This window comes from uncultured Modestobacter sp. (assembly GCF_947486615.1).
Taxonomy (GTDB): domain Bacteria; phylum Actinomycetota; class Actinomycetes; order Mycobacteriales; family Geodermatophilaceae; genus Modestobacter.
Genome location: NZ_CANKUD010000010.1, coordinates 56,942 through 168,630, shown reverse-complemented (window position 1 = coordinate 168,630; position 111,689 = coordinate 56,942). Strand labels below are relative to the sequence as shown.

General features: G+C 74.6%; 115 protein-coding genes and 1 tRNA gene (2 of these 116 running past the window's edge). 85 read left to right on the top strand and 31 right to left on the bottom strand.

Features of this window, described 5'->3' with window-relative positions; translation table 11 throughout:
* The 23 genes from Q1A09_RS17875 to Q1A09_RS17765 form a co-directional block, all read left to right on the top strand.
* Positions 1-350: the final stretch of an anti-sigma factor domain-containing protein gene (locus tag Q1A09_RS17875; protein WP_299957952.1), read on the top strand. It extends 532 nt beyond the left edge of the window; the window shows 350 of its 882 coding nt (coding positions 533-882); its start codon lies beyond the left edge, outside the window; its stop codon occupies positions 348-350.
* Positions 351-364: 14 nt separating this feature from the next.
* Positions 365-880, top strand: coding sequence for a TIGR02611 family protein (locus tag Q1A09_RS17870; protein ID WP_299957950.1), 516 nt, complete (start codon positions 365-367; stop codon positions 878-880).
* Between the two features lie 26 nt (positions 881-906).
* Positions 907-978: transfer RNA gene (locus Q1A09_RS17865), tRNA-Val, on the top strand.
* 112 nt (positions 979-1,090) lie between these two features.
* Complete coding sequence (locus tag Q1A09_RS17860; RefSeq protein WP_299957947.1) at positions 1,091-1,498, top strand: HNH endonuclease; 408 nt, start codon at positions 1,091-1,093, stop codon at positions 1,496-1,498.
* 10 nt (positions 1,499-1,508) lie between these two features.
* A complete protein-coding gene (locus Q1A09_RS17855; RefSeq protein WP_299957944.1) occupies positions 1,509-2,063 on the top strand; it encodes an MOSC N-terminal beta barrel domain-containing protein in 555 nt (184 codons plus the stop codon).
* Between the two features lie 36 nt (positions 2,064-2,099).
* Positions 2,100-3,218: a CapA family protein gene (locus Q1A09_RS17850; RefSeq protein ID WP_299957941.1), complete on the top strand. Its 1,119-nt coding sequence runs from the start codon at positions 2,100-2,102 to the stop codon at positions 3,216-3,218.
* A 79-nt stretch (positions 3,219-3,297) separates the two neighbouring features.
* Positions 3,298-5,331: a threonine--tRNA ligase gene (gene thrS / locus Q1A09_RS17845; protein ID WP_299957939.1), complete on the top strand. Its 2,034-nt coding sequence runs from the start codon at positions 3,298-3,300 to the stop codon at positions 5,329-5,331.
* Positions 5,328-5,969, top strand: a complete 642-nt coding sequence (locus Q1A09_RS17840; protein ID WP_299957936.1) for an HIT domain-containing protein — start codon at positions 5,328-5,330, stop codon at positions 5,967-5,969. Before thrS ends, Q1A09_RS17840 begins: the two co-directional genes overlap by 4 nt.
* Positions 5,970-6,626, top strand: a complete 657-nt coding sequence (gene pgsA, locus Q1A09_RS17835; RefSeq protein WP_299957933.1) for a phosphatidylinositol phosphate synthase — start codon at positions 5,970-5,972, stop codon at positions 6,624-6,626.
* A complete protein-coding gene (locus Q1A09_RS17830) occupies positions 6,623-7,585 on the top strand; it encodes a phosphatidylinositol mannoside acyltransferase (RefSeq protein WP_299957930.1) in 963 nt (320 codons plus the stop codon). The genes pgsA and Q1A09_RS17830 overlap by 4 nt, the downstream gene beginning before the upstream one ends.
* On the top strand, positions 7,585-8,802 hold the full coding sequence (locus Q1A09_RS17825) for a glycosyltransferase family 4 protein (RefSeq protein ID WP_299957927.1): 1,218 nt from the start codon (positions 7,585-7,587) through the stop codon (positions 8,800-8,802). The genes Q1A09_RS17830 and Q1A09_RS17825 overlap by 1 nt, the downstream gene beginning before the upstream one ends.
* A gap of 11 nt (positions 8,803-8,813) precedes the next feature.
* The gene (locus Q1A09_RS17820) at positions 8,814-9,362 is read left to right on the top strand and encodes a hypothetical protein (protein WP_299957925.1); all 549 of its coding nucleotides are present in this window, start codon (positions 8,814-8,816) and stop codon (positions 9,360-9,362) included.
* 52 nt (positions 9,363-9,414) lie between these two features.
* A complete protein-coding gene (pdxS, locus tag Q1A09_RS17815) occupies positions 9,415-10,332 on the top strand; it encodes a pyridoxal 5'-phosphate synthase lyase subunit PdxS (RefSeq protein ID WP_299957922.1) in 918 nt (305 codons plus the stop codon).
* The gene (pdxT, locus tag Q1A09_RS17810; protein WP_299957919.1) at positions 10,329-10,994 is read left to right on the top strand and encodes a pyridoxal 5'-phosphate synthase glutaminase subunit PdxT; all 666 of its coding nucleotides are present in this window, start codon (positions 10,329-10,331) and stop codon (positions 10,992-10,994) included. Before pdxS ends, pdxT begins: the two co-directional genes overlap by 4 nt.
* The gene (locus tag Q1A09_RS17805) at positions 10,991-11,743 is read left to right on the top strand and encodes a YebC/PmpR family DNA-binding transcriptional regulator (RefSeq protein WP_299957917.1); all 753 of its coding nucleotides are present in this window, start codon (positions 10,991-10,993) and stop codon (positions 11,741-11,743) included. The genes pdxT and Q1A09_RS17805 overlap by 4 nt, the downstream gene beginning before the upstream one ends.
* Before the next feature lie 154 nt (positions 11,744-11,897).
* Positions 11,898-12,464 carry a crossover junction endodeoxyribonuclease RuvC gene (ruvC, locus tag Q1A09_RS17800; RefSeq protein WP_299957915.1) on the top strand — a complete coding sequence of 189 codons (567 nt, stop codon included), beginning with the start codon at positions 11,898-11,900 and terminating at the stop codon, positions 12,462-12,464.
* A 40-nt stretch (positions 12,465-12,504) separates the two neighbouring features.
* Complete coding sequence (gene ruvA / locus Q1A09_RS17795; protein WP_299957912.1) at positions 12,505-13,140, top strand: Holliday junction branch migration protein RuvA; 636 nt, start codon at positions 12,505-12,507, stop codon at positions 13,138-13,140.
* A gap of 65 nt (positions 13,141-13,205) precedes the next feature.
* On the top strand, positions 13,206-14,264 hold the full coding sequence (gene ruvB, locus Q1A09_RS17790; RefSeq protein ID WP_366139804.1) for a Holliday junction branch migration DNA helicase RuvB: 1,059 nt from the start codon (positions 13,206-13,208) through the stop codon (positions 14,262-14,264).
* 157 nt (positions 14,265-14,421) lie between these two features.
* Positions 14,422-14,775 (top strand): preprotein translocase subunit YajC, encoded by a 354-nt coding sequence (gene yajC / locus Q1A09_RS17785; protein ID WP_299957910.1) that lies wholly within the window; start codon positions 14,422-14,424, stop codon positions 14,773-14,775.
* A gap of 14 nt (positions 14,776-14,789) precedes the next feature.
* Positions 14,790-16,490 (top strand): protein translocase subunit SecD, encoded by a 1,701-nt coding sequence (gene secD / locus Q1A09_RS17780; RefSeq protein ID WP_299957908.1) that lies wholly within the window; start codon positions 14,790-14,792, stop codon positions 16,488-16,490.
* Positions 16,487-17,986: a protein translocase subunit SecF gene (gene secF, locus Q1A09_RS17775; RefSeq protein ID WP_299957905.1), complete on the top strand. Its 1,500-nt coding sequence runs from the start codon at positions 16,487-16,489 to the stop codon at positions 17,984-17,986. The genes secD and secF overlap by 4 nt, the downstream gene beginning before the upstream one ends.
* Positions 17,987-18,012: 26 nt before the next feature.
* The gene (locus Q1A09_RS17770) at positions 18,013-18,576 is read left to right on the top strand and encodes an adenine phosphoribosyltransferase (RefSeq protein ID WP_366139803.1); all 564 of its coding nucleotides are present in this window, start codon (positions 18,013-18,015) and stop codon (positions 18,574-18,576) included.
* 97 nt (positions 18,577-18,673) lie between these two features.
* A complete protein-coding gene (locus Q1A09_RS17765; RefSeq protein ID WP_299957899.1) occupies positions 18,674-21,091 on the top strand; it encodes a bifunctional (p)ppGpp synthetase/guanosine-3',5'-bis(diphosphate) 3'-pyrophosphohydrolase in 2,418 nt (805 codons plus the stop codon).
* A gap of 23 nt (positions 21,092-21,114) precedes the next feature.
* Here Q1A09_RS17765 and Q1A09_RS17760 read toward each other — a convergent pair whose 3' ends face one another.
* The gene (locus Q1A09_RS17760) at positions 21,115-21,561 is read right to left on the bottom strand and encodes a class I SAM-dependent methyltransferase (protein WP_299957896.1); all 447 of its coding nucleotides are present in this window, start codon (positions 21,559-21,561) and stop codon (positions 21,115-21,117) included.
* A gap of 267 nt (positions 21,562-21,828) precedes the next feature.
* Positions 21,829-22,632: a peptidylprolyl isomerase gene (locus tag Q1A09_RS17755; RefSeq protein WP_299957893.1), complete on the bottom strand. Its 804-nt coding sequence runs from the start codon at positions 22,630-22,632 to the stop codon at positions 21,829-21,831.
* 150 nt (positions 22,633-22,782) lie between these two features.
* Here Q1A09_RS17755 and Q1A09_RS17750 point away from each other — a divergent pair, with 150 nt between their 5' ends.
* The 4 genes from Q1A09_RS17750 to aspS are packed head-to-tail and all read left to right on the top strand — an operon-like array spanning position 22,783 to position 27,582.
* Positions 22,783-23,466 (top strand): MBL fold metallo-hydrolase, encoded by a 684-nt coding sequence (locus Q1A09_RS17750; RefSeq protein ID WP_299957891.1) that lies wholly within the window; start codon positions 22,783-22,785, stop codon positions 23,464-23,466.
* A gap of 43 nt (positions 23,467-23,509) precedes the next feature.
* The gene (gene hisS, locus Q1A09_RS17745; RefSeq protein ID WP_299957889.1) at positions 23,510-24,775 is read left to right on the top strand and encodes a histidine--tRNA ligase; all 1,266 of its coding nucleotides are present in this window, start codon (positions 23,510-23,512) and stop codon (positions 24,773-24,775) included.
* Complete coding sequence (locus Q1A09_RS17740) at positions 24,772-25,773, top strand: aldo/keto reductase (protein WP_299957887.1); 1,002 nt, start codon at positions 24,772-24,774, stop codon at positions 25,771-25,773. The genes hisS and Q1A09_RS17740 overlap by 4 nt, the downstream gene beginning before the upstream one ends.
* Before the next feature lie 30 nt (positions 25,774-25,803).
* Positions 25,804-27,582, top strand: coding sequence for an aspartate--tRNA ligase (gene aspS, locus Q1A09_RS17735; RefSeq protein ID WP_299957885.1), 1,779 nt, complete (start codon positions 25,804-25,806; stop codon positions 27,580-27,582).
* Between the two features lie 222 nt (positions 27,583-27,804).
* Here aspS and Q1A09_RS17730 read toward each other — a convergent pair whose 3' ends face one another.
* The gene (locus tag Q1A09_RS17730) at positions 27,805-29,430 is read right to left on the bottom strand and encodes a hypothetical protein (RefSeq protein ID WP_299957883.1); all 1,626 of its coding nucleotides are present in this window, start codon (positions 29,428-29,430) and stop codon (positions 27,805-27,807) included.
* A gap of 93 nt (positions 29,431-29,523) precedes the next feature.
* Positions 29,524-30,396 carry an aldo/keto reductase gene (locus Q1A09_RS17725; RefSeq protein ID WP_299957882.1) on the bottom strand — a complete coding sequence of 291 codons (873 nt, stop codon included), beginning with the start codon at positions 30,394-30,396 and terminating at the stop codon, positions 29,524-29,526.
* A 62-nt stretch (positions 30,397-30,458) separates the two neighbouring features.
* Between Q1A09_RS17725 and Q1A09_RS17720 the strand changes: the two genes are divergently transcribed.
* The 15 genes from Q1A09_RS17720 to nusB all read left to right on the top strand — a co-directional run bounded on the left by Q1A09_RS17720 (position 30,459) and on the right by nusB (position 45,275).
* Positions 30,459-31,793 carry a replication-associated recombination protein A gene (locus Q1A09_RS17720; RefSeq protein ID WP_299957880.1) on the top strand — a complete coding sequence of 445 codons (1,335 nt, stop codon included), beginning with the start codon at positions 30,459-30,461 and terminating at the stop codon, positions 31,791-31,793.
* Positions 31,794-31,910: 117 nt separating this feature from the next.
* Positions 31,911-32,336 (top strand): DUF948 domain-containing protein, encoded by a 426-nt coding sequence (locus tag Q1A09_RS17715; protein ID WP_299957877.1) that lies wholly within the window; start codon positions 31,911-31,913, stop codon positions 32,334-32,336.
* A complete protein-coding gene (locus tag Q1A09_RS17710) occupies positions 32,336-32,623 on the top strand; it encodes a hypothetical protein (RefSeq protein ID WP_299957874.1) in 288 nt (95 codons plus the stop codon). The genes Q1A09_RS17715 and Q1A09_RS17710 overlap by 1 nt, the downstream gene beginning before the upstream one ends.
* A gap of 82 nt (positions 32,624-32,705) precedes the next feature.
* Positions 32,706-35,375: an alanine--tRNA ligase gene (alaS, locus tag Q1A09_RS17705; protein WP_299957871.1), complete on the top strand. Its 2,670-nt coding sequence runs from the start codon at positions 32,706-32,708 to the stop codon at positions 35,373-35,375.
* A 300-nt stretch (positions 35,376-35,675) separates the two neighbouring features.
* Positions 35,676-36,170, top strand: coding sequence for a Holliday junction resolvase RuvX (gene ruvX, locus Q1A09_RS17700; RefSeq protein ID WP_299957868.1), 495 nt, complete (start codon positions 35,676-35,678; stop codon positions 36,168-36,170).
* A complete protein-coding gene (mltG, locus tag Q1A09_RS17695; RefSeq protein ID WP_299957865.1) occupies positions 36,167-38,353 on the top strand; it encodes an endolytic transglycosylase MltG in 2,187 nt (728 codons plus the stop codon). The genes ruvX and mltG overlap by 4 nt, the downstream gene beginning before the upstream one ends.
* 1 nt (position 38,354) lies before the next feature.
* Positions 38,355-39,179: a shikimate dehydrogenase gene (locus tag Q1A09_RS17690; RefSeq protein WP_299957982.1), complete on the top strand. Its 825-nt coding sequence runs from the start codon at positions 38,355-38,357 to the stop codon at positions 39,177-39,179.
* 11 nt (positions 39,180-39,190) lie between these two features.
* A complete protein-coding gene (locus Q1A09_RS17685) occupies positions 39,191-39,838 on the top strand; it encodes an A24 family peptidase (RefSeq protein ID WP_299957863.1) in 648 nt (215 codons plus the stop codon).
* A 61-nt stretch (positions 39,839-39,899) separates the two neighbouring features.
* Positions 39,900-41,093, top strand: coding sequence for a chorismate synthase (gene aroC, locus Q1A09_RS17680; protein ID WP_299957860.1), 1,194 nt, complete (start codon positions 39,900-39,902; stop codon positions 41,091-41,093).
* A complete protein-coding gene (locus tag Q1A09_RS17675; protein ID WP_299957857.1) occupies positions 41,090-41,620 on the top strand; it encodes a shikimate kinase in 531 nt (176 codons plus the stop codon). Before aroC ends, Q1A09_RS17675 begins: the two co-directional genes overlap by 4 nt.
* On the top strand, positions 41,617-42,744 hold the full coding sequence (gene aroB / locus Q1A09_RS17670) for a 3-dehydroquinate synthase (RefSeq protein ID WP_299957854.1): 1,128 nt from the start codon (positions 41,617-41,619) through the stop codon (positions 42,742-42,744). The genes Q1A09_RS17675 and aroB overlap by 4 nt, the downstream gene beginning before the upstream one ends.
* The gene (gene aroQ / locus Q1A09_RS17665; RefSeq protein ID WP_299957851.1) at positions 42,741-43,175 is read left to right on the top strand and encodes a type II 3-dehydroquinate dehydratase; all 435 of its coding nucleotides are present in this window, start codon (positions 42,741-42,743) and stop codon (positions 43,173-43,175) included. Before aroB ends, aroQ begins: the two co-directional genes overlap by 4 nt.
* On the top strand, positions 43,172-44,278 hold the full coding sequence (locus tag Q1A09_RS17660; RefSeq protein WP_299957848.1) for a Xaa-Pro peptidase family protein: 1,107 nt from the start codon (positions 43,172-43,174) through the stop codon (positions 44,276-44,278). Before aroQ ends, Q1A09_RS17660 begins: the two co-directional genes overlap by 4 nt.
* Complete coding sequence (gene efp, locus Q1A09_RS17655) at positions 44,279-44,839, top strand: elongation factor P (RefSeq protein ID WP_222193658.1); 561 nt, start codon at positions 44,279-44,281, stop codon at positions 44,837-44,839. It abuts the gene before it with no gap.
* 31 nt (positions 44,840-44,870) lie between these two features.
* The gene (nusB, locus tag Q1A09_RS17650) at positions 44,871-45,275 is read left to right on the top strand and encodes a transcription antitermination factor NusB (protein WP_299957844.1); all 405 of its coding nucleotides are present in this window, start codon (positions 44,871-44,873) and stop codon (positions 45,273-45,275) included.
* 206 nt (positions 45,276-45,481) lie between these two features.
* Here the strand turns inward: nusB and Q1A09_RS17645 are convergent, their stop codons facing one another.
* Entirely contained in the window at positions 45,482-46,027 is a 546-nt protein-coding gene (locus Q1A09_RS17645) for a transcriptional regulator (protein WP_299957842.1), read from the bottom strand.
* A 255-nt stretch (positions 46,028-46,282) separates the two neighbouring features.
* Between Q1A09_RS17645 and pyrR the strand changes: the two genes are divergently transcribed.
* The 17 genes from pyrR (at position 46,283) to Q1A09_RS22655 (ending at position 64,705) form a co-directional block, all read left to right on the top strand.
* The gene (gene pyrR / locus Q1A09_RS17640) at positions 46,283-46,888 is read left to right on the top strand and encodes a bifunctional pyr operon transcriptional regulator/uracil phosphoribosyltransferase PyrR (protein ID WP_299957840.1); all 606 of its coding nucleotides are present in this window, start codon (positions 46,283-46,285) and stop codon (positions 46,886-46,888) included.
* Positions 46,885-47,805, top strand: a complete 921-nt coding sequence (locus Q1A09_RS17635) for an aspartate carbamoyltransferase catalytic subunit (protein ID WP_299957838.1) — start codon at positions 46,885-46,887, stop codon at positions 47,803-47,805. The genes pyrR and Q1A09_RS17635 overlap by 4 nt, the downstream gene beginning before the upstream one ends.
* On the top strand, positions 47,802-49,088 hold the full coding sequence (locus tag Q1A09_RS17630; protein ID WP_299957835.1) for a dihydroorotase: 1,287 nt from the start codon (positions 47,802-47,804) through the stop codon (positions 49,086-49,088). The genes Q1A09_RS17635 and Q1A09_RS17630 overlap by 4 nt, the downstream gene beginning before the upstream one ends.
* A complete protein-coding gene (carA, locus tag Q1A09_RS17625) occupies positions 49,085-50,245 on the top strand; it encodes a glutamine-hydrolyzing carbamoyl-phosphate synthase small subunit (RefSeq protein WP_299957833.1) in 1,161 nt (386 codons plus the stop codon). Before Q1A09_RS17630 ends, carA begins: the two co-directional genes overlap by 4 nt.
* Positions 50,245-53,565: a carbamoyl-phosphate synthase large subunit gene (gene carB / locus Q1A09_RS17620; protein WP_299957830.1), complete on the top strand. Its 3,321-nt coding sequence runs from the start codon at positions 50,245-50,247 to the stop codon at positions 53,563-53,565. The genes carA and carB overlap by 1 nt, the downstream gene beginning before the upstream one ends.
* The gene (locus tag Q1A09_RS17615) at positions 53,562-54,944 is read left to right on the top strand and encodes a dihydroorotate oxidase (protein WP_299957827.1); all 1,383 of its coding nucleotides are present in this window, start codon (positions 53,562-53,564) and stop codon (positions 54,942-54,944) included. Before carB ends, Q1A09_RS17615 begins: the two co-directional genes overlap by 4 nt.
* A complete protein-coding gene (pyrF, locus tag Q1A09_RS17610; protein WP_299957824.1) occupies positions 54,941-55,822 on the top strand; it encodes an orotidine-5'-phosphate decarboxylase in 882 nt (293 codons plus the stop codon). Before Q1A09_RS17615 ends, pyrF begins: the two co-directional genes overlap by 4 nt.
* Positions 55,819-56,121, top strand: coding sequence for a hypothetical protein (locus tag Q1A09_RS17605; protein WP_299957821.1), 303 nt, complete (start codon positions 55,819-55,821; stop codon positions 56,119-56,121). The genes pyrF and Q1A09_RS17605 overlap by 4 nt, the downstream gene beginning before the upstream one ends.
* The gene (locus Q1A09_RS17600) at positions 56,118-56,396 is read left to right on the top strand and encodes a hypothetical protein (protein WP_299957817.1); all 279 of its coding nucleotides are present in this window, start codon (positions 56,118-56,120) and stop codon (positions 56,394-56,396) included. The genes Q1A09_RS17605 and Q1A09_RS17600 overlap by 4 nt, the downstream gene beginning before the upstream one ends.
* A gap of 217 nt (positions 56,397-56,613) precedes the next feature.
* Positions 56,614-56,970: an integration host factor, actinobacterial type gene (gene mihF / locus Q1A09_RS17595; RefSeq protein ID WP_222193669.1), complete on the top strand. Its 357-nt coding sequence runs from the start codon at positions 56,614-56,616 to the stop codon at positions 56,968-56,970.
* A gap of 56 nt (positions 56,971-57,026) precedes the next feature.
* Positions 57,027-57,596, top strand: coding sequence for a guanylate kinase (gmk, locus tag Q1A09_RS17590; RefSeq protein ID WP_366139802.1), 570 nt, complete (start codon positions 57,027-57,029; stop codon positions 57,594-57,596).
* An 84-nt stretch (positions 57,597-57,680) separates the two neighbouring features.
* Positions 57,681-57,944 (top strand): DNA-directed RNA polymerase subunit omega, encoded by a 264-nt coding sequence (gene rpoZ / locus Q1A09_RS17585; protein ID WP_014741310.1) that lies wholly within the window; start codon positions 57,681-57,683, stop codon positions 57,942-57,944.
* 145 nt (positions 57,945-58,089) lie between these two features.
* Positions 58,090-59,313, top strand: a complete 1,224-nt coding sequence (gene coaBC, locus Q1A09_RS17580) for a bifunctional phosphopantothenoylcysteine decarboxylase/phosphopantothenate--cysteine ligase CoaBC (RefSeq protein WP_299957789.1) — start codon at positions 58,090-58,092, stop codon at positions 59,311-59,313.
* A 162-nt stretch (positions 59,314-59,475) separates the two neighbouring features.
* The gene (metK, locus tag Q1A09_RS17575; protein WP_299957786.1) at positions 59,476-60,711 is read left to right on the top strand and encodes a methionine adenosyltransferase; all 1,236 of its coding nucleotides are present in this window, start codon (positions 59,476-59,478) and stop codon (positions 60,709-60,711) included.
* Positions 60,712-60,831: 120 nt separating this feature from the next.
* Complete coding sequence (locus tag Q1A09_RS17570) at positions 60,832-62,781, top strand: primosomal protein N' (RefSeq protein ID WP_299957783.1); 1,950 nt, start codon at positions 60,832-60,834, stop codon at positions 62,779-62,781.
* A 155-nt stretch (positions 62,782-62,936) separates the two neighbouring features.
* Positions 62,937-64,130, top strand: a complete 1,194-nt coding sequence (locus Q1A09_RS17565; protein ID WP_299957780.1) for an AAA family ATPase — start codon at positions 62,937-62,939, stop codon at positions 64,128-64,130.
* Positions 64,127-64,705, top strand: coding sequence for a DUF4276 family protein (locus Q1A09_RS22655; RefSeq protein ID WP_366139800.1), 579 nt, complete (start codon positions 64,127-64,129; stop codon positions 64,703-64,705). The genes Q1A09_RS17565 and Q1A09_RS22655 overlap by 4 nt, the downstream gene beginning before the upstream one ends.
* 18 nt (positions 64,706-64,723) lie before the next feature.
* Here the strand turns inward: Q1A09_RS22655 and Q1A09_RS17560 are convergent, their stop codons facing one another.
* Positions 64,724-65,218 carry a hypothetical protein gene (locus Q1A09_RS17560; protein WP_299957777.1) on the bottom strand — a complete coding sequence of 165 codons (495 nt, stop codon included), beginning with the start codon at positions 65,216-65,218 and terminating at the stop codon, positions 64,724-64,726.
* Positions 65,219-65,279: 61 nt separating this feature from the next.
* Between Q1A09_RS17560 and def the strand changes: the two genes are divergently transcribed.
* The 3 genes from def to Q1A09_RS17545 all read left to right on the top strand — a co-directional run bounded on the left by def (position 65,280) and on the right by Q1A09_RS17545 (position 68,264).
* Positions 65,280-65,837: a peptide deformylase gene (gene def, locus Q1A09_RS17555; protein WP_299957774.1), complete on the top strand. Its 558-nt coding sequence runs from the start codon at positions 65,280-65,282 to the stop codon at positions 65,835-65,837.
* Positions 65,762-66,775 carry a methionyl-tRNA formyltransferase gene (gene fmt, locus Q1A09_RS17550; RefSeq protein ID WP_299957771.1) on the top strand — a complete coding sequence of 338 codons (1,014 nt, stop codon included), beginning with the start codon at positions 65,762-65,764 and terminating at the stop codon, positions 66,773-66,775. The genes def and fmt overlap by 76 nt, the downstream gene beginning before the upstream one ends.
* 73 nt (positions 66,776-66,848) lie before the next feature.
* Positions 66,849-68,264 (top strand): RsmB/NOP family class I SAM-dependent RNA methyltransferase, encoded by a 1,416-nt coding sequence (locus tag Q1A09_RS17545; protein ID WP_299957769.1) that lies wholly within the window; start codon positions 66,849-66,851, stop codon positions 68,262-68,264.
* A 170-nt stretch (positions 68,265-68,434) separates the two neighbouring features.
* On the opposite strand, the gene Q1A09_RS17540 is transcribed toward Q1A09_RS17545, so the two are convergent.
* The 7 genes from Q1A09_RS17540 to Q1A09_RS17510 all read right to left on the bottom strand — a co-directional run bounded on the left by Q1A09_RS17540 (position 68,435) and on the right by Q1A09_RS17510 (position 73,352).
* On the bottom strand, positions 68,435-69,913 hold the full coding sequence (locus tag Q1A09_RS17540) for an aldehyde dehydrogenase family protein (protein ID WP_299957767.1): 1,479 nt from the start codon (positions 69,911-69,913) through the stop codon (positions 68,435-68,437).
* A gap of 51 nt (positions 69,914-69,964) precedes the next feature.
* Positions 69,965-70,552 carry a GPP34 family phosphoprotein gene (locus Q1A09_RS17535; protein ID WP_299957765.1) on the bottom strand — a complete coding sequence of 196 codons (588 nt, stop codon included), beginning with the start codon at positions 70,550-70,552 and terminating at the stop codon, positions 69,965-69,967.
* A 17-nt stretch (positions 70,553-70,569) separates the two neighbouring features.
* Positions 70,570-71,214: a hypothetical protein gene (locus tag Q1A09_RS17530; protein ID WP_299957764.1), complete on the bottom strand. Its 645-nt coding sequence runs from the start codon at positions 71,212-71,214 to the stop codon at positions 70,570-70,572.
* Positions 71,211-71,753 carry a hypothetical protein gene (locus tag Q1A09_RS17525; RefSeq protein WP_299957762.1) on the bottom strand — a complete coding sequence of 181 codons (543 nt, stop codon included), beginning with the start codon at positions 71,751-71,753 and terminating at the stop codon, positions 71,211-71,213. Before Q1A09_RS17525 ends, Q1A09_RS17530 begins: the two co-directional genes overlap by 4 nt.
* Entirely contained in the window at positions 71,750-72,037 is a 288-nt protein-coding gene (locus Q1A09_RS17520; RefSeq protein ID WP_299957761.1) for a DUF4190 domain-containing protein, read from the bottom strand. Before Q1A09_RS17520 ends, Q1A09_RS17525 begins: the two co-directional genes overlap by 4 nt.
* Positions 72,038-72,210: 173 nt before the next feature.
* Positions 72,211-72,831 (bottom strand): hypothetical protein, encoded by a 621-nt coding sequence (locus tag Q1A09_RS17515; RefSeq protein ID WP_299957759.1) that lies wholly within the window; start codon positions 72,829-72,831, stop codon positions 72,211-72,213.
* Entirely contained in the window at positions 72,828-73,352 is a 525-nt protein-coding gene (locus Q1A09_RS17510) for a hypothetical protein (protein ID WP_299957756.1), read from the bottom strand. The genes Q1A09_RS17515 and Q1A09_RS17510 overlap by 4 nt, the downstream gene beginning before the upstream one ends.
* A gap of 136 nt (positions 73,353-73,488) precedes the next feature.
* Between Q1A09_RS17510 and rpe the strand changes: the two genes are divergently transcribed.
* From rpe to Q1A09_RS17470, 8 genes are all read left to right on the top strand, one after another.
* On the top strand, positions 73,489-74,148 hold the full coding sequence (rpe, locus tag Q1A09_RS17505) for a ribulose-phosphate 3-epimerase (protein ID WP_299957753.1): 660 nt from the start codon (positions 73,489-73,491) through the stop codon (positions 74,146-74,148).
* A gap of 20 nt (positions 74,149-74,168) precedes the next feature.
* On the top strand, positions 74,169-75,200 hold the full coding sequence (gene ribD, locus Q1A09_RS17500; RefSeq protein WP_299957750.1) for a bifunctional diaminohydroxyphosphoribosylaminopyrimidine deaminase/5-amino-6-(5-phosphoribosylamino)uracil reductase RibD: 1,032 nt from the start codon (positions 74,169-74,171) through the stop codon (positions 75,198-75,200).
* A 1-nt stretch (position 75,201) separates the two neighbouring features.
* Positions 75,202-75,819, top strand: coding sequence for a riboflavin synthase (locus Q1A09_RS17495; RefSeq protein WP_299957748.1), 618 nt, complete (start codon positions 75,202-75,204; stop codon positions 75,817-75,819).
* Positions 75,816-77,105 carry a bifunctional 3,4-dihydroxy-2-butanone-4-phosphate synthase/GTP cyclohydrolase II gene (locus Q1A09_RS17490; RefSeq protein ID WP_299957745.1) on the top strand — a complete coding sequence of 430 codons (1,290 nt, stop codon included), beginning with the start codon at positions 75,816-75,818 and terminating at the stop codon, positions 77,103-77,105. Before Q1A09_RS17495 ends, Q1A09_RS17490 begins: the two co-directional genes overlap by 4 nt.
* A 70-nt stretch (positions 77,106-77,175) precedes the next feature.
* Positions 77,176-77,694, top strand: a complete 519-nt coding sequence (ribH, locus tag Q1A09_RS17485) for a 6,7-dimethyl-8-ribityllumazine synthase (RefSeq protein ID WP_299957742.1) — start codon at positions 77,176-77,178, stop codon at positions 77,692-77,694.
* Complete coding sequence (locus tag Q1A09_RS17480) at positions 77,691-77,954, top strand: phosphoribosyl-ATP diphosphatase (RefSeq protein ID WP_299957740.1); 264 nt, start codon at positions 77,691-77,693, stop codon at positions 77,952-77,954. Before ribH ends, Q1A09_RS17480 begins: the two co-directional genes overlap by 4 nt.
* A 94-nt stretch (positions 77,955-78,048) precedes the next feature.
* Positions 78,049-78,915: an ATP phosphoribosyltransferase gene (hisG, locus tag Q1A09_RS17475; RefSeq protein WP_299957738.1), complete on the top strand. Its 867-nt coding sequence runs from the start codon at positions 78,049-78,051 to the stop codon at positions 78,913-78,915.
* Positions 78,916-79,075: 160 nt separating this feature from the next.
* Positions 79,076-79,510 (top strand): SSI family serine proteinase inhibitor, encoded by a 435-nt coding sequence (locus Q1A09_RS17470; RefSeq protein ID WP_299957735.1) that lies wholly within the window; start codon positions 79,076-79,078, stop codon positions 79,508-79,510.
* A gap of 38 nt (positions 79,511-79,548) precedes the next feature.
* Here the strand turns inward: Q1A09_RS17470 and Q1A09_RS17465 are convergent, their stop codons facing one another.
* A complete protein-coding gene (locus Q1A09_RS17465) occupies positions 79,549-80,601 on the bottom strand; it encodes a DUF2877 domain-containing protein (RefSeq protein WP_299957732.1) in 1,053 nt (350 codons plus the stop codon).
* A 321-nt stretch (positions 80,602-80,922) separates the two neighbouring features.
* Here Q1A09_RS17465 and Q1A09_RS17460 point away from each other — a divergent pair, with 321 nt between their 5' ends.
* From Q1A09_RS17460 to Q1A09_RS17450, 3 genes are all read left to right on the top strand, one after another.
* The gene (locus tag Q1A09_RS17460) at positions 80,923-82,836 is read left to right on the top strand and encodes a PucR family transcriptional regulator (protein WP_299957729.1); all 1,914 of its coding nucleotides are present in this window, start codon (positions 80,923-80,925) and stop codon (positions 82,834-82,836) included.
* A gap of 240 nt (positions 82,837-83,076) precedes the next feature.
* Positions 83,077-84,525, top strand: a complete 1,449-nt coding sequence (locus Q1A09_RS17455; RefSeq protein WP_299957727.1) for a uracil-xanthine permease family protein — start codon at positions 83,077-83,079, stop codon at positions 84,523-84,525.
* A 92-nt stretch (positions 84,526-84,617) separates the two neighbouring features.
* The gene (locus Q1A09_RS17450; RefSeq protein WP_299957724.1) at positions 84,618-85,271 is read left to right on the top strand and encodes an NUDIX domain-containing protein; all 654 of its coding nucleotides are present in this window, start codon (positions 84,618-84,620) and stop codon (positions 85,269-85,271) included.
* Between the two features lie 31 nt (positions 85,272-85,302).
* Here the strand turns inward: Q1A09_RS17450 and Q1A09_RS17445 are convergent, their stop codons facing one another.
* Positions 85,303-85,701 (bottom strand): SRPBCC family protein, encoded by a 399-nt coding sequence (locus Q1A09_RS17445; protein ID WP_299957721.1) that lies wholly within the window; start codon positions 85,699-85,701, stop codon positions 85,303-85,305.
* 61 nt (positions 85,702-85,762) lie between these two features.
* Between Q1A09_RS17445 and Q1A09_RS17440 the strand changes: the two genes are divergently transcribed.
* Both Q1A09_RS17440 and Q1A09_RS17435 read left to right on the top strand, forming a co-directional pair.
* Positions 85,763-86,428, top strand: a complete 666-nt coding sequence (locus Q1A09_RS17440) for a hypothetical protein (protein WP_299957718.1) — start codon at positions 85,763-85,765, stop codon at positions 86,426-86,428.
* A 100-nt stretch (positions 86,429-86,528) separates the two neighbouring features.
* Positions 86,529-87,449: a DMT family transporter gene (locus Q1A09_RS17435; RefSeq protein WP_299957715.1), complete on the top strand. Its 921-nt coding sequence runs from the start codon at positions 86,529-86,531 to the stop codon at positions 87,447-87,449.
* A 4-nt stretch (positions 87,450-87,453) separates the two neighbouring features.
* On the opposite strand, the gene Q1A09_RS17430 is transcribed toward Q1A09_RS17435, so the two are convergent.
* The gene (locus Q1A09_RS17430) at positions 87,454-87,837 is read right to left on the bottom strand and encodes a helix-turn-helix transcriptional regulator (protein ID WP_299957712.1); all 384 of its coding nucleotides are present in this window, start codon (positions 87,835-87,837) and stop codon (positions 87,454-87,456) included.
* Positions 87,838-87,954: 117 nt separating this feature from the next.
* Here Q1A09_RS17430 and arsB point away from each other — a divergent pair, with 117 nt between their 5' ends.
* A complete protein-coding gene (arsB, locus tag Q1A09_RS17425) occupies positions 87,955-89,085 on the top strand; it encodes an ACR3 family arsenite efflux transporter (protein WP_299957709.1) in 1,131 nt (376 codons plus the stop codon).
* Positions 89,082-89,492 carry an arsenate reductase ArsC gene (locus Q1A09_RS17420; RefSeq protein ID WP_299957707.1) on the top strand — a complete coding sequence of 137 codons (411 nt, stop codon included), beginning with the start codon at positions 89,082-89,084 and terminating at the stop codon, positions 89,490-89,492. The genes arsB and Q1A09_RS17420 overlap by 4 nt, the downstream gene beginning before the upstream one ends.
* 52 nt (positions 89,493-89,544) lie before the next feature.
* Here the strand turns inward: Q1A09_RS17420 and Q1A09_RS17415 are convergent, their stop codons facing one another.
* Complete coding sequence (locus tag Q1A09_RS17415; RefSeq protein WP_299957705.1) at positions 89,545-89,997, bottom strand: hypothetical protein; 453 nt, start codon at positions 89,995-89,997, stop codon at positions 89,545-89,547.
* 95 nt (positions 89,998-90,092) lie between these two features.
* Between Q1A09_RS17415 and Q1A09_RS17410 the strand changes: the two genes are divergently transcribed.
* Positions 90,093-91,346: an APC family permease gene (locus Q1A09_RS17410; protein ID WP_299957702.1), complete on the top strand. Its 1,254-nt coding sequence runs from the start codon at positions 90,093-90,095 to the stop codon at positions 91,344-91,346.
* 36 nt (positions 91,347-91,382) lie between these two features.
* Here the strand turns inward: Q1A09_RS17410 and Q1A09_RS17405 are convergent, their stop codons facing one another.
* The gene (locus tag Q1A09_RS17405; RefSeq protein WP_299957699.1) at positions 91,383-92,207 is read right to left on the bottom strand and encodes a DUF998 domain-containing protein; all 825 of its coding nucleotides are present in this window, start codon (positions 92,205-92,207) and stop codon (positions 91,383-91,385) included.
* A gap of 59 nt (positions 92,208-92,266) precedes the next feature.
* Between Q1A09_RS17405 and Q1A09_RS17400 the strand changes: the two genes are divergently transcribed.
* The 3 genes from Q1A09_RS17400 (at position 92,267) to Q1A09_RS17390 (ending at position 93,736) form a co-directional block, all read left to right on the top strand.
* Positions 92,267-92,599, top strand: a complete 333-nt coding sequence (locus Q1A09_RS17400) for a YnfA family protein (RefSeq protein WP_299957695.1) — start codon at positions 92,267-92,269, stop codon at positions 92,597-92,599.
* A 92-nt stretch (positions 92,600-92,691) separates the two neighbouring features.
* Positions 92,692-93,057, top strand: coding sequence for a helix-turn-helix transcriptional regulator (locus Q1A09_RS17395; protein WP_299957692.1), 366 nt, complete (start codon positions 92,692-92,694; stop codon positions 93,055-93,057).
* Position 93,058: 1 nt separating this feature from the next.
* Complete coding sequence (locus tag Q1A09_RS17390; RefSeq protein ID WP_299957689.1) at positions 93,059-93,736, top strand: cation transporter; 678 nt, start codon at positions 93,059-93,061, stop codon at positions 93,734-93,736.
* A 67-nt stretch (positions 93,737-93,803) separates the two neighbouring features.
* Here Q1A09_RS17390 and Q1A09_RS17385 read toward each other — a convergent pair whose 3' ends face one another.
* On the bottom strand, positions 93,804-94,232 hold the full coding sequence (locus Q1A09_RS17385; RefSeq protein WP_299957686.1) for a hypothetical protein: 429 nt from the start codon (positions 94,230-94,232) through the stop codon (positions 93,804-93,806).
* A gap of 107 nt (positions 94,233-94,339) precedes the next feature.
* Here Q1A09_RS17385 and Q1A09_RS17380 point away from each other — a divergent pair, with 107 nt between their 5' ends.
* Together Q1A09_RS17380 and Q1A09_RS17375 are read left to right on the top strand one after the other, a co-directional pair.
* On the top strand, positions 94,340-95,845 hold the full coding sequence (locus Q1A09_RS17380; protein ID WP_299957683.1) for a Mur ligase family protein: 1,506 nt from the start codon (positions 94,340-94,342) through the stop codon (positions 95,843-95,845).
* A 42-nt stretch (positions 95,846-95,887) separates the two neighbouring features.
* A complete protein-coding gene (locus Q1A09_RS17375; RefSeq protein WP_299957680.1) occupies positions 95,888-97,099 on the top strand; it encodes an MFS transporter in 1,212 nt (403 codons plus the stop codon).
* 49 nt (positions 97,100-97,148) lie between these two features.
* Here Q1A09_RS17375 and Q1A09_RS17370 read toward each other — a convergent pair whose 3' ends face one another.
* From Q1A09_RS17370 to Q1A09_RS17360, 3 genes are all read right to left on the bottom strand, one after another.
* Complete coding sequence (locus tag Q1A09_RS17370; RefSeq protein WP_299957677.1) at positions 97,149-97,352, bottom strand: hypothetical protein; 204 nt, start codon at positions 97,350-97,352, stop codon at positions 97,149-97,151.
* Between the two features lie 87 nt (positions 97,353-97,439).
* Positions 97,440-97,757: a hypothetical protein gene (locus tag Q1A09_RS17365; protein ID WP_299957674.1), complete on the bottom strand. Its 318-nt coding sequence runs from the start codon at positions 97,755-97,757 to the stop codon at positions 97,440-97,442.
* A 275-nt stretch (positions 97,758-98,032) separates the two neighbouring features.
* Positions 98,033-99,019, bottom strand: a complete 987-nt coding sequence (locus Q1A09_RS17360; RefSeq protein ID WP_299957671.1) for a helix-turn-helix domain-containing protein — start codon at positions 99,017-99,019, stop codon at positions 98,033-98,035.
* A gap of 192 nt (positions 99,020-99,211) precedes the next feature.
* Here Q1A09_RS17360 and Q1A09_RS17355 point away from each other — a divergent pair, with 192 nt between their 5' ends.
* Positions 99,212-100,033, top strand: coding sequence for an alpha/beta fold hydrolase (locus tag Q1A09_RS17355; RefSeq protein ID WP_299957668.1), 822 nt, complete (start codon positions 99,212-99,214; stop codon positions 100,031-100,033).
* Positions 100,034-100,068: 35 nt separating this feature from the next.
* Here Q1A09_RS17355 and Q1A09_RS17350 read toward each other — a convergent pair whose 3' ends face one another.
* The 9 genes from Q1A09_RS17350 to hrpB all read right to left on the bottom strand — a co-directional run bounded on the left by Q1A09_RS17350 (position 100,069) and on the right by hrpB (position 110,542).
* Complete coding sequence (locus Q1A09_RS17350; protein ID WP_299957665.1) at positions 100,069-100,575, bottom strand: GNAT family N-acetyltransferase; 507 nt, start codon at positions 100,573-100,575, stop codon at positions 100,069-100,071.
* Entirely contained in the window at positions 100,572-102,596 is a 2,025-nt protein-coding gene (gene malQ, locus Q1A09_RS17345; RefSeq protein ID WP_299957662.1) for a 4-alpha-glucanotransferase, read from the bottom strand. Before malQ ends, Q1A09_RS17350 begins: the two co-directional genes overlap by 4 nt.
* A 55-nt stretch (positions 102,597-102,651) precedes the next feature.
* Entirely contained in the window at positions 102,652-103,509 is an 858-nt protein-coding gene (locus tag Q1A09_RS17340; RefSeq protein WP_299957659.1) for a hypothetical protein, read from the bottom strand.
* A gap of 29 nt (positions 103,510-103,538) precedes the next feature.
* Entirely contained in the window at positions 103,539-104,747 is a 1,209-nt protein-coding gene (locus Q1A09_RS17335) for an MFS transporter (RefSeq protein WP_299957656.1), read from the bottom strand.
* Positions 104,744-105,304 (bottom strand): TetR/AcrR family transcriptional regulator, encoded by a 561-nt coding sequence (locus tag Q1A09_RS17330; RefSeq protein WP_299957653.1) that lies wholly within the window; start codon positions 105,302-105,304, stop codon positions 104,744-104,746. The genes Q1A09_RS17335 and Q1A09_RS17330 overlap by 4 nt, the downstream gene beginning before the upstream one ends.
* A 61-nt stretch (positions 105,305-105,365) precedes the next feature.
* A complete protein-coding gene (locus tag Q1A09_RS17325) occupies positions 105,366-105,935 on the bottom strand; it encodes a sugar O-acetyltransferase (RefSeq protein ID WP_299957650.1) in 570 nt (189 codons plus the stop codon).
* A 58-nt stretch (positions 105,936-105,993) separates the two neighbouring features.
* Positions 105,994-106,608, bottom strand: a complete 615-nt coding sequence (locus tag Q1A09_RS17320) for a TetR/AcrR family transcriptional regulator (RefSeq protein WP_299957647.1) — start codon at positions 106,606-106,608, stop codon at positions 105,994-105,996.
* Entirely contained in the window at positions 106,608-108,020 is a 1,413-nt protein-coding gene (locus Q1A09_RS17315) for an amidase family protein (protein WP_299957645.1), read from the bottom strand. The genes Q1A09_RS17320 and Q1A09_RS17315 overlap by 1 nt, the downstream gene beginning before the upstream one ends.
* Before the next feature lie 56 nt (positions 108,021-108,076).
* On the bottom strand, positions 108,077-110,542 hold the full coding sequence (gene hrpB / locus Q1A09_RS17310) for an ATP-dependent helicase HrpB (protein WP_299957643.1): 2,466 nt from the start codon (positions 110,540-110,542) through the stop codon (positions 108,077-108,079).
* 130 nt (positions 110,543-110,672) lie between these two features.
* Here hrpB and Q1A09_RS17305 point away from each other — a divergent pair, with 130 nt between their 5' ends.
* Positions 110,673-111,689 carry the 5' portion of a DASS family sodium-coupled anion symporter gene (locus tag Q1A09_RS17305; RefSeq protein ID WP_299957639.1) on the top strand. 633 nt of this gene lie beyond the right edge of the window, so only the first 1,017 of its 1,650 coding nucleotides appear in the window; it begins with the start codon at positions 110,673-110,675; its stop codon lies off the right edge, out of view.

The window sequence follows — 111,689 nt, the reverse complement described above, 5'->3', positions numbered from 1 at the left end:
TGCTCGAGGGGCTGCTGGTGCCGGGGCAGGCCACGATCGCGCCGCTCACCGAGGACGGCGAGCCGGTCGCGACCGTGGTGGTCCGCGACGGTCAGGCCCAGGTGGTGGCCACCGGGCTGCCGGTGAACGACCGGTCCGACAGCACGTACGTCCTCTGGGGGATAGGTGCTGGTTCCCCAGTGGCCATCGGGACGTTCGACGTGGTCACTCCCCAGATGGACCTGCGGACCGTAGGCTCGGCGGCGACCGGGCTGGACGAGTACTCGGCCTACGCCGTCAGCATCGAGCCCGGTCAGCAGGCTCCGTCGGAACCGACGGACATCGTCGCGAACGGGCAGGTGACCAGCTGAGCGGATCGGACACGATGGCGGCACCGGGGGAGCACCTGCCCCGGCGTCCGGCGTCCCCGGACGGCCTGACCCCGGCCCCGGACCTGCCGGAGACGTCCCAGGAGCGCCGCGCGCGGTACGACGCCGACGAGGTGCACAGCCTGCGGGAGCGGGTGGCCGAGTCGCGCTGGCGGAGCAGGATCGCCACGCGCCGGTCGCTGGACGCCCCGTACCGCGCCGGGGTCGGCCTGGTGGGTGGCCTGGTGGTGGCCTTCGGCATCGTGACCATCCCACTGCCGGGCCCGGGCTGGCTGACCGTGTTCGCCGGGCTCTTCGTGCTCGCCACCGAGTTCACCTGGGCCGAGCGGGTGCTGGAGTTCACCCGCCACCACGTCTCCCGCTGGACGACGTGGCTGGGGCGGCAGTCGGTGTTCGTCCGGCTGGCGTTCGCACTGCTGACCGCGGCGTTCGTCTGCGCTGTGCTGGTGGTGACCCTGCACGTGATGGGCGTGCCGGACTGGGTCCCGGGGTGGGTGCCACTCTGGCGCTGAGCGTCTGGCAGACTGTTCGACGCACCGGGCGATTGGCTCAGCGGTAGAGCGCTTCGTTCACACCGAAGAGGTCACTGGTTCGATCCCAGTATCGCCCACCGGATGCAGGGCCAGGTGAACCCGGACGACGGGGGACCCTGGCCCTTCGTCGTCCCCGGGGTGGTGCGCGCGCGGGCGCGGGGGCCCGGACCGGGCGCACCATGGACGGCGATGGCACTGGACCGGGCCGCCCGTCTGCGGGCCGCCGTGGAGCGGGACGGCCCCACCTGCATCTGGTGCGGCTGCGCCTTCGGCGCCCAGGTGGGCCCGACCACCGAGCACGTCGTGCCACGGGTGAAGGGCGGCCCGTCCTGGCTGGAGAACGAGGTGGCCGCCTGCCGGCGCTGCAACTCCGCCCGCGGCCATGTCGCGCCGGTCGAGTGGCTGGAGGAGTGCGAGCGGCGCGGCTGGCACCCCGACGGGCAGCGGCTGGCCCGGCTGCTCGATGCGTTGTCTCGGGCGATCGCCGAGCGCGGTGGGCAGCGCCGGGCCCGGCCCTACCTGGACGCCCAGCGACGTCGGCTCCGCCGCCGCGGCGAGGCTCCGGCTGGGGAGGTGGGCAGCGGCCGTCCCGCGTAGCGTCGCCGGGGTGAGCGACGTGGTGGGGCAGGTGGCCCAGGTCTCGGTGTACCCGGTGAAGTCCCTGGCCGGGCGGGAGGTGCCCGCGGCCGAGGTGGACGACGCCGGGCTGCGGGGCGACCGCGCCTGGTCGGTGGTCGACGCCGACACCGGCGAGCGGGTCACGGTGAAGACGACGCCGCAGCTGAGCAGCGTGGTGCCCACCGGGGACACCGAGGCCGACACGATCACGCTGACCGAGGTGCTGGGCCGGCCGGTCCGGCTCGCCGCGTCGGCCGCACCGCAGGTCGACGCCGCCGCCGTCCACCTGGTCTCCCGCTCGGCGATCGACCGGGCCGCCGGGGGCGACGTCCCGGAGGGGTGCTCGGCCGACGACCCGCGGGCCAACCTGCTGCTGCAGCTGAGCGGTGGGCAGGACGAGCGGGCCTGGGTCGGGCGCCGGCTGCGGGTCGGCACGACCGAGCTCGAGGTGGTCCGCACACCGAAGCACTGCCTGGGCGTCTACGCCGAGGTCCGCACGCCGGGCCGGGTCGCCGAGGGCGACCAGGTGCACCTGCTCGACTGAGGGTTCCGGCCGGACGCAGCCGATAGCCTGCCCGCCGTGCCCCGGAGAACTGCGCTGGTCCTGCTGGCCGTGCTGCTGGCCGGGTGCGGCACCGACGGGCCCGCCCCGGCCGCCACGCCGTCCACCGAGACCGCCGAGCCGTCGTCGGCCGCCCTGCCCACGCCGCCGGAGCCGGACTCGTTCACGCTGGTGGCGACCGGGGACGTGCTGGTGCACCAGGGTCGTGCGCTGACCACCGGCGCGCGCCGGCCCGACGGCAGCTGGGACTTCTCCGCGGTCTTCGCCCCGATCGCGCCGGTCATCGAGCAGGCCGACCTGGCGATCTGCCACCTGGAGACGCCGGTGGCCCCGGTCGGCGGGCCGTACTCCGGCTACCCGTCCTTCGCCGCCCAGCCCGAGATCGTCGACGCCCTCGCCGGCGCCGGGTACGACCTGTGCTCCACCGCCTCCAACCACTCGCTGGACGACGGCCTCGACGGGCTGGTCCGCACGCTGGACACCCTCGACGCGGCGGGGATCGCGCACACCGGCACCCACCGGGCCGCGGACGAACCGCCGACGGTGGTGGACGTCGACGGCGTCCGGGTCGGGCACGTGGCCACGACGTTCTCCCTCAACGGCGTGCCACTGCCGGCCGACGCCCCGTGGGCGGTGGACACCTTCGCGGTGCCCGACGTGAGCGGGGTGCTGGCCGACGCCGCCGCCGCACGGGCCGCCGGGGCGGAGGTGGTGGTGGCCAGCGTGCACTGCTGCGCGGAGTACGACCACGAGCCGACCGCGGACCAGGTGGAGGCCGTGCGCACCCTGCTCGCCTCCCCGGACGTCGACCTGGTGCTGGGCCACCACGCCCACGTCGTCCAGCCCTTCGAGCAGGTGGACGGCGAGTGGGCGGCCTACGGCCTGGGCAACCACCTCGCCGAGCACAGCACCCGCGGCTACGACACCGAGGACTCGGTCATCGCCCGGTTCACCTTCACCCGCGGCGGGGACGGCCGGTTCACCGTGTCCCGGGCCGAGGCGGTGCCGGTGCGGATCGAGGTGGGCGCCGACGCCGTCCGGCTGGTGCCCGCCGACCCGGAGAGCGCGGCACGGATCGGCGCGGTCCTCGACGCCCGCGGCGCCGTGGCCGACGGGCTGGCGATCGTCCCCGGCTGACCCGGACCGTCGTCCCGGCGCACTAGTCTCGACAGGCCCGGCCGACCGACCGGGCCCGCGCCGACCCTCGGGAGCTCACGTGTCCACCCCGCCTTCGCCCACCGTCGTCACCCCGATCCGGGTGCCGGCCGGGACGACGGCCCTGCAGGCGCTCAAGGACGCCGGGGTGCCGCTCAAGGGCCCGGACGGCGCGGTCGTCGTCCGTGAGGTCTCCTCCGGTGATCTCAAGGACCTCGCCTGGACCCCCGAGGTCGACACCGAGGTCGAGCCGGTCCCGGCTGCCAGCGCCGAGGGCCGCGCGGTGATCCGGCACTCGACCGCGCACGTGCTGGCCCAGGCCGTGCAGGACCTGTTCCCGGGCACCTCGCTGGGCATCGGCCCGCCGGTGGAGAACGGCTTCTACTACGACTTCGACCCCGAGCGGCCGTTCACCCCCGAGGACCTGCAGGCGCTGGAGAAGCGCATGCAGGCGATCGTCAAGCAGGGGCAGAACTTCAGCCGCCGGGAGATCGGCGACGACGAGGCGCGGGCCGAGCTGGCGCACGAGCCGTACAAGCTCGAGCTGATCGGCCTCAAGGGCGGCGCCGGTGACGAGGAGGCGGCCGAGGGCGCCGACGTCGAGGTGGGCGGCGCGCAGCTGACCATGTACGACAACCTCGACCCGCGCACCGGCGAGCGGGTCTGGACCGACCTGTGCCGTGGCCCGCACCTGCCGCGCACGTCGACCATCCCGGCGTTCAGCCTCACCCGCAGCGCCGCCGCCTACTGGCGGGGCAGCGAGAAGAACCCGCAGCTGCAGCGGGTCTACGGCACCGCCTGGGAGAGCAAGGACGCGCACAAGGCGTACCTGGAGCAGCTCGCCGAGGCCGAGCGCCGGGACCACCGCCGGCTGGGCGTGGAGCTGGACCTGTTCAGCTTCCCCGACGAGATCGGCTCCGGCCTGGTCGTCTTCCACCCCAGGGGCGGGGTGGTCAAGCGGGAGATGGAGGACTACGTCCGCCGCCGGCACATCGAGGAGGGCTTCTCCTACGTCGGCACCCCGCACATCAGCAAGGGCGGCCTGTTCGAGACCTCGGGGCACCTGCCGTACTACGAGGACACCATGTTCCCGGCCATGGACCTGGAGAACTCGAAGTACTACCTCAAGGCCATGAACTGCCCGATGCACAACCTGATCTTCCGGTCGCGCGGGCGGTCCTACCGCGAGCTGCCGCTGCGGTTCTTCGAGTTCGGCTCGGTCTACCGCTACGAGAAGTCCGGCGTCGTGCACGGCCTGACCCGGGTGCGCGGCCTGACCCAGGACGACTCGCACAGCTACGTCACCCCGGAGCAGGCGCCCGGGGAGATCCGGCACCTGCTGGCCTTCGTGCTCGGCCTGCTGCGCGACTTCGGTCTGGACGACTACTACCTGGAGCTGTCCACCCGCGGTGACTCGGAGAAGTTCATCGGCTCCGACGAGGAGTGGGCGCTGGCCACCTCGGTGCTCGAGGACGCGGCCCGGGAGACCGGCCTGGAACTCGTCCCCGACCCGGGCGGCGCGGCGTTCTACGGCCCGAAGATCAGCGTGCAGGCCCGGGACGCGATCGGCCGGACCTGGCAGATGTCGACCATCCAGTACGACTTCAACCAGCCGGCCCGCTTCGGCCTGGAGTTCAGCGCCGCCGACGGCACCCGGCAGCAGCCGGTGATGATCCACTCGGCGAAGTTCGGCTCGATCGAGCGGTTCTTCGGCGTGCTGACCGAGCACTACGCCGGCGCGTTCCCGGCCTGGCTGGCCCCGGTCCAGGTGGTGGGCATCCCGATCACCGACGAGCAGGTGCCCTACCTGACCGACGTCGCGCTGCAGCTGTGCGCCCGCGGCATCCGGGTGGAGATCGACGACTCCGACGACCGGATGCAGAAGAAGATCCGCACCGCCAGCAAGCAGAAGGTGCCCTTCGTGCTGATCGCCGGCGCGACCGACGCCGAGGCCGGCGCGGTCTCCTTCCGCTACCGGGACGGATCGCAGCGCAACGGGGTGCCGGTGGCCGAGGCCGTCGCCCAGGTCGTCGCCTGGGTCGAGGGCCGGCACAACGCCGACCCGAACGCGGAGACCCCGCTGGTGGCCGGATGACCAGCGGGGAGCAGGTCGGCGACCCGGGCGAGGGTCGGGCAGGCGGAGAGGCCGGGTACCGGGTGCCGGTGCGCAACGACGACGGCGGCCCGACGTCGGGCTTCGACCACCTGTGGACGCCGTACCGGATGGCCTACATCCGGGGCGAGAACAAGCCGACCGGCGACCACGACTGCCCGTTCTGCCTGATCCCGGCGATGTCGGACTCCGACGGGCTGATCGTGGCCCGCGGGGAGACGGTGTTCGCTGTCCTGAACCTCTACCCGTACAACGCCGGCCACCTGATGGTCGTGCCGTACCGGCACGTGCCCGACTACACCGACCTGACCACCGCCGAGGTCGCCGAGCTGGGGGCGTTCACCCAGACGGCGATGCGGGTGGTCCGGTCGGTCAGCGGCGCGCACGGGTTCAACGTGGGGATGAACCAAGGCTCGGTGGCCGGTGCCGGCATCGCCGACCACCTGCACCAGCACGCGGTGCCGCGCTGGGGCGGGGACACCAACTTCATGCCGGTGATCGGGCTGACCCGGGTGCTGCCGCAGGTGCTCGCCGAGACCCGGGCGCTGCTGGCCGGCGCCTGGCCGTCGGCTGCGCCCTCCGCTGGGTCGTCCGCGCACCCGACCGCGACGGGGGCCTGAGTGCTCGGCGTCAACCTGCGCCCCGTCGTCGGCCGCTTCTGGGCGCCCGTCGTCCGTGCGCTGGTCAAGCTGGGGGTCACCGCCGACGCGGTCACCCTGACCGGCACGATCGGCGCGGTCGCCTCCGCGGTCTTCCTCATCGGCAACGGCGAGCTGTTCTGGGGCGCGTTCGCGGTCACCGTGTTCGTGCTGCTGGACATGCTCGACGGTGCGCTGGCCCGGGCCCGCGGCGGCGGCTCGGTGTTCGGCGCGGTGCTGGACTCCACCGGCGACCGGGCCGCGGACGCAGCCATCTTCGGCGGGCTGGTGTGGTGGTTCTCCGGTGCGGGGGACAACCGGCTGCTCGTGCTGCTGGCGCTGCTCTGCCTGGTGCTCGGCGTGCTCACCTCCTACGTCAAGGCCCGCGCCGAGGGGATGGGGCTGTCCGCCGACGTCGGCGTCGTGGAACGCACCGAGCGGCTGATCCTGGTGCTGGTCGGCACCGGGTTCACCGGGCTGGGCATCCCGTACGCGGTGCACGTGGCGCTGTGGGTGCTGCTGGCCGGCAGCGCGGTGACGGTGGGGCAGCGGGTGGCCGCGGTGTACCGGGGCTCGCAGGGCATGCGGCTGCCGTCGGCGGCCGCGAGCGACGAGACCTCCGGCCGCCCCGCGTCGTGAGCCGCCGCGCCGTCCTCCTCGACCGGGTGACCGATGCCGGCTACGCGGCCGGCTGGCGGGCCGTGCGGCTGCTGCCCGAGCCGGTGGCGCGCGCCGTCTTCGCCGGCGGTGGCGCCGCCGCCGCCGCCCGCCGGGGAGGCCGCGGCGTACGGCAGCTGCGGGCCAACCTGGACGTGGTCACCGGCGGGCGCGCGACCGACGCCGAGCTGGACGCGCTCACCCGGCGCGCCATGGGGTCCTACGCCCGCTACTGGCAGGAGGCCTTCCGGCTGCCGGTGCTGGACACCGGCCGGGTGGTCGCCCACTCGACCCTGGTCGGGCGGGAGCACCTGGAGGCGGCCCGGGCACGGGGGCGCGGGATCGTGATCGCGCTGCCGCACAGCGGCAACTGGGACGCCGCCGGGGTGTGGCTGGTGCGCTGGCTGGGCGGGCCCTTCGTCACCGTCGCCGAACGGCTGCGCCCGGAGTCCCTCTTCCGCCGGTTCGTCGCCTACCGCGAGGGGCTGGGCATGCGGGTCGTGCCGCTCACCGGTGGCGAACGGCCCAGCGCCACCGTGCTCAAGGAGTGGCTCACCGCGGGCGGCACGACCTGCCTGCTGGTCGACCGGGACCTGTCCGGGGCCGGCGTGGCGGTGGAGTTCTTCGGCCGGCGGACGACGATGCCCGGCGGCCCGGCCCTGCTGGCCGCGCAGACCGGCGCCACCCTGCTGCCGGCGGTCTGCCAGTTCGACGGCGCGGGCTGGCGGTTCGTCGTCCACCCACCGGTGCCGGTGGACGGCCCCGGCCGGCTGCGGGACCGGGTGACCACCGCGATGCAGCAGGTCGCCGACGCCTTCGCCGCGACCATCGCCGAGCGGCCCGAGGACTGGCACGTGCTCGGCCGGATCTGGCCCGAGGTCGGCCCCGAGGGGCGCCCCGCGCCCGGCCCCGCCGACGCGACGCGAGCGGTGACCGGCTGATGCGGGTCGGGCTGGTCTGCCCCTACCAGTGGGACGTTCCCGGCGGCGTCCAGTACCACGTGCGTGACCTCGCCGAGACCCTGCGCGGGCTGGGGCACCACGTCGAGATCCTGACCCCTGCGCTGCACGAGGAGTCGCTGCCCGCCGAGCACGTGACCTGGGCCGGCCGCGCGGTGCCGGTCCCCTACAACGGGTCGATGGCCAGCGTGTCCTTCGGCCTGGTCTCGGCGGCCCGGGCCCGCCGCTGGCTGCGGGAGGGGCACTTCGACGTCGTGCACGTGCACGAGCCGGCGTCGGTCTCGCTCTCGCTGCTGGTGTGCATCATCGCCGAGGGCCCGATCGTGGCGACGTTCCACGCCGCGACCACCCGCTCCAAGGTGCTCGCTGCCCTCGGCCCGTGGGCCCGGCCCTGGCTGGAGAAGGTGGCCGGCCGGATCGCCGTCTCCGACTTCGCCCGGCGGGTCCAGGTGGAGCACCTCGGCGGGGACGCGGTGGTCATCCCCAACGGCGTGCACGTGCCGGCCTTCGCCGAAGGCCCCTCGCTGTCCGGCTCCCGGCGCGGCACGGGCGGCCCCACGGTCGGCTTCCTCGGGCGCTACGACGAACCGCGCAAGGGCCTGCCGGTGCTGCTGGAGGCGATGCGCACCGTCGTCCGGGAGCACCCGGGGGCGCAGTTGCTGGTGGCCGGCCGGGGCGACCCGGACGAGCTGGACCAGCTGGTGGGGGAGGACCTCCGCCCGCACGTGTCGCTCCTGGGCGAGCTGAGCGAGGCGGACAAGGGCGCCTTCCTGCGCTCGGTCGACGTCTACTGCGCCCCCAACCTGCTGGGGGAGTCCTTCGGGGTGATCCTGCTGGAGGCGATGGCCGCCGGTGCGCCGGTCGTCGCCAGTGACCTGGACGCCTTCGCCCGGGTGCTGGACGACGGCGCGGCCGGCGTGCTCGTGCCGCGCGGCGACGCCGCCGCGCTGGCCACCGCGCTGGGCGGCCTGCTCGCCGACCCGACCCGCCGGGCCGAGCTGACCACCGCCGGCCACCGGGTGGCCGCCGGCTACGACTGGTCGGTCATCGCCCGGCGCATCCTCGCCGTGTACGAGACGGTCGCCCCGCCCGGTGGGGTGGGCGTCACCGCCTCCACCGCCGACGACGCCGCCCTGCTGGGTGACCTCGCGGGTGAACCCGGGACGTCGTGGCCCTTCCGCCGGCGGGTGCGCCGCTAGCCTGAGCAGCCGTGACCACCGGTGCCTGGCTGCTGCTCGTGGCCGGCGTCCTGCTGGTCCTGCTCCTGCTGTGGACGGCGTGGACGCTGACCCGGCTGCGGCGGCTGGCCGGCCGGGTCCGCCGGGCGCGGGAGGTGCTGGACGCCGCGCTGCTGCGCCGGGCGGAGCTGGCGGCCGCGCTGGCCCGCGAGCACGCCGATGCGCTGGGGCCGGACCTCGCCGCCGCGCTGGCGACCGCCTCGGCCGGTGCGCGCGCTCCGTCGGCCGGTGACCGGGAGGCCGCGGAGAACGCGCTGGGCCGGCTGCTGCAGCGGGTGCCCGAGGCGACGCGGCCGGCCGAGCTGACCGAGGCCGGGGTCCGGGTCGGTCTGGCCCGGCGCTTCTACAACGACGCCGTCCGGGACACCCGGGCGCTGCGGCACGGGCGGCTGGCCCGGGTGCTGCGGCTGCACGGTCGCCGTCCGCTGCCGCGCTACTTCGACATCGACGACGGGCTGGACGCCGTGCTCGCCGGGCCGCTGTACGGCGGGGGCCCGCAGGGCGGGCTGCCGGCTCGCTGAACCGCCGTACGCTGGGCCGTCCGCGCCCGACGACCCTGCGAGGCAGCACACCGTGACCCAGCACGCCAGCGAGTCCACCGACACCGCCCCCGGCACCGGCACCGAGCGCGTCAAGCGCGGGATGGCCGAGCAGCTCAAGGGCGGCGTGATCATGGACGTCGTCACCCCCGAGCAGGCGAGGATCGCCGAGGACGCCGGCGCGGTCGCGGTGATGGCGCTGGAGCGGGTGCCCGCCGACATCCGCGCCCAGGGCGGCATCGCGCGGATGAGCGACCCGGACATGGTCGCCGGCATCATCGACGCGGTCTCCATCCCGGTCATGGCCAAGGCGCGCATCGGCCACTTCGTCGAGGCCCAGGTGCTGCAGTCCCTCGGCGTCGACTACATCGACGAGTCCGAGGTGCTCACCCCCGCCGACGAGGCGCACCACATCGTCAAGACCGACTTCACCGTGCCGTTCGTCTGCGGTGCCACCGACCTGGGCGAGGCGCTGCGGCGGATCGCCGAGGGCGCGGCGATGATCCGCTCCAAGGGCGAGGCCGGTACCGGCAACGTCGTGGAGGCCACCCGGCACATGCGCGCCCTGCGCAGCGGCATCAAGCGGCTGGCCACCCTCGACGACACCGAGCTGTTCGTCGCCGCCAAGGAGCTGCGCGCCCCGCACGACCTGGTCGTCGAGGTCGCCCGCACCGGGAAGCTGCCCGTCGTGCTGTTCACCGCCGGCGGCATCGCCACCCCCGCCGACGCGGCGATGATGATGCAGCTGGGCGCCGAGGGCGTGTTCGTCGGCTCGGGCATCTTCAAGTCCGGCGACCCGGCACAGCGCGCGGCCGCGATCGTCCAGGCCACCACCTTCTTCGACGACGCCGACGTCATCGCCAAGGTCTCCCGTGGGCTCGGCGAGGCGATCGTCGGCATCAACGTCAGCACGCTGCCGCAGTCCGAGCGGTACGCCACCCGCGGCTGGTGAGCGCCCCCACCATCGGGGTCCTCGCGCTGCAGGGCGACGTCCGGGAGCACCTGGCCGTGCTGCGCGGGCTGGGTGCGACGGCGGTGACGGTGCGGCGTCCCGAGGAGCTGGCCGCGGTCGACGGGCTCGTCGTCCCGGGCGGTGAGTCCACGACCATGGCCAACCTCGCGCAGCGGTTCGGGCTGCTGCAGCCGCTGCGGGACGCTGTCCGGGGCGGGCTGCCCACCTACGGGTCCTGCGCCGGGATGATCATGCTCGCCGACACGGTGCTCGACGCCCCCGCCGGCCAGCAGACCATCGGCGGCCTGGACGTCACCGTGCGGCGCAACGCCTTCGGCCGGCAGGTCGACTCCTTCGAGACCGAGGTCGAGATCGCCGGGGTGGCGGGCGGCCCGGTGCATGCGGTCTTCATCCGCGCGCCGTGGGTGGAGGAGGCCGGTCCAGGGGTCGAGGTCCTCGGCCGGGTCGTGGGCGGGCCGGCCGACGGTAAGATCGTCGCCGTCCGCCAGGGTCACCTGGTGGCGACCAGCTTCCACCCCGAGCTCACCGGTGACACCCGGGTGCACGCGGTGTTCGTGGAGCTGGTGCGGGCAGCCCGTGCCCGCCACCAGGTTTCCGACGGTGCCACTGCAGGTGCCGACAGTGAGGGGAGAGTCTCGTGAGCGGCCATTCCAAGTGGGCGACGACCAAGCACAAGAAGGCCGGGATCGACGCCAAGCGCAGCAAGCTCTTCGCCAAGCTGATCAAGAACATCGAGGTCGCGGCTCGTACCGGTGGCGGTGACCTGGCGGGCAACCCGACGCTGTTCGACGCGGTCCAGAAGGCGAAGAAGAGCTCGGTGCCCAACGACAACATCGACCGCGCGGTCAAGCGCGGGTCCGGTGCCGAGGCCGGCGGCGTCGACTACCAGGGCATCACCTACGAGGGCTACGCCGCGGCCGGTGTCGCCGTGCTCATCGAGTGCCTCACCGACAACAAGAACCGGTCGGCGATGGAGGTGCGCACCGCGATGACCCGCAACGGCGGCACCATGGCCGACCCGGGCTCGGTGTCCTACCTGTTCTCCCGCAAGGGCGTCGTCGTCGTCCCGGCCGCCGGCCACACCGAGGACGACGTGCTGATGGCCGTGCTGGACGCCGGTGCCGAGGAGGTGCGCGACCTGGGCGACACCTTCGAGGTGGTCAGCGAGCCCGGTGACATGGTCGCCGTCCGCACCGCCCTGCAGGAGGCCGGCATCGAGTACGACTCCGCCGACATGGGCTTCGTGCCCAGCGTGCAGGTCGAGCTGGACGCCGACGGCGCGGCCAAGGTCTTCAAGCTGATCGACGCCCTCGAGGACCTGGACGACGTGCAGAACGTCTACGCCAACTACGACGTCTCCGACGAGGTCCTGGAGACCATCGACGCCTGAAAGGACCCCCTCGCCCCCCACCACTCGCAGGCTCGTGGCGGGGCCCTGCGAGGGGGCCGCTCCGGCACGTCACCTGCGTGTCGGGCTCGGCGGGACACCGATCGCCGGTTAGCGTTGGTTCGAACAGGTGTTCGCGCCGATCGGTGGAGGTCTCATGCGGGTGCTCGGCATCGACCCGGGCCTGACCCGGTGCGGGTGGGGTGTGGTCGAGGGGCGTCCCGGGGCGCGGCCCACGGCGATCGGCGTGGGCGTCGTCCGCACCTCGCCCGAACTCGACCTGGAACTGCGGCTGCTGGAGGTGCACACCGCGGTGACCGCCCTGCTCCGGGAGCACCGGCCGGCGGCGGTGGCCATCGAGCGGGTGTTCACCCAGAACAACAAGGGGACGGCGACCGGCACCGCCCAGGCAGCCGGGGTCGCTGCGCTGGCCGCGGCGCAGGCCGACCTGCCGGTGGCCTGGCACACGCCGAGCGAGGTGAAGGCCGCGATCTCCGGCAACGGCCGCGCCGACAAGGAACAGGTCACGCTGATGGTCACCCGGGTCCTGGGCCTGGCCACCGCACCCAAGCCGGCCGACGCCGCCGACGCCCTCGCGCTGGCCGTCTGCCACGTGTGGCGGGCACCGGCGCAGGCCAGGCTGCGGGTCGCGGCCCTGGCCGGCGGGATCGGCGCGCCGGTGCGCAGCACCACCCTGCCGCGCTGGACCGGCATCTCCCGATGAGCACCACCGTCTCCCCGCACCGACCGACAGGAGTGGCACCGTGATCGCCAGCGTGAACGGCCGGGTGGCGGCGGTGTCCCCCGACGGCGCGGTCGTCGAGGTCGGCGGCGTCGGGCTCTCCGTGCAGTGCACCCCGGGCACGATCGCCCGGCTGACGGTGGGGGAGCCGGCCCGGCTGTCGACCAGCCTGGTGGTCCGCGAGGACTCGCTGACGCTCTACGGCTTCGCCGACGACGACGAGCGGCAGCTGTTCGAGCTGCTGCAGACCGCGAACGGGGTCGGCCCCCGGCTGGCCCAGGCGGTGCTGGCGATCCACCCGCCCCGCGAGGTGCGCCGCGCCGTATCCATGGGCGACCTCAAGGCGCTGATGCAGGTGCCCGGGATCGGCAAGAAGGGCGCCGAGCGGCTGGTGCTGGAGCTGCGGGACCGGCTCGGCACCACGGCCACCGACACCCAGCTGGACGGCCCGGCGACCCCCGGGCTGCCCGCGGTGACCCCGGTGGCGCCCTGGCGTGACCAGCTCACCTCCGCCCTGGTCGGGCTGGGCTGGAGCAGTCGGGAGGCAGAGTCCGCGCTGGCCGCCCTCGAGCCGGTGGCCGAGCAGCAGGCCGCGGACGGCGGCGTCCAGGTGGCGCTGCTGCTGCGGCAGGCGCTGCAGATGCTGGGCCGGTCGTGAGCGGCCCGTTCGACCGGGGCCTGTCCGCCGCCGACGCCGGACCCGGCCGGTTCCCCGACGACGCGGTGGACCCGCGGGCCGGGGACGAGGAGCGGGTGGTCGAGTCCGCGCTCCGGCCGCACTCGCTGGGTGACTTCATCGGTCAGCCGAAGGTGGCCCGGCAGCTGGACCTGGTCCTCGAGGGCGCCAAGCGGCGCGGGCGGCCGCCGGACCACGTGCTGCTGTCCGGCCCGCCCGGGCTGGGCAAGACCAGCCTGGCGCTGATCATCGGCTCGGAGCTGGGCACCTCGGTCAAGATCACCAGCGGCCCGGCGATCGAGCGCTCGGGCGACCTGGCCGCGATGCTGTCCAACCTCGCGCACGGCGACGTCCTGTTCATCGACGAGATCCACCGCATCGCCCGTCCGGCCGAAGAGCTGCTGTACATGGCCATGGAGGACTTCCGGGTCGACGTCGTCGTCGGCAAGGGCCCCGGCGCGACCGCCATCCCGTTGGAGATCAACCCGTTCACCCTGGTCGGTGCCACCACCCGCGCCGGCCTGCTGACCGGGCCGCTGCGCGACCGGTTCGGCTTCGTCGGGCAGATGGAGTTCTACGAGACGGCCGACCTGCAGCGGGTGCTGGCCCGCAGCGCCGACCTGCTCGGCGTGGAGCTCTCACCGGAGGGGTCGGCGGAGATCGCCGGGCGCTCCCGGGGCACGCCGCGGATCGCCAACCGGCTGCTCCGCCGGGTGCGCGACTTCGCCGAGGTGCGCGCCGACGGCCGGGTCACCCTCGAGGTGGCCCGGGCGGCCCTGGCCCTCTACGACGTCGACGACCTGGGCCTGGACCGGCTGGACCGCTCGGTGCTCGACGCGCTGGTGACCAAGTTCGGCGGCGGCCCGGTCGGTGTGGCCACCCTCGCGGTGGCCGTGGGGGAGGAGCCGCACACCGTCGAGGAGGTCTGCGAGCCCTTCCTGGTGCGCGCCGGGTTGCTGGCCCGCACCCCCCGTGGCCGGGTCGCCACGGAGGCGGCGTTCCGGCACCTGGGCCACCCGGTGCCGCGCGGTGGCCTCCCTCTCAGTGGGGGCACGGCCGACCCGCCGCTGGACGGGGCTTCGTCACAGACGCTCTTCGACGCCTAGACTCCTGCGCGCTGGCGCGCAACCCGGCTGCGGCCGGGGCGCCTCGCCCCGGAGCCACTCCGTGCGCGCGGAGTGCGCCGGCGCCGATGTACCCGAGCGGCCCGACCCCGGGTCGCACCCACCGCGCGACCTGTCGCGGTAGAGAGGCTCACCAGTCGTGGAACAGTTCTTCCCGTTGATCCTGCTCGTCCTGGCGTTCGCCCTGCTCATCGTGCTGCCGGCCCGGCAGCGGAAGAAGATGCAGGCCAACGCCGCGGCGCTGCAGGAGTCGCTGACCGTCGGCACCCCGGTGATGCTGACCAGTGGCATCCACGGCACGGTCGCCTCCCTGGGTGAGGGCACCATCGGCCTCGAGGTCGCCCCCGGCGTGGTGGTCACCGTGGCCCGCCCGGCCGTGATGGAGGTCCGCCAGCCCGCCGGCACCGTCGGTCCCCAGGGCAGCACCGGCGCCACGGGCACCGTCGAGGGCACCGTCGACGGCGACGGCGGCCCCACCGACCGCGCGCGCTGAGCCGGGTACCCCGCATGGCCGCCCGCCAGCTCCCCGCGCGGCGCTACTTCGCCGCCTTCCTCCTGATCGTCGCGGCGCTGTACGCGCTGGTGTTCTTCACCGGTGACACGCGCACCCCCCAGCTGGGCCTGGACCTCCAGGGCGGCACGACGGTCACGCTCACCGCCCGCACCCCGGACGGTCAGGCCCCCGACCCCGAGGACCTCGAGCTCGCCCGGCAGATCATCGAGCAGCGGGTGAACGGGCTCGGGGTCAGCGAGGCCGAGGTCGTCACCGAGGGCGACAGCAACATCGTCATCTCGGTCCCCGGTGACAACGGCGAGCGGGCCCGGGAGCTGGGCGCGACGGCCCAGCTGCGGTTCCGGCCGGTGCTGGTCGGACCCGAGGCAGCAACCCCGGCCGCCACCGAGTCCGCCGCACCCACGGACGGCGCCGAGGCGACCGACCCTGCCGCGACCGACCCTGCCGCGACCGACCCTGCCGTGACCGACCCTGCCGTGACCGACCCTGCCGCCACCTCGGCGGCGCCGACGGACGGCGCAGCGGAGACCACCCCGCCGGCCGCGACGGGCAGCGGTGCGGTCAGCGACCCCGCGGTCGCCGACGCGGACGCCCCGGCGGTCACCCAGGAGGAGGCGGCCGCGGAGTACGCGACCCTCACCTGCGACACGACCTCCACCGAGGTCGACCGCCCCGAGTCCTACATCGCCGCGTGCTCCGACGACGGGACGGCCAAGTTCCTGCTCGGCCCGGCCGTGATCGAGGGCACCGACGTCTCCGACGCCACCGCCGGCACCGCGCAGGGCACCGGTGAGTGGGTCGTGGACCTGGACTTCACCAACGCCGGTTCCACCGCGTGGGCCGACTACACCACCGCCAACGTCGGCAACAGCGTGGCGATCACGCTGGACGGCCGGGTGGTCTCCGCGCCGCGGATCAACTCGGCGATCGCCGGTGGCACCACCCAGATCTCCGGCAGCTTCGACCAGACGTCGGCGACGGAGCTGGCCAACCAGCTGAAGTACGGGGCCCTGCCGCTGACCTTCGAGCAGGCCACCGCGCAGACGATCACCACGGAGGTGGGCGACGAGCAGCTGCGCGCCGGGCTCATCGCCGGCGCCATCGGCGTCGCGCTGGTCTTCCTCTACGCGCTGCTCTACTACCGGCTGCTGGGCCTGGTGATGATCGCCAGCCTCGCGCTGTCGGCGGTGGTCGTCTACGCCGCCCTGGTGCTGCTGGGCCGGGAGATCGGCTTCGCCCTCAGCCTGGCCGGCATCGCCGGGTTCATCGTCTCGATCGGCATCACGGCCGACTCCTTCGTCGTCTACTTCGAGCGGCTCAAGGACGAGGTCCGGGAGGGGCGCAGCCTGCGCAGCGCCACCCCCCGGGCCTGGGTCCGGGCCCGGCGCACGATCCTGTCCGCGGACGCCGTCAGCTTCCTGGCCGCGGCGATCCTCTACTGGCTCGCGATCGGTGACGTGAAGGGCTTCGCCTTCACCCTGGGCCTGTCGACCGTGCTGGACCTGATCGTGGTCTTCCTGTTCACCCACCCGCTCATGGCGGTGCTGAGCCGGGTCAAGAGCTTCGGCAGCAACCGCTTCTCCGGCCTGGGCCAGGTCCAGCACAGCCGCCGGCCGGCCGCACCGGCCCGGGCCGAGCGCGAGCTGGTCGGCGCCGGCACGGGCAGCACCAGCACGAACGGGAGCAACCGATGACCCCGCGCGACCGCAGCGCAGCCGACCGGCCCGACCAGGACCCGGTCGAGCACCCCGTCGACGAGGTGACCGCCGACGGGACCTCCGCCGGCGATGCCACGGACGACTCGGTGACCGGCGACCAGGTCAGGGCGGACCAGGTCACCGACGACGGGCCGGCGGTGCCGCTGGGCACCGACGCCGACGAGCAGGTGGACGAGCAGCGGGTGCGCGACCAGGCTGCCGCGGACAGCAGCGGGGACGACGCCCTGGCCGACGCCGGCCTGGCCGCGGCGGGCGACGGCCGCCGCCGGGCACCGGCGCGCGGGTCGCTGGCCTCCCGGCTCTACAACGGCGAGGTCGGCCTGGACGTGGTCGCCCGGCGCCGGTTCTGGTTCCGGGTGACCGCGGTCGTGGTGCTGCTCTGTGCCCTGACCATGGTGTTCCGCGGATTCAACTTCGGCATCGAGTTCGCCGGTGGCAACAGCCTGCGGCTGCCGGCGACCAGCGAGCAGCTGGCCGACGTCCGGCAGGCGGCCGAGGACGCCGGTGCCCAGGTGTCGAGCGTCCAGGTCGTCGGTGGCGATTCCCTGCTCGTGCGCACCGCGGCCCTGGACAACGACGCCGAGACCGCCGTGGTGGCCGCGGTCGCCGAGGCCGCCGGCATCGACCCGGACCAGGTCAGCCCGCAGTCGGTCAGCGCCGACTGGGGCGGGGACGTCACCAACCAGGCGCTGATCGCCCTGGCGGTCTTCCTGGTGGCCGTCGTGCTCTTCCTGGCGGTGCGGTTCCGGCCGACGATGGCGATCGCCGCGATCGTGGCCCTGCTGCACGACATCATCGTGACGGCGGGCATCTACGCGCTGATCGGGTTCGAGGTGACGCCCTCGACCGTGATCGGCCTGCTGACCATCCTGGGCTTCTCCCTCTACGACACCGTCGTGGTGTTCGACAAGGTGGACGAGAACACCAAGGACCTGGGCAAGAGCGCCCGGTCCACCTACGGCGAGGCGGCGAGCCTGGCGGTCAACCAGACCCTCATGCGCTCGATCAACACCTCGGTGATCGCGCTGCTGCCGGTGGCCGGCCTGCTGTTCGTCGGCGCCGGGCTGCTCGGTGCCGGCACGCTCAAGGACCTGGCGCTGGTGCTCTTCGTCGGCCTGGCCGCCGGCACCTACAGCTCGATCTTCCTGGCCACGCCCGTGCTGGCCGAACTGGAGGAGCGCAAGCCGGAGAACCAGGCGCTGGCCAAGCGGGTCATGGCCCGGCGCTCCGCCGAGGCACGACAGGGCACGACCCGGGGCGACGCCCCGGTGGCCAGCGCACGCCGGGCCCGCGGCGCCGCCCGCGGTGCCACGGTCGCGGTCGCCGAGCGGCCGGAGGTCCTGCCGGACCGGCCCGCGGCCGACGTCCAGGTCGAGTCGCCGGCGTCGGTCCAGCGCACCGTGGGCGGTGGCACGACGGCTCCGCGGCCCGGCCAGCGCCCGCAGCGCCCGGCCGGCAGGAAGCGGCGGTGACCACCGCACCGGTGAGCGGTGACCAGCTGCCGATCGACGAGCTGGTCGCCACGGTCGCGGTGACGATCCCGGACTTCCCCGAACCGGGGGTGCTCTTCCGCGACCTCACCCCGGTCTTCGCCGACCCGGTCGCGTTCCGCCGGGTGGTCGACGCTCTCACCGAGCCCGCCGACGTCGACCCCCGGGCCGCGGCGCTCAGCGGCACCAACGGGGGGCCGGGCTTCGACGTGGTCGCCGGCATCGAGGCCCGTGGCTTCCTGCTCGGGGCCGCAGTGGCCCTCGACGCCGGCACCGGCGTCGTCCCGGTGCGCAAGGCCGGCAAGCTGCCGCGGGAGGTCGTGTCGGCCTCCTACGACCTGGAGTACGGCGCCGCCACCCTGGAGCTGCACACCGACTCGATCGAGCCCGGGCAACGGGTGCTGGTGGTCGACGACGTGCTGGCCACCGGCGGCACGCTGCAGGCGGCGATCGCCCTGGTGGAGCAGCTGGGCGGGATCGTGACGTCGGTCGCGGTCGTGGTGGAGCTGCTGGGACTGGGGGGCCGGGAGCGGATCGCCCCGCACCCGGTGCACGCCCTCTGGCGCACCTGACCGCCAGCCCCCTCCGGGTGAGCGCACCCGGCGATCTCCCCCGCGCCGCGGCTAGCATGGGGAGGGTCATCCACTCCTCAACAGTGCAGGAGCTCCCGTGGCCTCTGACGTCGTCGCACCGCAGACGTCCGGCGCGCCCCCCGTCGAGGAGGCGCCGCCGCGGGTGACGCTGCCGCAGCGGCCCGCCGTCCGTCGTCCCGACGACGTGGCACCGGAGCCCGGCGGGGAGAACGACGCCGCGCCCCGCCGCCGGGTGCGCGACCGGCTGGCCCGCCGAATCGTGGCCGGCCAGCGATCCACCGGCATCCGCCCGGTGCTCGAGCCGTTGGCGGCACTGCACCGGCAGAGCCACCCGAAGGCCGACCTGCTGCTGCTGCAGCGGGCCTACGACGTGGCGGAGGAGGCGCACTCCGCGCAGAAGCGCAAGAGCGGTGACCCCTACATCACCCACCCGCTGGCGGTGGCCACCGTGCTCGCCGGGCTGGGCATGGACACCACCACGCTGGTCGCCGCGCTGCTGCACGACACCGTGGAGGACACCGGCACCACGCTGGAGTCGATCACGACCGACTTCGGCCCCGAGGTCGCGCACCTGGTCGACGGCGTCACCAAGATCGACAAGGTCAAGTTCGGCGACGGTGCGCAGGCCGAGACGATCCGCAAGATGATCGTCGCGATGTCCCGCGACCCCCGGGTGCTGGTCATCAAGCTGGCCGACCGGCTGCACAACATGCGCACGCTGCGCTTCCTCCCGCCGGAGAAGCAGGAGAAGAAGGCGCGCGAGACGCTGGAGATCCTCGCCCCGCTGGCCCACCGGCTGGGCATGAACACCATCAAGTGGGAGCTGGAGGACCTCGCGTTCGCCACGCTCTACCCCAAGCGGTACGACGAGATCGTGCGGCTGGTCGCCGAGCGGGCGCCGTCCCGGGACACCTACCTGTCCGAGGTCACCTCGGCGGTGACCGACCAGCTGAAGTCGGCCAAGATCGAGGCGATGGTCGCCGGCCGGCCGAAGCACTACTACTCGATCTACCAGAAGATGATCGTCCGCGGCCGCGACTTCACCGACATCTGGGACCTGGTCGGCATCCGGATCCTGGTCGAGTCGGTACGCGACGTGTACGCGGCGCTGGGCATCATGCACGCCCACTGGCAGCCGGTACCGGGCCGCTTCAAGGACTTCGTGGCGATGCCGAAGTTCAACATGTACCAGTCGCTGCACACCACGGTGATCGGCCCGCAGGGCAAGCCGGTCGAGTTGCAGATCCGTACCCACGAGATGCACCGCACCGCGGAGTACGGCATCGCGGCGCACTGGAAGTACAAGGAGAAGGCCAAGGCCGCGGCGAAGGCCGGTGGCGGCAAGGCCGAGCTGGTGCCGGCTCCGGGCGCGCCCGGCGACGACATGCTGTGGCTGCGCCAGCTGCTGGACTGGCAGCGCGAGGCGCAGGAGCCCGGCGAGTTCCTGGAGACGCTGCGCTACGACCTCGGTCCGCAGGAGGTCTTCGTCTTCACGCCCAAGGGCGACGTGATCAGCCTGCCGGGGGAGTCGACCCCGGTCGACTTCGCCTACGCGGTGCACACCGAGGTCGGGCACCGGTGCATCGGCGCCCGGGTCAACGGCAACCTGGTCTCCCTGGACAGCAAGCTGTCCAACGGCGACGTGGTGGAGGTCTTCACCTCCCGGTCGCCCACCGCGGCGCCGTCCAAGGACTGGCTGTCCTTCGTCGGCAGCTCCCGGGCGCGCACCAAGATCCGGCAGTGGTTCACCAAGGAGCGCCGCGAGGACGCCGTCGAGGCCGGCAAGGACGCCCTCACCAAGGCGATGCGCAAGGCCGGCCTGCCGCTGCAGCGTCTGCTCGGCGGCGAGCAGCTGGCCACGCTCGCCGCTGACCTGCACTACCCCGACGTCAGCGCGCTGTACGCCGCGGTGGGGGAGAACCAGGTCTCGGCGCACTCGCTGGTCGAGAAGCTGCTCATCGCCCTGGGCGGCTCCGAGGGCGCGACCGAGGACATCGCCGAGACGGCGATCCCGACCAAGCGCACGATCGCCCGCACCGCCAGCGGCGACCCGGGCGTCGTGGTGCACGGCATGCACGACGTGTGGGCCAAGCTCGCCAAGTGCTGCACCCCGGTGCCCGGGGACGACATCCTCGGCTTCGTCACCCGCGGCGGGGGCGTCAGCGTGCACCGCACCGACTGCACCAACGCCGGCGACCTGCAGACCAAGCCCGAGCGACTGGTGGAGGTCGACTGGGCCTCGCAGCCCGGTGCGGTGTTCCTGGTCGCCATCCAGGTGGAGGCGCTGGACCGGCACCGGCTGCTCTCCGACGTCACCAAGGCCCTCGCCGACGAGCGGGTCAACATCCTGTCCGCGTCGGTGCAGACCAGCCGGGACCGGGTGGCGATCAGCCGGTTCACCTTCGAGCTGGCCGACCCCGCACACCTGGGCGCGGTGCTGCAGACGGTCCGCAACGTCGACGGCGTCTTCGACGTGGAGCGCGTCACGGCCTAGCCGGCCGGGTCGGGCGGCCCGGCTCAGGCGCGGGTGGCCAGGACGGCGTAGAGCGGGTCGCCGACCCCCGGCCGGGTCCGCAGCTCGACGGTGGGCTCGGTGAACCGGCGGCTGCGGCGCACCAGCTCGGCGATGACGGCGCCGTGCTGCTCGTCGTCGGTGGCCAGCCACCCGCGCACGGCCTTGGTCGGGAAGCACCGGTTCGAGTAGGTCACCGCCAGCACCCCGCCCGGGCGCAGCACCCGGCCCACCTCGGCCAGGACCTCGACCGGCCGGGTGAGGTAGTCGATGGACACGCAGCAGACGGCCGCGTCGACGTCGTCGTCGGGCAGCGGGATGGTCGGGTCGGCGTTCAGGTCGTGCACCAGCCGCTGCGTGGCCGCGGGGTTGGCCGCGAGCTCGTCGGCGTTCATGCCGAGCACGACCAGGTCGGCCGGCGGGGTGCGGAAGTGCGACACCCACGACGACATCAGGTCCAGCACGCGGGTGGGCCGGGGCGCCGCCCCGTCGATGCCCAGCTCGGCGTACAGCGCCCCGACCGCGGCGATCGCCGCGTCGTCGATGTGGGTGACCAGCCGGGCCGGTCGTAGAACCGCGCGTCCGGACCGTCGTCGGCGCGGTCGAAGAAGCCCGGGGGGAAGCCCGCGTACGGGTCGGCGGCCATGTCCCCAGTGTGCGGGCGCGGACGCAGGAGGGCCCGGTCCCCAGGTGGAGACCGGGCCCTCGTGCGTCGTGCGCTACTGCTGGACGGTGACCGACTCGATCGTCACCGGCGTGGCCGGGGCACCGTCGGTGGCCCCGCCCTCGATGCCGGCGGCCGCGATGGCGTCCAGCGTCGCCAGGCCGGCCTCGTCGATGGTGCCGACGACGGTGTAGTCGGGCTGCAGCTGGCTGTCGGCGTAGACCAGGAAGAACTGGCTGGCGTCGGTGCCCTGCCCGGCGTTGGCCATCGCCAGGGTGCCGCGCGGGTAGGTCTCGTCGCCGGTGACCTGGGTCGGGAAGTCGTAGGTCGGGCCGCCGGTGCCGGTGCCGCTGGGGTCACCGCACTGCAGCACGCTCAGGCCGCCGCTGGTGAGCCGGTGGCAGGGGGTGCTGTCGAAGAAGCCCTGCTGGGCCAGGTAGACCATGCTCGCCGAGGCGCAGGGTGCGTTCTCCTGGTCCAGGGTCAGCCCGATGTCACCGGCGGAGGTGGTCATCGTGACGTTCGCCGTCCCGGTGGTCGGCACCTCGGCCGGCGGGACGCCGACGTCGGTCAGCGTCTCGCTGCCGGAGGTGTCCGGCACGAAGTCGCAGGTGCCGTCACTGCCGTCGACCACGCCGGCCGCCGTGGAGTCGCCGGCGGCGGTGGCGTTGCCGGCGTTCTCCTCGTCGCCACCGAGCCCGGTGATGATGAAGACCGCGCCGATCACGGCGAGGACGGCGACCACGGTCACCCCGATCAGCGTGTTGCGCTTGCGCTTCTGGGCGAGCTCCTCGCGCCGCTCGAGCTGGCGCTGCAGACGTCGCTGGGCCGCCTCGCGGCGCTGCTTGTTGGTCGGCACTCTTCTCGGGCTCCTCGGCTTGCTGCGCTGTCTCACGGGCGGCCGTCCGGCTCCGCGCCCGTGGATGTCGAGAGCGCAGTGTAGGTGGGGCAGCTGTCCGCTCCCTGGCAGCGCGGCCAGAGCGCCGGGACGCCCGCGTAACCTGCACGGGTGCTCATCCGCTCCTTCCCCGCCGGCGCCTTCGGCACCAACTGCTACGCCGTCGCGTCCGGCGCCCGGCAGGAGTGCGTCGTGGTCGACCCGGGGATGGACGCGGTCGAGCCGCTGGCCGCGATGCTGGCCGCCGACGGGCTGAAGCCGGTCGCCGTCGTGCTCACCCACGGCCACCTGGACCACACCTTCTCGGTGCTGCCGGTGTGCGAGGGCTACGACATCCCCGCTTACCTGCATCCCGAGGACAGCGGCATGCTCGCGGACCCGGCACGCTGGCACGGCCCACAGCTCGCCCCGCTGATCACCGGCGTGCGCCTGCCGGACCCCGCCGACGTCCTGCCGCTGGCCGACGGGACGACGATCTCGCTGGCCGGGGTCGACCTGACCGTGCGGCACGCGCCGGGGCACACCCGCGGTTCGGTGGTCTTCTCCCTGGACCTGGGGGAGGCGCCCGGCCTGCTCGCCGGGGACGTGCTGTTCGCCGGCTCGGTGGGCCGGGTCGACCTGCCCGGCGGGTCGTGGGAGGACATGCTCGGCTCGCTGCGCGACGTCGTCCTGCCGCTGGACGACGAGACCGTCGTGCTCCCCGGGCACGGGCCGGCCACCACGATCGGGCGCGAACGCGCCACCAACCCCTACCTGGCCGAGGCGGCCGCCGCGCCCAAGGGCCGGGGCCTGTGAACGGGCACCGGACGGACCGACGAGTTGAGCGAGTGAGGGCACTGTGACCGAGCCGATGCGGGCTCCCAAGGGCACGTTCGACACGCTGCCCCCCGAGTCGGCGCAGTTCCTCGCCGTCCGGGACACCCTGACCGCGCCGCTGCGTCGGGCCGGGTACGGCTACATCGAGACGCCGACGTTCGAGGACACCGCCGTGTTCTCCCGTGGGGTGGGGGAGTCCACCGACGTCGTCGCCAAGGAGATGTACACCTTCACCGACCGGGGCGGCCGCTCGCTGACCCTGCGCCCGGAGCTCACCGCCGGGCTGATGCGCTCCTTCATCGAGCACCGGCTGTACGCCGGCGCGCTGCCGGTGAAGCTGTGGGCGGTCGGCTCCGCCTTCCGCTACGAGCGCCCGCAGGCCGGGCGGTACCGGCACTTCACCCAGGTCGACTGCGAGGCGCTCGGCGTCGACGACCCGGCGCTGGACGCCGAGGTGGTGGCGCTGGCCGTGCAGGGGTTCCGCGACCTGGGGCTGCGCGACTTCGAGCTGCTGCTGACCTCGCTGGGTGACGCCACCTGCCGGCCGCAGTACCGCGAGCTGCTGGTCGACTTCCTCGCGAAGTTGGACCTGGACGAGGACACCCGGCGCCGGGCGGAGATCAACCCGTTGCGCGTGCTGGACGACAAGCGCCCCGAGGTGCAGGCCCAGCTGGCCGACGCCCCGCTGATGGTCGACCACCTGTCCGACTCCACGAAGGCGCACTACGACGCCGTCCGGGAGCACCTGACCGACCTGGGCGTCCAGTGGACCGAGGCGCCGCGGCTGGTGCGCGGGCTGGACTACTACACGAAGACGACGTTCGAGTTCGTCCACTCCGGCCTGGGCGCCCAGTCGGCGATCGGCGGCGGCGGGCGCTACGACGGGCTCTCCGCCGCCCTCGGCGGCCCGGACCTGTCCGGCATCGGCTACGCCGTGGGCGTGGACCGCACGCTGCTGGCGGTGCAGGCCGAGGGGCTGGACGTGGTGGCGTCGAGCGGGGTGCAGGCGTTCGTCGTCCCGCTGGGCGCGGAGGCCAAGCGGCTCGCGGTGAAGCTCGTCGGGCAGCTGCGCGAGGCCGGCGTCTCCGCCGACACCGTCTACGGCGACCGCGGGCTCAAGGGCGCGATGAAGGCCGCCGACCGGTCGGGGGCCACCCACGCCGTCGTCGTCGGCGACCGGGACATCGCGGAGGGCGTCGCGCAGCTGCGTGACCTGCGCACCGCCGAGCAGGTCGCCGTCCCCCTGGGTGAGCTGTTCGACCGGGTGCGTGCGACGGTGGGGGCATGACCTCTTCGACTCCGCTGGAGACCCGCCCGCTCGGCCGCACCGGAGCCGACGTCTCGGTCGTCGGCCTGGGCACCTGGCAGCTGGGCGGCGACTGGGGCGACGTCACCGAGGACGACGCCGCCGCCGTCCTGGACGCCGCGCTGGACGCCGGGGTCACCCTGCTCGACACCGCCGACGTCTACGGCGACGGCCGGTCCGAGGAGCGCATCCGCAAGGCGCTGGCCGCCCGCGGTGAGCGCCCGTTCGTCGCCACCAAGGCCGGCCGGCGCGCCGACCCGTTCACCGCCGAGCAGTACACCCCGGAGAACCTGCGCGCCTGGATCGACCGCTCGCGGCGCAACCTGGGCGTGGACACCCTGGACCTGGTGCAGCTGCACTGCCCGCCGCCGACCGTCTACTCCGACGAGCGGGTCTACGACACCCTCGACGCCCTGGTCTCCGAGCAGGCGATCGCTGCCTACGGGGTCTCGGTGGAGACCGTCGCCGAGGGCCTGACCGCGCTGCAGCACGAGGGCGTGCAGTCGATCCAGGTGATCCTCAACGTCTTCCGGCGCAAGCCGCTGGAGCAGCTGCTGCCCGCCGCCGCCCGCGCCGAGGTCGGCATCCTGGCCCGGGTCCCGCTGGCCAGCGGCCTGCTGTCGGGCAAGTACTCCACCGACACCACCTTCGCCGCCGACGACCACCGCAACTTCAACCGCAACGGCGAGGCCTTCGACGTCGGCGAGACCTTCGCCGGGGTGCCCTTCGAGGTCGGCGTCGCCGCCGCCCGCGAGGTCGCCGAGATCGCCGGCCCGGACGTCACCACCGCCGCGTTCGCGCTGCGCTGGGTGATCGACCAGCCCGGTGTCACCACCGTCATCCCGGGCGCGCGCAACGTGCAGCAGGCGCTGGGCAACGTCGCCGCCGCCTCGCTCCCGTCCCTCACCCCCAGCCAGCTCGCCGACCTCGAGCGCGTGTACGACGAGCGCATCCGCGCCCACGTGCACGACCGCTGGTGACCCGTTCCCCCTTCTCGAAAGAGGCCTGAAGTGCTCCGCACCCACGACGCCGGCACGCTCCGCGCGACCGACGCCGGTTCCACGGTCACCCTCGCCGGCTGGGTCGCCCGCCGGCGCGACCACGGCGGGGTCGTCTTCCTCGACCTGCGCGACGCCTCGGGCTACGCCCAGGTCGTCGTCCGCGAGGAGGAGGCGCACGCGCTGCGCAACGAGTACTGCGTGCTCGTCACCGGTCAGGTGCAGGCCCGGCCGGCCGGGAACGAGAACGCCGAGCTGCCCACCGGTGAGATCGAGGTCGTCGCCAGCGAGCTGCGGGTGCTGTCCGCCGCCGCGCCGCTGCCGTTCCCGATCGAGACCGCGCAGGCCGCCGGTGACGACGTGCGGTACCGGTACCGGTACCTGGACCTGCGCCGGCAGGGCCCGGCCGCCGCGCTGCGGCTGCGCAGCGAGGTCAACCGGATCGCCCGCGGCGTCATGGCCGGGCACGGGTTCACCGAGGTGGAGACCCCGTCGCTGACCCGCTCCACCCCCGAGGGCGCGCGCGACTTCGTCGTCCCGGTGCGGCTGCAGCCCGGCCACTGGTACGCGCTGCCGCAGTCGCCGCAGCTGTTCAAGCAGCTGCTGATGGTCGGCGGGCTCGAGCGGTACTACCAGATCGCCCGCTGCTTCCGGGACGAGGACTTCCGCGCCGACCGGCAGCCGGAGTTCACCCAGCTGGACTTCGAGATGAGCTTCGTCGAGCGGGACGACGTCCTGGCCGTCGCCGAGGACGTCATCCGGGCGCTGTGGCGCGAGCTGGCCGCCTACGACGTGCCGGAGATCCCGCGGATGACCTACCGCGAGGCGATGGACCGGTTCGGCTCCGACAAGCCCGATCTGCGCTTCGGGGTGGAGCTCACCGAGCTGACGTCGTACTTCGCCGACACCCCGTTCCGGGTCTTCCAGGCGCCCTACGTCGGCGCGATCGTGATGCCCGGCGGCGGCTCGCAGCCGCGGCGGGCGTTCGACGCCTGGCAGGACTGGGCCCGCTCCCGCGGGGCCAAGGGGCTGGCCTACGTCACCATCGCCGAGGACGGCACGCTCGGCGGGCCGGTGTCGAAGAACATCTCCGAGTCCGAGCGGGCCGGGCTGGTCGAGGCCGTGGGGGCGAAGCCCGGCGACTGCGTCTTCTTCGCGGCCGGCCAGCGCCGGTCCGCTCAGGAGCTGCTCGGCGCCGCACGCAACGAGGTGGCCAAGCGACTCGAGCTCATCGAGCCCGGTTCGTGGTCGTTCCTGTTCGTCGTGGACTTCCCGATGTTCGAGGAGACCGAGGACGGCGACTGGACCTTCATGCACCACCCCTTCACCTCGCCCACCCCGGAGTGGCGGGAGCGGTTCGCCGAGGACAAGGGCGCCGCACTGTCGGACGCCTACGACCTGGTGTGCAACGGCAACGAGTTGATGAGCGGGTCGGTCCGCATCGCCGACGCGGAGCTGCAGGAGCGGGTGTTCCAGACCCTGGGCATGACCCAGGAGGAGGCCCGGGCGCAGTTCGGCTGGTTCCTGGAGGCCTTCGACTACGGCCCGCCGCCGCACGCCGGTGCCGCGATCGGCTGGGACCGGCTCACCGCCCTGCTGGCCGGGGTGGACTCGATCCGCGAGGTCATCGCCTTCCCGAAGACCGGCGCCGGCTTCGACCCGCTGACCGGGGCCCCCACCCCGATCACCGCAGCCCAGCGCACGGAGGCCGGCATCGACGTCGACCCCGACGCCGAGCCCGCTCCTGGTCAGCCCGGCGCCCCTGGCCCGACGGACCCCTCGAAGGGCTGACGCCGCCCAGCCGGTCGGTCATCGGCCGTTGCCCGCAGCCCTGGGTGCAGGGAGCCGCGGCATCGGGCCGGTGACCGGCCGGCGGTCGTCGATCGCCGGCCGGGGGCTCGGCGGCACCCGACCGGGGCGGCCGCGGCGATCGATGCAGTCGCTGCAGCGAGCGCGACGCGGTCCCGGGAGACCCCCACGGACGGGTGTCCGCCCCGGGCGAGGTGACCGGGTTCAGTCGCCGGAGACTGCGGACACCGGGCGCCAGGTGCCGTCCTCGAGCTCGTAGAGCACCCCGGCGTCCCCCCGGGAGTCGGGCAGGCCTGCCGGGGCGTCGTCCCAGACCACCAGGTACCGGGCGCCCACCTCGGACACGTCGGCGGCCACCTCCCGCGCCGCCTCCGCCGAGCCCGTCAGCCCCACGTAGGGCACGCCGCACAGGTAGGCGAGCAGGTTGCTGCGTCCCCACTCGTCCACCCCGGCCAGGGGGGCGTCCAGACCCTCCGGGCACGCACGCTCCGCGAGCGCCCACACGCCCCGGTCGCGGTCGGGTGGCTGGTGGAGGGCGAGGAACCAGAAGGCGGTGGCGAGCGCGACGACTGCCGACAGCGCCGCGCCGAGCACCCGGAGCGCCCGGGGTCGCCGCGCGCCCAGGGCCTGCAGCGCCACCGCGGCGGGCACCAGCAGGGCGAGCATGGAGAACCACAGGTACCGGTCGGTCACGATCAGCAGCATCATGCCGCCGGCGAGCACGCCCGCTGCGGCCGTGGACCCCAGTGCGACCCACGAGCCCGGTTCCCGCGGGCGGCGTGCCGCGAGCACCGTGCCGGCCAGGGCGAGCACGGTCTCGACCGGCCACTTGCGCACCAGCGTCTCGACCACGTACCCCGCCTGCTCGGCCACCCGCCCCAGCCGCTGGCCGATCCGTTCCCCCGATTCGGCAGGGGCGGCGTCGGCCGCCTCGTCCCCCGCCTCGTCCGCCGGCTCGTCGGTGCGGACCGGGGCGAGCGCCGACGGGTTCTGCCAGGGCGTATCGGGCGCCGCGGCCGTGGGCGCGCGGAGGCCGGGGGACTCCAGCGGGTTGCCCTCCACGCCCGGCTCGAGGTAGTTCGCGTTGAAGGAGGCCGCCGTGGTGATCGTCGGGTGCCCGGCCTGCACGCTGATGAGGGTGATCCACGGCGCTGCCAGCGCCAGCGCCACGGCCGCGGTCACGGCCGCCGTCCGCAGCGGGGCGGCGGTGCTCACCACGCCCGACGGCGGCACCACCGTCGTCGGGCGGCGGGACGCCCACAGCCGGACCACCGTGACCAGCACCAGGAAGGCGAGGACGAAGGGGAGCGCGACCGGCTTGGCGAGGTAGGCCAGCCCGCCCCAGAGCCCGGCCAGTGCGGCGCCCCGGACGGTCGACGCCGCGAGCAGGGCCCGGACGAACAGCAGCAGGAGGAGCGCCAGCAGGCCGTCGGGGAAGACGTCCCACAGCGCGATGACGACCAGGAAGGGCGCGACCAGGAGCTGCGCGATCTCCCTCGCGGGCGTCGTCGCGCCGGCCCGCCGGGCCAGGTCGCCGATCACCGCCACCAACCCCACCGAGACCAGGAGCAGGACGGCGCGCAGCGCGAAGGGGGCGGGCACGCCGAGCGCGGTGAGGGGCGCGGCCAGCGTCGGCAGCAGGATGCTCCAGTAGCCGGTGACGGCGTCGGACCACCGGCCGTCGGCGAGTGCCTCGGTCAGCGTCGCGTAGACGACGCCGTCGGGGTTGAGGCTGCTCCAGCTGCCGGGCAGCAGCACCGCCCAGCCCACCAGCAGGACGGCGTAGGGAGCCGCCTGCCAGGCGTTCCTGGACCGGGTCTGCTGCAGCACGGTCCGCAGTCTGGTGCACGCGCGGTGCCGGTGGACGGCCGGGAGGCGGAGATCACCCGGACCTCGACCCTGCTCCCGGCCGCGGGGTCGAGGTCAGGAAGCGGCCAGCCGGGCCAGCTGCTCGGGGCTCAGCTCCAGGTCGGCACCGGCGGCCGAGTCGGTGACGGACCCGGGACGGGAGGCGCCGGGGATGGGGAGGACGACCTCGGCCTGGGCCAGGTGCCAGGCCAGGGTGACCTGGTGGACCGAGACGCCCAGCTCGTCGGCGACGGCGGCGAACTCCGCGGCGGTGGAACCCAGCTCCTTGGCCGCCGAGACGCCGCCGAACGGGCTCCACGGTAGGAACGCCAGGCCGGTCGCCGCGCAGTGCGCCAGCTCCCCGGCCGAGGAGCGCCAGCCGGGGGAGAACTGGTTCTGCACGCTGACCAGCGCGTCACCGACGATCGCCCGGGCGGCGTCGATCTGCCCGACGTCGGCGTTGGAGATGCCGGCCATCCGCACCAGCCCGGCGTCCACCAGTTCCCGCAGCGCGCCCATCGACTCCTCCCACGGCGTGGCCGGGTCGGGGCGGTGGAACTGGTAGAGCCCGATCGCCTCGACGCCCAGCCGGCGCAGCGAGGCCTCGCAGGCCCGGCGGAGGTAGGACGGCGACCCGTCCAGCTCCCACTCGGTGCCGCGCCGGGTGTGCCCGCCCTTGGTGGCCACCAGCACGCCGTCCGGCGAGCCGGCCGAGCGCAGCGCGCGGGCGACCAGCTCCTCGTTGTGGCCGAACTCCGCCTCGTCCCGCGCGTAGGCGTCCGCGGTGTCGATCAGCGTCACCCCGGCGTCCAGCGCCGCGTGCACCACCGCCTCGGCCTCGGCCGGTGCCGGGCGGGGGTCCTTGGTCGACAGCGGCATGGCGCCCAGGCCGATCGCCCCCACCGTGACGGTGCCGACGCCGGCGTTGCCGATCGTGCGCTGCTGCATGGGGGTCTCCTGGAGGTCGAGGGTTGCCGGATCCGTCGTGCCCCGCGGGTAGCTTCGCAACCGTGACGTCGCTGTTCGACCCCGCTCCCGAGGAGGGGCCGCCGCCGGTCGACCCCGGGGCGCCGCTGGCCGTCCGGATGCGTCCGCGGTCGCTGGACGAGGTGGTCGGGCAGCAGCACCTGCTCGGTGCGCGCGCCCCGCTGCGCCGGCTGGTGGAGGCCGACGAGCCGATGTCGCTGGTGCTCTACGGCCCACCAGGCACCGGGAAGACGACGCTGGCGCACGTCATCTCGCTGGCCACCCAGCGCTCCTTCGTGCAGCTGTCGGCGCTGGACTCCGGGGTCAAGGAGGTGCGCGCGGTCATCGCCAACGCCAAGCGCGAGCTCACCCACGCCGGCCGGCGCACCGTGCTGTTCATCGACGAGGTGCACCGGTTCTCCAAGACCCAGCAGGACTCGCTGCTGTCCGCGGTCGAGGACCGGATCGTCAGCCTGATCGCCGCCACCACCGAGAACCCGTTCTTCTCCGTGGTCAGCCCGCTGCTCTCCCGCAGCCTGGTGCTGGCGTTGCAGTCACTGGACGACGAGGACGTGCGCACCGTGCTCCGCCGGGCGCTGACCAGCGAGCGCGGTCTGGACGGCGCGGTGACGCTGACCGCCGAGGCCGAGGAGCACCTGCTGCGGGTGGCCGGCGGTGACGCCCGCAAGGCGCTGACCGCCCTGGAGAGCGGCGCCGGTGCGGCCCGGGCGGCCGGTTCCGACGTGCTGGACCTGGCCACCCTGGAGACCGCCGTCGCCCAGGCCGCGGTGCGCTACGACCGGTCCGGTGACCAGCACTACGACATCGCCAGCGCGCTGATCAAGAGCATCCGGGGCAGCGACGTCGACGCCGCACTGCACTACCTGGCGCGGATGGTGGAGGCGGGGGAGGACCCGCGCTTCATCGCCCGCCGGCTGGTGATCTCGGCCAGCGAGGACATCGGCATGGCCGACCCGACCGCACTGCTCACCGCGGTCGCCGCCGCCGACGCGGTCGCCTTCATCGGCATGCCCGAAGGCCACTTCCCGCTGGCGCACGCCGTCGTCCACCTGGCCACCGCGCCCAAGTCCAACGCGATCACCACCGCGATGGGGGAGTCGGTCGCCGACGTCCGCGCCGGGCTGGCCGGGCCGGTGCCCGCCGGGCTGCGCGACGCGCACTACGCCGGGGCGAAGAAGCTCGGCCACGGGAAGACCTACGTCTACCCGCACGCGCACCCCGACGGCGTCGTCCCGCAGCAGTACCCGCCGGACGCGCTGGTGGGCAAGGACTACTACCGGCCGACCGGGCGCGGGGTCGAGGCCCAGATCGGCGCCCGGCTGGCCAAGCTCCGGGCGATCGTCCGCCGCCGCGGCTGAGTCGCGACGGTCGCCGTCGGCGAACGGCAGCGCCCGGTGTCGGTGCCGGCGGTTAGGGTTGCCCGACCGGTGGACCGTCACCGGCGACGTGCACGAGACGACGAAGGGGACCCTCGAGTGTCTGCAGGAGAGTGGGCCGGGCTGATCGCAGCCGGTGCCTTGGTGCTGCTGGTGGTCCTGGTGGCGGTGCCGCTGCTCAAGCTCGGGCGCACCCTGGACGAGACGACGCTGACCATCCGCCAGGTCCGGGAGCAGAGCCAGCCGATCCTGAGCCAGGCGTCGACGACGGTCACCCACGTCAACGCCAACCTCGAGCGGGTCGACGACATCACCGGCAACGCCGCGAACGTCTCCAGCAACGTCGCCGCGCTGACCAGCGTGTTCGCCGCCACCCTCGGCAGCCCGCTGATCAAGGTCGCCGCGTTCAGCTACGGCGTGCGCAGCGCGGCGAAGAAGAAGCGCGAGGGAGCTGCACTGGCGTCCGCGCAGCAGTCGGCCAAGGACGAGCGCCGCGCCCGTCGCGCCGCCCGGCGGGCCGCCTGATGCGCCGGCTGTTCTGGCTGACCATGGGCATCACCATCGGGGTGCTCGTCGTCCGCAAGCTGTCCCAGACCGCGGAGAAGCTGACCCCGCAGAGCATGGCCGGCAACCTCGCCGACGGTCTGCGCGACCTGGCCGACGCGATCGGTGACTTCGGTGCCGACGTCCGGGCCGCCGCCGCGGTCCGGGAGGACGAGCTGCGCGCAGGCACCGGGCTGGACGCACCGCTGCCCGACAACTCGCAGGTCGCGCTGCCGACCCGCCGCGGCGCGCACGCCGCGGACAGCTGAGCCATCACCTCCGGGCCTCGCTGAGCCCACCCCTCCGGGCACCGCTGAGCCCACCCCGCGCTGAAGGACCGAGAGCACCCGCATGCAGACCGCCGAGATCCGCCGCCGTTTCCTGGAGCACTTCGAGAAGCGCGGGCACACCGTCGTCCCCAGCGCCTCGCTGGTGTCGCCGGACCCCTCACTGCTGTTCACCGTCGCCGGGATGGTGCCGTTCATCCCGTACCTGACCGGTCGCGAGCCCGCGCCGTTCCCGCGGGCCACCAGCGTGCAGAAGTGCGTCCGCACCCTCGACATCGAGGAGGTGGGCAAGACCACCCGGCACGGCACGTTCTTCCAGATGAACGGCAACTTCTCCTTCGGCGACTACTTCAAGGCCGAGGCCATCCAGTTCGCCTGGGACCTGGTGACCGGCGCGGTCGCCGACGGCGGCCTGGGGCTGGACCCCGAGCGGATCTGGCCGACGGTGTACCTGGACGACGACGAGGCGTTCGACGCCTGGCGCGCCTACGTCCCGGCCGAGCGCATCCAGCGCCGCGGCAAGGACGACAACTACTGGTCCACCGGCGCGGCCGGCCCGGCGGGGCCCTGCTCGGAGATCCACTACGACCGCGGGCCGGCCTACGGCCCCGGCGGTGGTCCCGAGGCCGATCCCACCGGCGACCGGTATCTGGAGATCTGGAACCTGGTCTTCATGCAGTACGAGCGGGGGCCGGGGGAGGGCAAGGAGTTCCCGATCCTCGGCGACCTGCCGAAGAAGAACATCGACACCGGCATGGGCCTGGAGCGGGTGGCCTTCCTGCTCCAGGCCGTCGACAACATGTACGAGATCGACCAGGTGGCGCCGGTGCTGCACCGGGCGGCGGAGCTCGCCGGGGTGCGCTACGGCGCCGACCACGACGCCGACGTCCGGTTGCGGGTGGTCGCCGACCACGTGCGCAGCGGCCTGATGCTCATCGGCGACGGCGTGACCCCGGGCAACGAGGGGCGCGGCTACATCCTGCGCCGGCTGCTGCGCCGCGCCGTCCGCTCGATGAAGCTGCTCGGCGTCGACGAGGCCACCCTGCCGCAGCTGCTGCCGGTCTCCCGCGATGCGATGAGCCCCAGCTACCCCGAGCTGGCCACCGACTTCGCCCGCATCTCCGGGATCGCCTACGCCGAGGAGGAGGCGTTCCGGCGCACCCTCACCGCCGGGACGGCGTTGTTCGACACCGCGGTGGGCCAGGCGAAGGCGGCCGGCACCCCGGCGCTCTCCGGTCAGCAGGCGTTCTCGCTGCACGACACCTACGGCTTCCCGATCGACGTGACCCTGGAGATGGCCGCCGAGCAGGGCGTCAGCGTCGACGAGGAGGGCTTCCGGGCCCTGATGAAGGAGCAGCGGGACCGCGCCCGGGCCGACGCGCGCGCCAAGCGCACCGGCGCGGTCGACGTGCTGGCCTACCGGCGGCTGCTGGCCGAGCACGGGCCCACCGACTGGCGGGCCTACGACACGCTGCACACCGACTCCCGGGTCCTCGGCGTGGTCGACGAGGAGGACACCGACGGCGAGCCGGTCGTCGGTCCGGGGTCGGTCACCCGGGTCGTCCTGGACCGCACGCCGTTCTACGCCGAGTCCGGTGGTCAGGTCGCCGACGCCGGCGAGCTGACCTGGGACGGCGGCCGGGCCGAGGTCATCGACGTGCAGCGCCCGGTCAAGGGCCTGGTCGCCCACCAGGTGCGGGTGCTCGAGGGCGAGCTGCGCGCGGGCACCGAGCTCACCGCACAGGTCGACCGCGAGTGGCGGCTCTCGGCCTGCCAGGCGCACTCGGGCACGCACGTGCTGCACGCCGCGCTGCGCCAGGTGCTCGGCCCGCAGGCGCTGCAGTCCGGCTCCTACAACCGCCCCGGCTACCTGCGGCTGGACTTCGCCTGGCAGGGCGCGCTCTCGGCGCAGCAGCGGATCGACGTCGAGGACGTCGCCAACGCCGCCGTCCGCGCCGACCACGCGGTCCGGGCGCTGTACATGACGCTGCCCGAGGCGCGGGAGTTCGGCGCGCTGGCGCTGTTCGGGGAGACCTACGGCGAGCAGGTCCGGGTCGTGGAGATCGGCGGCGAGTGGTCCCGTGAGCTCTGCGGTGGCACGCACGTGCGGGGCAGTGCCCAGATCGGCACCCTGGCGCTGACCGGGGAGAGCTCGGTCGGTTCCGGCGCGCGCCGGGTCGAGGCCGCCGTGGGTCTGGAGGGCTTCCGCTACCTGGCCCGCGAGCGCGACCTGGTCCGGCAGCTGGCCGACCTGCTCAAGACGCCGCAGGACGGGTTGACCGACCGGGTCAGCGGCATGATCGCCCGGCTGCGGGACGCCGACCGTGAACTGGCCGACCTCCGTGCCCAGCACGCCGTGGCCGCCGCCGGTGACCTGGCGGCCGGCGCCCGCGAGGTGGGCGGGGTCGCGGTGGTCACCGCGTCGCCGTCCGGTCTCTCCGGGGGCGACCTCCGCAGCCTGGCGCTGGACGTCCGTGGCCGGCTCGGGGAGCGCCCGGCAGCGGTCGTGCTGGCGTCGGCCGCCGACGGCAAGGTCGCGCTGATCGCTGCGGTCAACCCGGCGGCGCAGCAGCGCGGGCTCTCGGCCAACGACCTGCTCAAGGCGGCTGCGCCCGCGGTCGGTGGGCGCGGCGGCGGCAAGCCGGACGTCGCCCAGGGCGGGGGCACCGACCCCGACGGCATCCCCGCTGCCCTGGCCGCGGCCGAGCAGGCCGTCGGCGCGGCCGGCGCATGACCGACGAGGCCCCCGGTCCCGGCACCGGCCCGGTCGGTGCACAGGTGACCCGCCCACCCGTGCCGCCGACCGGGCGCCCGGGCGGCGGGGCCGCTGACGGTGCGCACCGGACCGAGCGCGTGCCGTTCCCCCTCCCCGCGCCGACCCCGGTCGACGGACCGTCCGACGTGCCGGCCGGGCCGGGTCAGCCGGAGACTGGCGCCCTGGACCTGGGCGGCTACCCGCCCCGGGTGCCCGGTGCAGGAGCGCGCCGACCGGTGCGCCCGGGACCACCCCCGGACGAGGAGGCGAGCCGCAGCGATGACGAGTGATCCCGTCGCGGGTGCCGCAACGCAGGGGTGGACCCCCGGCCGACGGCTCGGCGTCGACGTCGGCACCGTGCGCGTCGGGGTCGCGCTCTCCGACGCCACCGGCACCCTGGCCAGCCCGCTCGTGACGCTGCGTCGCGCCAAGGACCAGAGCGACCTGAACCGCCTCGCTGAGCTGGTTGTGACAGAAGAGGTGGTGGAGGTGGTTGTGGGTTTGCCAACGCACCTGAACGGAGCGTCGGGCGCCTCGGCAAGAGATGCCAGTGCATACGCTCAAGCCCTGGCCAGTCGCATCGGGAGCGTCCCGGTGCACCTCGTCGACGAGAGGCTCTCCACCGTGACCGCAACGAGTCATCTGCGCGCAGGCGGCATCGATGCCCGCCGGCAGCGCGCGGTGATCGACCAGGCGGCTGCGGTGGTCATCCTGCAGAGTCACCTCGACGGGCGTTCGCGCACTGGCACTGACTCGAGGGGGCGCCACTCGTGACGGACCCGACCCAGCCGCGCCCGCGCGGCCGCCACGCACAGCCCGACGCCGACGGCACGGGCCGCTCCGCCGCCGACATGCTGGCCGCCTGGTCCAGCTCCGCCGTGGCGACGGACACCGCGGCGGACGCCACCCTGCGGCCGCGGCGTGGACGTCGCTCCGCCCCGGACACCGATGCCGCCGGCGTCCGGGTCCTGTCCCGTCCCGCGGTGGACGTCGCCGACGTCGGCATCACCGGGCTGGAGGCCACCGGCATCGCCAACGTCGGGCTGGCCGCCGCCGGCCTCGACGTGAGCGCGTTCGGCATCGACCGCCCGACCCACGGTGCCGCCTCGACCGGCCGAGGGCGCGTCGGTGACGACGGTGCCCGGCTCCGCGGCCCCGCCCTGCCCGCCGCACCGGCCGCCCGCGCGTGGGCCCCGCCGACCGCTGCGGCGCCGGCCACCGCCGAGATGCCCGCCGCACCGCCGGCCGTCCCGCTCCTGACCGGGGACGACCGCAGTCCCGGGGACAGACGGCTCGTGCCGCCGCCGCGCCCGGCCGTCGAGCCGACCATCGCCGACCGCGTCGTCGCCGACCGGTTCGCCGACACCGACACCGACCCGGGGTGGCTGTCCGCCCCGCAGCGAGCCGCGGCCGACGCGGCTCCCCAGGCAGCCGCGGGCAGCTCCCTGGCAGCCCTGTTCACCGACGTCCCGGGCACCTCCGCGCGCGACCGGGACGACGAGCCGGCCACCGAGGTGCACGGCGCGGCCCAGCCGTACGCCGAGCAGCGCGATCACCGGTACGGCGACGACCGGTACGCCGACGATCGGTACGCCGACGACCGGCACCACGACGACCGGTACGCCGACGACCGGCACCACGACGACAGGCACCACGACGACCGGCACCACGACGACCCGCACCACGACGACCCGCACCACGACGACCCGGGCCCGGCCACGGGTGCCGGGGTGTTCGACCAGACCGGCGGCCTCGAGGTCATCGGTGGTCACCCGGAGGACCAGCACCACGACGACCTCTACGACGACGCCCACCACGACGACGGTCACGGCGGCGACTCGGGTGGCGGCCGGGGACGTGGTGGCGGGGGCCGTGGCGGCGGGGGGCGTGGCGGCGGTCGGCGGTCCGGTGGCGGCCGCAAGCGCCGCGGCCCGATCACCGTCGCCATCTCCCTGCTGGTGCTGCTCGGCATCATCGGCGGGCTGGCCTTCGGTGGGCTCTACCTGTGGCGCACCATCAACCCGGTGGCCGAGGACTACTCCGGCACCGGCACCGGCGCCGTGGAGATCCGGGTCAACGACGGCGACTCGCTGCGCGCCATCGGCAACACGCTGGTGGAGGCCGACGTGATCGCCTCGGTGGAGCCCTTCGCCGACGCAGCGGCGGCCAACCCCGCCGCCACCGGCATCCAGCCGGGCGTCTACGGGCTCCGGTCGCAGATGTCCGGCCAGGCGGCGCTGGACCTGCTGCTGGACCCCGCCTCACGGATGGTCACCAAGGTGACGATCCCGGAGGGCCGGACGGTCGACCAGACGCTGCAGTTGCTGGCCGACAACGGCGGGCTGTCGCTGGAGGAGCTGCAGGCCGCGGCGGCCGACCCCGCCGCCCTGGGCCTCCCCGCCTACGCCAACGGCCTGCTGGAAGGGTTCCTCTTCCCGGCCACCTACGACGTCGAGCCGGGTCAGACCGCGGTCGACGTGCTCAGCCGGATGGTCGCGCGCACCGAGGAGGTGCTCACCGAGCTGCAGATCCCGGTGGAGAACCGGCTCAGCGTGCTCACCGAGGCCAGCCTCGTCCAGGCCGAGGCCGGGTCGATCGAGGACATGGGCAAGGTCGCCACGGTGCTCAACAACCGGCTGGCCGACGGCATGAAGCTGCAGCTGGACACCACGGTGAACTACGCCAACGACAAGGGCGGCATCACCACGACGGCCGAGGACCGCGCCAACCCCTCGCCGTACAACACCTACTACCACGTCGGGCTGCCGCCGGGGGCCATCAACAACCCCGGGGAGGAGGCGCTGCGTGCGGTGCAGTCCCCGACCCCGGGCGACTGGCGCTTCTTCGTGGTCGTCGACCCCGACACCGGGGAGACCCGCTTCGCCGCCACCGGGGCCGAGCACCAGCAGAACGTGCTGCTGTTCCAGCAGTGGCTGCGGGACAACCCGGGGAACTGAGATCACGAACGCAACCGGCTCACCGGCCGGCCGGAGGGCAGCAGTCCTCGGCCGGCCGGTGAGCCACTCGCTGTCCCCGGTGCTGCACCGGGCGGCCTACGCCGCCCTGGGCCTGACCGACTGGAGCTACGACGCGCTGGACGTCGGCGCCGAGGACCTCCCGGTGCTGCTCGCCGGCCTGGGCCCGGAGTGGCGCGGGTTCTCGGTCACCATGCCCAACAAGCGGGCCGCCGTGGCGGTCGCCGACGTCGTCGAGCCGCTGCCCGGGTTGCTGCGCGCCGCGAACACCCTGGTCCGCACGGACGACGGCGGCTGGCGGGCGGAGAACACCGACGTGGCCGGCGTGGGCACCGCGCTGCAGGCCGGCGGGGTCGACCAGCTCGAGCACGCGGCCGTCCTCGGGGCCGGCGGGACAGCGGCCGCTGCGGCGGTGGCGCTGGCCTCGCTCGGCGCCCGCCAGGTGGACCTCGTCGTCCGGGAGCCCGCGCGGGCGGGTGACGTCGTGCGGGTGCTGGACACCCTGGGCGTGGCCGTCGACGTGCAGCGCCTGGCGGCCGGTGGTGCGGTCGCCGCGCCGGTCGTGGTGAGCACCGTGCCGGCCGAGGGCCAGCCCGCGGTCGCCGAGCTGGCCTGGCGGCCCGGCCAGCTGGTGCTCGACGTGCTCTACGCCGGCTGGCCCACCCCGCTGGCCCGCCGCGTCGAGGAGGCCGGCGGTGACTCGATCAGCGGCCTCGAGGTGCTGTTCTGGCAGGCCACCGCCCAGGTCGAGCTGATGACCGGCCACCCTGCCCCGATCGCCGCCATGCGCGCCGCGCTGGACGCCTGACCCCGCTCCCGGTGACCGGCCTGCTCGTCGCCGTGGGCGCTGCCGCGGGCCTGCTGCTGGGCCCGTGGCTGGCCGCGGTCACGGTGCGACTGGCCGGCCGTGACCCGGCCGCCCGGCCCTCGACCACCCGGGTGGCCACCACTGCGCTGCTGGCCGGTGCCGTGCTGGCCGCTGCCCCGGCACTGACCGGTGCCCGGCCGGCCGCGCTGGCGTTCGCCTGGGTCGGCGCGGCGGCCGTCGTCCTGGCCGGGGTGGACCTGGCCGTGCACCGGCTGCCCGACCGGGTCACCGGACCGGCGGTGGGTGGCTGCGTCCTGGCCCTGCTGGCCGACGCCGTCGTCCTGGACAGCTGGGGTGCCCTGCTGCGCGCCGTCGCTGCGGCGGCTGCGGCGTACCTGCTGGGCACCGCCGTCCGGCTGGTACAGCCGTCGGGCCTCGGCGGTGGGGACGTGAAGCTGCTCGCGCTGCTCGGGCTGGTGCTCGGCTGGGTCGGCTGGGGGGTGCTGCTGGCCGGGGTCTTCGCCGGCCTGCTGATCGGCGCCCTCGGCTCGCTGCTGCTCATCGCCCTCGGGCGGGCGGGGTGGCGCACCGCGATCGCCTTCGGCCCGCCCCTGCTGCTCGGGGCCTGCGTGGCGCTGGCCCTCGTCGCTCCGCTGTAGCCGGCTGCCGCCCCTCCCGAGCACGCGAGGGATGTCGGGGGCACCTCCTAGACTCCCCGGCATGTTGCGTTGGCTGACCGCAGGCGAGTCGCACGGTCCGCAGCTGACCGCACTGCTGGAGGGGCTGCCCGCCGGGGTGCGGGTGCAGACCACCGACATCGACGGCCAGCTCGCCCGCCGCCGGCTCGGCCACGGCCGCAGCGCGCGGATGAGCTTCGAGGAGGACGTCGTCACCCTCACCGGCGGCGTCCGGCACGGGGTCACCCAGGGCGGGCCGATCGCCGTCCAGATCGGCAACACCGAGTGGCCGAAGTGGCAGAGCGTGATGTCCGCCGACCCGGTGGACCCCGAGGTGCTGGAGGGCCAGGCGCGCAACGCCCCGCTCACCCGGCCCCGGCCCGGGCACGCCGACCTCGCCGGCATGCAGAAGTACGGCTTCGACGACGTCCGGCCGGTGCTGGAGCGGGCCAGCGCCCGGGAGACCGCGGCGCGGGTCGCGCTCGGGACGGTCGCGAGGCAGTTCCTGCACCAGGTGCTCGGCGTCCAGGTGATCAGCCACGTGGTCGGCATCGGCCCGGTCTCCGTGCCCGACGGCGTGCTCCCGGGGCCGGAGGACAACCCGCAGCTGGACGAGGACCCGGTGCGCTGCGCCGACCCGGCCACCAGCGAGCGGATGGTCGCCGAGATCGACGACGCCCGGAAGTCCGGCGACACCCTCGGCGGGGTGATCGAGGTCGTCGTCCACGGGCTGCCGCCGGGCCTGGGCAGCCACGTGCACTGGGACCGGCGGCTGGACTCCCGGCTGGCCGGTGCGCTGATGGGCGTGCAGTCGGTCAAGGCCGTCGAGGTCGGGGACGGGCTGGAGACCGCCCGCCGGCGCGGCTCGGTCGCCCACGACGAGATCGACGTCGACGGCTCCGCAGACGGACGACGCAACCTCTCCCGGCGCACCGACCGGGCCGGCGGCATCGAGGGCGGCATGACCAACGGCGAGGTGCTCCGGGTCCGGGCCGCCATGAAGCCGATCAGCACCGTGCCCCGCGCGCTGGCCACCATCGACACCGCGACCGGCGAGGCCGCGGTCGCGATCAACCAGCGCAGCGACGCCTGCGCGGTGCCCCGCGGCAGCGTGGTGATGGAGGCGATGGTCGCCCTCGTCCTGGCCGACGCGGTGCTGGAGAAGTTCGGCGGCGACTCCGTGCCCGAGACCCGCCGGAACGTCCAGGGCTACCTCGACGCGCTGACCTACCGGTGACCGGCCCGTCGGTCGTCGTCGTCGGCCCACCGGCGTCGGGCAAGACGACGGTGGGGACGGCTGTGGCGGCCGCCCTGGGGCTGTCCTTCCGCGACACCGATGTCGACGTCGAAGCGGCGACGGGGGAGTCGATCGCCGACCTGTTCGTCCAGCACGGCGAGCCGCACTTCCGCGAGCTCGAGGAGCAGGCGGTCGCCCGGGCGCTCGCCGAGCACCACGGCGTGCTGGCCCTCGGCGGTGGCGCGGTCACCAGCGCGGCCACCCGCGCGCTGCTGGTCGCCCACGGCCGTACCGGGAGCGCGGTGGTCTGGCTGGACGTCGACGTGTCCTCGGCCGCCAAGCGGGTGGGCCTCTCCCGGGACCGGCCGCTGCTGGCGGTCAACCCGCGCGCCATGCTGCGCACCATGCTGGAGGCCCGCGCCCCGCTCTACGCGGAGGTGGCCACGCTGACCGTCGCCACCGGGGGGCGGTCCGTCGACGAGGTAGTGGCCGACGTGCTGGCCGCCGTCGGGCAGGAGGCCCCGTGAACGCCGACGTCCACCGGATCACCGTCGCCGGGGACCGCCCCTACGACGTGCTCATCGGCCCGGGCGTGCAGTCCCAGCTGGGGCTGGTGCTCGACGGGACCGCCCGGGCCGCAGTGGTGCACAGCCGCTCGCTGGCCGCCGCCGCGGGTGCCGCGGTGGAGACGTTGCAGCAGGCCGGGATCGCCGCCGAGGCGGTGGTCGTCCCCGACGGCGAGGCGGCCAAGACCGCCGAGGTCGCCGCCGGCGCCTGGGAGGAGTTCGGCCGGCTGGGGCTCACCCGCTCCGACGCCGTCGTCGGCGTTGGCGGGGGAGCGATCACCGACCTGGCCGGCTTCCTCGCCGCCACCTGGACCCGCGGCATCCGCGTCGTGCAGGTGCCGACCAGCCTGCTGGCCATGGTCGACGCCGCCGTCGGGGGCAAGACCGGGATCAACACCGCCGCGGGCAAGAACCTGGTCGGCGCCTTCCACCCGCCGGCCGCGGTGCTCGCCGACACCGACGCCCTGGCCGGGCTGCCCGAGGCGGAGTTCCGCGCCGGCCTGGCCGAGGTGGTCAAGTGCGGGCTCATCGCCGACGACCGCATCTTGGAGCTGCTGGCAGCCGACCCGACCGGCCGGCGCGACACGGCCGAGCTGATCGCCCGCGCCGTCCAGGTCAAGGCCGACGCCGTGGGGGAGGACCTCTACGACACCGGCCGCCGGGAGTTCCTCAACTACGGCCACACGCTCGGGCACGCCATCGAGCGGGTCGAGGACTTCGGCTGGCGGCACGGCGAGGCCGTCGCGGTCGGGCTGGTGTTCGCCGCCGAGCTCGCCGCCCAGGCCGGCCGGCTGTCCCGCGCCGACGCCGACCGGCACCGCGACCTGATCGCCGCGATGGGCCTGCCGACCAGCTACCGCGGCGACTGGCCGCAGCTGCAGTCGGTGATGCGGCTGGACAAGAAGGCCCGCGGCGCCTCGCTGCGCTTCGTCGTCCTCGACGGGCTGAGCAACCCGGGGCGTCGCGCCCCGACGATCCTGACCGACCCCGACCAGGCCTGGCTCGACGCCGCCTGGGCCGCCGTGTCGCAAGCCCACGTGTCCTCGGCCCACCCCGCCGCCCCACCGAACGAGGAGAACAGATGACCGTCCAGGTGCTCAACGGCGCCAACCTCGGCCGGCTCGGCACCCGCGAGCCCGAGGTCTACGGCTCCACCACGCACGCCGAGCTGGTCGAGCTGATCGGTGCGGCCGCCCGCGAGCTGGGCCTGGACGTGGTCGTCCGGCAGACCGACTCCGAGGCCGAGCTGCTCGGCTGGGTGCACGCCGCGACCGACACCGGGGACGCCGTGGTGATCAACCCCGGCGGCTGGTCGCACACCTCGGTGGTGCTGCGCGACGCGCTCGCCGCGGTGACCGCGCCGGTGGTCGAGGTGCACATCAGCAACGTGCACGCCCGCGAGGCCTTCCGGCACCACTCCTACGTCTCCGCCGTCGCCGACGGCACGATCGTCGGACTCGGGGTCACCGGCTACGAGCTGGCGCTGCGCTGGCTGGCCGGCAAGGGCGTCCGATGACCCGGGACACCTCGCGCGAGGCCGCCCGGCGGGAGCGGCTGCGCCAGGTCGCGGCCGCGAACGGCCTGGACGCCGTCCTGGTCACCAACCTGCTCAACGTGCGCTACCTGACCGGCTTCACCGGCTCCAACGGCGGGCTGCTGCTGCGCACCGACGGTCGCGACCTGTTCGGCACCGACGGCCGGTACACCACGCAGGCGGCGAGCCAGGTCCCCGACGTCGAGGTGCTGGTGGACCGCGGCACGATGCCGGCGCTGGCCCGGGCCGCGCTGGCCGGTGGGGCGACCCGGCTGGGCTTCGAGTCCCACGTCGTGACCGTCGACGAGCTGCGCGGCCTGGAGCGGCTGATCGGCGAGGGCGGCTCCGCCGTCGAGCTGGTCAGCGTCCGCCGGACGGTCGAGACGCTGCGCGCGATCAAGGACGACGGCGAGGTCGAGGCCCTGCGCCGGGCCTGCGCGGTCGCCGACCAGGCGCTGGCCGAGCTCGCCGCCGAGGGGGCGCTGCGACCGGGGCGCACCGAGCTGCAGGTGGGCCGCGAGCTCGACGCCCGGATGCTCGCCCTCGGCGCGGAGGCACCCAGCTTCGAGACGATCGTGGCCGCCGGCGCCAACTCGGCGATCCCGCACCACCGACCCGACGGCACCGAGCTGCGCGAGGGCGACTTCCTCAAGCTCGACTTCGGCGCCACCGTCGACGGCTACCACTCCGACATGACCCGCACCCTGGTGCTCGGCCACGCCGCGGACTGGCAGCGCGAGGTCTACCAGCTGGTCCAGGAGTCCCAGGCCGCCGGCCGGGCGGCCCTCGCCGTCGGCGCGGACGTCACCGCGGTCGATGCCGCCTCCCGCGACGTCATCGTCGCCGCGGGCCACGGCGAGCACTTCACCCACGGCCTCGGGCACGGGGTCGGGCTGGAGATCCACGAGGCTCCGGCCATCTCGGCCCTGGGCGCAGGTACCCTGGCCGCTGGCATGGCCGTCACCGTGGAGCCCGGGGTGTACCTGCCCGGCCACGGCGGTGTCCGGATCGAGGACACCCTGATCGTCACGGACGACGAGCCCGAGTTGTTGACCCTCACGAGCAAGGAACTGCTGGTCCTCTAGATGGCTACCACCAACGACCTCAAGAACGGCATCGTCCTCAACCTCGACGGTCAGCTCTGGACCGTCACCGACTTCCAGCACGTGAAGCCGGGCAAGGGCGGGGCGTTCGTCCGTACCACCCTGAAGAACGTGCTCTCGGGCAAGGTCGTCGACCGCACCTTCAACGCCGGCACCAAGGTCGAGACGGCGACGGTCGACAAGCGTTCGATGACCTACCTGTACAAGGAGGGCACCGACTTCGTCTTCATGGACGGCGACACCTTCGAGCAGATCTACGTGCCCGAGGTGACCGTCGGCGGCGGCGCGGACTACCTGCTGGACAACACCGAGGTCATCGTGGCGGTGCACGACGGCACCCCGCTGTACGTCGAGCTGCCGGTGACCATGGAGCTCGTGGTGTCGCACACCGACCCGGGACTGCAGGGCGACCGCTCCACCGGTGGCACGAAGCCGGCGACGCTGGAGACCGGCGCGGAGATCCAGGTCCCGCTGTTCATCACCACCGGCGAGAAGCTGAAGGTCGACACCCGCGACGGCCGCTACCTCGGCCGGGTCAGCTGATGCTGCACACGCCCACCCGGCCCACCCGCTAGTGGCCGCCCGTTCCAAGGCACGCAAGCGCGCGGTCGACGTCCTCTACGAGGCCGACCTGCGGGGCGACGACCCGGTCGCGGTGCTGCGTGACCGCGTCGCCGACGGCAACCCGCCGGTCCCCGAGCACGCCGTCCGGCTGGTCGAGGGGGCGGTCGAGGAGCGTGCCCGGATCGACGAGCTGATCGAGGCCCACGCCTCCGGCTGGTCGCTGGACCGGCTGCCCGACGTGGACCGCGCGATCCTGCGGATGGCGGTCTACGAGCTGCTGTGGGTCGACGACGTGCCCGACGCGGTCGTCATCGACGAGGCGGTGGAGCTGGCCAAGGCGCTGTCCACCGACGACTCCCCGGCCTACGTCAACGGCGTCCTCGGCGGCATCGTCCGCGCCGAGATCCCCACCTGACGTCCCAGCGCTGAACGCGGACGGCCCACTCTGCCCCGCAGAGTGGGCCGTTCGCGTTCAACCTGTCGTCGCCCACGGCCCGCCCGGTCCTGCGGTCTCGGAGGCATCGGCCGGTGGGAGGGCACGAGCTCGCAGATCTCGGGTGCGCCGCGACGCGCAGAGGCCCCATCCGCTGAGCGGGTGGGGCCTCGTGTGCGTCGGTCAGGTCAGCGCGGAGTGCGGCGGCGGTCGCCGCCCCAGGACGGCTCGTCGTCGTCCTCGGTGGCGTAGCCGACGCCGTCGGCGCCGGGGGAGAGCACGCCCCACTCGATGAGCCGGGTGGTCAGCTCGTCGGGGCTCATGTCGTAGATGATCGCCAGCGACTTGAGGTCCTCGGCGCGGATCGAGAGCACCTTGCCGTTGTAGTCGTGCCGCTGGGCCTGGATGGTCGAGGCGTAGCGGGCCAGCGGGCCGGCCTCGTCGGCGGGCAGCGAGCCCAGCGACTCCAGGTTGAGCACGATCTTGGTGCTCTTGGTGACCGCGGAGCTGGGCCGCGGGTCGGGCAGCAGCTCGGAGACCGGGACGCCGTAGAAGACGGCCAGCTCGGACAGCCGCTGCACGGTGACCGCGCGGTCGCCGCGCTCGTAGGAGCCGACGACGACGGCCTTCCACCGGCCGTGGGACTTGTCCTCCACGCCCTGCAACGACAGCCCTTGCTGGTTGCGGATGGCCCGCAGGCGGGCGCCCAGCGCCCTGGAGTAGTCGGTGCTCATGACCTCTGCTCACTGACTGTCGTCGTAATGGGACCGTGCTGGTCACGCAGAGTACTTGGCTTCTGAGACGGGCGACAGTCAGGAGCCCCCTTCGGGTCAGATCTCCCGCCGGAGGCCGCGGCGGCGGGCGCGATGCGGGTCACCTCCGGGGGTGCAGTACCGTCGCCGTCGGTCCACCTCCGTCGCCGGCCGTCCCGGCCGATGACGGCGAACTCCTTTAACGACCCGTCCCGTGAGGCGGGGAAGGAGGCTGCGATGACCGAGCGCCCGGCGCCGTCATCAGAGCTGCCCGCACCACCTGCGCCGTCCCAGCAGGCGCCGTTGCTGACCGCGGACGACGTCGCGCGCGTCGTCGACCGGATCGCCCACCAGCTGATCGAGAAGGCCGGGGACTCCCTCGCCGACCTGGTGCTGGTCGGCATCCCCACCCGCGGCGCCCCGCTGGCCCGCCGCCTGGCCGCCCGGGTCGAGTCGTTCTCCCAGCAGCCCGTCGAGGTCGGCACCGTCGACATCACCCTCTACCGCGACGACCTGCGGCTGCGCGGGGTGCGTGCGCTGGAGGACACCCGGCTGCCCGAGTCCGGCATCGACGGCCGGCTCGTCGTCCTCGTGGACGACGTGCTGTTCTCCGGCCGGTCGGTGCGTGCGGCGCTGGACGCGCTGCGCGACCTGGGCCGGCCGCGGGCGGTGCAGCTGGCGGTGCTGGTCGACCGCGGCCACCGCGAGCTGCCGATCCGCGCCGACTACGTGGGCAAGAACCTGCCCACCGCGCGCAGCCAGAAGGTCGAGGTCCACCTGGCCGAGATCGACGGCCTCGACGAGGTCCTCGTGACCGGCGGCGTCGCCGGGGGCGACCGGTGAAGCGGCACCTGCTGGAGGCCGGCGACCTCGACCGGGACGACGCCACCCTCGTGCTCGACACCGCGGCGCAGATCGAGCAGGCGCTGGCCGGCCGCGAGGTCAAGAAGCTGCCCACCCTGCGCGGGCGCACCGTGGTCAACCTCTTCTACGAGGACTCCACCCGCACCCGGATCAGCTTCGAGCTGGCCGCCAAGCGGCTCTCCGCGGACGTCATCAACTTCTCCGCCAAGGGCAGCAGCGTCTCCAAGGGCGAGAGCCTCAAGGACACCGCGCTCACCCTGGAGGCGATGGGCGCCGACGGCATCGTCGTCCGGCACGGGGCCTCCGGGGCGCCGCACCGGCTGGCGCACTGGGTCCGCGGCAGCGTGGTCAACGCCGGCGACGGCACGCACGAGCACCCCACCCAGGCACTGCTGGACGCCTACACGATCCGGCAGCGGCTGGGCCGTCTCGACGGCGTCCGGGTGGTGGTCGTGGGCGACGTGCTGCACAGCCGGGTGGCCCGCTCCAACGTCTGGCTGCTGTCGACGCTGGGCGCCGAGGTCACCCTGGTCGCCCCGCCGACGCTGCTGCCGGTCGGGGTGGGCAGCTGGCCGGTCCAGGTCAGCTACGACCTGGACGCCGTCCTGCCCAAGGCCGACGTGGTGATGATGCTGCGGGTGCAGGCCGAGCGGATGAACGCCTCGTTCTTCCCCAGCGCCCGCGAGTACAGCCGCCGCTACGGCCTGGACGCCCGCCGGATGGCGGTGCTGCCCGACGACGCGATCGTCATGCACCCGGGCCCGATGAACCGCGGCATGGAGATCGCCGCCGAGGTGGCCGACTCCGCCCGCTCCACGATCGTCGACCAGGTCGGCAACGGCGTCAGCGTGCGCATGGCCGTCCTGTACCTGCTGCTGGGAGGGGCTCCCGAATGAGTCTGCTGATCACGAACGTCCGCCCCTACGGCGAGGACGCCGTCGACATCCGCATCGCCGACGGCGTCATCGCCGAGATCGGCACCGGCCTGGACGCCGGGGACGCCGACGTGGTCGACGGCACCGGGCTGGTCGCGCTGCCGGGCCTGGTCGACCTGCACACCCACCTGCGCGAGCCGGGCCGGGAGGACGCCGAGACGGTCGAGACCGGCAGCCGGGCCGCCGCACTCGGCGGGTTCACCGCGGTGCACGCGATGGCCAACACCGACCCGGTCGCCGACACCGCCGGCGTCGTCGAGCAGGTCTGGCGGCTGGGCCAGCAGGCCGGGCTGGTCGACGTCGTCCCGGTCGGGGCGGTCACCGTCGGCCTGCGCGGCGAGCGGCTGGCCGAGCTCGGCGCGATGGCCGACTCCGCCGCCCGGGTCCGGGTGTTCTCCGACGACGGGCACTGCGTCGCCGACCCCGCGCTGATGCGCCGGGCGCTGGAGTACGTCAAGGCACTGGACGGCGTCGTCGCCCAGCACGCCGAGGAGCCGCGGCTCACCGTCGGCGCGCAGATGAACGAGGGCGACCGCTCGGCGCGGCTGGGGCTCACCGGCTGGCCGGCCGCCGCCGAGGAGGCGGTGATCGCCCGCGACGTCCTGCTGGCCGGGCACGTCGGCGCCCGGCTGCACGTCTGCCACGTCTCCACCGCCGGGTCGGTGGAGATCCTGCGCTGGGCGAAGTCCCGCGGTGTGCAGGTGACCGCCGAGGTCACCCCGCACCACCTGCTGCTCACCGACGCCCTCGCCGAGACCTACGACCCGGTCTACAAGGTGAACCCGCCGCTGCGCACCGACGCCGACGTCCAGGCGCTGCGGGCCGGGCTGGCCGACGGCACGATCGACGCCGTCGCCACCGACCACGCCCCGCACGCGGTGGAGGACAAGGAGAGCGAGTGGGCCGCCGCCCGCCCGGGCATGCTCGGGCTGGAGCAGGCGCTGGCGATCGTCGTCCAGACCATGGTCGAGCCGGGCCTGCTCGACTGGCGCGGCGTCGCCGACCGCATGTCGGTCCGCCCGGCGGGCATCGGCCGTCTGGACTCCCACGGCCGCCCGCTCGCCGTCGGCGAGCCGGCCAACCTGCTGCTGCTGGACCCCACGCACCGGGCCACCGTCGACCCGGCCGCGCTGGCCAGCCGCAGCCGCAACAGCCCCTATGCCGGCCGGGAGCTCCCCGGCCGGGTGGTCGCCACGTTCCTGCGGGGCGTGCCGACCGTGCTCGACGGAAAGGCACAGAAGTGACAGAGGCGATCCTCGTGCTCGAGGACGGACGCACGTTCTCCGGCGACTCCTACGGCGCGACCGGCACGACGGTCGGCGAGGCGGTGTTCTCCACCGGGATGACCGGCTACCAGGAGACGCTGACCGACCCCAGCTACGCAGGCCAGATCATCACCATGACGGCCCCGCACGTGGGCAACACCGGCGTCAACGACGAGGACGACGAGAGCCGCCGGATGTGGGTGGCCGGCTTCGTCGTGCGCGACCCCGCCCGGCGCCCGGCGAACTGGCGGGCCACCGGCAGCCTGGACGACGAGCTGGTCGCCCAGGGCGTGGTGGGGATCAGCGGCATCGACACCCGCGCGCTGACCCGGCACCTGCGCGACCGCGGTGCGATGCGCGCCGGGATCAGCACCGAGCTGAGCGCCGACGAGCTGCTCGCGAAGGTCACCGGCAGCCCGAGCATGACCGGTGCCGACCTCGCGCCCGGCGTCAGCGCGGCTGAGCCCTACGTCGTCCCGGCGGTGGGGGAGAAGCGTTTCACCATCGCCGCGCTCGACCTGGGCATCAAGACCGCCACGCCGCGCTACCTGGCCGAGCTGGGTGTCGAGACCCACGTGCTCCCCGCGACCGCGACCGCCGAGCAGCTGCTCGAGCACGGCGTGGACGGCGTCTTCGTCTCCAACGGTCCCGGTGACCCGGCGGCCGCCGACTACGCGGTCGAGGCGGTGCGCGGGGTGCTGGCGGCCCGGCGCCCGCTGTTCGGCATCTGCTTCGGCAACCAGATCCTGGGCCGGGCGCTGGGCCTGGGCACCTACAAGCTGCGCTTCGGCCACCGCGGCCTGAACCAGCCGGTGCTCGACCGGGTCAGCGGCACGGTGCGGGTGACCAGCCACAACCACGGCTTCGCCGTCGACGCCCCGCTCGACCGGCCCACCGACACGCCGTTCGGCCCGGTCGAGGTCAGCCACGTGGGCCTGAACGACCAGGTCGTCGAGGGCCTGCGGCTGCTGGACACCCCGGCGTTCAGCGTGCAGTTCCACCCGGAGGCCGCGGCCGGCCCGCACGACGCCAACCCGCTGTTCGGTCGCTTCGTCGACCTGATGGAAGCCAACAAGGAGGGCAGCGCGGTGACTCCTGCACCCGTCGTCGAGTCGAGCACGGGGGAGAAGGCCTGATGCCCAAGCGGACAGACCTCCAGCACGTGCTGGTCATCGGCTCCGGGCCGATCGTGATCGGCCAGGCCAGCGAGTTCGACTACTCCGGCACCCAGGCCTGCCGGGTGCTCAAGAGCGAGGGCCTGCGGGTCAGCCTGGTCAACAGCAACCCGGCCACGATCATGACCGACCCCGAGGTCGCCGACGCCACCTACGTGGAGCCGCTCACCCCGGAGTTCGTCGAGCGGGTCATCGCCGCCGAGCGCCCCGACGCGGTGCTGGCGACCCTCGGCGGCCAGACGGCGCTCAACCTCGCCATCGGGCTGTACGAGAACGGCGTCCTGGAGAAGTACGGCGTCCAGCTGATCGGTGCCGACGTCGACGCGATCAACCGCGGCGAGGACCGGCAGAAGTTCAAGGACATCGTCCGCTCGATCGGCGCCGACGCCCCGCGCTCCACGGTCTGCTCGACGGTGGAGGAGGCGCTGGCCACCGCCGACGAGGTCGGCTACCCGGTGGTCATCCGGCCCAGCTTCACCATGGGTGGGCTGGGCTCGGGGATCGCCACCGACGAGCCGATGCTGCGCCGGATGGCCGGCCACGGGCTGGCGGACTCACCGGTGCACACCGTGCTCATCGAGGAGTCGGTGCTGGGCTGGAAGGAGTACGAGCTCGAGCTGATGCGCGACCGCAGCGACAACGTGGTCGTCATCTGCTCGATCGAGAACATCGACGCGATGGGCGTGCACACCGGTGACTCGGTGACCGTCGCCCCGGCGATGACGCTCACCGACCGCGAGTACCAGCAGATGCGCGACGTCGGCATCGCCGTGCTGCGCGAGGTCGGCGTGGACACCGGCGGCTGCAACATCCAGTTCGCCGTCCACCCCGAGACCGGCCGGCTGGTCGTCATCGAGATGAACCCGCGGGTGTCCCGGTCCAGCGCGCTGGCGTCCAAGGCCACCGGCTTCCCGATCGCCAAGATCGCCGCGAAGCTGGCCATCGGCTACACCCTGGACGAGATCACCAACGACATCACGGGAGTCACCCCGGCCTCGTTCGAGCCGTCGCTGGACTACGTGGTGGTGAAGATCCCGCGGTTCGCCTTCGAGAAGTTCCCCGGGGCCGACCCGCGGCTGACCACGACGATGAAGAGCGTCGGCGAGGTCATGTCGATGGGCCGCAACTTCACCGAGGCCCTCGGCAAGGCGATGCGCTCCACCGAGACGTCGGCGGCCGGGTTCTGGACCGACGCGGCACCGGACGCGGACGCCGCCACGCTGCTCGAGCAGCTGCGCACCCCGGTCGACGGCCGGCTCTACACCGCCCAGCGGGCACTGGCCGCCGGGGCCACCGTCGAGGAGGTCTCGGCCGCCAGCGGCTTCGACTCGTGGTTCGTCGACCAGATCGCCCTGGTCGACGAGATCGGCGAGCAGGTCCGGGAGGCGCCGTCGCTCACCCCGGAGCTGCTGCGCCGGGCCAAGCGGCACGGCCTGTCCGACCGGCAGGTCGCCGCGCTGCGGCCCGAGCTGGCCGGTGAGGACGGCGTCCGGGTGCTGCGCTGGCGGCTGGGCATCCGGCCGGTCTACAAGACCGTGGACACCTGCGCCGCGGAGTTCGCGGCGAAGACCCCGTACCACTACTCCTCCTACGACTCCGAGACCGAGGTCGAGCCGCGCGAGAAGCCGGCGGTGCTGATCCTCGGGTCGGGCCCGAACCGGATCGGGCAGGGCGTGGAGTTCGACTACTCCTGCGTGCACGCGGTGATGGCCCTGCAGGACGCCGGCTACGAGGCGGTGATGGTCAACTGCAACCCCGAGACCGTCTCCACCGACTACGACACCGCCGACCGGCTGTACTTCGAGCCGCTCACCTTCGAGGACGTGCTGGAGGTCGTGGAGGCCGAGCGCGCCGCCGGGCCGGTCGCCGGGGTCATCTGCACCCTCGGCGGGCAGACCCCGCTGGGCCTGGCGCAGCGGCTCAAGGACGCCGGCGTCCCGGTGCTCGGCACGTCGCCGGAGGCGATCGACGCCGCCGAGGACCGCGGCGAGTTCTCCCGGGTGCTCACCGACTGCGGGCTGCTCGCCCCCAAGCACGGCATGGCGACCACGTCGGGCGAGGCCACGGCGATCGCGGCGTCGATCGGCTACCCGGTGCTGGTGCGCCCCTCCTACGTGCTCGGTGGGCGCGGCATGGAGATCGTCTACGACGACGACACGCTGGAGGCCTACATCCGCCGGGCCACCGACGTGAGCGCCGACCACCCGGTGCTGGTCGACCGGTTCCTCGAGGACGCCATCGAGATCGACGTCGACGCGCTCTACGACGGCACCGACCTCTACCTGGGCGGGGTCATGGAGCACATCGAGGAGGCCGGCATCCACTCCGGCGACTCGGCGTGCGCGCTGCCCCCGATCACCCTCGGTGGTGCCGACCTGCGGGCCATCCGCGCGGCCACCGAGGCGCTCGCCGCCCGGATCGGCGTGCGCGGGCTGATGAACGTGCAGTACGCCCTCAAGGACGACGTCCTGTACGTGCTGGAGGCCAACCCGCGGGCCAGCCGCACCGTGCCGTTCGTGTCGAAGGTGACCGCGGTGCAGCTGGCGAAGGCCGCGGCCCGGATCGCGGTCGGCCAGACGATCGCCCAGCTGCGCACCGCCGGTGTGCTGCCGGCCACCGGGGACGGCACCGACCTGCCGGTCGAGGGCCCGATCGCGGTCAAGGAGGCGGTGCTGCCCTTCCACCGCTTCCGGACCGTCGAGGGCCACGGCGTGGACACCGTGCTCGGCCCGGAGATGAAGTCCACCGGCGAGGTGATGGGCATCGACGCCGAGTTCGGCACGGCGTTCGCCAAGTCCCAGGCCGCCGCCTACGGCGACCTGCCGACGGGTGGCACGGTATTCGTGTCGCTGGCCAACCGGGACAAGCGGGCGGCGGTGTTCCCGGTCAAGCGGCTGGCCGACCTGGGCTTCCGGGTGCTGGCCACGGTCGGCACCGCCCAGGTGCTGCGCCGCAACGGGGTGGCCTGCGAGGTGGTCGGCAAGTTCTCCGACGGCCCGGGCAACGTCGTCGAGCGGATCCTGGCCGGGGAGATCGACCTGGTGGTCAACACCCCGTTCGGCACGCCGGGCAACAGCGGCCCGCGGCTGGACGGCTACGAGATCCGGGCGGCGGCGGTGAGCGCCGGCATCCCGTGCATCACCACGGTGCAGGGGATGGCGGCCACGGTGCAGGGCGTGGAGTCGCTGCGCCGGGGCGACCTCGGGGTGCGCAGCCTGCAGGACCTGCACCGCGCACTGGCCGCCGCCCAGGCGGCGGTGGGGGACGGGACGCAGGTGTGAGCACCCCGGACGGCGTGGTCGCGCAGCTGCGTGGCGAGCTGCTCGGCCGCGGGCTGACTGCCGGGCTGCCGGCGGCGTTCCTGGCCGGGGCCACCCGGTTCGGGTCGCCGCCGGAGGGCGAGCGGGCCGCGCTGGCCGATGCGGTCGCGGGGCTGGCCGCCCGGCTCGAGGCGGGCACGGTCAGCGTGGACGACGAGCTGCTGCTGGTGCGGGCCCTGTACTTCGCCGGCCACCACGACGTGCTCGCGGCCTCCGGCGTGCGCTCCCCGGCCTACGACGTCCGGGGTGGGTTCCGGGAGAACATCGCCACCCCGCCGGGGCCGCGGCTGCCCGCCCGTCCGGTGGTCGCCGGGCGGCGGTGGCGGTTGCTGGGCCGCGACATCGGCTTCCCCGTGGGGGTGCCCGCCTGCGTGCTCACCGGCGGCGAGGAGTGGGTGCGCTACCTGGCCGGCAACGGGTTCAACGTGCTCAGCTACAAGACGGTGCGCAGCCGGGCGCACGAGCCCAACGCCCAGCCGAACTGGGTGTACGCGGCCCGGGAGACGACGAGTCTGCCGCCCGGCGCCGCCGGTGAGGTGACCGCCGACCCCTGGGACTGGGTGCCGCCCGGGTCGCCGGCGGTGAGCACGGTCAACTCCTTCGGCGTGCCCTCGCTGCCGCCGGAGGAGTGGACGGCCGACCTCGCCCGCGCCCTCGCCGTGCTGGCCGAGGACCAGCTGATGCTGGTCAGCGTGATGGGCGACGACTACGACTCGCCCACGCCGCAGCTGGACGCGCTGGTCGCCGACTTCGCGCGCACCGCGCTGCTGGCGCAGGAGGCCGGCGCCCCGGTCATCGAGCTCAACCTGTCCTGCCCGAACTCGTTGAGCCGGACGTCGTCCGGGGTCAAGCCGCCGCTGTGCCTGGACCCGGAGGCGACCCTGGCCGTGGTCGCCGGCGTGCGGCGGGCGCTGGACGACCGCACCGGCCTGGTGGCCAAGCTCTCCTGGCTGGACGAGCCGGCCCTGGCGGCGCTGGTGCCCCGGCTGGCGCCGCTGGTCGACGGCATCGCCGGGATCAACACGCTGCAGAGCCGGGTGCGGCGCAGCGACGGGCAGTCGACCTTCCCCGGCCGCGACCTCGCCGGGCTCTCCGGGATCGCGGTCCGCGACTCGGCGCTGGACTTCACCCGGCGGCTGGTCGCCCTCCGCGACGCCGGCAGCGCCCGGTTCGACGTGCTGGCGATGGGCGGGGTCACCGACGCCGCCTCGTTCTCCGCGCTGTACGACCTGGGTGCCGACGCCGTGCAGACCGCGTCCGGGGCGTTCTCCGACCCCTTCCTCGCCGGCGCCTGCGCTGCCGGGCTGGGCGGCACCCTGCCCCGGGCGGTGCCGGCGTGAGCGCGTCGGCGTTCGGGCAGCGGCTGGCCGACGCCGTCGCCGCCCGCGGGCCGCTCTGCGTCGGCATCGACCCGCACGTGCCGCTGCTGGAGCGCTGGGGCCTGCCCGACAGCCCCGAGGGCCTGGCCCGGTTCACCGACACGGTGGTGGACGCGCTGGCCGGCCAGGTCGCGGTGCTCAAGCCGCAGCTGGCCTTCTACGAGCGGCACGGCTCCCGCGGGCTCGCCGTGCTGGAGGACGCCGTCGCCCGCGCCCGGGCCGCCGGGGCGCTGGTCCTGCTGGACGCCAAGCGCGGCGACATCGGCTCCACGATGGACGCCTACGCCGACTACCTGCGCCCCGACCACCCGCTGGCGGTCGACGCCCTGACGGTCAGCCCGTTCCTCGGCCCCGGCTCGCTGCAGCCGGCGGTGGACACCGCGCGCTGGACCGGAGGTGGGCTGTTCGTGCTGGCGCGCACCTCCAACCCGGACGCCGGGACGCTGCAGCACGCGCTGGTGGGGGAGCGGACCGCCGCCCAGGTCGTGGTGGACACCGTGCGCGGCTGGAACACGCCCGGCTGGGTGGTGGGCGACCCGCTGCCCGACGTCGCCGCGGTGCGGGACCTGCAGGGCCGCTGGGGTGCGACCACGGGCTCCTTCGGCGTCGTCGTGGGCGCCACGCTGCCCGACCTGGACGTCGACCTCGACGGGCTGGGCGGCCCGGTGCTCGCCCCGGGACTGGGGGCACAGGGCGGCTCGGTGGCCGACCTGCGCCGGCTGTTCGGCAGCGGCCGGGCCGTCGTCCCCACCGTCTCCCGGGACGTGCTGCAGGCAGGTCCGGACGCGTCAGCCCTGCGCGGCGCCGCGGACCGCTGGACCGCGGAGCTCACCGCGTGAGGCGCGCGGCGCCCCGGCTGGTGCTCGCCCTCGGGGCGGTGCTGTGCGCGCTGGGCGTCGCGCTCTTCCGGCGGGCCAACCGGCCAGGGCCTCCGACGGACGGCGGCTGGGCGTCCTACACACCCCTGCCGGCCGACACCGCTGCCTTCCAGAGCAGCCTGACGCTGTCGTTCGACGACCGCTGGTCGGTGCTCTGGACCGCCGGCCACGTCGCCGGTGCGGCCCTGGTCGTCGCCGGACTGCTCCTGCTCGCCGGGCTGTCCGGCTGGGCGCTGGGCCGGCGGCGGGCCCGCCGGTGAGCCGGGCGCCCCGCACCGTGCTGGCCGCCGCAGCCCTCGGGACCCTGCTGCTCGTCGCCGGCGTCGTCCTCGTGGTGACCGGAGCCGTCGACCCGGTCGTCGTGTACGAGGGCAGCTACGAGCCGCTCTGCCCGGACGGGCCGTCCTGCGGCGGGGGCCCGTGGCGTACGTCGCTGAGCGGCGTGCAGGTGACCGGCGGTGGGGTGGCGGCTCTGGGCGGGCTGCTGCTGGCCGGGGTGGCCGGCTGGTCGTTGGGTGCCCGACCAGCCGGTTGACCAGCGGTGACGGTCCGGTTACGGCACCGTCCGGTCCGATCGCGTGTCCGTGCAGCACACCGCCCCGGCGCAGATGACACGGGGTCCAGGGTGACCAGCGCGTTCCGGGTGACTAGGTTGGCGGCCAGGCTCATACCGAGGGCCGCCCTGCAGGCAAGCTCCACACCGAAGAACCACGCCGGTCGCTGCGCCGGCATGAACACGATTGGGTTGCTCCGTGCCCCTTCCCGAGTTGTCCCCCGAACAGCGCGCCGCCGCCCTGGAGAAGGCCGCCGCGGCCCGCAAGGCCCGCGCCGAGCTGCGCGAGCGACTGAAGAGCAAGGGCACCACGGTCGGTGACGTCCTCAAGCAGGGCGAGACCGACGAGATCATCGGCAAGATGCGCGTCTCCGCCGTGCTGGAGTCCCTCCCCGGCGTCGGCAAGGCCCGCGCGGCCAAGATCATGGAGCGCCTGGAGATCTCGCCCACCCGCCGCGTGCGGGGCCTGGGTGCCAACCAGCGCCGGGCGCTGGAGTCCGAGTTCGCCGGCGAGCAGGTCGAGCCGGACCAGGTGCCCACCGAGGGCCTCCTCTGAGCGGACCCCGCGGTGGTCTCCGGCCACCCCGGGCCGAGGGGCGCCGAGCAGGTGAGCTGGGCCGCGCGCGGCTGACCGTGCTCTCCGGACCCTCCGGGGTGGGGAAGGGCACGGTCGTCGCGGAGGTCCGGCGGCGGCACCCGGAGGTCTGGGTGTCGGTGTCGGTGACCACCCGGGCCGCCCGGCCGGGCGAGGTCGACGGCGAGCACTACTGGTTCGTCGACGACGAGTACTTCGACTGGCTGATCGCCAACGACGGGCTGCTCGAGTGGGCCGAGTACGCCGGCAACCGCTACGGCACCCCGGTCGCCCCGGTGGAGGAGCAACTGGCCTCGGGGGCACCTGCGCTGCTGGAGATCGAGCTGCAGGGTGCCCGGCAGGTCCGCAGCCGGGCACCGGAGGCGCAGCTGGTCTTCCTGGCCCCGCCGTCCTGGGCGGAGCTGGTCAGCCGGCTGGCCGGCCGGGGCACCGAGCACCCCGACGTCCAGGAGCGCCGGCTGGCCCTGGCGCAGGCCGAGCTGGACGCCTCCGGGGAGTTCGACGTGGTCGTCGTCAACGACGACGTGGCCAGAGCGGCGGACGAGTTGGTAGGCTTGCTGACTGCGCCTCCGCCCGCTGGTCGTTGACCGCTGCCGAAGGCGCACCCGAGGCGACCGAGCGGACTGGTTCCGCCGCCCGCCCGCACACCGAGTTGAGGAGCACGCCCGCCCGTGTCCGGAGTCGCACCCGCCCCTGAGGGCATCACCAACCCGCCGATCGACGAGCTGCTCGAGCGCACCAGCAGCAAGTACGGGCTGGTCATCTACGCCGCCAAGCGCGCGCGCCAGATCAACGCCTACTACAGCCAGCTCTCCGAGGGCCTGCTGGAGTACGTCGGCCCGCTGGTCGACACCGCGCCCCAGGAGAAGCCCCTCTCGATCGCGCTCCGCGAGATCAACGAGGGCCTGCTGACCCACACCGCCGGCGAGAACTAGAAGGACCCCGGTCCTCCTCATCCCCTCGCGAGCTCGGGGACGAGCCTCTGGACCGGGGCCGGTAGGGCACCGATGCCTGCCCAGAACTGATGACGAAACCCCCGGCTGGTGCCGGGGGTTTCGTCGTGCGTGGAGGATGGAGCCCATGAGCCAGATCGTGCTCGGCGTGGGTGGCGGCGTCGCGGCCTACAAGTCGGCGCTGCTGCTGCGTGCCCTGACCGAGGCCGGCCACGACGTGCGCGTCGTGCCGACCGCCTCGGCGCTGCGCTTCGTCGGCGCGGCGACCTTCGAGGCGCTCAGCGGCAACCCGGTGTCCACCGAGGTCTGGGACGACGTCCCCGAGGTCGCCCACGTGCGGATCGGCCAGACCGCCGACCTGGTGCTGGTCAACCCGGCCACCGCCGACCTGCTGGCCCGGGCCGCCGCCGGCCGGGCCGACGACCTGCTCACCGCCACCCTGCTGACCGCGCACTGCCCGGTCGTCTTCGTGCCGGCGATGCACACCGAGATGTGGCTGCACCCGGCCACCCAGGACAACGTCGCGACGCTCCGCCGGCGGGGTTCGATCGTGCTGCCCCCGGCGGTCGGCCGGCTGACCGGACCCGACTCCGGACCCGGCCGGCTGCCCGAGCCCGCCGACGTCGCGGCGCTGGCCGAGCTGGTGCTCACCACCGGCGCCGGCGCCCTGCGTCAGGACCTCACCGGCCGCCGGGTGGTGATCACCGCCGGCGGGACCCGTGAGGCGCTGGACCCGGTGCGCTTCCTGGGCAACCGGTCCTCCGGCATGCAGGGCTGGGCGCTGGCCCGGGTCGCCGCCGCCCGCGGCGCCGAGGTCGTGCTGGTCGCGGCCAACGTCGACCAGCCGGCGCCGTTCGGGTCGCGGGTGGTCCCGGTCGAGTCCGCCGAGGAGCTGCGCACCGCGGTGCAGGCCGAGTCCGGACAGGGGGCCGACGTCGTGGTGATGGCGGCAGCGGTGGCGGACTTCCGCCCCGCCGCCGTCGCCGGCAGCAAGCTGAAGAAGGGCGCGGCCAGCGAGCCCAGCTCGATCGAGCTGGTGCGCAACCCCGACGTCCTGGTCGAGCTGGTCGGCTCCCGGCCGCCCGGGCAGCTGGTGGTCGGCTTCGCCGCCGAGACCGGCGACGCCGAGGGCGACGTGCTCACCCACGCCCGCGCCAAGCTGGCCCGCAAGGGCGCGGACCTCCTCGTGGTCAACGACGTCTCCGCCGGCCGGGTCTTCGGCCGCGCCGAGAACGAGGTCACGGTGCTCGGCGCCGACGGCACGACGACCCCGGTGCCGGCAGGGCGCAAGGACGCCGTCGCCTCGGCCGTGTGGGACGTGATCGGCGCCCGCCTCACTCCCCAGGGGTGATCCAGCCGCCACACCCGACGGCCGGCGGCGACCGCCGGTAGCCTTCGTCGACGGGCCGCACCGCCATGCCGACGTCAGCACCACCCCGACGTCCCATCAGCGCGGCGCCGTGCCCACCGAACGCGACCACCGCGCTCGGCAGCCGACCTCAGGGAGAACCGAGTGCCACGCCGTCTCTTCACGTCCGAGTCGGTGACCGAGGGCCACCCCGACAAGATCGCCGACCAGATCAGCGACTCGATCCTGGACGCCATGCTGGCGCAGGACCCGCGCAGCCGGGTCGCCGTCGAGACCCTCATCACCACCGGTCAGGTCCACATCGCCGGGGAGGTCACCACCTCCGGCTACGTGGACATCGCCGACATCGTCCGCCGGACGATCCTCGGCATCGGCTACGACTCCTCCCGCAAGGGCTTCGACGGCGCCTCCTGCGGCGTCAGCGTCTCCATCGGCGCGCAGAGCCCGGACATCGCCCAGGGTGTCGACATCGCCTACGAGGCGCGCACCGGCGGCCTGGCCGACCCGGAGCGCAACGCCGAGGTGCGCGCCGCCATCGCCGAGGACCTGATCGAGAAGCAGGGCGCCGGCGACCAGGGCCTGATGTTCGGCTACGCCGTCGACGAGACCCCCGAGCTGATGCCGCTGCCGATCGCCCTGGCGCACCGGCTGTCCAAGCGGCTGTCCGCCGTCCGCAAGGACGGGTCGGTGCCCTACCTGCGTCCCGACGGCAAGACCCAGGTCACCGTCGTCTACGAGGACGACCGTCCGGTCGCCGTGGACACCGTGGTGGTCTCCTCCCAGCACGCCGAGGACATCTCCATCGAGACCCTGCTCGCCCCCGATGTGCAGGAGCTCGTCGTCGAGCCCGAGCTCGCCGCCCTGGGCCTGCCCACCACCGGCTACCGGCTGCTGGTCAACCCCACCGGCAAGTTCGTGATCGGCGGCCCGATGGGCGACGCCGGCCTGACCGGCCGCAAGATCATCGTCGACACCTACGGCGGCATGGCCCGGCACGGTGGCGGCGCCTTCTCCGGCAAGGACCCGTCGAAGGTCGACCGGTCGGGCGCCTACGCGATGCGCTGGGTGGCCAAGAACGTGGTCGCTGCTGGGCTCGCCCGCCGCTGTGAGGTGCAGGTCGCCTACGCGATCGGCGCCGCGCACCCGGTCGGGCTCTTCGTCGAGACCTTCGGCACCAACACCGTGCCGGAGGAAGTGCTGGAGAAGGCGATCACCTCGGTGTTCGACCTGCGCCCCGGTGCGATCGTCCGTGACCTGGACCTGCTCCGCCCCATCTACGCGCCGACCGCGGCCTACGGGCACTTCGGCCGTACCGACGTCGAGCTCCCCTGGGAGCGGCTGGACCGCGTCGACGCGCTGCGTGAGGCCGTCGGCGCGTAACCCCACGGGCGCCGCACCGAGCCCGCCCCTCCACCACGCGTGGTGGAGGGGCGGGCTCTGTCGTGCCAGGGGTCGGGGGCGTGGCGGAGGACTGTCGGTGCCACCGGGGAGACTGGTCCGGTGCGGGTCGCCAGGGTGGTCGTCGATGTACCGCTGGCCCACCTGGACCGGCCCTTCGACTACGCCGTGCCCGACGAGCTGGCCGAGCAGGTGGTCGCCGGCTGCCGGGTGCGGGTGCGGTTCGCCGGCAAACTGGTGGACGGCGTCGTGCTGGAGCTGGCCGGCAGCACCGACCACACCGGGAAGCTCGCCCCGCTGGCGAAGGTGGTCTCCGCCGAGCCGGTGCTCACCCCGGAGGTCGCCGAGGTCGCCCGGTCGGTCGCCGACCGCTACGCCGGGTCGATGACCGACGTGCTGCGGCTCGCGTTGCCCCCGCGGCGGGGTGCGCCGGAGAAGCGGCCCCGGCTCGACCCGCCGCCACCGCCGCAGGCCCCCGACCCGGCCGGGTTCGCCCGGTACCCGACCGGGCCGCAGCTGCTGGCCGCCGTCGCCGAGGGCCACCCGGCCCGCGCCGTGTGGACGGCGCTGCCCGGCGAGGACTGGCCCACCCGGCTGGCCGAGCTGGCCCAGGCCGCCCTGTCCGGTGGTCGCGGGGCGCTGGTGGTCGTCCCCGACGGCAAGGACCTGGACCGGCTCGCCGCGGCCGCGGAACGGCTGCTGCCGGCCGGCTCGGTGGCCGTGCTGCGTGCCGACTCCACCCCCGACACCCGGTACGGCCGGTTCCTGAGCGCGGCCCGGGGCACCGCACAGGTGGTGCTGGGCACCCGCGGGGCGGTCTTCGCGCCGGTCCGTGACCTGGGTCTGGTGGTGATCTGGGACGACGGCGACGACCTGCACGCCGAGCCCCGGGCGCCCTACCCGCACGCCCGCGACGTGCTGGTCCACCGGGCGCACCTGGCCTCCTGCGCGGCCGTGGTGGCCGGCACCGCGCGCACCGCGGAGGCGGCGCTGCTGGTGGAGTCCGGGTGGGCGCACGAGCTGGTCGCCGACCGGGCGACGCTGCGCGCGGCGGCCCCCCGGGTGGAGGCGCTGGGCAGCGACTTCGAGCTGGCCCGCGACCCGGCCGCCCGTTCGGCCCGGCTGCCCACGCTCGGCTTCACGGCTGCCCGCAAGGCGCTGCAGGCCGGCGCACCGGTGCTGATCCAGGTGCCGCGGTCGGGCTACGTCCCCTCGCTGGTGTGCGACCGGTGCCGGGCCCCGGCCCGCTGCGCGCACTGCGCCGGCCCGCTGGGCATCGCCCCGGCGCCCGGGCCGAACGGCGTCCGGATCGCGGCCTGCCGGTGGTGCGCCCGCCCGGCCGCCACCTTCGACTGCCCGCACTGCCACGGCACCAAGCTGCGGGCCGCGGTGGTCGGTGCCTCGCGCACCGCCGAGGAGCTGGGCCGGGCCTTCCCGGGCGCGGCGGTGCGGGTCTCCGGCCGGGGCTCGGTGCTGGCCACCGTCTCCGGTGACCCGGCGATCGTGGTCGCCACCCCGGGGGCCGAGCCGGTGGCGGAGGGCGGTTACGGCGCGGCCCTGCTGCTGGACTCCTGGGCGCTGCTGGGCCGGGCCGACCTGCGGGCGGGGGAGGAGACGCTGCGCCGCTGGATGAACGCGGCTGCGCTCGTGCGTGCCGGCGGGCAGGTGGTGGTCAGCGCCGACGCCGGGCACCCGGTGGTGCAGGCCCTGGTCCGCTGGGACCCGGCCGGCCTGGCCGCCCGGGAGCTGGCCGACCGGCGCGAGCTGGGCTTCCCGCCGGTCACCCGGATGGCCTCGCTGTCGGCCTCACCCGCGGCGCTGGCCGACTTCCTGGACGCGCTGCGGCTGCCCGGGGGCGCCGACGTCCTGGGGCCGGTGCCCGAGCCGCCGCGGCCGGGCCAGGACGGCGAGCGGGAGCGGTACCTGGTGCGGGTGCGCCGCAGCGACGGCGTCGCCCTGGCCCGCGCGCTGCACGACGTGCAGGGGGTGCGCAGCGCCAAGAAGGTCGCCGAGCACGTCCGGGTGCAGCTGGACCCGCTCGAGCTGGCCTGAGGCGGCCGCCGGGGCGGCCACTGATTCAGTCGCCGCAGTCACTCTTTGACTTCGCTGCGGACAGGTGGGTGACGACTGGCGATCACAGCTGCTTAGGTCGATGCGGCGGCAGTGGCACAATCAAGATTCGGTTACCAGACGATCGGGGTGGAAACGTGAGTGGCTACGGAAGCAGCTTCTCAATCCGCAGGGTGCGTCTGCGGCATTTTAAGAGCATCGCTTCGTGCGATGTGAGACTTGGTCCGCTGGCTATGCTGGTTGGCCCAAATGGGTCGGGTAAGTCGAACTTCCTTGACGCACTTAGACTAACATCAGACGCTCTTACCACCACGCTGGACCATGCACTGCGCGATCGTGGTGGCATCACGGAGGTGCGGCGTAGGTCGACTGGTCACCCAACCCACTTCCGCATTGAACTTGACTTCGTTCAAGGACTGCTTGCTGGTTCTTTTTCTTTCCAGGTAGCTGCCGTTTCTGGCGGTGACTATCGCATATCTCATGAAGATTGCATGATTCAGTCGGCCGAGTTCGGGCACACTGAAAGGCATCACTATTCAACCCGGAACGGAAAGCTTGCTTCGACTTCGATACGCGAGTTCCCTTCGGTAGTTGACGATCGGCTAAGCCTGGTTGCAATTTCTGCAGTGGAGCCGTTCAGGACGCTGTTTGATGGGTTGAGTGCGCTCGCTATGTACAGCCTCAACCCCGATAGCATGCGGAAACTCCAGAATCCTGACTCTGGGGAGCAGTTGCGGCGTGACGGCAGCAATGCCGCCAGCGTCATTGAGCGTTTGCGCCGAGAGAATCCGGAACTGAAGGCTAGGATTGAGGAGTATCTGGGTCAAGTCGTGCCAGGGGTCGACGGTGTCGAACGAATCAGCCTGGGCTCTTGGGAGAGTCTTGAATTCCGGCAGCACGTTACTGGCGCTAAGCAGCCCTGGTCGTTCGCCGCAAATTCCATGTCGGATGGAACGTTGCGCGCGCTCGGTGTGTTACTGGCACTCTTCCCCGCCCCGTCTCCGGTAGTTAGCTCCGTTGGGATCGAGGAACCCGAGATTGCATTGCACCCGGCGGCCGCTGGTGTACTGATGGGTGCGTTGCGCGATGCGAGTGGCAACCGGCAGGTCTTGGTTACGAGTCACAGTCCTGACCTGCTGGATGACCCGACTATTCGAGAGGACGAGCTCCTTGCTGTGCGCTCCGAGGCTGGAGAGACAGTCATTGGGCGGCCCGATTCAGCTGGTCGGTTGGCTATTGCGGACGGCCTATTCACCGCTGGAGAGATGTTGCGACAGGATCAGTTGATACCTGACAAGACGCGATTCGAACTTCCGCTGCCCACAACATGAGCCCGATACTTGCACCGATTGTGGAGGGTCATGGCGAAGTGCGGGCGGTTCCGGTTCTTCTACGGCGAATCGCGTTAGAGGTATTCGGGTGTCATGTGACCGTCTCGTCACCCTGGCGTTTGCCTGTCAATCTCATGCACGGAGAGGGGTTGGCGCCCATCGTTCATGTGCTCGCGGAGCGCGTAGGTGAGTCCGGCGGCGTCATCGTCCTCCGTGACGCCGATGACGACGACCCGAACGAAACAAGGAGCGGTCTCAATCAGTTGTTGCACGAGCTGGCCCCGGAGCGAGCCGCAGCCGCTGTCGCCGTTCGTGAATTTGAAGCCTGGTTCCTGGGGTCCATTGTGAGTCTGCGTTCGCATCGTAGCGTCAGACATGATGCGTCTTTTGAAGGTGACCCGGAAGGCAAGAGAGATGCAAAGGGTGCTCTGAGTGCGCAAATGACCGAGTCTTACCGTCCGACTCTGCACCAGCCAAGTTTCGCGGCCGCGATGGACATTGAAATGGCAAGGAGTCGCTGTCCGTCCTTTGGCCTGCTAGTGAGCGAGGTTGGACGACTGCTTTCGGACGATTAGAAGCAGGCAGCTGCTCAGTCAGCCGGCGGACTGGGCCAGCAGCTCGGCGAGCTCGTCGTCCAGCCGGGCGGCGGCGAGGTCCTCGGCGGCCCGCTCGGTGGCCCGGCGCCAGCGCACCGGCAGCGTGGTGGCGGCCGCGCCCACCCCGGCCACCACCCCGACCAGGAGGTGCGGACGGCGGTGGCCACGCCGGCGCAGCGCCTGCACGAGCGGGCCGTGGACGGCGGTGGCGCCCAGACCCCAGCCGACGGTGGCCAGGCCCTGGTGGCGCAGCACCGCCCGGTCGGCCGGGTCCGCCTGCTCGACCGGCATGCCGGCGAAGGCGCGCCGCAGCGAGGGCAGGTCGTGGGCCACGGTGTCCGCCGCGACCGCGGCCATCATGGCCAGGTAGACGCGCAGCCGGGCAGCTGATCGGGCGGGGTGGTCGAGGGCGGCCTCGGCCGCGCCGACGGTGAGGCCGTCGACGACGGTGCTGAGGACGGCGTGCACGCGGTGCGAGGCGAGTGAGGCCATTCCTGCACCGTAGCCAGGTCACCCTGCGGCCGCCGCCCGCCGGGGCACCTACCATCACCGGGTGAGCGTCACCCCGATCCGGATCATGGGCGACCCGGTGCTGCGCACCCCGGCCGCCCCCGTCGTCGACTTCGACAACGAGCTGCGGCAGCTCGTCGCCGACCTGACCGACACCATGCACGCCGCCGGTGGGGCCGGCATCGCCGCGCCGCAGATCGGCGTCGGCCTGCGGGTCTTCACCTGGTACGTCGACGGCGAGGTCGGCCACCTGGTCAACCCCGACGTCGTCCCGGTGGGCGAGGACGTCGAGCGGGACGCCGAGGGGTGCCTGTCCATCCCCGGCTTCCGGTTCGACTGCGACCGCTACCTGACCGTGGCGGCCACCGGCTGGAACATGTACGGCGACCCGATCCGGGTGGAGGGCTCGCACAAGCTGGCCCGCGCCATCCAGCACGAGACCGACCACCTGGACGGCGTCCTCTTCGTCGACCGGCTGGACGCCGAGGCCCGCGCGGCCGCGCTGTCGGTGCTGCAGGACGCGGAGTGGCAGGGCGCGCAGTCCTGGCTGCCCGACGGTTCGCCGGTGCCGGCCCCCGTCGTGAAGGTGAGCCCCCACTGAGACTCCTGTTCGCCGGCACCCCGGCGCCGGCCGTCGTCGCCCTCGACGCGCTGCTGGGCTCCGCGCACGAGGTCGTCGCCGTCCTCACCCGGCCCGACGCACCCTCGGGCCGGGGGCGGCGCACCAGCCGATCCCCGGTGGCCGAGCGTGCGGACGCCGCGGGCATCCCGGTGCTGCAGCCCCGGTCACCGCGGGAGCCGGAGTTCCTCGCCCAGCTCGCCGACCTGGCCGTGGACTGTGCACCGGTGGTCGCCTACGGCGCGCTCGTGCCGCCGGCCGCCCTCGACGTGCCGCGGCACGGCTGGGTGAACCTGCACTTCTCGCTGCTCCCGGCCTGGCGCGGTGCCGCCCCGGTGCAACACGCGATCATGGCCGGTGACGAGGTCACCGGCGCGGCCACCTTCCGGCTGGAGGCCGGCCTGGACACCGGGCCGGTGTTCGGCGTCGTCACCGAGTCGATCGGCCCCCGCGACACCGCCGGGGACCTGCTCGACCGGCTCGCGGTCAGCGGCGCCGGGCTGCTGGTCGCCACCCTGGACGGCATCGCCGACGGCTCGCTGCGGCCCGAGCCGCAGCCGGCCGAGGGCATCAGCCTTGCCCCGCGGATCGAGACCGAGGACGCCCGGGTCGACTGGGCGCTGCCGGCGCACGTGGTGGACCGGCGGGTGCGTGGCGTCACCCCGGCGCCGGGGGCCTGGACCACCTGGCGGGGCAACCGGCTGCGGCTGGCCCCGGTGGAGCCGCTGACCTCCTCGCTCGCACTGGAGCCCGGCGAGGTGTCGGTCGGCCCGACCGGCGTGCTGGTGGGCACCGGGCGCGGCGCGGTCCGGCTGACCCAGGTGCAGCCGGCCGGCAAGAAGATGACCCCGGCGACCGACTGGGCCCGCGGGGCCCGGCCCGAGCCCGGCGAGCGACTCGGCGAGCAGGTGGGCGCATGAGCGAGCGTGCGAACGCGGGCACGAACGCAGCACCGGCGGGCCCGCGGCTGACGCGCGCCGGCGAGGAAGCCGCGTGACCGGCCCCGAGCGGCGGGCGGCCGCCAAGCGGCGCAACGACCCGGGCACCGGCAACCAGCGCCCGCAGTCCCGGCGGCACCGGCCGGTGCTGGACGGCGCCCGGCTGACCGCCTACGACGTGCTGGACGGCGTGTCCAGCCGCGCCGCCTACGCCAACCTGCTGCTGCCCCAGCTGCTGCGCGAGCGCCGGCTGGAGCCGCGGGACGCCGCGTTCGCGACCCAGCTCGCCTACGGCACATTGCGCGCCACCGGCACGCTGGACGCGGTGCTCGGCACGCTGGTGTCCCGGCCGCTGGCCGAGCTGGACCCGCGGGTGCTGGACCTGCTGCGGCTGGGCACCCACCAGCTGATGGACCTGCGGGTGCCGGCGCACGCCGCGGTCGACACCACCGTCGCGCTCACCCGGGCGATCGTCGGCACCGGCGCGTCCGGCCTGGTGAACGCGGTGCTGCGCAAGGTCGCCGCGGGCGGTGACCGCGCCGCCTGGGTGGCCGCGCTGGCGCCGGCCGACGAGGACGAGCGGCTGACCCTGACCACCGACCACCCGCGCTGGGTCGTCGAGGCCTGGCGCGACGCCCTCGGCGCCGAGGACGAGGTCGAGGCCGCACTGCTGGCCGACGACACCGCACCGGAGGTGCACCTGGTCGCCCGGCACGTCGACCGCGACGAGCTCGCCGCCGAGTCCGGAGGTACGCCGGGGCCGTGGTCGCCGTACGCCGTCCGGCTGCCCGGCGGTGACCCCGGCAAGCTCGCCGCCGTCCGCTCGGGTGCGGCCGCGGTGCAGGACGAGGGCAGCCAGCTGGCCGCCCTGGCGCTCACCCGCGCCCCGCTGGAGGGCACCGACGAGCGCTGGCTGGACATGTGCGCCGGCCCCGGCGGCAAGGCCGGGCTGCTCGCCGCCGTCCGCCCGGCCGGGGTGCACCTGACCGCCGCCGACCGCAGCGAGCACCGGGCCGAGCTGGTGCGCGGCGCGCTCACCGGTGCCGACGACGTCGACGTCCGGGTCGCCGACGGCACCGCCCCGGACTGGCCGGCCGGCTCGTTCGACCGGGTGCTGCTCGACGCCCCGTGCACCGGGCTCGGCGCGCTGCGCCGCCGGCCGGAGGTGCGCTGGCGGCGGACGGCCGAGGACGTCGCCCCGCTGGCGGAGCTGCAGCGGCAGCTGCTGGACAGCGCGCTTGCCTCGGTGCGGCCCGGGGGCGTGGTCGCCTACGTGACCTGCTCGCCGCACACCGCCGAGACCGTCGACGTGGTCGACGCGGTCGCCGGCCGGGACGACGTCGAGGTGCTGCCGGTCGCGCCGCTGTTCCCGGAGGTGCCGGGCGTGCAGCGGGGCGACTACGGCCAGCTGTGGCCGCACCGGCACGGCACCGACGCGATGTTCCTGGCGCTGCTCCGCCGCACCCGCTGACGGTCCGGCGCACCGCCGTCGGCGGGTGTGCGCCGAGATGCACCCGGCCCGGCAACGCCCGCCGAGGGGGCGGCCGGGCGGGGACGGTTCCGCGGAACCGTCCCCGCGGCCGCGAGTGCAGAGTGCCCTCGGGGCCCGGGCCGCCTCGGGACGGCTGCCCGCAGGCGCGGTCAGAAGGGGTACTGGCGCTTGGTGTGCTGGACGCTGATCCAGTGGTCGGTGGTGAACTCGTCGATCGCCCACTCACCGCCGAAGCGGCCCAGCCCCGACTCCTTCTCCCCGCCGAACGCGGTGTTGTTCTCGTCGTTGAGCGGGGAGTCGTTCACGTGGGTCATCCCGGCCTCGACCTGCAGCGCGAAGTCCACACCGCGCAGCACGTTCTCGGTGAACACCGCGCTGGACAGGCCGTACTCGGTGTCGTTGGCGATCGCCAGGGCATCGGCCTCGTCCTGCGCCCGGATGATGGTGACCACCGGGCCGAACACCTCCTGCCGGGCGGTGGCCACCTCGTTGGTGCCCAGCAGCACATGTGGGGGGAGCACCGAGCCGATCGGGCCGGTCGGGTCACCGCCGAGCAGCTGCTCGGCGCCGTCCTGCCGGGCCTGGGCGACCTTGTCCTGGATGCCCTCCAGCTGCGAGGAGTTGATGATCGGGCCGATGACGGTGTCGTCCTCCTTCGGGTCGCCGGCCTTGAGGCCGCGGACCCGCTCGACGAAGCGCTCCACGAACGCGTCGTGCACGGAGTCGTCCACCACGATCCGGTTGGTGATCATGCAGACCTGGCCCTGGTGGAAGAACTTGCCGAACACCGCGGCGTCCACCGCGAGGTCGAGGTCGGCGTCGTCCAGCACCACCAGGGGACCGTTGCCGCCGAGCTCCAGGGACAGCTTCTTCAGCCCTGCCTTCTGCGCGATGCCCTTGCCCACCGGCGTCGAGCCGGTGAAGGAGACCACCCGCGGCACCGGGTGCTCCACGATCGCGTCGCCGATGTCGCGGCCGCGGCCGATCACCACCGACAGCAGGCCCTCGGGCAGCCCGGCCTCCTCGTAGACCTTGGCCAGCAGCAGGCCGCCGGTGACCGGGGTGTCCCCGGCCGGCTTGAGGACGACGGCGTTGCCGGTGGCCAGCGCGGGGGCCACCGAGCGGTTGGACAGGTGCATCGGCACGTTCCACGGGCTGATCACCGCGACCACCCCGACCGGCCGGCGGTAGACCCGGCTCTCCTTGCCCTCGATGTCGGCGGGCAGGATCCGGCCCTCCATCCGGTACGGGTAGGACGAGGCCTCGTGGAAGTCGCGCAGGGTGATCGCGTACTCGAACTCCGCGGCCGGGGCGGCGGCGCCGCTCTCCCGGATGTGCCACTCGACGATCTCGTCCTTGCGGGCCTCCATGATCCGGGCCGCGCGGCGCATCACGTCGGCGCGCTCGCTGGGCAGCCGGGCCGCCCAGTCCCGCTGCGCCTGCTTCGCGGTGCGGTAGGCCTCGTCCAGGTCCTCGGCGTTGGCCAGCGGGATCTCGGTGAGGGTCTCGCCGGTGTAGGGGTCGGTGTCGGTGGCGGTCGCGCCGGCATTGCCGGCGCGCCAGGTGCCGGCGATCGGCATCCGGTCGAAACCGTCGTAGCGGGTGGGGGCGGAGGTGGCCGTCGTCATGGGACCGGGCCGTACCCGGTCGTGCGCCACGGAATCGCGGTGGCGGGTGACTCAGTAGTACGGGCTGCTGCCGCCGTCCGCCGCGCCGGCTGCCCGCAGGTTCCGCCGGTGCACGAGCTCGAGGTGGTCGGTCACGGTGGTGCAGATCCACGCGAGTGACCCGGTTGGCGTCAGCTCCGGCGCGAGCACCGGTTCGGGCCACCGGCCGCGGGCGCCGCAGGCGGTGACGAACACCGCGACCGCCGCCGCGACGACGTCGCCCGACGCAGCTGCCACGGGTGCGGGCGGGGTGCCGTAGCGGGTGCCCAGCAGGCCGCGGCGGACGCTCCAGACGCCGGCTCCCACGCACGCTTCGGCCACCTGCGACATCCCGGCGTCGCCGTGGTCCAACCACCAGGTCAGCGGGTGCCCGGGGTCGGCGTCCATGGCGCTGAGCAGGCGGTCCAGCGGTGGGAAGCGGGTGGGTGCTGGATCGAGGGAGATGCTGTCGGCCGTCTCGGCGAGGCGGCCGCAGTGGGCAGCGTCGACGAGCAGCGCCCCGCGCGCGGCGGCGTCCCAGATGTCGAAGGAGCGCAGGCGGCCCCGCGCGTCGACGCACACCGCCGCGAGCCGGGCGGCCACACCGTCGGACGGGTCCATGGTCATCCAGCTGCCCTTCAGTCGAGCACCGCGGCGAGCAGCCCGGCGGCGAAGGCGACCAGCATGCACACCACCACGAGGCCGACCAGCCGGCGCCCGCCCGTCCAGCGCTCCAGCCCATTCGGCGGCGCGACGTCCCGGATCGGTCCTGGCGGGTCGGCGACCCACCGCCGGGCCGCGCGCACCTGGCGGTGCACCAGCCCCGCTCCGGCTGCGGCCAGCAGGGCCAGGAGGACGGCGGCGGGCACGGCGAGGAACGGGCGGTCCCACCGGCCGCCCAGCAGCATGCCGACGACGGGCAGGGGGAACAGCCACACCACCCCGCGCAGCCGGGCCTGCCGGCGCGCGTACACGTCGGCCATGTCACGCAGTTCGGGGCCGGGGTCGATGTGCTCCCGGAGAGCATGCATGAACCGGTGGCCGCGGACGGCGTTGCGGCGCATGCGCGGCACGGTCCGTTGCAGCACCAGCAGCACGGCGAAGAACCCGAGATAGCCGGCCAGCGCCCACCACGCCGCCGTCCCTTCGACGAACCCCAGGCCCCCGGTCAGCGCGACGAGCGACGCGAAGAAGGCAGTCAGGCACACCACGGCGACGGCGTCCTGACGGCGTCCGCGACGGTCGACGGCGGTCCAGTCGACGGGCGGCTCGAGGCCGGTCACGGGTGGTCCTCCTCGGGGTACGGGGGATCGGAGAGCCAGCGGTGGGCCCGGGTCAGCTGCTCCCGGCGGCGGACGAGGAACGAGCACGCCAGGGCGGTCAACGGCAGCGCGGGCAGGGCGGTCGGGACGTCGCTGCGCACCAGCGCGGCAACGACGCAGGCGAGGGCCAGCCCGCCGAGCAGGGCCGGCGGCAGCCAGGTGTCCGACCGAGGACTGCCCAGCAGCACCCGGGCCCGGTCGGTGGCGGCGTCCCGGAGCCCCGGCCCCGGATCGGTCGAGCTGCGCAGGGCGGCCACCGCGGCCCGGTGACCGGCATCGGTGCGCACCGTCCGCCCGTTCTGCCACCAGGCGACGACGAGCGAGGCGAGGGCGGCCGGGACCAGCGCGGCCAGCACCAGCGGTCCGACCAGCTCGACCAGCGCCCAGCCCAGCGCGGCGTCGACCAACAGCGTGGTGACGGCGACGGCCGCGAAGGAGGGCAGCAGCAGCGGCGCGCCGTCGAAGGGTGCCCTGCGGCGGGGCCGGTCGGGGCCGGTCAACTCGCGGCGAGGGCGCCGATCACGCCGTTGGCGATCGACAGCGCGATCGCCGCGTACCCGCAGACCAGACCGGTCAGCGCGAAGCCGGCGCCGCCGGCCCGGGAGCGGGCCTTGTGGCTGAGGACGACGGCCACGATGCCGAGCACCAGGCTGGAGAGCAGGTAGAGGAACGGCACCCAGAACGTCGCCGCGGCGATGATGCCGCAGACCATCCCGGCGGTGGCGAGGCCGTTGGACTGCTGGCTGCCTGCGGTGCTGTCACGGTGCTGACCGAGCTGGGACACGGGGTGCTCCTCTTCGTGGGCGTCCTCCGGCGGGACGCCCCGTGATCGTGACGTTCGGTCACCGCAGCGGCCGCGTGGACGGCGTCCCTGTCGCCCGATCAGGTGACGTGTCCGTCCGACGTCGGGTCCTCGTCGTGCTGTCCGCCGGACCGGCCGTCGCGGAGCCCGGCCGGTCAGTCCGCGATGAGCCCGATGAGGAACGAGGCGACGATGCAGGCGCCGCCGACCGTCATGACCACCGGTGCCACCCGCTGCCACGGAGCAGCCGGTGGGAGGGGGCGCGGCGGCCCGGGCGGGTCGGCCAGCCAGCGTCGGGCGTCCCGGCCCGATCGGGCGGTGGTCGCCGCGAGGACGCAGAAGGTGACCACCAGCACGCCGACCGCGACACCGGCGAGGACCGGCCGGTCCCACGGCGCCGAGTCGACGAAGAGCAGCGGGACGACCAGGAAGAACGGCGCCGCCCAGCGCTGACCGGCCAGGTGCCGGGCCTGGCGGTCGACGCGCCCGCGCAGCTCCGGCCCGGGGTCGGCGTGGGCCCGCAGCGCGCGCTGGACCCGCCGGGCCGTCACCTGGCGTGCGCCCGGACCGCGCAGCCGGGTCACCCCGATGACCAGCACCGACACGACGGCGACGCCGCCGACCAGCCACCAGCCCAGCGGGCCGAGCAGCGCCGGCCACGTGCCGCCCTGGGCGACGAGGAGCGCCGCGGCGTAGCCGGTGAGCAGCGGCGGCAGCCCCCAGGCCTGCCAGGCCGGGGATCGGTCGGCCACCGTTGCGTCGACGCCGCCGGTCACGCGCGCTCCTCCCGCACGGCCGGTGCGGCGTCGAGCCACCGGGAGGCCCGCAGCAGCTCGCGGTGTCCGGTGACGAGCACCCACGCGGCGGCCACCAGCAGCGGCAGCACCGGCGCGGCCACGAGCAGGTCGTCCCGCAGCAGTGCGGCCACGCCGCAGGCCACGGCCAGCCCGGCGAGCACGGCGGCGGGGCCCCACAGGTCGCTCGCCGGCCGGGCGAGCAGGTCGCGGGCCACCCGGTCGGCGGCGTCCCGGTGACCGGGCCCCGGGTCCCGCTGGTGACGCAGGACGTCGGTCGCCCGGCGCTGGTCGGCGATCTCCGCGGCGGGCGGCAGCCAGCGCCACCACAGGACCAGTCCGACGCCGGCACACAGGCCGGCGGCCGTCCAGGAGGCGAACAGCGTGCCCACGCCCCAGGCAGTGACCAGCAGGACGATGACCAGCGCAGCCGAGGGGAGCCCGACGCCGGTACGGGGTGCGGCAACGCGCCGCAGGCCGCGGCCGCGGAGATCGTCGATCATGGCCGCAGAGTAGAGGCGACCGCGCTGAGCTGCGGGTTCTCCCGTGCCACTGCAGCAGCCGCGGGGTCTCCCGCGCCGGTCAGGAGGCGGTCGGACCGGAGGTCGATCACAGCGCTGCACTGCCTACCATCGCGGGGTGACCCGGGAACCCATGATCGCGCCCAGCCTGCTGTCCGCGGACTTCGCCCGGCTCGCCGACGAGGTGCAGCGGATCGCCGACGCCGACTGGGTGCACGTCGACGTCATGGACGCCCACTTCGTGCCCAACCTGACCCTCGGCCTGCCGGTGGTGCAGGCGATCCAGGCGGTCAGCCCGGTCCCGCTGGACTGCCACCTGATGATCGAGGACCCGGAGCGATGGGCCCCCGGGTACGCCGAGGCCGGCGCCCGCAACGTCACGGTGCACGCCGAGGCCTGCACCGACCCCCGGAAGGTCGCCCGCGACCTCAAGGCCGCCGGTGCGCTGGCCGGGCTGGCGCTCAAGCCGGGCACGCCGCTGGAGGGCTACCTCGACGTGCTGCCCGAGTTCGACACCCTGCTGGTGATGACGGTGGAGCCGGGCTTCGGCGGGCAGTCGTTCATGCCCGAGGTGCTGCCCAAGGTCACCGAGGCGCGCCGGCTGGTCCAGACCGGGCACCTGCAGCTGTTCCTGGAGGTGGACGGCGGGATCAACGCCGACACCATCGAGCAGGCCGCCGCGGCGGGCGCCGACGTCTTCGTGGCCGGCTCGGCGGTCTACGGCGCCGACGACCCCGCGCAGGCGATCGCCGCGCTCCGGGCCCTGGCCGCCCGGTGAGCCCGGCGGAGCGCGCGGCGATGGCCCGCGCCCGCGAGCTCGGGCTGGCCGTGCTGGGCACGACCAGCCCCAACCCGGCGGTCGGTGCCGTGGTGCTCGACGCGGCCGGTCAGGTGGTGGGGGAGGGGGCCACCTCGCCTCCCGGCGGCCCGCACGCCGAGGTGCACGCGCTGGCCCAGGCCGGTGACCGGGCCCGCGGCGGCACCGCCGTGGTCACCCTCGAACCGTGCGCCCACACCGGCCGCACCGGCCCGTGCGCCGACGCGCTGATGGCCGCCGGGGTGGCCCGGGTCGTCGTCGCCGTCCCCGAGCCGACCCGGCTGGCGGAGGGCGGGGCCGACCGGCTGCGGGCCGCCGGCATCGACGTCGAGCTGGGCGCCGAGCAGGCCGAGGCAGCTGACGGTGCCCTGGCGCCGTGGCTGACCGGCGTCCGCGAGCACCGGCCGCAGGTGGTCTGGAAGGTCGCCACCACCCTCGACGGCCGGGTGGCCGCCGCCGACGGCACCAGCCGCTGGATCACCGGCCCCGACGCCCGTGCCGCCGTCCACGTCCTGCGGGCGACCTGCGACGCGGTGCTGGTCGGCTCCGGGACGGCGCTCGCGGACGACCCGCAGCTCACCGTCCGGGACGCCGACGGCCGCACCCTCGACCGGCAGCCGCTGCGCGTGGTGCTGGACCGCCGGGGCCGGGTGCCGGCCACCGCCCGGGTGCACGACGCCGCCGCGCCCACGCTGGTCAGCTCAGCGGGCACCCCGGCCGCGCTGCTGGCGGAGCTGTACGAGCGGGGCGTCCGACGGGTGCTGCTGGAGGGCGGTCCGACGCTGGCCGCGGCGTTCCTCGCCGCCGGGCTGGTCGACGAGGCGGTGGTGCACGTCGCGCCCACCCTGCTGGGTGCCGGGGCTCACATGGTGGGCGACCTGGGAATCCCGACCATCTCCGCCGCGCTGCACCTGGCGGTCACCGACGTCACCCGCATGGGCGGGGACGTGCAGATCCGCCTGCGCCCCACCCGGCACACTGGTGGACCGGCGATCGACGACGGAGGGAGCTGACGTGTTCACCGGCATCGTGGAGGAGCTCGGCACCCTGGTCGAGCGCGCGGACGGCGCGGACAGCGCCGTGCTGCGGATCCGGGCGCGCACCGCCCTGCAGGACGTCGCCCTCGGCGACTCGATCGCGGTCAACGGCGTCTGCCTCACCGTCACCGGCGTCGAACCGGGCGAGGACGGCGCGGGCGTGTGGAGCACCGACGTGATGGCCGAGACGCTGCGGCGCAGCAGCCTGGGCCGGGTCGGCGCAGGCGAGCAGGTGAACCTGGAGCGCGCGGTCACCCCGACCACCCGGCTGGGCGGCCACATCGTGCAGGGCCACGTCGACGGCGTCGGCACCGTGGTGTCCCGCACGCCGGGCGACGACTGGGAGGTCGTGCGGATCGCCGTCCCGGCCGAGCTGGCCCGCTACCTGGTGGAGAAGGGCTCGATCACCGTCGACGGCGTCTCGCTGACCGTCAGTGCCCTGTCCGACTCCCCGGAACCCTGGTTCGAGGTCAGCCTCATCCCGACCACCCTGCGCGAGACGACCCTGGGCGAGCGTGCCCCCGGTGACCCGGTCAACCTGGAGGTGGACGTCATCGCCAAGTACGTCGAACGACTGTTGGGAGCCCGACGATGAGCGCGTTCCGGCTGGACTCCGTGGAGAGCGCGATCGCCGCGGTCAAGAGCGGCCGGCCTGTCGTCGTCATCGACGACGAGGACCGGGAGAACGAGGGCGACCTGATCTTCGCCTCCGAGCTCGCCACCCCCGAGCTGGTCGCCTTCATGGTGCGGTACACGTCGGGCTACATCTGCGTCGCGGTGACCGAGGAGGACGCCGACCGGCTCGACCTGCCGCCGATGTTCCGGGTCAACCAGGACCGCCGCGGCACCGCCTACACCGTGACCGTCGATGCCCGGGAGGGCGTGACCACCGGCATCTCCGCCGCCGACCGGGCGCACACCATCCGCACCCTGGCTGCCGCCGACACCGGCTCCGCCGACCTCGCCCGCCCGGGCCACGTCGTCCCGCTGCGGGCCAAGGACGGCGGCGTGCTGCGCCGCCCCGGGCACACCGAGGCCGCCGTCGACCTGGCCGTGCTGGCGGGCCTGCGGCCGTCCGGGACGCTGTGCGAGGTCGTCTCCGAGAAGGACCCGATCGGCATGGCGCGCGGTGACGAGCTGCGGGTCTTCGCCGACGAGCACGACCTGGTCATGGTCTCCATCGCCGACCTGATCGCCTACCGCAAGCGCTTCGACAAGCTGGTCGAGCGGGTCGCCGAGGCCCGGGTGCCGCTGCGCGCCGGGGAGTTCACCGCGGTCGGGTACAGCAGCTCCTACGACGAGCGGGAGCACGTCGCGTTCGTCTACGGCGACATCGCCGACGGGGAGGACGTGCTGGTGCGCGTGCACTCCGAGTGCCTGACCGGCGACGTGTTCGGCTCGCTGCGCTGCGACTGCGGCCCGCAGCTGGACGCCGCGCTCGCCGCCGTCGCCCAGGAGGGCCGGGGTGTCGTCCTCTACATCCGCGGGCACGAGGGCCGGGGGATCGGCCTGCTGCACAAGCTGCAGGCCTACCAGCTGCAGGACACCGGCGTGGACACCGTCGACGCCAACCTCGACCTCGGGCTGCCCGCCGACGCCCGCGACTACGGCACCGGCGCGCAGATCCTGGTCGACCTGGGCATCCACACCATGCGGCTGCTGACCAACAACCCGGCCAAGCGCGCCGGGCTGGAGGGCTACGGCCTGAAGATCACCGGCCGGGTCGGGCTGCCCAGCAGCGTCACCGCCGACAACGTCGGCTACCTGCGCACCAAGCGCGACCGGATGGGCCACCTGCTGGAGATCATCGAGCCCAGCGCCTCCGACGGCGACGGGCCGGCGTCCCCGCCGGTGCGGCGCGCCGACGAGCAGCCGGTATGACGGTCGGCGGGTCCCGCGCCGGGCACACTGCAGCGTCCCTTCCAGCAGCACAGAGCATCGAGGAGAACTCATGAGCGGGTCCGGAGCGCCGGGGCAGGAGCCGATCGACGCCGCGGGGCTGACCCTGGGCATCGTCGCGGCCACCTGGCACACCGACATCAGCGACTCCCTGCTGGCCCGGGCGATCGCCTGCGCCGAGGCCTCGGGCATCCCCTCGCCGACCGTCGTCCGGGTGCCGGGCGCGATCGAGCTGCCGGTGGTCGCCCAGGCGCTGGCCGAGAACCACGACGCCGTCGTGGCCCTGGGCGTCGTCGTCCGGGGTGGCACGCCGCACTTCGACTACGTCTGCGACTCCTTCACCGCCGGGCTGACCCGGGTGTCGCTGGACTCCGGGACGCCGGTGGGCAACGGCGTCCTCACCACCGAGGGTGAGCGGCAGGCCCGCGACCGGGCCGGCATGGACGACTCCGGTGAGGACAAGGGCTGGGAGGCCACCGCCGCCGCGCTGCAGACCGCCCTGGTGCTGCGCGACCTGCGGGCCACCCCCCGCGCCACCGGCTTCCAGGCCGGGCCCGGAGCCGGCGCGTGAAGTCCTTCGACCAGCTGTTCGCCGAGCTGAGCGACAAGGTCGCCGCCGGCGACCCCGCCTCGGGCACCGTCACCGCCGTCCGCGACGGGGTGCACGCGGCGGGGAAGAAGGTCGTCGAGGAGGCGGCCGAGTCGTGGATGGCCGCCGAGCACGAGGGCGCCGAACGCACGGCGGAGGAGATCAGCCAGCTCCTGTACCGGGTGCAGGTGCTCATGCTGGCTCGCGGGCTCAGCCTGGACGACGTCTACGCTCACCTCTGACGAAGGACCTCGTCCCTCCCCACGACGCGCTTCGCACGCCGCGGGCCCCTGGGACGAGGCCGGTAGGCCCTGCCCCCTGTGAAGGAGCTCTTCTGTGCTGCGCGTCGCCGTCCCGAACAAGGGGGTCCTGAGCGAGCCCGCGGCGGCGATGCTCGTCGAGAGCGGGTACCGGCAGCGGCGCACCTCCAGCGAGCTGGCCGTGTACGACCCGGAGAACGACACCGAGTTCTTCTACCTGCGGCCCCGCGACATCGCGATCTACGTCGCCGCCGGCACGCTGGACGTCGGCATCACCGGCCGCGACATGCTGCTGGAGACCACCCCGACCGATGGTGGGGGAGCGGTCGCGGCCGAGGTGATGCCGCTGGGCTTCGGCCGGTCCTCCTTCCGGTTCGCCAGCCCGGCCGACTCCGCGATCGGGGACGTGGCCGCGCTCGAGGGCCGACGAATCGCCACCGCCTACCCGGGCCTGCTCCAGCGGTTCCTGGACGACACCGGCATGAAGGCCTCGGTGGTCAAGCTGGACGGCGCGGTCGAGACCGCCTGCCGGCTGGGCGTGGCCGATGCCGTGTGCGACGTGGTCGAGACCGGGACGACGCTGCGGGCCGCGGGCCTGCGGATCATCGGCGACCCGGTGCTGGCCAGCGAGGCCGTGCTCGTCGGGCGGGCCGGTGCCGACGAGGTGCCCGCCGTGGCGCAGCTGCGCCGCCGGCTGCAGGGCGTCCTGGTCGCCCGGCGCTACGTGATGCTCGACTACGACTGCCCCAACGCGCTGCTGGCCCAGGCCACCGCGCGCACGCCCGGCCTGGAGGGCCCGACCGTCAGCCCGCTGCAGACCGAGGGCTGGTCCGCAGTGCGGGCGATGGTGCTCAAGGACGACACCAACCGGGTGATGGACGAGCTCTGGGAGCTCGGCGCCCGCGCCATCCTGGTCACCACCATCGCCGCCTCCCGGCTCTGACGCACCGCCTCGCGCTGGTGCCCGCCACGTCGCGAGCCGGTGCGCGGGGGTGCCCGTCGCCTCGGGCTGGTGAGAGCGGCCGCTCAACGCTGACCTGTGTTCCGCCGCTGGTCCGCCGCGTCGCCTGACCGGCAGTCACGGAGGGCGGCATCCTGGGGGCATGCGTCGCCTCCTCCTCCCGGTCCTGCTGCTCGCCGTCCCGTTCGTCGGGGCGTGCGGCGCGTCCGAGGGGCCGGTGACCCCGGTGCCGGGTGAGCTGACCGAGCAAGGGCCGGCCGAGGCGTCCCTGGAGGTCTCGCTGGACCGTGGCGACGGCGGCTCCGCCGAGACCCGGACCCTGACCTGCGAACCGGAGCCCGGCGGGACGTACGCCGACCCGGCGGCGGTCTGCGATCACCTGCAGGGGCTCGAGGACCCGTTCGCGCCGCTGCCGGCCGACCAGATGTGCACCCAGCAGTTCGGCGGGCCGCAGACGGCCACGGTCACCGGCCGCTGGGCGGGTGAGCCCGTGGACCTGCAGCTGGACCGCACCGACGGGTGCGCCATCGCCCAGTGGGACCGGCTCGGCCCGCTGCTGCCCGCCGACGTCGACTGAGCGGTGGCCCGCCGGGAGCAGCCGGCGGGCCACCGGGGTCAGCGCGGCCGGGCGGTGCGGTCGACCAGGTCGATCGCCGTGCACAACCCCAGGGCCAGGGCCCGGCCGCTGGTCGATCCGGTGGCCAGCAGCGCACTGATCGCCGGGGCGAGCGCGCCGTCGCCGACCAGCCCCCGCAGCACGGCGGCGAACTCGCCGCTGACCCGCCCGGCGGCCGCGTGGCGCAGCAGCGCCCGGGACAGCTCGGTGGTGCGCCCGGCGGCCAGGCCGGTCACCCCGGCGCCGAACCGCTCGGCCGCGGGGTGGCCCAGCAGCACCAGCCCGGCGGTGGTGCCGGCCAGCACGTCGTCACCGGCCGGCGTCAGACCAGGGCCGAGGCCGATCAGCCGGGTGGCGGTGCGCAGCGCGGCGTCGAGGTCGGCCCGCCGGACGGCACCGCGCAGTGCCGCCAGCGGACCGCTCGGGCCACCGGGCAGGCCGGGGAGGGCGAACGCGCTGTGCGGGACGCCCTCGCCGTAGAGCGCCACCCGCAGCTGCCGCACGCCCTCGGGGAGGAGCGCGGGGCGGGTGGTGGGCAGCTTGGGGCGGGGGTCCCACCAGGCGGCCGCGCTGACCACGAGGTCCCCGACGACGATCCGGCCGCCGCCGACCTGGGCCGGCGCCCCGCTGGGGACCGACACCAGCGGGCGGCCGTTGGCGGGCCGGAACAGCACGCAGCCCAGCGGCAGCCGGGCGGCGTCGGAGGTCAGCACCCCGACCACGTCGGGGCCCTGCGGCGTCGGGACGGAGAGGTACACCGCAGCGGGGACGGACAGCAGCACCCGCGCCTGGCGGACCGGCCCGCGCAGCAGCTCGGCCACGCCGGTGCTGGCCTGCGACGGCACGGACGCGCCGGCTCCGGCGCGGGGGGACGGCGCGCTCCCGGCGTGCGGGAGGTGCAGGGTCGGCATCCCGGCCCGGGCGGCCCGGCCCGGCCGGGTCGGCGCCGGGATCGTGGTCGTCCCTGCCCGGGGCGCGCGGCTCCGGCCCTCGCCGGTGTCGTCGGCCCTGGCGTCGCCCTGTCCGCCGGTGCCCTCGTCGATCGTGCGCATGTGACCTCCACCCGTGCGGTGGACGGCGGCCAGTGGGTCGGCCGTGCCCGTCCCGGTCTCCTCCGGCCCCGGTCCGGGCGACCGCGGAGCCCACGACGTGCAGTGGGCGAGCTGCCGTTCCGTGCCGGGTCACAGGTCCGGAGTGCACACCCACCCGGCGAGCGCCCCGGGGCCTGTATGGCGATTCTCGCCAAGCGGCGTTCCCGGCGTCCAGAGACGTCTGACAGAATCTCGCGCAGATGTCGGGTGCACGGTGCTCTGGGGGTACGTACAGTGACTGAACGTGAGGTTTCGGTGACTTACGCGGCGCACAGCGATCGGGTGGCTACGCAACGCACCGTCCCGCCCTCCATCGAGCCGGTGCTCTCGCAGGTGCCGCCGGCCGATCGAACGGCCCTGCAGGACAGCATGGGCCTCACGGTCGACCAGCTCCTGCAGCTGCCCGGCCTGGCCGGCACCCTCGTCGTCGGTGGTGCCACCGGCACCCGCCGGATCGTCCGGCACGTGACGGTCGACGACCCGGCCGACCCTGTCGGCAGCGCCGGCCCGGACGTGCTGGTGGTGCTGGCCACCCGGCTGCCCTCCGGCGACCCGGTGCAGAGCCGGGCGCTGATCGAGCGGCTGCACCGCGGCGGCAGCGGCGCGTTGGCCTTCCGCGCCGAGGGCTCGGCCGGCAACGCCGCCGGTGAGGTGCCGGTCGAGGTGCTGGCCGAGGCCGACCGCCGCGGCTTCCCGGTGCTCGCCCTGCCCGCGTCCACCCGGCTCGACGAGGTCGTCGCCGAGGTGCTCGGCGCGATCATCGACAAGCAGACCCAGGCGCTGAGCCTGGCCAACCGGATGCACAACCAGTTCATCGACGTCGCGCTCAGCGGCGGTGGACTGGCCGAGGTCACCACCGGCGTCTCCACCTTCCTGGCCGGCGCCGCGGTGCTCGGGCTCGGCCCGGACCGCGAGGTCGCCACCTCTGCCGGTCCGGCGGAGGAGGTCGAGGAGATCCGCGACTGGCTCTGGTTGCTGGACGCCGCGGCCGACGACGCGTTCGCCGACCTCACCCCCTCTCGCCGCCTCTCGGGCAACCGCGCCGACCAGAGCGTGGTCACCCCCGCCGACGTGTTCGCCGACGCCGACATGTCCCCGGCCGACGGCATCCTGCTCGTCCCCGGCCACCACGAGCTCCCCGGCGGCGTGGGGGAGTACGCCGTCGCACCGATCATGGCCGGTGACCAGCGGCACGGCTGGCTGGTCGCGGTCAACCGGCACGGCCCGATGCTGCTGGGCGCCGGCGCGGTGCTCGAGCAGGCTGCCGTCATCGCCGCGCTCTCGGAGATCCGCTCGCAGGCCGTGCACTCGGTCGAGCTGCGCTTCCAGGGCGACATGGTGCGCCGGCTGGTCGGCGGGACGTTCGCGCACACCGAGCGGGCACTGGCCTACGCGCGCTCCTTCGGCTGGCGGCTGGACGGCCCGGTCGTCGTCCTGGTCACCGCGACCGAGACGGTGGCCGACGCCGGGACCGACCCCACCCGGGCCCTGGACGTGCTCGACCGGCTGGCCGACGGCTGGCGCTCGGCCGTGGACGCCGAGGTGGCCGGTGCCGCGGTCGCGGGCCTGGCCACCGAGATCGTCACCGTGCTGCCGCTGGACGGGCGCACCCCCGAGGAGCTCTCCGGCCTGGTGGCCGCGGTCACCGCCCGGGTGAACGCCCGGCTGCGGCGGGTCGGCCGGCTGCTGGGCACCGGCATCGGCCGGCCGGCGGAGTCGCTCTCGGGTCTGGGCGAGGTCTACCAGCAGGCGCAGCGGGCGCTCGTGGTCGGCCAGGAGATCCACGGCGGGCACGCGGTGACCCACTTCGACCAGCTCGGCGTCTTCCGGCTGCTCTCGCTGATCCCGGACAGCAACGAGCTGCGGTCCTACGTCGACGAGGTGCTCGGCACCCTGGCCGACTCCAGCGACGCGGACGCGGTCGACCTGCGCGACACCCTGCGGGTGCTGCTGGAGACCAACCTCAACGTCGCCGAGTCCGCGCGCCGGCTGCACTTCCACTACAACACCATGCGGTACCGGATCGGGAAGCTGGAGCGGCTGCTCGGCCCCTTCACCACCGACCCGACCCTGCGGCTGAACCTGCTGCTGGCACTGCACGCCGCGCGCATCCGGGGTCTTGACCAGCCGCACCGCCCGCCGGTGGAGAGCGTCGCCGCCGCCGTCCTGGACGACGGGCTCGAGTCGCTCGTCTGAAGAAGGACCCCGCTGCCCCCCACCCCTCGCAGGCTCGGGGCGGGCCCCTGCAGCGGGGCCGAACGACGCTCGGGTGGGCGCTGTCGGCGCCGGCGGGTGTCGCTGGTGTTACGGCTGTGTTCACCCCGTGGTCCGTGATGGGAACGTGTCCAGGACCCCCTGGTGTGCGCCCGCCGGATCTGCCACTGTCCGGTACCTCAGCGCTGAGCTAGTTGCTCGGCGGGGTTGCGAGGAGGACCGATGGCGTTCGGCTGGAAGCTCTACGGGGACGGCAAGACCCCGCCACTGGGTGAGGCGGTGGCGCCCGAGGAGCGGCTGTCCTGGCCGCTGACCGTCGGCATCGGGGCGCAGCACGTCGTCGCCATGTTCGGGGCGACCTTCGTGTTCCCGCTGATCATGGGCCTGGACGCCAACCTGGCGATCATGATGAGCGGGATCGCCACCATCATCTTCCTGCTGATCGTGCAGGGGAAGGTGCCCTCCTACCTGGGCACCAGCGCCGCCTTCGTCGGCGGCGTCACGGCCGTCCGGGCGCAGGGCGGTGACAGCAGCGACGTGGTCGGCGCGATCCTGGTGTCGGGCATCGTGCTCGCGCTGGTCGGCCTGCTCATCCAGGCGGCCGGACCACGGGTGGTCAACCGGGTGCTGCCCCCGGCGGTGACCGGCGCGGTCGTGCTGCTGATCGGCTTCAACCTGGCCCCGGTCGCCGCCGGCACGTACTGGCCGCAGGACCAGTGGGTCGCGCTGGCCACCATGGCCTTCGTCATCGTCGTCTCGCTGGCGCTGCGCGGCTTCTGGGCGCGCATCTCGATCCTGCTGGGCCTGGTCTTCGGCTACCTGCTGTCGGTGCTGCTGGATGCGGTCTCCGGCCCGATCACCTCCGTCCTGGCCGGGGCCGCCGAGGCCACCGAGCACGACCGGGTCGACTGGAGCGGGGTCGAGACGGCGACGTGGTTCGGCCTGCCGGAGCTCACCGGGCCGTCGTTCTCGGTGAACTTCTCGCTGCTGGTGCTGCCCGCGGTGATCGCACTGGTCGCCGAGAACGCCGGCCACGTCAAGGCGGTCGGGGAGATGACCAAGCGCGACCTCGACCCGGTGCTCGGCCGGGCGGTGTTCGCCGACGGCGTCGCCACCGTCGTGGCCACCTCGGTGGGCGGTTCGCCGACCACCACCTACGCGGAGAACATCGGCGTCATGGCCGCCACCCGCGTCTACTCGACCGCGGCGTACTACGTGGCCGCGATCGTGGCCATCCTGCTCGGCCTGGTGCCCAAGTTCGGCGCGATCGTCAACGCCACCCCCGGCGCGGTGCTCGGCGGCATCACCGTCGTGCTCTACGGGATGATCGGGCTGCTCGGCGCCAAGATCTGGAAGGAGAACCGGGTCGACTTCGCCAACCCGATCAACCTGGTGCCGCTGGCCGCCGGGATCATCATCGGGATCGGCAACGTGAACCTGGTCTTCTCCGACGAGTTCTCCCTGGGCGGCATCTCCCTGGGCACGATCGTCGCGGTGGCCGGCTGGCACGTCGCCCGGGCCCTGGCGCCGGCGGAGATGAAGGCCGCGCTCACCCAGGAGACCGGGTTCGCCGCCGGCACCGGCCCAGCGCTGGGGGCCAGCGGCGGGCACCGGGTCGACGTGGGCGGCGCCGACCCCTCCGACGTCGACCGGGTGAACCGCACCCCCTGACCCGCGCCGTCCGCCGGCCCGACCTCCCTCGCAGGGGGTCGGGCCGGCGCACGTCCACGACCCACGGATAGGACCGATCGAGAGGACCGACCATGACCGCGGGGATCGACACCCCGGACCGGCGCGGCCGCACCGGGCTGGACCAGGTGGGCCGAGACCTGACCGGCAACGACGACGTCCGGGTGCGTGACGTCGAGCTGCTGTCCAGCGACTGGTACGTGCTGCGCAGGACCACCTTCGACCTGCGACACCGGGACGGGCGCTGGACGACGGAGACCCGGGAGACCTACGACCGGGGCAACGGCGCGACGGTGCTGCTGTACGACGCGGCACGCCGCACCGTGCTGCTGACCCGGCAGTTCCGCTTCCCGGCCTACGTCAACGGGCACCCCGACGGGCTGCTGGTGGAGACCGCGGCCGGCCTGCTGGACGACGACGACCCCCTCACCGCGGTGCGCCGGGAGGCCGAGGAGGAGACCGGTCACCGGGTCGGCGAGCTGACCCACGTGTTCGACGTGTTCATGAGCCCGGGTTCGGTCACCGAACGGCTGCACTGCTACGCCGGGTCCTATGACGCGGGGACGCGCCGGAGCCGCGGGGGCGGGCTGGCCGAGGAGGGCGAGGACATCGAGCTGGTCGAGCTGGGGTTCGACGAGGCGCTCGCCCAGATCGGCACCGGGGTCGTCGACGCCAAGACGATCATGCTGCTGCAGTGGGCGGCGCTGTCGGGGCCGTTCGCCCGCTGAGCACCGGGACCGGGCCCGGGCAGCCCCTCGGTCAGCCGGCCTCGAGCACCCGCTTCAGGGTCGCGAGGTCGGCGGCGACCGCAGCGGTGTCGGCCGCCAGCTGCTCGTCGGTGGTGCCCGCGGCCCGGCGCAGGGTGAACACCACCTCGCTGCCCGGCCCGTCGGCGAGCACCCGCAGCGGGTTGGTGGTGGTCGTGCCGTCGGGGAGCACCACGTCGTGGTCCAGCACGCCGTACTCGTTGACCGGCACGAAGCGCACCAGCACCCGGCCCATCGGGGAGTCGGCGACCCACTCGCCGCGCTCCCGCCGGATGCCGGCCGCCAGCCCGGCCGCCCAGGCCGGGAGGTTGGCCGGGTCGCGCACCCAGGAGTAGACCTCGGCAGCGGGGCGATCGATCTGCACGGACAGGTGACGCGACGGGGAGGACATGCGGGCATCGTGCCGCACGCCCGGCTGGCAACCCAAGATCGACTGCGGCACCCTCGCCGGCATGGACCCCACTTCGGCAGAGTCCCGGCGGCTGGTCAGCGGCGAGGAGTCCCGGTGGGCGGCAGCGATGTCCGTGCTGGACCGGGCCCCGAACCGCAGTGCCCGGGAGCGGCTGCGCCGCCGGCGGCTGCTCAGCTGGTCGTGGGTGCTCGGCCTGGTGGTGGTGCTCGCGGCCGGCGCCACCCTGCTGGCGCTGCTGTTCACCGACGCGCTGGTCCCCGAGCCCGGCCCGTCGTCCGGGTGGGTGGTGACCGGCCTGGTCGTGCAGGGCGCCGGCATCGTGCTGCTCGTGGGCTTCGCGGTGATCGCCTGGCGGGCGGGGCTCTTCCGGTGGTCGCAGCCGACCGCGGTGCTCGACCGGGCGCAGCGTCGTCGGCTCCTCGCCCAGGTGCGCGGGCGGGCGGCGGTCGACCCGGCCCGGCTGCCGCTCGCCCGCGACCTGGCGGAGCGCCTGGTGCTGCAACGCCACCAGGTCCTGTTCGTCGCCGGCATCCTCGTGCAGCAGCTGGGGCGGGCGATCAGCGGACCGACCACGTTCGTGCTGCTGCTCACCGGCGGGCTCTCCGTCGTGTTCGCGGTGGCCCTGGTCCTGCTCCGCCGGGACGCGCAGCGGGCGGAGGCGTTCCTCGCGGAGCACCCGGGCCAGGGCGGCGCGGGTCCCGGCTGATCGCAACGATCGAGCCGATCACCGGAGCGGATCGGCCAGCTCCGGTGTCGCGGCCGGAAACCGCCAGATCCCGTCGGTCGTCGTCCCTAGGGTCCTGCTCGTGCCCGCCCCGACGCGTTCTCCGCTCACCCTGCTGGCCGTCACGGTCACCGTGCTGGCCTGGGCCTCGGCCTTCATCGGCATCCGCGCGGTGGGGGAGGACCTCTCACCCGGCGCCCTGGCGCTGGGCCGGCTGGCGATCGGCACGCTCGTGCTCGGTCTGCTGCTGACCCGCCGCGGCTGGGTGCCCCCGACGGCGGGGGAGTGGCGGCTGCTCGCGGTCTGCGGGGTCGGCTGGTTCGGCGTCTACAACCTCGCGCTCAACGCCGCCGAGCAGCACCTGGACGCCGGGACGACGGCGATGCTGGTCAACATCGGCCCGGTGATGATCGCGGTCTTCGCCGGCCTGCTGCTGGGTGAGGGCTTCCCGCGCTGGCTGGTCATCGGCCTGGGCGTCGCGTTCTGCGGCGTGCTGCTGATCGGCTTCGCCACCCGCGACGCCGGCGCCGACCTGCTCGGGGTGCTGCTCAGCGTGGTCGCCGCGGTCACCTACGCCGCCGGGGTCGTCGCCCAGAAGCCGCTGCTGCGCCGGTTGCCGGCGCTGCAGGTCACCTTCACTGCCTGCGCGATGGGCGCGGTGGTCTGCCTGCCGTGGGCCGGGGCGCTGGTCACCGACCTCGGGTCGGCGCCGGCCTCCTCGATTGCCGGCACGGTCTACCTGGGCGTGGTGCCGACGGCGCTGGCCTTCAGCACCTGGGCCTACGCGCTGCGCCGGATGGACGCCGGCCGGCTGGGCGCGACCACCTACCTGGTGCCGCCGATCGTGGTGCTGCTGGGCTGGGCCCTGCTGGACGAGGTGCCCCCGGCGCTGGCCGTGGTCGGTGGCGGGATCTGCCTGCTCGGCGTGGCCGTCTCCCGGCGCCGGAGCCGCCCGGGCCGCCCGGTGCCGGTCCCGCAGGAGGCCGGGACGGCGACGGTCTGACCGGTCAGCTCGGCGTGCCGACGCCGGGCAGAGCGGCGGCGACCGCGTCCAGCGCGCCGGGCACCAGGGAGAAGTAGGCCCAGACGCCCCGCTTCTCGCGGGTGAGGAAGCCGGCGTCGACCAGGACCTTGAGGTGGTGGGAGACGGTCGGCTGGGACAGGCCCAGCGGATCGGTGAGGTCGCAGACGCAGACCTCCCGGCCCTCGTTGCCGGCCACCAGGGCGAGCACCCGGAGGCGAGCCGGGTCGGCCAGCGCCTTCATGGTGTGGGCGAGAGCGGCGGCCTGCTCGACGCCCATCGCGCCCTCGAGCTCGGCCGGGGAGCAGCCGGGCGTGCCGACGTCGACCAGGTCCAGGCCGGGCCGGTCGGCCGTTCGGCTGCTGTTCACCGGGCCAGTATCGATCGGGGATTGACGAGTGTCGATACCCCGGGCATGGTGACGGCGGAGATAGACCGACGTCGATACACGCCCCGTTCCGCCGGGGCAGAGGAGCAGCCCGCACACATGAGCGATCTCGCCGCGGAGACCCCCCGCTCCGGCACCGACACGGAGACCCCGGTGCTGGCCCGGCTCTCGACCCTCGACCGCTTCCTGCCGGTCTGGATCGTCGCCGCGATGGTCCTGGGCCTGCTGCTCGGCCGAGGGATCCCCGGCCTGGACGACGCCCTGGACGCCGTCCGCATCGGTGAGGTGAGCCTGCCGATCGCCATCGGCCTGCTGCTGATGATGTACCCGGTGCTGGCCAAGGTCCGGTACACCGAGCTGGACCGGGTGACCGGCGACCGCAAGCTGCTCGGCGCCTCGCTGGTGCTGAACTGGCTGGTCGGCCCGGCGCTGATGTTCGCCCTGGCCTGGCTGCTGCTGCCCGACCTGCCCGAGTACCGCACCGGGCTGGTCATCGTGGGCCTGGCCCGCTGCATCGCCATGGTGCTGATCTGGAACGACCTGTCCTGCGGTGACCGCGAGGCCGGCGCCGTGCTGGTGGCGATCAACTCGGTGTTCCAGATCCTCGCCTTCGCCGTGCTGGGCTGGTTCTACCTGCAGGTGCTGCCCGGCTGGCTGGGGCTGTCGACCACGTCGGCGGAGTTCAGCTTCTGGGCGATCGTGGTCTCGGTGCTGGCCTTCCTCGGCATCCCGCTGCTCGCCGGCTTCCTCACCCGCACGATCGGTGAGCGCACGAAGGGCCGCGACTGGTACGAGGACCGGTTCCTGCCGAAGATCGGCCCGGTCGCGCTGTACGGCCTGCTGTTCACCATCGTGATGCTCTTCGCGCTGCAGGGCGACGCGATCACCTCCAACCCCTGGGACGTCGCCCGCATCGCGCTGCCGCTGCTGGCCTACTTCGCCCTGATGTTCGGTGGGTCGTTCCTGCTCGGCATGCGGCTGCGGCTGGGCTACGCCAAGACCGCGACGCTGGCCTTCACCGCCGCCGGCAACAACTTCGAGCTCGCCATCGCGGTGGCCATCGGCACCTTCGGCGTCACCTCCGGGCAGGCGCTGGCCGGCGTCGTGGGTCCGCTGATCGAGGTCCCGGTGCTGGTCGGGCTCGTGTACGTCTCGCTCTGGGCCGCCCGCCGTTGGTTCCCCGGCGACCCCACCGTCCCGGCTCCCGAACCCTCCCGGAGGAACTCATGACCACGCCCAGCGTCCTGTTCGTCTGCGTGCACAACGCCGGCCGTTCCCAGATGGCCGCCGGCTGGCTGCGCCACCTGGCCGGGGACGCCGTCGAGGTGCGCTCGGCCGGCTCGGTGCCCGGCGACCAGGTCAACCCCTCGGCCGTGGCGGCAATGGCCGAGGTCGGCATCGACATCGCCGACCAGCAGCCGAAGGTGCTCACCACCGAGGCGGTCGAGGCCTCCGACGTCGTCATCACCATGGGCTGCGGCGACGCCTGCCCGGTCTTCCCCGGCAAGCGGTACCTGGACTGGGCGCTGGAGGACCCGGCCGGCAAGGGCGTGGCATCGGTGCGCCCCATCCGCGACGAGATCGAGACCCGCATCCGCGGGCTGCTCGCCGAGCTCCAGGTGTCCACGGCGCCGTGAGCTCCCCGGCAGGCGTCCGCGCCGGCCAGGTGCCCGCGCGGTCGCCGGCCGATCAGGCGCGGACGGTGTGCCGGTCGGCCGCCAGGTGGGTCACCGGGAGGCCCGTCGCCTTGCGCAACCGGGCCGGGAGGTCCCGGCGGAGCCACTGGGAGAGGCCGCCTGGCAGGGTGGAGACGATGATCTCGTCGGCGGGCAAGTGGCCGAGGGCGGTGCGGACCGCCTCGAGTGCGTCCGGGTCGCCGACCTCACCGTCCACGGTCGCGCCCAGCCCGCGGAGGTGTTCCAGCGCGTGCTCCAGACGTTGACAGGCGAGGGCGTAGGCGCGGTCCGCGGTCGAGGGCCCCAGGTTCGCGTACGCGCTGGGGCCATCGGGCTGGTCCTGCAGCGGCGTGGCCGGGGCGACGAGGTGGAACTCGTGCGGCTCGGCGGCGATCCGCTGCCGCACGGCATCGCTGAGGGTGTCGGTGGTGAGCGTCTGGTTGGCGACGATCAGGCAGTGGCGCATCCTCGCGCTCCGATCCGGACGACGACCTGCGGACACCGCCATGGTGACCTGGTTCACATCCCGGCGCCAGGGCTGGCCGGCAGCGGGGGACGGCGATGAGCGGGTCGCCGGACCTGGCCCGCCGGCTCGGCACCGGGGACGCCGTGGTCATCGGCCTCGGCTCGATGATCGGCGCCGGCGTGTTCGCCGCCTTCGCCCCGGCCGCGCAGGCCGCCGGCGCCGGGCTGCTCATCGGCCTGGCGATCGCCGCGGTCGTCGCCTGGTGCAACGCCACCGCCTCGGCCCAGCTGGCCGCGCAGTACCCCGCCTCGGGCGGCACCTACGTCTACGGCCGCGAGCGGCTGGGGGAGTGGTGGGGCTTCCTCGCGGGCTGGGGCTTCGTGATCGGCAAGACGGCCAGCTGCGCGGCGATGGCGCTCACCTTCGCCGCCTACGCCGCGCCGGCCGGCTGGCAGCGCCCGGTGGCGGTGGCCGCCGTCCTCGCGCTGACCGCGACCAACTACCGCGGGGTGACCCGCACCGCCGGGCTCACCCGGGTGATCGTCACCATCGTGCTGACGGCGCTGGCCGTCGCGGTGGCGGCGATGCTGCTCGGCCGGGGCGCCGGCGACGACGGGCCGGGGGCCTGGGCCGTCGAGGGCGGGCTGGTCGGCGTGCTGCAGTCGGCCGGTCTGTTGTTCTTCGCCTTCGCGGGCTATGCCCGGATCGCCACCATGGGCGAGGAGGTGCGCGCCCCGGCCCGGACCATCCCGCGCGCCATCATGCTGGCCCTCGGCGGGGCCGTGGTGGTGTACCTCGTGGTCGCGCTGGCGCTGCTGACCTCGCTGGGCCCCGACGGCATCGCCGGGACGACGGAGCCGCTGGCCGCCGCGGTGGCCGCCGGGAGCTGGGAGTGGGCCGGCCCGGTCGTGCGGGTGGGTGCCGCGGCCGCGGCGCTCGGTGCGCTGCTGGCGCTGATCGCCGGCATCGGGCGCACCAGCCTGGCGATGGGCCGCCAGGGCGACCTGCCGCGGTACCTGGCGGCGGTCCACCCGCGCTTCTCGGTGCCGCACCGCGCCGAGGTCACCGTCGGGATCGTCGTCTGCCTGCTGGTGCTCACCGTGGACCTGCGCGGCGCGATCGGCTTCTCCTCCTTCGGCGTGCTGCTCTACTACGCCGTCGCCAACGCCGCGGCGTTCACCCAGGACCGGGAGCACCGCCGGTTCCCCCGCGCCCTGCAGGTGCTCGGCCTGGTCGGCTGCCTGGTGCTGGTCGCCACGCTGCCGTGGCAGTCGGTCGCCGCCGGCGTCGCCGTGTTCGCCGTCGGCATCGCCTACCGGGCCATCCGGCTGCGGCTCGCGGCCCGGTAGCTCCTCCGCGGCTCGGCCCGTGGAGGGGCCCGCCGGTCAGCGGCGGCGGGGCGCCCAGGGGTCGTCGGGGTCGAAGTCGTCGGCCTCGTCGGCAGCTGCGTCGTCCGGCTGTGCGGTGTTCGCCGGCTGTCCCGCGGCCGTGCGCTGCTCGGAGCGCCGAGCGGCGGCCTCCAGGGCGGCGTCCCGCTCGGCGAGGCGCTGGGCGCGCTCGAGCCGGGCGTCCTCGCGGAGCTGGCGGCGGCTGGGCGTGCCATCGGCCTTGGTGAGCGCGAGCCAGTCGTCCTTCTGCCGCCACAGCGCCACGCCGGCGATCGGCAGCCCGAGCGGGACGACGTAGCCGCCCACCCGCTCCATGCCGCCCTCGCCGAGGAAGAGGAAGACCGCCGCGCCGAAGAAGACCGTGCCGATCAGCCCGACCAGCCCGAGCAGGGCCAGCGTGGTGCCCAGCCCCTCCGACCGGGGGCGCACCCCGTAGGCCAGCGCGATCAGCCCCAGCGCTCCGCCCACGAAGTACGCCCCGGCGGCGATCTGGTGGGCGGTGGCGTTGCCGTCGGAGGGGAACACCCCGACCAGCAGCACGCCGAGGCCGGCGACGCCCAGGAACACCCGGGTCAGCCGGCCGCCGGTGCCCGAAAGCCCCGGAGCCAGCAGGAGCGCCCCGCCGACGATGAGCAGCCCCTGGACGACGAAGGAGGCGTTCATCAGCAGGGGGGCGGGCGAGGCCGCCGTCCCGAGGTCGCTGATCACGTCGCCGGTGTAGGAGTAGCCGTCGAACTGCGCGGCCACGATCGCCTCGACGACGAAGAACTGCAGGGTGAGCAGCCAGAGGAGGCCACCCAGGCGGTACCGGCTGTCCGTCACGAGGAGCCATCGTCCCAGCCGTTGCTGTGTCGTGGTGGGCGGGGCGGCAGAGTGTCGGCGTGACCCTCCGCTCGATCGCCCTGTTCGTGCTCGCCGCGCTGCTGGAGATCGGCGGCGCCTGGCTGGTCTGGCAGGGGCTCCGGGACTCCCGCGGCTGGGTCTGGGTGGGCCTGGGGATGGTGTCCCTGGCGCTCTACGGGGTGGTGGCGACGCTGCAGCCCGACGCCGCCTTCGGCCGGGTGCTGGCCGCCTACGGCGGCGTCTTCATCGCCGGCTCGCTGCTGTGGGCGATGGTCGCCGACGGCTTCCGCCCCGACCGGTGGGACGTCGCCGGCGCGGCGGTCTGCCTGGTCGGGGTCGCGCTGATCATGTACGCCCCGCGCAGCGCCTGACGTCCCCTCGGTGACGTGCCCGCCGAGGTCATCGCTGCCAGGCCGCATGGTCGTCTTGACATGCGTTGAGGTGTTGGGATGAGGTGGCCGGTGTGACCCCGGACGACTGCGAACTGCTGTGCCTGGACGTGCCGCACGCCGAGGCGGTCCGCGCCCGGCTGGCCGGAGCGGATGAGGCGCGCCGGCTGGCCGAGCGGGCCAAGGCCCTCGGCGACCCCTCCCGGCTGCGCCTCGCTGCCGCGTTGGCGATCGGTGGAGAGCTCTGCGTCTGCGACCTCGCCTGGGTCGCCGAACTCGCCCAGAACCTCGTCTCCCACCACCTGCGCAGCCTGCGGGCGGCGGGGCTCGCGACCTCCCGCCGGGACGGCAAGCTGGTCATGTACCGGCTGACCGACGACGGCGTCGCGCTGCTGCGGGTGCTCGGGGCCGACATCGAGCCGGCCCCCGCGGCGGTCTGACATGGCCGCTCTCACCGCCGACCCCACCCGGCGGCATCGGCTGACCCGACGGGTCCGGCTGCTCGTCGGCGTCACCATCGCCTACAACCTGGTCGAGGCGGTCGTGGCGCTGTCCGCCGGCACCCGCGCGGACTCCTCGGCCCTGATCGGCTTCGGGCTGGACTCGCTGGTCGAGGTCTCCTCGGCGCTGGCGGTCGCCTGGCAGTTCAGCGGTCGTGACCCCGAGGCCCGCGAGCGGGTGGCGCTGCGGGTGATCGCCACCGCGTTCTTCGCCCTCGCCGCGCTGGTCGCCGTGGACGCCGTCCGCGCCCTGCTCGGCGCCGCTGAGCCGGCGCACTCCGGCGTCGGCCTGGTGCTGGCCGCGGTGAGCCTGGTCGTCATGCCGGTGCTCTCCGCCGCGCAGCGCCGGGCGGGCCGGGCGATCGGCTCGGCGTCGGCGGTCGCCGACTCGCGGCAGACGCTGCTGTGCACGTACCTGTCCGCCGTCCTGCTGGTGGGGCTGGCGGCCAACAGCCTGCTGGGCTGGTGGTGGGCCGACCCGCTGGCGGCGCTGGTCATCGCGGCGGTCGCGGTCAAGGAGGGCCGTGAGGCCTGGCGCGGGGAGGGCTGCTGCGCCCCCGGTGCGGCCCGGGAGGACGCCGGCCAGCAGTTCTGCACCGACGGGTGCTGCCAGGGCTGACCGCGGCGCTGGTCCGCCAGGTGCGGGGCGCCAGGTGCGGGGACGTCGCCCGGGCCGGGATGCCGACTCAGTGCGGGGCCGGCACCCCGGCGTGCGCCAGCACGGCGGCGTACTGCCCGGCCGAGAGCCAGGACGGGTTGCTGCCCGCCGGCATCCGGAGCACCTCCGCTTCGCGCGCCGCGGGGTCGGCGAGCAGGTCGGCGCGGTCGACCGGCTCGGCCAGCCGGGTCCAGCGGACGGCGACGGTCGGCCCGTCCCCGCCCGGCAGCGGGGCACCGGTCAGCACCCCGAGGGCGTGCACGCCCGGCCGGTCCCGGCCGCTGACCCAGAGCAGGCACGGCTGCCCCGCCGACATCAGCTCCAGCCGGTAGGTGGGGCGCACACAACGGGCCAGGTCGGTGGTGGCGCCCGGCTGCCAGCCCGGTGCCAGCGCACCGGGGAGCCGGGTGCTCTTCAGCACCCAGCAGGCGACGTCCGGCGAGGTCGGTCGGGGCACGGCGCCAGCCAACCAGGCCACGTCCGTGGACCGCCCGGCCGGTGGTCGGTGGCACACGTCCCGGTCTCGCGCTGCCGACCTCGCGCGTTGCCCCTAGCGTCAGCGGCGTGCTGCCCGCCGGAGTCCGCTGGTCCGACGTCGAACGCCGAGCCCGCGCCGTCGCGCTCGGGCCGGTGGTGCGCTCGGGGGTGGTCGACGACCTGTGGCTGCACGGCCTGGTCACCGACTCCCGGGCGGTGACGCCGGGCTGCCTGTTCGCCTGCGTGCGCGGCGGCAGCAGCGACGGTCACCGGTTCGCCGAGGCGGCTCTCGCCGCCGGCGCGGCGGCCCTGCTCACCGACCGGCCGGTGGACGTCGACGCACCGCAGCTGCGGGTGCCCTCGGTCCGGGCCCTGCTCGGGCCCCTCGGCGCACTCCTGGCCGGCGACCCGGCCGACCGGCTGCGGCTGGTCGGCGTCACCGGCACCAACGGCAAGACCACCACCAGCACGCTGGTCCGCGGGGTGCTCACCGCGGCCGGGGAGTGCGCCGGGGTCGTGACGACCCTGGGCGCCCGGGTCGGCGAGCAGCGCAGGACCACCCGGCTGACCACCCCGGAGGCGCCGGAGCTGCACGAGCTGCTGCGCTGGATGCGCGACGCCGGCGCCACCAGTGCGGTGGTGGAGGCCTCCTCGATCGCGCTGGACGTCGGCCGGGTCGACGGCGTGCACGTCGAGGTCGCCGTCTTCACCGGCTTCGAGGAGGACCACCTCGACCACCACGGCACCATCGAGCAGTACTGGGCGAGCAAGGCGCTGCTGTTCACCCCCGAACGCGCCGACAGTGCGGTCGTCGTGGTCGACGGCCCGTGGGGGCGGCGGCTGGCCGACCAGGTGCGGGTGCCGGTCACCCGGGTGGCGACGACGCCGGACGTCGACGCCGACGTCCGGGTGCTCGGCTGGCGCACCGGCGCGGCGGGCACCAGCGTGCTGCTGCAGGACGACGACGGCCGGCACCGGATCAGCTCCCCGCTGGTCGGCCGGGTGCACGTGGCCAACCTGGCCGCAGCCTGGGCGACCGGCCGGTCGCTGGGCCTGGCGCCGGAGGTGGTCGCCGCCGGGATCGCGGCGACCGAGCCGCCGGCGGGCCGGAACACCCTGCTGCGCGCACCGGGCCGGCCGCTGGTCGTCGTGGACTACGCGCACACCCCGCACGCGCTCGCGGCCGCCCTGCAGACCGCCCGCGACCTGACCCGCCCGGGTGGCCGGGTGCACCTGGTGCTCGGCGCCCGGGGCCGCCGGGACCGGTACAAGCGGCAGGGCCTCGGGGTCTCCGCGCGCGCCGCCGACGAGGTGTGGCTGACCAACGAGGGCAGCCACGGCGAGCGGCCCGAGGCGATCGTCGCCGAGCTGCGCGTCGGGCTGGCCGGCGGCACCGGCGTGGTGCACACGGTCCTGGACCGCCGGGAGGCGATCACCGCGGCGGTCGAGGCCGCGGGCGGCCGGGACGTGGTGCTGGTCGTCGGCCGCGGCCACGAGACGACGATGACCGACGACGGCGCCGCGGTGCACTTCGACGACGCCGAGGTGGCCCGCGAGGCCCTGGACCAGCTGCTGGCCGAACAGGCCTCCTGACCCCTCCCGCAGTGGCCCCGGGCACAGGGGCAGGCTCGCGGCGTGACGACGGGGGAGTGGCCGGGGCACCAGGTCGGTGAACCGGGCTTCCGGCGGGCCGCCACCGGGGTCTTCCTGGCCGGGATCGCCGTCTTCGTCAGCCTCTACGCCCCGCAGGCGCTGCTGCCCGAGCTGACCCGCGCGTTCGGGGTCTCCCCGGCCGCCTCGACGCTGGCCATCTCGGTCACCACCGGGGCGCTCGCGGTGGGACTGCTGGTGCTCGGCCCGCTGTCGGACCGGCGCGGGCGCACCGGGATCCTGCACGCCAACCTGGCCACCTCGGCGGTGCTCGCGGTGCTGATCGCCGCCGCGCCGTCCTGGGAGGCGCTGCTGGTGCTGCGCGGCCTGCAGGGGTTCGCGCTCGCGGGGCTGCCGGCGGTCGCGGTGGCCTACCTGCGGGAGGAGCTACACCCGCAGGTCAGCTCCCGGGCGATCGGGCTGTACGTCAGCGGCACCGCGATCGGCGGGCTCTCCGGCCGGCTGGTCAGCGGCTTCCTCACCGAGTTCGGCGGCTGGCGGACGGCGCTGGGCGGTGCCGCGGCGCTGACGGTGGGCTGCGCGGTCGCCGTCCGGCTGCTGCTGCCGCCGTCCCGCCGGTTCACCCGGGTGCCGCGCGGGGGCCGGTTGCTGCGGCAGCTGGGCGCGGCGTTCACCGACCGGGCGCTGCTGGCGCTCTACGGGGTGGCGGCGCTGCTGATGGCCGGCTTCGTCGCCGTCTACAACGCGGTGACCTTCCGGCTGGAGTCCGAGCCGTACTCGCTGACCCCGGCGCTCACCGGTCTGGTCTTCCTGGCCTACCTGCTGGGCTCGGCGAGCTCACCGACCGCCGGCTGGCTGGCCGACCGGGCCGGACGGCGGGTGGTCGTGCCGCTGTGCCTGGTGGTGATGGGCGCCGGGATCGCGCTGACCCTGCCCAGCCCGCTGTGGTGCGTGATCGCCGGCCTCTGCGTGCTGACCGTCGGCTTCTTCGCCGCACACGGCGTGGCCAACGGCTGGGTGGCGGCGCGCGCCCAGCTGGGTGGCCGGCCGGTCGGGCAGGCCGCCTCGCTGTACTCGTTCTGGTACTACGTCGGCTCCTCGGTGGGCGGCACGCTGGCCGGGCGGGCCTGGCAGGACGCCGGCTGGCCCGCGGTGGCGCTGCTGGCCGGCGGCTGCACGCTGGCGGCGCTGCTGCTCACCGCGGTGCTGGGCCGCACCCGTTCGTTGCAGCCCTGACGTGCCAGGGGCGGTGCCCCGGTCTCCCGGGACACCGCCCCCTGCTGGCTCAGGCCTCGGTGGCGTCGTGCTCGTAGGCCCCGGCCGGGTCCGCGTCGTCGGACTGCACCGCCTGGCGCTCCAGCTCCGTGCGGTGCTCGAGCACCTCGTCGGACACGTGCGGGTCTTTCGCGTGCTCGGTGCGGTCCCGGGGAGCGGGCTCCTCGGGGGTGATCACGTCGTCGAGCGTCGGCTCGTCGTGCGGGCTGGTCATCGCGTCCTCCGCTCTCGTGGCCCGGCGGCTCCGGGCGTCGTCCTCACTCCGGTATCCCGCGACGGGGCCTCCGCAAACCGCCGGCGGTCAGCCCTGCTTGAGCTGGTCGGCGGGGAGCCAGGCCTCGACCAGCACCGGGCCGTGCGCGCCGACGACGGTGTAGGCGACCCGGCCGTGCCAGCCGTCCTCCCGCTGCCGCCACTCGACCAGCAGCCCGGGCCAGGTGCCTGGCGCGTCGGGCGGGTCGAGCACCCAGCAGTGCCGCCCGTGCCCGCCGCCGGCCGGCCGGCGCAGCTCACCGGCCGGGGCCGCGGGCACCGGAGGCGGTGCCGCCGTGGACCCGGACCGGGCCGCGCGGTCGGCCAGCGTGCCGGCGTGCCGCCCCCGCTGCATTCCCCCGGCCACCCGCACATCGTCGCACGCCGATCGAACGCACGTTCGAACGGAGCTGCGGCAATCGACCGCCGCGGAGCGCCACCGCCGGCGCCGAGTGACAGCCCAGCGGGCCCCCACACTCCAGGAACCCCGGTCACCTGTCACTCGACGCCCAGCCGCCGTGAGCGGCGCCCGGACGCCGACGGCTGTCGTCGAGTGACAGCTGAGCGGGCTCGACCGCCTCCGGAAGCCCCGTTCTGCTGTCACTCGGTAGCGGCGGAGGGCGGCTGCCGCCGGCGGGCCGGCTACCCGAGACGGGTGCGGGGCCGGGGGAGGGGTGCGGACGGCGGCGGTGGGGCCTGGCGCTGGGTGCGCCACTCGCGCGGGGTCATGCCGAACGCCGACCGGAACCGCCGGGAGAAGTGCGACGGGTCACCGAACCCCCACGCCCGGGCCACTGCGGCGATCGGCCGGCCACCGGGGCGGGCCAGTTCGGCCCGGGCGCCCGCCAGGCGCTGGTCGATCACCCACTGCTCCAGGCTGAACCCCGCCGCCGAGCACAGCCGGTAGAGCTGGCGGACGCTGATCGCGTGCTCGGCCGCGATGCGGGCGGCGTCCAGGTCGGGGTCGGTGAGGTGCTGGTCGACCCAGCTGCGGACCCGGACCAGCAGGCTCTCTTCCGGCACCGCGCTGCCGGCGCCGGCGGCGGACACCACCAGGGCCCGGGCCAGCTCGACGGTCGCCACCGACAGTGCCGGCCACCCCGGGTCGGCGGTCAGCCGTTCGGCGTCCCGGGTCACCTGGGCGACGTGCGCCCGGACCAGCTCGTACAGCGGGCTGTCAGCCACGCGCGGGACCGCCCGGCGCACGTCGTCGACGGACAGCCCCAGGCGGGCGACCGGGACCTGCAGCGCCCGGCCGGCGCCTGCCGCGTCACCCCAGGCGAAGTCGTAGGGGGTGGTCACGTCGGTGACCGTGAGGGCGCCGGGCGGCAGTTCCCGCCGCCGGCCACCCTGCTCGTGCCGGCCGGTGCCGTGCTCCTGGACGTAGAACGACAGCACCGGCGGGGCGTCCGCCACCGAGCGGCGGTGGCTGACCGTCAGCGGGCCGACGACGTCGGCGCGCAGCACCGGCAGGCTGCTGAGCTGCCAGGTGTCCAGGCGGACCTCCAGCGGTGCCGCCGGGTCGCGCAGCCGCACCCGGGAGCTCATCCCGGCCTGCAGCCGCGCGAGGACGGCGGCCGGACGGCGGTCGGTGCCGGTGAGCTGCCGGCTGTCCAGGAGCGTGACCATCGCGCCTCCCTGTGCGGGTGGTCGGCGGCGCTGCCGTGGGCACCGACATCCTGTCGCCTGGTTGACGGCGGGGGAAGGCCAGCCGGGTCGGCAGGCAGGGGCCAGTACCGGGCAGCCACGGCACAGAACGGGCGTCCCGTCGTCCCTAGCGTGCTCGACGTCAGCGCCCGCACCACCGACGGAGGAGACGCCATGCCCGTCCTCAGCCACGACGGCATCGAGACCTACTACAAGGACTGGGGCACCGGTCAGCCGATCGTGTTCAGCCACGGCTGGCCGCTGTCGGCCGACGACTGGGACGCCCAGCTGATGTTCTTCCTGGCCCAGGGCTACCGGGTCATCGCCCACGACCGCCGGGGCCACGGCCGCTCCACCCAGACCGACGACGGCCACGACATGGACCACTACGCCGACGACCTGGCCGCGCTCACCGCCCACCTGGACCTGCGCGACGCGGTGCACGTGGGCCACTCGACCGGTGGCGGTGAGGTGGCCCACTACATCGCCCGGCACGGCGAGGACCGGGTCGCCAAGGCGGCGCTGATCAGCGCGGTGCCGCCGATCATGGTGCAGACCGACGCCAATCCCGGCGGGCTGCCCAAGAGCGTGTTCGACGGCATCCAGGAGCAGGTGGCCACCAACCGGGCGCAGTTCTACCGCGACCTGCCCGCGACCGCGTTCTACGGCTTCAACCGGCCGGGCGTGGAGCCGGTCGAGGGGCTGATCCAGAACTGGTGGCGCCAGGGGATGATGGGCGGGATCAAGGCGCACCACGACGGCGTCGTCGCCTTCTCCCAGACCGACTTCACCGACGACCTGAAGAAGATCACCGTGCCGGTGCTGGTCATGCACGGGGACGACGACCAGGTCGTGCCCTACGCCGACTCCGGCCCGCTCTCGGCCGAGCTGCTGCCCAACGGCACACTGAAGACCTATGCGGGCTTCCCGCACGGCATGCCGACCACGCAGGCGGCGACGATCAACGCCGACCTGCTGGAGTTCATCCGCAGCTGACCGCCGCGCCTGGGGCCGCCTCCCGGCGGGCGGTCTCAGGCCAGGTCGCGGGCGTACTGCCGCTCGGTCTGCCAGGGCCGGGTGGGCAGCGGCTGGACGCGGCCGGTCGGGGCGAAGCCGTGCCGCCGGTAGAGCGCGGCGGCGGCCGCGTTCTCCCCGACCACCCAGAGGTACAGCCGAGACGCGGCCTGTTGGCGGGCCCAGCCGGTGACGGCCTCGACGAGCCCGCCGGCGGCGCCGGACCCGCGGGCGGCCGGGGCCACCCACATCCCGACCAGGTGGTGCTCGGTGCCGTGCGCCGTCTCGTGCACCAGACCACGCGCCAGCCCGACCGCGTCGCCGTCGAGCCAGGCCAGCCGCTGACCACCCGCGACCAGCCGGGCACGCCAGTCCGCCTCGGTCAGCGCCTGCTCCCGGTCGAGGGAGGAGTCGAAGGCGTCCGGCGCGTCGGCGAGCGCAGCCAGCCGCACCGCCCGGACGACGGCCCAGTCGTCCTCGCCCGGAGCGGTGACCCGTGCGGTGCGGGTGGTGCCGGCGCTCACTTCTTCCGGGTCCGGGTGCTCTTCGCCCCGCCCTTGCCGCTCTTGCCGCCCTTGACCTTGCCCTTGGTGGTGACCGGGTGCAGCCCGGCCGCCAGCACCCCGGCCAGGGCCTGCACGCCCTCGTGGGCCGCCAGCTCCTCGGTGGGCACCGGCAGCGGAAGGCACCAGTTGGGCCGGTCGTTCGCGCCGGGCATGTTCGGCCGCCGCTCCTCGGCCAGCGCGTCGTCCAGGGTCGCCGACAGCAGGGTGGACGGCGCGGTCGCCAGCCGCCGGTGGGCCTCCAGGACCGCCTCGGCCGGGGTGGCGTCCGCGGGGATGCCGGCCAGGTGCTCCATCAGCGAGCTGCGCCCGCGCTCGAGGTCGGCGTCGGTGCCGAGGGAACGCTCGCGCTGCTCGGTGAGGTCCGACCCGGTCCACAGCCCGGCCACCGTCGGCAGGTCGTGGGTGGTGATCGCGGCCATCGCCTCGGCCGGCCACTCGGTGGGTGCGTCGTCCTCGAACCACAGCAGGCGGTAGGAGAGGATGCCGTGCTCGGCCATGGCCTCCCGGACGCCGTCCTCGACGGTGCCGAGGTCCTCACCGACCACGATGGCCTGGGCCCGGTGGCTCTCCAGCGCGACGATGTCGAGCATGTCCTCGTACGGGTAGCGCACGTAGGCGCCGTCGGCGGCGGAACCGTCCGAGGGCACCCACCAGAGCCGGAAAAGGCCCATCACGTGGTCGACCCGCAGGCCGCCCGCGCCGGCCATGGTGGCCCGGATCGACTGGATGAACGGCTCGTAGTCCGCGGCCTGCAGGCGCCAGGGCACCAGCGGCGGGGAGCCCCAGTCCTGGCCCTGGCTGTTGAAGGCGTCCGGCGGGGCGCCGACGCTGACGCCCTGGGCCAGCACGTCCTGCCAGGCCCACGCGTCGGCGCCGCCGCCGGCGACCCCGATCGGCAGGTCCTGGATCACCGTGATGCCCTCGGTGGCCGTGCGCAGCTGGACGTCGAGCAGCCACTGCAGCCAGGCGTGGAAGGCGATCTCACGGTCGTGACCGGCGGCGAAGTCGGCCACCCCGCCGCCGCGCGGGTCGCGCAGCTCCGCGGGCCAGGTGTGCCAGTCGGGGCCGTGCTCGTCGGCGATCGCGCACCAGGTCGCCCAGTCCATCAGTGGCTGCCCCTGGTGCCACCACCAGTCGCGGAACGGGCCCTCGTCGACGCCGGCGTCGAACACCCGCTGCAGCACCCGGCGCTTGAGCGCCCAGATGGCGTCCCGGTCGATCAGCTCGCCGTCGTTCAGCGCCCGGCCGGCGTCGTCCTCGGTGTCCACCGCGTCGACGCCGGGCACCTCGGCGATGCGCAGGTAGACCGGGTTGCGGAAGCGGCGGGTCGCCGGCAGGTACGGGCTGTCCTCCTGGCCCGGCGTGGGGGCGACCGCGTGCAGCGGGTTGACCAGCACGAAGCCGGCGCCCTGGTCCTGGGCGAACTCCCGCACCGTGCGCAGGTCGCCCAGGTCGCCGATACCCCAGCTGTCCCGGCCGCGGGTGGCGTAGAGCTGCACCGCCCAGCCCCAGGCCCGCCAGCCCTCGGGCAGCCAGCAGCGACCGGGGGAGACGATCAGCCGGCGCTCGCGGCCGTCGGGGGTGCGCAGCCGGTGGTAACCGAGCGGGAAGTCCTCCGGCAGTGAGCCGTCGACGTGCCGGGTCTGCCCGTCCTCGCACTCGACCTCGGCGCCGGCGACCTCGAGGGCGTCGCCGGGGCGGGCGACGATCGGGGCGCGGTGCACCAGGTCGTCCGGCGGGGTCCCGATGACCTCCCGCAGCAGCTCGATCGTCGCGTCGGCGACGGTGTGCACCTCGTCGAGGGCGTCGAGCCAGCTGGCGTCGATACCCCAGGCGTCGGTGGTCGGGGCGTCGGTGGTCGGGGCGTCGGTGGTCGGGGCGTCGGTGGCCGGGGCATCCGTGACCGGGGTGCCTGCGGTCGGGGCGTCCGTGGTCGGGGCGTCGGGGGTGGGCTTCGGCTGCGCGGCGTTGCTGGTCACCCCCCGATCCTCGCCGGTGCCGCGGGGTGCCGCTGGATGAGGGGGCACCGTGGCGTCAGGCCCCCGGCGAGCCGCCGGCGCCGGGGCCGGGTGGGCCGCCCCCGCCGGGAGGAGGTGGGCCGCCGTCCCGGCCGGGTGCCGGCCGGTCCGGGTCGTCGCTGCGGTCGGCGTCGGGCGCCGCAGCCCGCGCCGCCGCCCGCAGGGCCTGCTGCTGGCGCCGGCGGCGCACCTCCCGGTGGGCCACCACCCAGGCCAGCGCGACCGGCCAGACGTACCCGGCCTTGTCCAGCAGCCAGGCCAGCCAGCCGGGCAGCTGCCAGTCGGGCAGGTCGACGTCGGGCAGGTCCACGTCGGGCCAGGGGACGGACGGCAGGTCCCAGTCCGGCCAGGGGATCGAGGGCAGGTTCCAGTCCGGCCACGGGAGGGAGACCACCAGCCGGACGGCGAGCAGGCCGAGCAGCAGCGGGAGCACGACCTTCGCGACGCCGCCGACGACCGCCAGGGCGGTGTGCCGACGGGGGTGCTGCTCGATCCGCTCCTCGCGACGTGCCGCGGGGGAGCCGGGCTCGGGCTCGAGGTCGATCCCGCCGGTGCCGAGCGCGGCCCGCGTCCCGGCGCCGGCCCGGCCCCCGGCCCGGTACCAGGTGGCCCGCTTGGGGCGGCCCAGCGCGGTGAACGTGACGGCCACGGCGCCCAGGTCCGGCCCGGCGTCGCGGTCCTCGTCGTCGCGGCCCGCACGGTCCAGCCGGTCGCCGGGCGTGAGGCGCACGGTGTCGTCGGTCGATTTCTTCGCGGCGACGAGGACGTCGTCGACGTGCCAGGTGATCGTCCGGGTCAGCGAGCCGACGACCTCCACGCGGTGACTCAGCCCGTGCGCGGTCAGCTCCCACCGCTGGACCGTGGGGTCGGCCATGTCGCGACCGTAGCGGGTCCGCCGGCCGGTCAGCCCGGCTCGTCCAGCGGCCCGGGCGGCTGGCGGAGCGAGCTCGCGACCAGCACGGCGACCCCCAGCAGGACGGCGACCACGGTCAGCGCCCGCAGCACGGTGACCTGCTGCCCGAGCAGCCCGATCAGCGGCGGCCCGGCCAGGAACGCGCAGTAGCCGATCGAGGCGACCACGCTGACCCGGGCGGCCGCCCGCGCCGGGTCGTCGGCGGCAGCGCTCATCCCGGTGGGGAAGCCCAGCGAGGCGCCGGCGCCCCAGAGCAGGGCGCCGGCGAAGGCGACCGTCGGGGAGCCGAACACGAACAGCAGCAGCCCGACGACGGCCAGCCCGGCCAGCAGCCGGATCACCGGCACCCGGCCGTACCGGTCCAGCAGCGCGCCGCCGAACCAGCGGGCCAGGGTCATCGCGGTGAGGAACAGCGCGAAGCCCAGCGTGCCCGTCGTCTCCGACGTCCCGTGGCCGTCGATCAGCGCCACCGCCAGCCAGTCGTTGGCGGTGCCCTCGGCGAAGGAGAACGCCAGCACGACGACCCCGATCACCAGGGTGCGCGGCTCCCGCCAGGCGGCCAGGGCGCTGAACCGCTCGGCCGGGACGCCGTCGGGGTCGTTGTCGACGTCGGGTACGAACCCCCGCGTGGTGAGCGGCACGACCACCGCGACCAGCACGGCGACCCCGGCCAGGTGGGCCGGCACCGGCACGTCGAGGGCGACCATCGCCGTCCCCAGGAGGGCCCCCACGACCGTGCCCAGGCTGAAGCCGGCGTGGAACCGGGACATCACGACCCGGCCGAGGTGCCGCTCGACGACCGCACCCTGGACGTTCATCCCGACGTCCCAGGCGCCGTTGGACAGGCCCATCACGAACAACCCGGCAGTCAGCACCGCCACCGAGGTGACCGAGCCGACCGCGATGACGCCCATCGCCGCGGCCAGCACCAGCGCCATGACGATCACCGTCGCGCGCGAGCCGATCCGCCCGATCAACGTGCCGGCCAGCGGCAGGGCGATCACCGACCCGGCCGCGATGGCCAGCAGCACCAGGCCCAGCGCGGCCGGGTCGAGGTCGAGCCGGTCCCGCACCTGCGGGATCCGGCTGGCCCAGCTGGCGAAGGCGAACCCCGCGCCGATGAACGCGACGTAGACCGCCCGCATCGCCGTGGTCACCTGGGCCGGGTCGGGCGACCGGCGGACGTCGGTGCTGGTCACCTGCGGTGCTCCTGGGAGTTGGTGGGGCGCACGGCCCGGGCGATGATCTCCTGGGTCTCGGCGCGGGAGACCGGCCGGGTGGAGAGGACCTTGTGCATGACCAGTCCCTCGATCAGGGCGTCCAGCCCGCGCGAGGTGGTCGGGTCGACGAACTGCTCGAGCACGCTGCGGCTGCGGCGCATCCACGACTCCGTGACGGTGCGCAGCGCGGGGTCGCGCAGGGCGGCGAGGAACAGCTCGTAGGCCACCGCCCAGTCACGGTCGTCGGCGTCGGCATCGGCGTGGACCAGCTCGGTGACCGCGTCGACGACGTCCGCTGTGCTCGTGACCGCCGCGAAGTGCGCCTCGTACTTCACCGCCATCCGCTCGGCGTGCAGGGCGAACGCCTGCGCGCGCAGATCGTCCAGGCCGGTGAAGTGGTAGGTGAGCGAGCCCAGCGGGACGTCGGCGGCCGCAGCGATCAGCCGGTGGGTGGTGCCGGCGACGCCGTGCTCGGCGATGACGTCGACGGTCGCCTCGACGATCCGCTGCCGCCGGTCGGGGTCGTGCCGCCGCACCGGCCGGTCACCCGCCTCGGACGCAGGGGCGGCCCTCACCGGCGCGGGCCGGGGGCGCCGGTCACGGCAGCGGTCGCACGACGCGGGCCGGGCTGCCGACCGCGACGACGTCGGCGGGCAGGTCCCGGATGACCACCGAGCCGGCGCCGACCACCGTGTTGGCACCGATCGTGACGCCAGGGCAGACGATGACGCCGCCGCCGAGCCAGACGTTGTCCCCGATCACGATCGGCTCGGCGGACTCCCACTTGTCCCGGCGCGGGCCGGGCTCCAGCGGGTGGGTCGCGGTGAGCAGCTGGACGTTCGGGCCCATCTGCACGTCGTCGCCGATGGTGATCCGGGCGACGTCGAGGCAGACCAGCCCGAAGTTGGCGAAGGTGCGCGACCCGACCGTGGTCTGGTGGCCGTAGTCGCAGTGGAACGGTGCGCGGATCTCGCTGCCCGGGCCGAAGGCGCCGAGCAGCTCCTCGAGCACGGCTCGCCGGGCTGCCCCGTCGGTGGGGTCCATCGTGTTGTAGCGGTGGGTGAGCGACTGCGCCCGGGTGCTGTCGGCCGCCAGCTGCGGGTCGTCGGCGATGTAGAGGTCGCCGGCCAGCATCCGGTCGCGCATCGAGCGCGGGTCGTCGGTCATGTGTACCAGCGTACACATCACTGTGTACGTGCGTACACATCCGACTGCGGGCGGCGGGTCACTCGCGGACCGGGTCGGCTGACAGGTCCGCCGCGATCCCGGCCAGCAGACCGTCCAGCCCGGGCAGCTGGTAGCTCCAGAACCCGGTGACGAGCGCGCGAGCGTGCTCGGCGTCCGTGGCGGTCGACAGGATCCGCGCCACCGCACGCCGGGTGTTGTCGAAGACGAGGTGGAGCAGGTCGCGGTGCACCGGCCGGGGGGTGCCCGGCAGCGCGCGCACGGTGTGGTCGACCAGGCGCTGCACGAAGGCGGCGGGGTACCCGGCCACGGGCGTGCCCTCGGCACGGTCCAGCAGCACGCTGACGGCCAGCCGGTGCGCGAGCCAGAAGTCCAGTAGCTCCGCGGCCGCGGCCGAGCGGTTGGCGCTCCCCTCGGCGAGGGCCGCGATCCGGCCGTCCAGCAGCTCGTCGTGGCGGGCGGCGAGCTCGGGGGGCACCACCTCGGCGAACAGCGCCTCCTTGGACGGGAAGTACCGGTAGACGTTCCCCGGGGCCGTGCCGGCGACGGCGGCGATGCCGGCCATCGAGGTCCCCGCGTACCCCTGGTCGGCGAAGCACCGCAGCGCGGCGGCCCGGATGCGGGCGCGCACCGCCTCCTTGAGGACCTGCGCCATCAGCTGCGCCCCGCCAGCCAGCCGATGTCGGGCAGGGTGCCGGCCCACGGTGCGGCCGCCTCGAGCTCATGGGCCAGGGCCAGCAGACGCCGGTCCGCCCCGGGCCGGGCCGCGAAGTGGACGCCCACCGGCAACCCGCCCGAGCGACCCAGCGGCACCGACATCGCCGGGCAACCGGCGATGTTGTCCAGCGGGGTGTAGCCGACGGCCTCCTCGGTGCGGCGGATCAGCGTCTCCCGGCCGGCGGCCGGCGACAGGTGGCCCAGCGGCCAGCAGACCCGGGCCAGGGTGGGGCTGAGGACCACGTCGCAGTGCTCGAACAGGGCGAGCCGGGCCCGGGTCGCATCGGTGAACGCCCGCGCGCCGTCGGCCCGGGCCGTGGGACCCAGCCCCGCGGCCCAGTCGATCAGCTCGAGCGTGAACGGCTCCAGCTCCGCAGGCCCCGGCGGGCGGCCGAGCAGGGGCGTGACCATCGCCGCGACCTCGGTCATGGTCCGGGCCGCCGCGGAGAAGAAGGCGCGGCTGAGCGCGTCGCCGTCCACGTCCTGCGCCGGAGCCTCCTCGACGTGGTGCCCCAGCGCCGCGCACAGCTCGGCGGCGCGGGTGACCTCCCGGGCTACGGCGTCCTCCGGTTCGCGCCCCGTGAGGGTCTGCGTGAGCACGGCGATCCGGAGCCGGGCGCCGTCCGGTCCGGTGACCAGCCCGACCGGCGGGTGGACCGCGTCGGGGCCGGTGCGCTCGGTCGCGGCCAGGAGCTGGGCGCTGTCCCGCACGCTGCGGCTGATGCAGTGCTCGACCACCAGGGCCGGCAGCCCGGGCAACTCCGGTCCGGACGGGACGGTGCGCCGGTTCGAGGGCTTGAAGCCGAACAGGCCGGTGAGGCTCGCCGGCACCCGCAGCGAGCCCCCGGCGTCGTTGCCGTGGGCCAGCGGCACGATCCCGGCGGCCACCAGGGCGGCCGAGCCGCCCGAGGAGCCGCCGGCCGACAGCCCCGCGCCCCACGGGTTCAGCGTCGGTCCGCGTAGCGCGGACTCGGTGCTGCCCAGCAGCCCGAACTCCGAGCTGGTGGTCGAGCAGAGGACGGCGAGTCCGGCGTCCCGGAGCCGGGCGGCGTAGGGGGAGAGGCCGGGCGCCGGGTTCGCGGCCATCAGCCGGGAGCCCATCGTCCACGGCAGCCCGGGCCAGGCCAGCAGCTCCTTGACGGCGAACGGGACGCCGGCCAGTGGTCTCTCCGCGGTGGGCTCGGTGGGCGCCTCCGCGACGGTGTCGGCGACGGCGTTCAGGGCGGGGAGGTCGGCGATCAGGCTGCGGGCGGTCTCGGCCAGGTCGGCGGTGGACACCTCTCCCGCGCGGACCAGGCGGGCCATCTCCACCCCGTCCCACCCGCGGTACTCCTGCGCGGCGATGAGCATGGACGAACAGTGAACGCCCCATTCGCGCTTGGCAAGAGGGTCCAGCGCGAGCCCGGTCAGCTGCGGGGCTTGGCCCGTCGGGTCGGGACGGCGGTGGCCGGGTCCTCCGGCCACGGGTGCCGGGGGTAGCGGCCGCGCAGCTCGCTGCGGACCGCCGGGTACCCGGTGACCCAGAAACCGGCCAGGTCCGCGGTGGTGGCGACCACCCGGGAGGCGGGGGAGAGCAGCTGCAGCCGCAGCGGCCGCCCGGCGACCACCGGGGCCGCCGCCCAGCCGAACACCTCCTGCACCCGCACCGACAGCGTCGGCACCTCGGGGTCGGCGTAGTCGACGCGCACGTTCGAGCCGGTCGGCACCTGCACCCGCTCGGGCACCAGCTCGTCCAGCCGGCCGGCCAGCTGCCACGGGAGCAGCCCGCGGAGGGCGGCGACCAGGTCGACGCGGGTCAGGTCCCGGCGGCTGCGGGCACCCGACAGCGCCGGGCCCTGCGCCAGTGCGGTGAGCAGCGCGTCGTCGTCCACGGCCGGCCACGGGTCGCCGAGGCCGGCGTGCGCGGCGGCCAGCCGCTCGCGCAGCGCCCGTGCGGCCGGGGTCCAGTTGAGCAGCGCCAGCCCCTCCCGGCGCAGGCCCTCGGCGAGGGCGGCGGTGACCGTGGCCGGGTCGGGGTCGGGCAGCGGCCGCTCGGCCAGCACGATCGCGCCCAGCCGGGTCACCCGGGCGGCCGCCACGTCGCCGTCCCGCCAGCTGACCTCCGGCCCGTCGGTGTGCGCGGCCGCCCCGGCCTCCAGCGCGGTCGCCTCGTCGATCGCCACGGCGGTACGCACCCGGGCGTCGCGGCGGCCCGGCGCCCGGTCGGCGGCGGCGACGGCGAGCCACGGCGCCCCGGTCAGCGCCGTGCCCGGCGCGAGCTCCGCGCCGGTGCCGGCGGTCAGCAGGTAGGTGCGCTCGGTGCCCGGACGGCGTCGCGCCAGCCACTCGGGGTGGGCGAGCCCCACCACCAGCCCGGCGGCGACGTCGTCGGACAGCCGGGTGTCGGGGGAGTCCGGGGCGGCGCGGGTCAGCCGGCCCACCTCCTCGCGCCAGCGCCCGTCGCGGGACCGCCGGACCTCCCGCCAGTCGGCGACCAGGTCGTCCGAGCGGGTCGGCACGTCGGCCGACAGCAGGGCCACCACCTCCGCGGCCCGCCGCCGGCCGACCAGCGGTGCCCCGTCGAGCAGTGCGCGGGCCAGCCGGGGGTGCGCGCCGACCGCGGTCAGCGCCCGGCCGCGTGGGGTGACCCGGCCGTCGTCGTCCACCGCGCCCAGCTGGCGCAGCGTCTCCCGGGCCACGGTGAACGCCGCCGCCGGGGGAGCATCGGGCAGCGCCAGGCCGGCGCCGTCCGGGGCGCCCCAGACGGCCAGTTCCAGGGCCAGCCCGGTCAGGTCGGCGACGGCGACCTCCGGCTCGGCCGCGGCCGGCAGCCGGTCGTGCTCGGCCGCCGACCACAACCGGTACACCCGGCCGGGCGCCTCCCGCCCCGCCCGGCCGGCGCGCTGCACCGCCGAGGCCCGGGACACCCGCACGGTGACCAGCGCGCCCAGCCCGCGGGCCACGTCGAAGCGCGGCACCCGGGCCAGCCCGGCGTCCACCACGGTGCGCACGCCCGGCACGGTCAGGCTGGTCTCGGCGACGTCGGTGGAGAGCACCACCCGCCGCCGGGGTCCCGGGGTCAGCGCGGCGTCCTGCTGGTCGGCGGGCAGCCGGCCGTGCAGCAGGCGGACGTCGGCGTCCACCCCGGCGAGCAGCCCGGCGACCCGGCCGATCTCGTACGCGCCGGGCAGGAACACCAGGACGTCGCCGGTGGTCTCGGCCAGCGCCCGGCGGGTGGTGTCGGCGACCGCGGTGAGCAGCCGCGGGTCGACCGAGCTGCCGTGCGGCGGGGCGACCGGTGGGCTCGGCGGGCACCACACCGGCTCCACCGGGTGCAGCGAGCCGCTCGCCTCGATCACCGGGGCGCGGCCCATCAGCTCGGCCAGCCGGGCCGCCTGGGCGGTGGCCGACATCGCCAGCAGCTCCAGCTCCGGGCGCAGCGCGGCCCGCACGTCGAGGGCGAACGCCAGCGCCAGGTCGGTGTCCAGCGCCCGCTCGTGGCACTCGTCCAGCACGACGGCCGACACCCCGGCGAGCTCGGGGTCGGCCTGCAGCCGGCGGACCAGCAGCCCGGTGGTGACCACCTCCACCCGGGTGCCAGCGCTGCGCCGGCTGTCGCCGCGCACGCTGTAGCCGACCGAGGCGCCCACCGGCTCGCCCAGCAGCGCCGCCATCCGGCGGGCGGCGGCCCGGACGGCGACCCGGCGCGGCTCGGCGACCAGCACGGTGCCCGGCACCCGGCCGGCCAGCGCGAGCGGCACCAGGGTGGTCTTGCCGGTGCCCGGCGGGGCGACCAGCACGGCGGCCCCGCTGCCGGTCAGCGCCGCCTCGAGCGCCGGCAGCACCGCCCGGACGGGCAGGTCGGCGCCGGGGGTCCCCGGGGGTGGCAGCACGCCGGCCAGTCTGCCGGGCGCACCCTGCTGCTGGCCGCGGCCCGCGGCGCCGCCCTACGCTGCGACCCACCGCCGCCGGTGACCCGGGCCACTCCGGCTCCCGACGGTGTGGCCGAGGAGAGGACCCATCGTGGCGCAGGGGGCAGACCAGCAGGCACCGGTACCCGGGGCGACCGGGGGCGGCGAGACCGCCACCGACTCGGGCGGGCGGGCGGGCGTCGCCGATCCGCCCGTGCCGGTCGCCCGGCAGTGGGCGGGCCGGATCGGTGGCCCGGTCGCCGCGCTGGTCGTCTACTTCCTGCTCCGCCAGGACGACGCCCTGACCACCCCCGGGCGGACGACGGCGGCGATCGGCGTGCTGCTGGCCGTCTGGTGGATGACCGAGGCGCTCCCGCTGCCGGCGACGGCGCTGGTGCCGATCGTGGCGTTCCCGCTGTTCGGGGTGCTCCCGGTGGCCGAGGCCACCGCGCCCTACGCCGATCCCAACATCTTCCTGTTCATGGGCGGCTTCATGATCGCCCTGGCCATGCAGAAGTGGGAGCTGCACCGGCGGATCGCGCTGCTCACCGTGCGCGCGGTGGGCACGAAGCCGCCCCGGCTGATCGCCGGCTTCATGCTGGCCACCGCGTTCCTGAGCATGTGGGTGAGCAACACCGCCACCACCGTGCTGATGCTGCCCATCGGGCTGAGCGTGCTGATGCTCGTGCTGGACCGGGTCGCTGCGGGCAGCGGTGACAAGGCGGCCGTCGACACGGCCGCCGACTCCGACGGGGGGCCGGCGGTCACCGAGCTCATCCAGGACAAGGACACCCGCAACTTCGCCGTCGCGCTGATGCTGGGCATCGCCTACGCGGCCAGCATCGGCTCGCTCGCCACGCTGATCGGCACCCCGCCCAACCTGATCCTGGCCGCGTTCGTCCGGCAGAACTACGACATCGAGCTGGGCTTCGGCGCGTGGATGCTGCTGGGCCTGCCGCTGGCCGCGGTCTTCCTGGTGCTGGCCTGGCTGGTGCTGACCAAGCTCGCCTTCCGGTCCGGGCTGCGCGAGATCCCCGGTGGCAAGGAGATCATCCAGCGCGAGCTGGACCAGCTCGGGCCGATGTCCCGGGGCGAGTGGACGGTGCTGGTGGTGTTCGTCACCACCGCA

What these genes read in the sequence shown, in the direction of transcription:
- Q1A09_RS17870 (WP_299957950.1), top strand. Translation starts at nt 365, where the DNA reads ATGGCGGCACCGGGGGAGCACCTGCCCCGGCGTCCGGCGTCCCCGGAC.
- Q1A09_RS17860 (WP_299957947.1), top strand. Translation starts at nt 1,091, where the DNA reads ATGGCACTGGACCGGGCCGCCCGTCTGCGGGCCGCCGTGGAGCGGGAC.
- Q1A09_RS17840 (WP_299957936.1), top strand. Translation starts at nt 5,328, where the DNA reads ATGACCAGCGGGGAGCAGGTCGGCGACCCGGGCGAGGGTCGGGCAGGC.
- Q1A09_RS17825 (WP_299957927.1), top strand. Translation starts at nt 7,585, where the DNA reads ATGCGGGTCGGGCTGGTCTGCCCCTACCAGTGGGACGTTCCCGGCGGC.
- ruvC (WP_299957915.1), top strand. Translation starts at nt 11,898, where the DNA reads ATGCGGGTGCTCGGCATCGACCCGGGCCTGACCCGGTGCGGGTGGGGT.
- secD (WP_299957908.1), top strand. Translation starts at nt 14,790, where the DNA reads ATGGCCGCCCGCCAGCTCCCCGCGCGGCGCTACTTCGCCGCCTTCCTC.
- secF (WP_299957905.1), top strand. Translation starts at nt 16,487, where the DNA reads ATGACCCCGCGCGACCGCAGCGCAGCCGACCGGCCCGACCAGGACCCG.
- Q1A09_RS17760 (WP_299957896.1), bottom strand. Translation starts at nt 21,561, where the DNA reads ATGTCGTCGTGGGTGTCGCACTTCCGCACCCCGCCGGCCGACCTGGTC.
- Q1A09_RS17740 (WP_299957887.1), top strand. Translation starts at nt 24,772, where the DNA reads ATGACCTCTTCGACTCCGCTGGAGACCCGCCCGCTCGGCCGCACCGGA.
- Q1A09_RS17725 (WP_299957882.1), bottom strand. Translation starts at nt 30,396, where the DNA reads ATGCAGCAGCGCACGATCGGCAACGCCGGCGTCGGCACCGTCACGGTG.
- Q1A09_RS17710 (WP_299957874.1), top strand. Translation starts at nt 32,336, where the DNA reads ATGCGCCGGCTGTTCTGGCTGACCATGGGCATCACCATCGGGGTGCTC.
- alaS (WP_299957871.1), top strand. Translation starts at nt 32,706, where the DNA reads ATGCAGACCGCCGAGATCCGCCGCCGTTTCCTGGAGCACTTCGAGAAG.
- ruvX (WP_299957868.1), top strand. Translation starts at nt 35,676, where the DNA reads ATGACGAGTGATCCCGTCGCGGGTGCCGCAACGCAGGGGTGGACCCCC.
- aroC (WP_299957860.1), top strand. Translation starts at nt 39,900, where the DNA reads ATGTTGCGTTGGCTGACCGCAGGCGAGTCGCACGGTCCGCAGCTGACC.
- aroQ (WP_299957851.1), top strand. Translation starts at nt 42,741, where the DNA reads ATGACCGTCCAGGTGCTCAACGGCGCCAACCTCGGCCGGCTCGGCACC.
- Q1A09_RS17660 (WP_299957848.1), top strand. Translation starts at nt 43,172, where the DNA reads ATGACCCGGGACACCTCGCGCGAGGCCGCCCGGCGGGAGCGGCTGCGC.
- efp (WP_222193658.1), top strand. Translation starts at nt 44,279, where the DNA reads ATGGCTACCACCAACGACCTCAAGAACGGCATCGTCCTCAACCTCGAC.
- Q1A09_RS17645 (WP_299957842.1), bottom strand. Translation starts at nt 46,027, where the DNA reads ATGAGCACCGACTACTCCAGGGCGCTGGGCGCCCGCCTGCGGGCCATC.
- pyrR (WP_299957840.1), top strand. Translation starts at nt 46,283, where the DNA reads ATGACCGAGCGCCCGGCGCCGTCATCAGAGCTGCCCGCACCACCTGCG.
- Q1A09_RS17630 (WP_299957835.1), top strand. Translation starts at nt 47,802, where the DNA reads ATGAGTCTGCTGATCACGAACGTCCGCCCCTACGGCGAGGACGCCGTC.
- carB (WP_299957830.1), top strand. Translation starts at nt 50,245, where the DNA reads ATGCCCAAGCGGACAGACCTCCAGCACGTGCTGGTCATCGGCTCCGGG.
- coaBC (WP_299957789.1), top strand. Translation starts at nt 58,090, where the DNA reads ATGAGCCAGATCGTGCTCGGCGTGGGTGGCGGCGTCGCGGCCTACAAG.
- Q1A09_RS22655 (WP_366139800.1), top strand. Translation starts at nt 64,127, where the DNA reads ATGAGCCCGATACTTGCACCGATTGTGGAGGGTCATGGCGAAGTGCGG.
- Q1A09_RS17560 (WP_299957777.1), bottom strand. Translation starts at nt 65,218, where the DNA reads ATGGCCTCACTCGCCTCGCACCGCGTGCACGCCGTCCTCAGCACCGTC.
- Q1A09_RS17540 (WP_299957767.1), bottom strand. Translation starts at nt 69,913, where the DNA reads ATGACGACGGCCACCTCCGCCCCCACCCGCTACGACGGTTTCGACCGG.
- Q1A09_RS17535 (WP_299957765.1), bottom strand. Translation starts at nt 70,552, where the DNA reads ATGGACCCGTCCGACGGTGTGGCCGCCCGGCTCGCGGCGGTGTGCGTC.
- Q1A09_RS17510 (WP_299957756.1), bottom strand. Translation starts at nt 73,352, where the DNA reads ATGATCGACGATCTCCGCGGCCGCGGCCTGCGGCGCGTTGCCGCACCC.
- ribD (WP_299957750.1), top strand. Translation starts at nt 74,169, where the DNA reads ATGGCCCGCGCCCGCGAGCTCGGGCTGGCCGTGCTGGGCACGACCAGC.
- Q1A09_RS17490 (WP_299957745.1), top strand. Translation starts at nt 75,816, where the DNA reads ATGAGCGCGTTCCGGCTGGACTCCGTGGAGAGCGCGATCGCCGCGGTC.
- ribH (WP_299957742.1), top strand. Translation starts at nt 77,176, where the DNA reads ATGAGCGGGTCCGGAGCGCCGGGGCAGGAGCCGATCGACGCCGCGGGG.
- Q1A09_RS17470 (WP_299957735.1), top strand. Translation starts at nt 79,076, where the DNA reads ATGCGTCGCCTCCTCCTCCCGGTCCTGCTGCTCGCCGTCCCGTTCGTC.
- Q1A09_RS17465 (WP_299957732.1), bottom strand. Translation starts at nt 80,601, where the DNA reads ATGCGCACGATCGACGAGGGCACCGGCGGACAGGGCGACGCCAGGGCC.
- Q1A09_RS17455 (WP_299957727.1), top strand. Translation starts at nt 83,077, where the DNA reads ATGGCGTTCGGCTGGAAGCTCTACGGGGACGGCAAGACCCCGCCACTG.
- Q1A09_RS17450 (WP_299957724.1), top strand. Translation starts at nt 84,618, where the DNA reads ATGACCGCGGGGATCGACACCCCGGACCGGCGCGGCCGCACCGGGCTG.
- Q1A09_RS17445 (WP_299957721.1), bottom strand. Translation starts at nt 85,701, where the DNA reads ATGTCCTCCCCGTCGCGTCACCTGTCCGTGCAGATCGATCGCCCCGCT.
- Q1A09_RS17440 (WP_299957718.1), top strand. Translation starts at nt 85,763, where the DNA reads ATGGACCCCACTTCGGCAGAGTCCCGGCGGCTGGTCAGCGGCGAGGAG.
- arsB (WP_299957709.1), top strand. Translation starts at nt 87,955, where the DNA reads ATGAGCGATCTCGCCGCGGAGACCCCCCGCTCCGGCACCGACACGGAG.
- Q1A09_RS17420 (WP_299957707.1), top strand. Translation starts at nt 89,082, where the DNA reads ATGACCACGCCCAGCGTCCTGTTCGTCTGCGTGCACAACGCCGGCCGT.
- Q1A09_RS17415 (WP_299957705.1), bottom strand. Translation starts at nt 89,997, where the DNA reads ATGCGCCACTGCCTGATCGTCGCCAACCAGACGCTCACCACCGACACC.
- Q1A09_RS17410 (WP_299957702.1), top strand. Translation starts at nt 90,093, where the DNA reads ATGAGCGGGTCGCCGGACCTGGCCCGCCGGCTCGGCACCGGGGACGCC.
- Q1A09_RS17390 (WP_299957689.1), top strand. Translation starts at nt 93,059, where the DNA reads ATGGCCGCTCTCACCGCCGACCCCACCCGGCGGCATCGGCTGACCCGA.
- Q1A09_RS17370 (WP_299957677.1), bottom strand. Translation starts at nt 97,352, where the DNA reads ATGACCAGCCCGCACGACGAGCCGACGCTCGACGACGTGATCACCCCC.
- Q1A09_RS17360 (WP_299957671.1), bottom strand. Translation starts at nt 99,019, where the DNA reads ATGGTCACGCTCCTGGACAGCCGGCAGCTCACCGGCACCGACCGCCGT.
- Q1A09_RS17355 (WP_299957668.1), top strand. Translation starts at nt 99,212, where the DNA reads ATGCCCGTCCTCAGCCACGACGGCATCGAGACCTACTACAAGGACTGG.
- Q1A09_RS17340 (WP_299957659.1), bottom strand. Translation starts at nt 103,509, where the DNA reads ATGGCCGACCCCACGGTCCAGCGGTGGGAGCTGACCGCGCACGGGCTG.
- Q1A09_RS17325 (WP_299957650.1), bottom strand. Translation starts at nt 105,935, where the DNA reads ATGACCGACGACCCGCGCTCGATGCGCGACCGGATGCTGGCCGGCGAC.
- Q1A09_RS17320 (WP_299957647.1), bottom strand. Translation starts at nt 106,608, where the DNA reads ATGGCGCAGGTCCTCAAGGAGGCGGTGCGCGCCCGCATCCGGGCCGCC.
- Q1A09_RS17315 (WP_299957645.1), bottom strand. Translation starts at nt 108,020, where the DNA reads ATGCTCATCGCCGCGCAGGAGTACCGCGGGTGGGACGGGGTGGAGATG.